The organism is Sorangium sp. So ce1335, from assembly GCF_051521615.1.
Classification (GTDB): Bacteria; Myxococcota_A; Polyangia; order Polyangiales; family Polyangiaceae; genus Sorangium.
In genome coordinates this window covers 10634122-10749464 of the sequence record NZ_CP150363.1, presented here as the reverse complement: position 1 = coordinate 10749464, position 115343 = coordinate 10634122, and the positions used below count along the sequence as shown (strand labels likewise).

The 115343-nt window shown below is 71.1% G+C and carries 84 protein-coding genes and 2 pseudogenes (2 of these 86 only partly in view); 57 read left to right on the top strand and 29 right to left on the bottom strand.

The window, feature by feature from the left end; all coding sequences use genetic code 11:
* From WMF24_RS40220 to WMF24_RS40200, 5 genes are all read right to left on the bottom strand, one after another.
* Positions 1-610, bottom strand: the 5' portion of a protein-coding gene (locus WMF24_RS40220; protein ID WP_437732762.1) for a hypothetical protein. 338 nt of this gene lie to the left of the window's left edge; 610 of the gene's 948 nt are visible here — the first part of the coding sequence; the start codon lies at positions 608-610; its stop codon lies off the left edge, out of view.
* Positions 611-785: 175 nt separating this feature from the next.
* Positions 786-1418, bottom strand: coding sequence for a hypothetical protein (locus WMF24_RS40215; protein WP_437732761.1), 633 nt, complete (start codon positions 1416-1418; stop codon positions 786-788).
* Entirely contained in the window at positions 1418-4636 is a 3219-nt protein-coding gene (locus WMF24_RS40210) for a hypothetical protein (protein ID WP_437732760.1), read from the bottom strand. Before WMF24_RS40210 ends, WMF24_RS40215 begins: the two co-directional genes overlap by 1 nt.
* Positions 4633-8172 (bottom strand): protein kinase domain-containing protein, encoded by a 3540-nt coding sequence (locus tag WMF24_RS40205; protein WP_437732759.1) that lies wholly within the window; start codon positions 8170-8172, stop codon positions 4633-4635. The genes WMF24_RS40210 and WMF24_RS40205 overlap by 4 nt, the downstream gene beginning before the upstream one ends.
* Before the next feature lie 218 nt (positions 8173-8390).
* On the bottom strand, positions 8391-11921 hold the full coding sequence (locus WMF24_RS40200; protein WP_437732758.1) for an AAA-like domain-containing protein: 3531 nt from the start codon (positions 11919-11921) through the stop codon (positions 8391-8393).
* Positions 11922-12476: 555 nt separating this feature from the next.
* Here WMF24_RS40200 and WMF24_RS40195 point away from each other — a divergent pair.
* The 11 genes from WMF24_RS40195 to WMF24_RS40145 all read left to right on the top strand — a co-directional run bounded on the left by WMF24_RS40195 (position 12477) and on the right by WMF24_RS40145 (position 32022).
* Positions 12477-13922, top strand: coding sequence for a carbohydrate porin (locus WMF24_RS40195; protein WP_437732757.1), 1446 nt, complete (start codon positions 12477-12479; stop codon positions 13920-13922).
* Between the two features lie 4 nt (positions 13923-13926).
* Positions 13927-15957: an alpha-amylase family glycosyl hydrolase gene (locus WMF24_RS40190; protein WP_437732756.1), complete on the top strand. Its 2031-nt coding sequence runs from the start codon at positions 13927-13929 to the stop codon at positions 15955-15957.
* Positions 15958-15994: 37 nt separating this feature from the next.
* A complete protein-coding gene (locus tag WMF24_RS40185) occupies positions 15995-17074 on the top strand; it encodes an ABC transporter ATP-binding protein (protein ID WP_437732755.1) in 1080 nt (359 codons plus the stop codon).
* A gap of 8 nt (positions 17075-17082) precedes the next feature.
* Positions 17083-19371, top strand: coding sequence for an extracellular solute-binding protein (locus tag WMF24_RS40180; RefSeq protein ID WP_437732754.1), 2289 nt, complete (start codon positions 17083-17085; stop codon positions 19369-19371).
* Positions 19368-20228: a sugar ABC transporter permease gene (locus WMF24_RS40175; protein WP_437732753.1), complete on the top strand. Its 861-nt coding sequence runs from the start codon at positions 19368-19370 to the stop codon at positions 20226-20228. Before WMF24_RS40180 ends, WMF24_RS40175 begins: the two co-directional genes overlap by 4 nt.
* Positions 20229-20618: 390 nt before the next feature.
* A complete protein-coding gene (locus tag WMF24_RS40170; protein ID WP_437732752.1) occupies positions 20619-21356 on the top strand; it encodes a hypothetical protein in 738 nt (245 codons plus the stop codon).
* Between the two features lie 56 nt (positions 21357-21412).
* Positions 21413-22306, top strand: coding sequence for a hypothetical protein (locus WMF24_RS40165; RefSeq protein ID WP_437732751.1), 894 nt, complete (start codon positions 21413-21415; stop codon positions 22304-22306).
* 265 nt (positions 22307-22571) lie between these two features.
* Complete coding sequence (locus WMF24_RS40160; protein WP_437732750.1) at positions 22572-25634, top strand: response regulator; 3063 nt, start codon at positions 22572-22574, stop codon at positions 25632-25634.
* Positions 25635-25638: 4 nt separating this feature from the next.
* Positions 25639-26562, top strand: a complete 924-nt coding sequence (locus WMF24_RS40155; protein ID WP_437732749.1) for a response regulator — start codon at positions 25639-25641, stop codon at positions 26560-26562.
* Between the two features lie 240 nt (positions 26563-26802).
* Positions 26803-28449, top strand: a complete 1647-nt coding sequence (locus WMF24_RS40150) for a hypothetical protein (RefSeq protein WP_437732748.1) — start codon at positions 26803-26805, stop codon at positions 28447-28449.
* Between the two features lie 294 nt (positions 28450-28743).
* A complete protein-coding gene (locus WMF24_RS40145; RefSeq protein ID WP_437732747.1) occupies positions 28744-32022 on the top strand; it encodes a hypothetical protein in 3279 nt (1092 codons plus the stop codon).
* Between the two features lie 63 nt (positions 32023-32085).
* On the opposite strand, the gene WMF24_RS40140 is transcribed toward WMF24_RS40145, so the two are convergent.
* Positions 32086-32826 carry a 3-oxoacyl-ACP reductase family protein gene (locus WMF24_RS40140; RefSeq protein WP_437732746.1) on the bottom strand — a complete coding sequence of 247 codons (741 nt, stop codon included), beginning with the start codon at positions 32824-32826 and terminating at the stop codon, positions 32086-32088.
* A 78-nt stretch (positions 32827-32904) separates the two neighbouring features.
* On the opposite strand from WMF24_RS40140, the gene WMF24_RS40135 reads away from it, so the two are divergent.
* The 3 genes from WMF24_RS40135 to WMF24_RS40125 all read left to right on the top strand — a co-directional run bounded on the left by WMF24_RS40135 (position 32905) and on the right by WMF24_RS40125 (position 35855).
* Complete coding sequence (locus WMF24_RS40135; RefSeq protein WP_437732745.1) at positions 32905-33552, top strand: TetR/AcrR family transcriptional regulator; 648 nt, start codon at positions 32905-32907, stop codon at positions 33550-33552.
* Positions 33553-33670: 118 nt separating this feature from the next.
* Complete coding sequence (locus WMF24_RS40130; protein ID WP_437732744.1) at positions 33671-34255, top strand: hypothetical protein; 585 nt, start codon at positions 33671-33673, stop codon at positions 34253-34255.
* A 316-nt stretch (positions 34256-34571) separates the two neighbouring features.
* A complete protein-coding gene (locus WMF24_RS40125) occupies positions 34572-35855 on the top strand; it encodes a hypothetical protein (protein ID WP_437732743.1) in 1284 nt (427 codons plus the stop codon).
* A gap of 30 nt (positions 35856-35885) precedes the next feature.
* Here the strand turns inward: WMF24_RS40125 and WMF24_RS40120 are convergent, their stop codons facing one another.
* A complete protein-coding gene (locus WMF24_RS40120) occupies positions 35886-36494 on the bottom strand; it encodes a class I SAM-dependent methyltransferase (protein WP_437732742.1) in 609 nt (202 codons plus the stop codon).
* Between the two features lie 54 nt (positions 36495-36548).
* Between WMF24_RS40120 and WMF24_RS40115 the strand changes: the two genes are divergently transcribed.
* Positions 36549-37313: an AraC family transcriptional regulator gene (locus WMF24_RS40115; protein WP_437732741.1), complete on the top strand. Its 765-nt coding sequence runs from the start codon at positions 36549-36551 to the stop codon at positions 37311-37313.
* 550 nt (positions 37314-37863) lie between these two features.
* On the opposite strand, the gene WMF24_RS40110 is transcribed toward WMF24_RS40115, so the two are convergent.
* A complete protein-coding gene (locus WMF24_RS40110; RefSeq protein ID WP_437732740.1) occupies positions 37864-38550 on the bottom strand; it encodes a hypothetical protein in 687 nt (228 codons plus the stop codon).
* Position 38551: 1 nt separating this feature from the next.
* On the opposite strand from WMF24_RS40110, the gene WMF24_RS40105 reads away from it, so the two are divergent.
* Positions 38552-41410, top strand: coding sequence for a hypothetical protein (locus WMF24_RS40105; protein WP_437732739.1), 2859 nt, complete (start codon positions 38552-38554; stop codon positions 41408-41410).
* Between the two features lie 645 nt (positions 41411-42055).
* Here WMF24_RS40105 and WMF24_RS40100 read toward each other — a convergent pair.
* From WMF24_RS40100 to WMF24_RS40080, 5 genes are all read right to left on the bottom strand, one after another.
* Positions 42056-42688 carry a hypothetical protein gene (locus WMF24_RS40100; protein ID WP_437732738.1) on the bottom strand — a complete coding sequence of 211 codons (633 nt, stop codon included), beginning with the start codon at positions 42686-42688 and terminating at the stop codon, positions 42056-42058.
* 1275 nt (positions 42689-43963) lie between these two features.
* Entirely contained in the window at positions 43964-44179 is a 216-nt protein-coding gene (locus WMF24_RS40095; RefSeq protein ID WP_437732737.1) for a hypothetical protein, read from the bottom strand.
* A gap of 264 nt (positions 44180-44443) precedes the next feature.
* Complete coding sequence (locus WMF24_RS40090) at positions 44444-44602, bottom strand: hypothetical protein (RefSeq protein ID WP_437732736.1); 159 nt, start codon at positions 44600-44602, stop codon at positions 44444-44446.
* A gap of 124 nt (positions 44603-44726) precedes the next feature.
* A complete protein-coding gene (locus WMF24_RS40085) occupies positions 44727-45014 on the bottom strand; it encodes a hypothetical protein (protein WP_437732735.1) in 288 nt (95 codons plus the stop codon).
* A gap of 213 nt (positions 45015-45227) precedes the next feature.
* Complete coding sequence (locus tag WMF24_RS40080) at positions 45228-46265, bottom strand: IS630 family transposase (RefSeq protein ID WP_437729744.1); 1038 nt, start codon at positions 46263-46265, stop codon at positions 45228-45230.
* A 189-nt stretch (positions 46266-46454) separates the two neighbouring features.
* Here WMF24_RS40080 and WMF24_RS40075 point away from each other — a divergent pair, with 189 nt between their 5' ends.
* A complete protein-coding gene (locus WMF24_RS40075) occupies positions 46455-46772 on the top strand; it encodes a hypothetical protein (RefSeq protein WP_437732734.1) in 318 nt (105 codons plus the stop codon).
* Positions 46773-47163: 391 nt separating this feature from the next.
* Complete coding sequence (locus tag WMF24_RS40070; RefSeq protein WP_437732733.1) at positions 47164-50484, top strand: hypothetical protein; 3321 nt, start codon at positions 47164-47166, stop codon at positions 50482-50484.
* Between the two features lie 188 nt (positions 50485-50672).
* On the opposite strand, the gene WMF24_RS40065 is transcribed toward WMF24_RS40070, so the two are convergent.
* Positions 50673-51851, bottom strand: a complete 1179-nt coding sequence (locus WMF24_RS40065; protein ID WP_437732732.1) for a serine hydrolase domain-containing protein — start codon at positions 51849-51851, stop codon at positions 50673-50675.
* Positions 51852-52023: 172 nt separating this feature from the next.
* Between WMF24_RS40065 and WMF24_RS40060 the strand changes: the two genes are divergently transcribed.
* Positions 52024-52512, top strand: a complete 489-nt coding sequence (locus tag WMF24_RS40060; RefSeq protein WP_437732731.1) for a MarR family winged helix-turn-helix transcriptional regulator — start codon at positions 52024-52026, stop codon at positions 52510-52512.
* Positions 52513-52533: 21 nt separating this feature from the next.
* Here WMF24_RS40060 and WMF24_RS40055 read toward each other — a convergent pair whose 3' ends face one another.
* Positions 52534-53469: a LysR family transcriptional regulator gene (locus WMF24_RS40055; protein ID WP_437732730.1), complete on the bottom strand. Its 936-nt coding sequence runs from the start codon at positions 53467-53469 to the stop codon at positions 52534-52536.
* 68 nt (positions 53470-53537) lie between these two features.
* Between WMF24_RS40055 and WMF24_RS40050 the strand changes: the two genes are divergently transcribed.
* Positions 53538-54134: an NAD(P)H-dependent oxidoreductase gene (locus WMF24_RS40050; RefSeq protein ID WP_437732729.1), complete on the top strand. Its 597-nt coding sequence runs from the start codon at positions 53538-53540 to the stop codon at positions 54132-54134.
* Between the two features lie 61 nt (positions 54135-54195).
* Complete coding sequence (locus WMF24_RS40045) at positions 54196-54699, top strand: DUF3291 domain-containing protein (protein ID WP_437732728.1); 504 nt, start codon at positions 54196-54198, stop codon at positions 54697-54699.
* Positions 54700-54849: 150 nt separating this feature from the next.
* Here WMF24_RS40045 and WMF24_RS40040 read toward each other — a convergent pair whose 3' ends face one another.
* Complete coding sequence (locus tag WMF24_RS40040) at positions 54850-55470, bottom strand: DUF1349 domain-containing protein (RefSeq protein WP_437732727.1); 621 nt, start codon at positions 55468-55470, stop codon at positions 54850-54852.
* 259 nt (positions 55471-55729) lie between these two features.
* On the opposite strand from WMF24_RS40040, the gene WMF24_RS40035 reads away from it, so the two are divergent.
* The 18 genes and pseudogenes from WMF24_RS40035 (at position 55730) to WMF24_RS39950 (ending at position 76812) form a co-directional block, all read left to right on the top strand.
* The gene (locus WMF24_RS40035) at positions 55730-56770 is read left to right on the top strand and encodes a BMP family lipoprotein (protein WP_437732726.1); all 1041 of its coding nucleotides are present in this window, start codon (positions 55730-55732) and stop codon (positions 56768-56770) included.
* Positions 56771-56789: 19 nt separating this feature from the next.
* Complete coding sequence (locus tag WMF24_RS40030) at positions 56790-57887, top strand: ABC transporter permease (RefSeq protein WP_437732725.1); 1098 nt, start codon at positions 56790-56792, stop codon at positions 57885-57887.
* A 14-nt stretch (positions 57888-57901) separates the two neighbouring features.
* Positions 57902-58984: an ABC transporter permease gene (locus WMF24_RS40025; RefSeq protein WP_437732724.1), complete on the top strand. Its 1083-nt coding sequence runs from the start codon at positions 57902-57904 to the stop codon at positions 58982-58984.
* The gene (locus WMF24_RS40020; RefSeq protein ID WP_437732723.1) at positions 58981-60540 is read left to right on the top strand and encodes an ABC transporter ATP-binding protein; all 1560 of its coding nucleotides are present in this window, start codon (positions 58981-58983) and stop codon (positions 60538-60540) included. Before WMF24_RS40025 ends, WMF24_RS40020 begins: the two co-directional genes overlap by 4 nt.
* Positions 60537-62465: a DUF1585 domain-containing protein gene (locus tag WMF24_RS40015; RefSeq protein WP_437732722.1), complete on the top strand. Its 1929-nt coding sequence runs from the start codon at positions 60537-60539 to the stop codon at positions 62463-62465. Before WMF24_RS40020 ends, WMF24_RS40015 begins: the two co-directional genes overlap by 4 nt.
* 55 nt (positions 62466-62520) lie before the next feature.
* On the top strand, positions 62521-63219 hold the full coding sequence (locus tag WMF24_RS40010) for a hypothetical protein (RefSeq protein WP_437732721.1): 699 nt from the start codon (positions 62521-62523) through the stop codon (positions 63217-63219).
* Positions 63220-63364: 145 nt separating this feature from the next.
* On the top strand, positions 63365-63637 hold the full coding sequence (locus WMF24_RS40005; protein ID WP_437732720.1) for a hypothetical protein: 273 nt from the start codon (positions 63365-63367) through the stop codon (positions 63635-63637).
* Positions 63638-63655: 18 nt separating this feature from the next.
* Positions 63656-64030, top strand: a pseudogene (locus WMF24_RS40000) (type II toxin-antitoxin system VapC family toxin); the annotation flags it as partial.
* A 56-nt stretch (positions 64031-64086) separates the two neighbouring features.
* A complete protein-coding gene (locus WMF24_RS39995; RefSeq protein ID WP_437732719.1) occupies positions 64087-64236 on the top strand; it encodes a hypothetical protein in 150 nt (49 codons plus the stop codon).
* A gap of 76 nt (positions 64237-64312) precedes the next feature.
* Positions 64313-65623: a DUF1501 domain-containing protein gene (locus tag WMF24_RS39990; RefSeq protein ID WP_437732718.1), complete on the top strand. Its 1311-nt coding sequence runs from the start codon at positions 64313-64315 to the stop codon at positions 65621-65623.
* Entirely contained in the window at positions 65620-66951 is a 1332-nt protein-coding gene (locus tag WMF24_RS39985) for a c-type cytochrome (protein ID WP_437732717.1), read from the top strand. The genes WMF24_RS39990 and WMF24_RS39985 overlap by 4 nt, the downstream gene beginning before the upstream one ends.
* A gap of 115 nt (positions 66952-67066) precedes the next feature.
* Positions 67067-68716 carry a metallophosphoesterase family protein gene (locus WMF24_RS39980; RefSeq protein WP_437732716.1) on the top strand — a complete coding sequence of 550 codons (1650 nt, stop codon included), beginning with the start codon at positions 67067-67069 and terminating at the stop codon, positions 68714-68716.
* Positions 68717-69103: 387 nt separating this feature from the next.
* On the top strand, positions 69104-69964 hold the full coding sequence (locus tag WMF24_RS39975) for a BPTI/Kunitz domain-containing protein (RefSeq protein WP_437732715.1): 861 nt from the start codon (positions 69104-69106) through the stop codon (positions 69962-69964).
* 285 nt (positions 69965-70249) lie between these two features.
* On the top strand, positions 70250-71947 hold the full coding sequence (locus WMF24_RS39970) for a DUF1592 domain-containing protein (protein WP_437732714.1): 1698 nt from the start codon (positions 70250-70252) through the stop codon (positions 71945-71947).
* The gene (locus WMF24_RS39965; RefSeq protein WP_437732713.1) at positions 71944-73353 is read left to right on the top strand and encodes a DUF1552 domain-containing protein; all 1410 of its coding nucleotides are present in this window, start codon (positions 71944-71946) and stop codon (positions 73351-73353) included. Before WMF24_RS39970 ends, WMF24_RS39965 begins: the two co-directional genes overlap by 4 nt.
* 193 nt (positions 73354-73546) lie before the next feature.
* Positions 73547-74557 (top strand): aldo/keto reductase, encoded by a 1011-nt coding sequence (locus WMF24_RS39960; protein WP_437732712.1) that lies wholly within the window; start codon positions 73547-73549, stop codon positions 74555-74557.
* Positions 74558-74969: 412 nt separating this feature from the next.
* Positions 74970-76286, top strand: coding sequence for a trypsin-like serine protease (locus WMF24_RS39955; protein WP_437732711.1), 1317 nt, complete (start codon positions 74970-74972; stop codon positions 76284-76286).
* A gap of 199 nt (positions 76287-76485) precedes the next feature.
* The gene (locus WMF24_RS39950; RefSeq protein ID WP_437732710.1) at positions 76486-76812 is read left to right on the top strand and encodes a hypothetical protein; all 327 of its coding nucleotides are present in this window, start codon (positions 76486-76488) and stop codon (positions 76810-76812) included.
* A 45-nt stretch (positions 76813-76857) separates the two neighbouring features.
* Here WMF24_RS39950 and WMF24_RS39945 read toward each other — a convergent pair whose 3' ends face one another.
* From WMF24_RS39945 to WMF24_RS39935, 3 genes are all read right to left on the bottom strand, one after another.
* On the bottom strand, positions 76858-79206 hold the full coding sequence (locus tag WMF24_RS39945) for a beta-L-arabinofuranosidase domain-containing protein (RefSeq protein WP_437732709.1): 2349 nt from the start codon (positions 79204-79206) through the stop codon (positions 76858-76860).
* Between the two features lie 119 nt (positions 79207-79325).
* Positions 79326-79571, bottom strand: a complete 246-nt coding sequence (locus WMF24_RS39940) for a hypothetical protein (protein WP_437732708.1) — start codon at positions 79569-79571, stop codon at positions 79326-79328.
* A gap of 67 nt (positions 79572-79638) precedes the next feature.
* Positions 79639-79815 carry a hypothetical protein gene (locus tag WMF24_RS39935; protein WP_437732707.1) on the bottom strand — a complete coding sequence of 59 codons (177 nt, stop codon included), beginning with the start codon at positions 79813-79815 and terminating at the stop codon, positions 79639-79641.
* A 1328-nt stretch (positions 79816-81143) separates the two neighbouring features.
* On the opposite strand from WMF24_RS39935, the gene WMF24_RS39930 reads away from it, so the two are divergent.
* On the top strand, positions 81144-82115 hold the full coding sequence (locus tag WMF24_RS39930; protein WP_437732706.1) for a hypothetical protein: 972 nt from the start codon (positions 81144-81146) through the stop codon (positions 82113-82115).
* 139 nt (positions 82116-82254) lie between these two features.
* Here the strand turns inward: WMF24_RS39930 and WMF24_RS39925 are convergent.
* Positions 82255-82434: pseudogene (locus tag WMF24_RS39925) on the bottom strand (LysR family transcriptional regulator); the annotation flags it as partial.
* A 167-nt stretch (positions 82435-82601) separates the two neighbouring features.
* On the opposite strand from WMF24_RS39925, the gene WMF24_RS39920 reads away from it, so the two are divergent.
* Positions 82602-83075, top strand: coding sequence for an AtaL-like protein (locus WMF24_RS39920; RefSeq protein ID WP_437732705.1), 474 nt, complete (start codon positions 82602-82604; stop codon positions 83073-83075).
* 18 nt (positions 83076-83093) lie between these two features.
* Here WMF24_RS39920 and WMF24_RS39915 read toward each other — a convergent pair whose 3' ends face one another.
* Complete coding sequence (locus WMF24_RS39915) at positions 83094-83603, bottom strand: DUF4260 domain-containing protein (protein ID WP_437732704.1); 510 nt, start codon at positions 83601-83603, stop codon at positions 83094-83096.
* A 113-nt stretch (positions 83604-83716) separates the two neighbouring features.
* Between WMF24_RS39915 and WMF24_RS39910 the strand changes: the two genes are divergently transcribed.
* Positions 83717-84709: a LysR family transcriptional regulator gene (locus WMF24_RS39910; RefSeq protein WP_437732703.1), complete on the top strand. Its 993-nt coding sequence runs from the start codon at positions 83717-83719 to the stop codon at positions 84707-84709.
* Between the two features lie 153 nt (positions 84710-84862).
* On the opposite strand, the gene WMF24_RS39905 is transcribed toward WMF24_RS39910, so the two are convergent.
* Positions 84863-85297, bottom strand: a complete 435-nt coding sequence (locus tag WMF24_RS39905; RefSeq protein WP_437732702.1) for a fosfomycin resistance glutathione transferase — start codon at positions 85295-85297, stop codon at positions 84863-84865.
* Between the two features lie 449 nt (positions 85298-85746).
* Here WMF24_RS39905 and WMF24_RS39900 point away from each other — a divergent pair, with 449 nt between their 5' ends.
* From WMF24_RS39900 to WMF24_RS39890, 3 genes are all read left to right on the top strand, one after another.
* Entirely contained in the window at positions 85747-87366 is a 1620-nt protein-coding gene (locus WMF24_RS39900) for a DUF1552 domain-containing protein (protein ID WP_437732701.1), read from the top strand.
* 322 nt (positions 87367-87688) lie between these two features.
* Positions 87689-88348 (top strand): hypothetical protein, encoded by a 660-nt coding sequence (locus WMF24_RS39895; protein WP_437732700.1) that lies wholly within the window; start codon positions 87689-87691, stop codon positions 88346-88348.
* A gap of 9 nt (positions 88349-88357) precedes the next feature.
* Complete coding sequence (locus tag WMF24_RS39890) at positions 88358-88792, top strand: transposase (protein ID WP_437732699.1); 435 nt, start codon at positions 88358-88360, stop codon at positions 88790-88792.
* A 43-nt stretch (positions 88793-88835) separates the two neighbouring features.
* Here WMF24_RS39890 and WMF24_RS39885 read toward each other — a convergent pair whose 3' ends face one another.
* On the bottom strand, positions 88836-89807 hold the full coding sequence (locus WMF24_RS39885) for a hypothetical protein (RefSeq protein WP_437732698.1): 972 nt from the start codon (positions 89805-89807) through the stop codon (positions 88836-88838).
* A gap of 46 nt (positions 89808-89853) precedes the next feature.
* Positions 89854-91221: a CotH kinase family protein gene (locus WMF24_RS39880; protein ID WP_437732697.1), complete on the bottom strand. Its 1368-nt coding sequence runs from the start codon at positions 91219-91221 to the stop codon at positions 89854-89856.
* Between the two features lie 749 nt (positions 91222-91970).
* Between WMF24_RS39880 and WMF24_RS39875 the strand changes: the two genes are divergently transcribed.
* The 3 genes from WMF24_RS39875 to WMF24_RS39865 all read left to right on the top strand — a co-directional run bounded on the left by WMF24_RS39875 (position 91971) and on the right by WMF24_RS39865 (position 96654).
* Complete coding sequence (locus WMF24_RS39875) at positions 91971-93776, top strand: cytochrome-c peroxidase (RefSeq protein WP_437732696.1); 1806 nt, start codon at positions 91971-91973, stop codon at positions 93774-93776.
* Positions 93777-94315: 539 nt separating this feature from the next.
* The gene (gene istA, locus WMF24_RS39870; RefSeq protein WP_437732695.1) at positions 94316-95803 is read left to right on the top strand and encodes an IS21 family transposase; all 1488 of its coding nucleotides are present in this window, start codon (positions 94316-94318) and stop codon (positions 95801-95803) included.
* Positions 95800-96654: an ATP-binding protein gene (locus WMF24_RS39865; RefSeq protein WP_437732694.1), complete on the top strand. Its 855-nt coding sequence runs from the start codon at positions 95800-95802 to the stop codon at positions 96652-96654. The genes istA and WMF24_RS39865 overlap by 4 nt, the downstream gene beginning before the upstream one ends.
* 682 nt (positions 96655-97336) lie before the next feature.
* Here the strand turns inward: WMF24_RS39865 and WMF24_RS39860 are convergent.
* Positions 97337-98395, bottom strand: coding sequence for an RNA polymerase sigma factor (locus WMF24_RS39860; RefSeq protein ID WP_437732693.1), 1059 nt, complete (start codon positions 98393-98395; stop codon positions 97337-97339).
* 222 nt (positions 98396-98617) lie between these two features.
* On the opposite strand from WMF24_RS39860, the gene WMF24_RS39855 reads away from it, so the two are divergent.
* From WMF24_RS39855 to WMF24_RS39840, 4 genes are all read left to right on the top strand, one after another.
* Entirely contained in the window at positions 98618-99721 is a 1104-nt protein-coding gene (locus tag WMF24_RS39855; protein ID WP_437732692.1) for a hypothetical protein, read from the top strand.
* A gap of 20 nt (positions 99722-99741) precedes the next feature.
* Positions 99742-101379: a hypothetical protein gene (locus WMF24_RS39850; RefSeq protein WP_437732691.1), complete on the top strand. Its 1638-nt coding sequence runs from the start codon at positions 99742-99744 to the stop codon at positions 101377-101379.
* A gap of 37 nt (positions 101380-101416) precedes the next feature.
* On the top strand, positions 101417-102970 hold the full coding sequence (locus WMF24_RS39845; RefSeq protein ID WP_437732690.1) for a hypothetical protein: 1554 nt from the start codon (positions 101417-101419) through the stop codon (positions 102968-102970).
* A 97-nt stretch (positions 102971-103067) separates the two neighbouring features.
* Positions 103068-103448, top strand: a complete 381-nt coding sequence (locus WMF24_RS39840) for a hypothetical protein (RefSeq protein WP_020738812.1) — start codon at positions 103068-103070, stop codon at positions 103446-103448.
* Positions 103449-103493: 45 nt separating this feature from the next.
* On the opposite strand, the gene WMF24_RS39835 is transcribed toward WMF24_RS39840, so the two are convergent.
* Entirely contained in the window at positions 103494-104462 is a 969-nt protein-coding gene (locus tag WMF24_RS39835; protein ID WP_437732689.1) for a poly(ethylene terephthalate) hydrolase family protein, read from the bottom strand.
* A gap of 3201 nt (positions 104463-107663) precedes the next feature.
* Between WMF24_RS39835 and WMF24_RS39830 the strand changes: the two genes are divergently transcribed.
* Positions 107664-108191 carry a hypothetical protein gene (locus WMF24_RS39830; protein WP_437732688.1) on the top strand — a complete coding sequence of 176 codons (528 nt, stop codon included), beginning with the start codon at positions 107664-107666 and terminating at the stop codon, positions 108189-108191.
* Positions 108192-108505: 314 nt separating this feature from the next.
* Here WMF24_RS39830 and WMF24_RS39825 read toward each other — a convergent pair whose 3' ends face one another.
* A complete protein-coding gene (locus tag WMF24_RS39825) occupies positions 108506-108748 on the bottom strand; it encodes a hypothetical protein (protein WP_437732687.1) in 243 nt (80 codons plus the stop codon).
* Positions 108741-109169 carry a Rieske 2Fe-2S domain-containing protein gene (locus tag WMF24_RS39820; RefSeq protein WP_437732686.1) on the bottom strand — a complete coding sequence of 143 codons (429 nt, stop codon included), beginning with the start codon at positions 109167-109169 and terminating at the stop codon, positions 108741-108743. Before WMF24_RS39820 ends, WMF24_RS39825 begins: the two co-directional genes overlap by 8 nt.
* A gap of 40 nt (positions 109170-109209) precedes the next feature.
* Between WMF24_RS39820 and WMF24_RS39815 the strand changes: the two genes are divergently transcribed.
* The 3 genes from WMF24_RS39815 to WMF24_RS39805 all read left to right on the top strand — a co-directional run bounded on the left by WMF24_RS39815 (position 109210) and on the right by WMF24_RS39805 (position 111496).
* The gene (locus WMF24_RS39815) at positions 109210-109524 is read left to right on the top strand and encodes a hypothetical protein (protein ID WP_437732685.1); all 315 of its coding nucleotides are present in this window, start codon (positions 109210-109212) and stop codon (positions 109522-109524) included.
* 187 nt (positions 109525-109711) lie between these two features.
* Positions 109712-110581 (top strand): formate/nitrite transporter family protein, encoded by an 870-nt coding sequence (locus WMF24_RS39810; protein ID WP_437732684.1) that lies wholly within the window; start codon positions 109712-109714, stop codon positions 110579-110581.
* A gap of 219 nt (positions 110582-110800) precedes the next feature.
* On the top strand, positions 110801-111496 hold the full coding sequence (locus tag WMF24_RS39805; RefSeq protein ID WP_437732683.1) for a hypothetical protein: 696 nt from the start codon (positions 110801-110803) through the stop codon (positions 111494-111496).
* A 137-nt stretch (positions 111497-111633) separates the two neighbouring features.
* Here the strand turns inward: WMF24_RS39805 and WMF24_RS39800 are convergent, their stop codons facing one another.
* The gene (locus WMF24_RS39800; protein WP_437732682.1) at positions 111634-113406 is read right to left on the bottom strand and encodes a protein kinase domain-containing protein; all 1773 of its coding nucleotides are present in this window, start codon (positions 113404-113406) and stop codon (positions 111634-111636) included.
* A 363-nt stretch (positions 113407-113769) separates the two neighbouring features.
* Here WMF24_RS39800 and WMF24_RS39795 point away from each other — a divergent pair, with 363 nt between their 5' ends.
* A protein-coding gene (locus tag WMF24_RS39795; RefSeq protein ID WP_437732681.1) for a helicase-related protein crosses the window boundary here: on the top strand, positions 113770-115343 show its 5' portion. 730 nt of this gene lie beyond the right edge of the window; 1574 of the gene's 2304 nt are visible here — the first part of the coding sequence; the start codon lies at positions 113770-113772; its stop codon lies beyond the right edge, outside the window.

The window sequence follows — 115343 nt, the reverse complement described above, 5'->3', positions numbered from 1 at the left end:
CCGACATCGCTGTGAACCTTATCATGCCGAGCACCCATGCGAGCGGCCTTCGCGGCGCGACCCATCGGGCAAACTCGTCGAGCGCCCGTCCCGAGCGCGCCACCAGGAACGGCACGAGCTCGTCTCGCAGCGGCAGATCGTTCGCCGCGATCCACAGGAAGGGAAAGGACGACGGCTCCACGCGGTAACAGGCCGTCCCGATCGCGACGAGCGCGCGCTGCGCTCTCAGCCAGTCGGGCACGTGCGGCGCGACGAGCCAGAGAGGCTCCTGGCCCAACCACGCACGCGCGCCGTTCTCCGTGTCTTCCGCCCGTTCCGCCCGCTGCACCTGCCTGGCCTGTCGCCGGAGCAGCGCGCGCTCCACCGCCGGGAAGTCGAGGTGATCGCCGGGCATCTTCAGCTCGACAAGGATCTCCTCGTGCATCCGGGCCTCCGGCCACGGGGCGGGCAGCGCGACAACGCGGTCGGGGTGGCGAACGAGCAAGAGCCCGTCGCCCTGCACCTTCACCAGGCCGATCTCCGGCGGATCCTGCCACGCGACGGCACCGCCGGTGATCCACGCCGTCTCGTCAGCGAAGGTGCGCTTGGCGAACTGATCCGGCTGCCCCACGCGCGGCGCAGTAGCAGAGCGCATTCACGGGAACCAGCTTGTCTACCGTGCATCGGGGCGGCTCCGGCGATTACGTGCTGGCAGGCCAGCGCGTCTCGGAATCGATGTCGAATCGAGGTGTCGTCGCGTCGATTCCTCGAAACACCCCATCCAGCGCTGGGCGCGAAGCGGCGGCCTACCCGCACGCCTCGCCGAGGATGTATCCGTGCTTGCAGATGCAGCGGCACTCGACCTCGAACTCGGGCTCGTTGCACGCCGGCCGGACCTGCCTCACCTGCTTCGCCGTCCGGCCCTCCCGGTCCTTCACCTGGACGACGATCTCGTAGTCCTCATCGAAGAGGTTCCGGCCGGACCAGTTGTTCGGACAGACTCCAACGTTCGCGAACGTCGAGATGTCGGCGTCGACGCTCGCGCCCCAGCCGTCGCCGGTCGGCTTCAGGTTGACCGTCCTCGACTCGGACATGACCCGACCGGACTCGGGGTCTCGGAGCGAACCGGAGAGCTGGACGGCGCACGCGCTCAGGTTCGTCGCGCGGACGCCAAGGAAGATCACCCGCCCGCCCTGCGGCGGCATGATGATGTCGACCCCGTCGCCGTCGCTCACCGGGCGCGCGGCGTCGCTCGAGTCGAGCGCGACGACCTCCATCTGGATGTCCGCGCCCTCCTCGCCGAGGTACCCGAGCGCGCACGCGTGCTCGACAGGCGGGGGAGGCTCCTCGTCGTCGCTGCACGCAGGCGCCGCGAGCAGCAGCGCGACGAGCGCGAGCCCGACGCGCCGCGGTGCCCCCGAGAGGCAAGACCAGGACATCAGCGATCCCGCCTCTCCGACGCCGGCCGGTGGATCGCGTCCTCCTCCGGCTCCTCCCGGGGGATGGGCGCGCGCGGCGGGCGCCGCGAGGCGCCGAAGGGGCTGGAGCTCATCGGCGGCGTCGCGCGCGAGTCGGGCGCCGCGTGCTGGGACGGCGAGCCGCGCCACCGGACGTCGGCCTCGGTCAGCCCCGGCGAGTCGTCGGACGCCGCGCTCGGTTCGTGCAGAGCGTCCTCGGGGAACGGCGTGCGCTCCGCCAGGTAGGCCGCGAGCAGGCGATCGCGCTCCAGCTCCTCCGTGCTCGGCGGCGGCGGCGGGTCGAGCGTCGGCAGCTCGTCGGTCCAGGTCAGGTCCGCTTCCTCCAGGCTCATCGCGGTCCCGGCGCTCGAGAACCCCCGCGACGCGTTCCGCTCGGTCGCGACAGCCTCCGGTACATGGTTGAGCGTGCGGTCCTGCGCGTGGCCGAAACCTCGCCCGGGCGCGAAGCTGGGGGTCGTGGGACGGTCCGGCGGGGGGCCGGGCGCGATGCCGGAGCTGGAGCCGCGATCGGGCGCGTGGCCGAAGCCTCGCCCGGGCGTGATGCCGGAGCTGGAGCCGCGGTCGGGCGCGTGACCGAAGCCTCGCCCGGGCGTGATGCCGGAGCTGGAGCCGCGGTCCGGCGCGTGGCCGAGGCCTCGCCCGGGGGTGACACCGGAGCTGGAGCCGCGGTCGAGCGCGTGGCCGAAGCCTCGCCCGGGCGTGATGCTGGCGCTGGAGCCGCGGTCCGGCGTGTGGCCCGGCGCGAGCCCGGAGCTCGAGGTGCGATCCAGCGTGTGGGGCGCGAAGCTGGGGCTGGAGGTGCGATCGGGCGCGTAGCTCGGGGCCCGGTCCGGCGCGTAGCTCGGGGCCCGGTCCGGCGCGTAGCTCGGGGCCCGGTCCGGCGCGTAGCTCGGGGCCCGGTCCGGCGCGTAGCTCGGGGCCCGGTCCGGCGCGTAGCTCGGGGCCCGGTCCGGCGCGTTGCTGGGGGGACGCTCGGGGGCAAAGGAGGGGCTCCGCGACGTCGGCGGCGGCGGAGGGGGCGGGGGATCGATCGTCGGCAGCTCGTCGTCCCAGTCCCAGCTCTCCGGATCGGCTCGGGAATCCGACCGGCGCGTCGGCGGGGCGAGCCGCGCGTCCCCCGACCTCCGCGACGCCGGGAACGCCGCCGGCGGGCCGATCGTCGGGAGCTGGCCCACGCCCGGATCCCGCGAGGGCACGTCGTCCCGGCGCTCGATCCGCCGCGACGAGGGGCGCGCCTGCTCGGCCGGGGGTACGGCGTACCTCGTCGACGGGACCTGCCCGAACGGCCGCGAGTCCCGCGGCAGCCGCGGCGGCGGCGGCACCGCGACCGCCGCGCGCGCCGCCGCCGCCGACGGGGGCGGCTGCGTCGAGATGAGGTTCTCGTTGCGACCCCGCTCCACCGGCGGGGGGCGATCCGCCGGCGCGGGCTGCCGCGGCTGCACGCTGACCGGCGGCGGCGCGGCGTGCGCGGAGCCGGCGAGCGGCCGGCCGAGCCACGCGGCCTCCTTGCGCGACGGGGCGCCGCGCGCGCTCTCCTCCGCGGCGCGGATCGCGCGCGGCGCGAGCGTGTCGCCGGGCTCGGTCGGGGGGACCTCGTCGCCGAAGAGGACCGGCGCGGCGGCCGTCGCGCGCGGCTCGACGCCCGCACCCCTGCCGGAGCGGAAGCCGAACGCGGCGCGGATCGCGCGCTCGTGGTGCGGCTCCACCTCGACCGGACGCACGATGAAGCACGGCTCCGCGCCAGGCGCCCGGTGCGCGAGATCCACGTCGAAGGGCGCCGCGAGCAGGTGGCCCTGCTCGTCGAAGAGGACGCGCACCGGCGGCTGCGCGAAGTGCGCGGGCGACGATGGCGTCGAGAGCACGACGCCGAGCTCGCCCGTGCTGAGCTGGACGAACGTCCCCGTCGGGATGATGCCGAGCGCGCCGACGAGCAGCTTGCCGATCGCCCTGTCGGTCGCGCTCTCGGCGCCCGCGAGCATCCGCTGGAGCACGGCGTCGAGCGACGAGGCGCCGCTCGAGACGGCGTCGATCGCCGGGAACGGCGCCGCCCGCAGCTCCGTGAACTGGCGGGCCGCCGCGAGGATCCGCGCGAGCACCGTGGGGCTGCGCCGGCCGCCGTAGAGCAGGCCCGGCCGGCCGCCCGGCCGCAGCCCGAGCGCCTCGTAGGCGATCACCGTGCGCGTGAGCGACGGCGCGTGGAGCTTGCCGAGCGCCGTCAGCACGACGGCCGCGCTCGCGGGCAGCCGCTCCTTCTCGTCGTCGCTCAGGCCGCGCTCGAGCAGCGGGCGCGCGGCCGGATCGCCGCCGCGGGCCGGGCCCGCGAGCGCGCCGGTGAGCCGCAGCCGGCTCACGTCGTAGAGGAGCGCCGCGGTGACGAGGCCCCCGAGCATCCGCCGGTCGGTCGTGAGCTGGCGGGCGATGCCCAGCGCGACGATCGCCGTCGAGACGCTGAGCCCCGCCTCGTCCGGGTCGGCGACCTTGCCCGCGGCCACCGCGAGCAGCAGGCGCGCGTCCTCCTCGGCCGCGGCGACGAGCTTCTGCGCGACGCGCTTCACCCGCTGCGGCAGCGCCGGCTCCGACGAGCGCAGGGCCGCGTAGAAGGAGCGCATCACGAGGATCGCCGCCGCGTAGGTGCGGCTGATGCGGCCGATGCGGGTGCCGTCGCCCTCGATGGCGCCGGCGGGGAACGGGTTCGTGAGCTTGCGGACGCGGACGCCGCGCAGGTTCGACTGGAGCAGCCGCGCGGCGATGCTGCGGTCGCGCTGCGCGTCGGCGAGGAGCCGGGCGAAGGCGGCGAGCTCGGCGCGGCGGACCGTCTTCTCGAGCACGAGCTCGGAGACGTCGCACGCCTCGAAGAAGCTGCCGAGCTCGAGGGCGACCTCGTACGTGTCCCGCGAGGCGCGGAGCATCTGGCCGTTGAGGAAGAGGGTGTTGCCCGCGAACACGAGCGTCGCGGCCTCGCTCCCCGAGAGCTCGCAGTACTCGACGATGCTGTCGATCGCCGACGGGACGAGCGACAGCACCGCCTGGTTCGAGTCGCTGTGCAGCAGGCACGCCTTCGCGAGCCGGTAGATCATCTGCACGAGGCCGAGCGCGGCGCGGCGCCGCACGTCGGCCTTCACGCCCGAGATCGCCGTGTCGCCGGTGATCTCGTGGAGGTTCGCCTTCTCCTCGCTCACGGCTTCCTCCCGCCCCTGGGCGACGGCGCGGGCTTCGTCGACGGCACGGCGCTCCCGGGCGCCGGATCGATCGGCTGTCGGCCCTGCGCGCCGAGCGGGAGCGACGCGGGGCCTTGCCGCACGCTGTACGGCGCGCCGGAGGGCGGGGCAGGGGACATCGGCGGCGAGGCCGGGCGCGGCATCGACGGCGGCGGCGCGGCGGTCGGGGTGGACGCCGAGGCCGCGGAGGGCGGCGGCAGACGCCGGCTGAACGGCACCGAGTTGGGCGGCGCGGAGGCGGCGCCGACCGAGCCGGGCACCGGCGACACCATCGGCGACCGATAGGCAGGCCGACCTGCGTCGCCGCCGTGGGGCCCGACCGGGCCGCCGTGCTGGCCGAGCGAACCGCCGTGCTGGCCGAGCGAACCGCCGTGCTGGCCGAGCGAACCGCCGTGGGGGCCGACCGGGCCGCCGTGGGGGCCGACCGAGTGAGGGCCCACCGAGCTCGGGCGCGGGGTGCTCCACGGCTCGAGCTGGTCGGGCAGGCTGAGCGGTCCGCTCGCAGGGCCCATGCGCCGGACCGAGACGGGCGAGTACGAGCGCGCCGCGCGGGAAGGCGGCGAGCTCGCGTCGGGGAACGACGGAGACAGCGACGCGACCGGCGGGCGATCGCTCGGGCGGGTCGGCGCGACGAGGCGCGCGGCGATCGCCACGGCGGCGCGGGCGGCCGCGTCGCGCACCGGCGGGGTGTTCCACCAGCGCGGCTTCGTCGCCTCCTTCACCGCGCGCAGCGCCTCGTAGCTCCGCGCCTGGCAGAGGAAGTGCGCGGCGAGCTCGCGCGTCTGCTCGATCGCCTCGGACGGGATGAGCTGGCGCTTCTCGAGCAGCTCGATGGCGAGCTTCTCGGCCCGCGCGGGGTTCAGCTGCGCGACGGTCTCGAGCCACTGGCGGCGCTCCGCCGCCGGCAGGTCGTGGAACGAGGGCGCGACGATCCGCCGCACGAGCGTCGGCCCGGCGGCCATGACGCCGAGCTTGCCGATGAGGCGCAGGGCCTCGCGGCGCACCGGCGGCGCGGGGTCGTCGAGCAGCTTCTGGAGCTCCTCGCGGACGCGCTCGGCCGCGGCGCCGGCGCCGGTCGCGCCCTCGCTGCCCGCGGCGTCCGGGAGCTCGGCGAGCGCGCTGATGCGCACCTCGACGTGCGGGCTCGCGAAGCCGGCCTCCAGCGCGGCGAGCGCCTCGGGGGTCCTGAGCTGCGCGAGGAGCTGGAGGAGCGTCAGGGCGAGCGGCGCCGGGGCGCGCGAGAGCAGGTCCCCGAGCTCGGCCTCCCGGCCGGGCGCCCACCGCCGCAGGTAGGCGAAGAGGACCTCGCGCAGGCGCTCGGACTGCACGGCGCCGTAGCACTGGCAGGCCGCGCCGAAGAGCGCGCCGTCCTCGAGCGCGTCGAGCGCGTGGGCCAGCCCGTCGACGATCGCCGGATCCAGCGGCGCCATGCTGCGCCCCGCGCCGGCCTGGGCCGCGGCGCCGGCCGGCGCCGCGGCGACCGCGCCGGCCGCCTCCTCCGGGTGGGCCGTCGCGAGGTCGTCGAGGATCGCGCGCAGCGCCTCGACAGGGAACATCGCCTGCGCGAGCGCCCGGTCGACCGACCGCAGCGAGATCGGCGGCGCCGCGGCGCCCGGCCTGCTCTGCGCGCCCTGCGCGCCGCGCTGCAGGCCGTCGAGCCGCGCGGCGAACGCGCGCCGGAGCATCGTCTGCACCTCGAACGCGAGCTCGTAGCTGTGAAGGACGATCTGGTCGGCGGTCCACGCGGTGAGCGCCGTGGTCAGCCGGTCGACGTCGCCGTGCCGCACGGCATCGACGTAGCCGTCGACGAACGCCTCCATGTAGCGCTCGCTCCACTGCTCCGCCGGCAGCGCGATCTGGGCGCCGAGGGTGCTCCGGGTCAGCGGGTCGATGGCGAGCGCCGAGGCCGCCGCCCCCGTCTCCGCGAGCGCGGCCTCGACGTTCCGCTGCAGGGCCCGGCCCGCGAGCGAGCTCTCGTCCCAGAGGCTCTCGATCTGCGCGAGGGCGCGCGCGCCGGCCGCGATCTCGCGGCACTCCTCCTCGAACTCCCCCGGATCGACGTCGCCCTCGGCGAACTGGTCGATCGCCATGTAGGCGATGTGCTCGAAGCGGCGATCCCAGAGCGCCGTCACAGCGTCGTCGTCCTCGCCGATGCCGAAGCTCTGGTCGCGGAGCAGGATGGCCGCGAAGTCGCGGAGCTCGGCCTCGGTGACGCCGGCCTTGATCTGGATCTTCCGGACGCCGTCGGCGAAGAGCTGGTAGGGGATGCGGTCGAACGGGGGCCTGTCGGGCTGCCAGATCGGCTGGCCGCCCGAGGTGAACGCGCTCGGGGTGATCTCCCAGCGGACGCCGAGCGGGTTCTGGGCGAGCGTGCGCGTGATCTCGTCGAACGCGAAGTGGATGCCCTTGTTCACGTGCGGGTGGTTCCACCCGTACTGGCGGATGTTGCTCAGCACGAGCGCGAGCTGCTTCCACACGCCGACGAGCCGCTGGCACGTCTGCTCGACCTGCGCGACCGACGGCGGCTCCTGGTCCTCGTCGATCGCGTCGTTGCCGCGGACGAGCACGCGCGGCGCCTTCCTCTCGCGCGACGGCGTGAGCTGGCCGGCGGCGTACGCGGCGCTCAGCCGGCGGAGCTCGGCGCGCATCGCGGCGGCGCTCTGGAAGCGGCTCCCGCGCTCGAAGGCGAGCGCCTTGTCGACGAACGCCACGATCTCGACGGGCAGGTCGGGGACCTCGGTCGCGATCGACGGCGCGGTCTGCGTCGCCGCGAGGAAGTACGACTCGGACTCGCTCCGGCCGCGGTTGAGCCGCTTGCCCGACAGCAGGGTGAACAGGCTGGCGCCGACCGACCAGAGATCGGAGCGGCCGTCGATGCCCGACACGCCCATCGCCTGCTCGGGCGACATGAACGCCGGGGTGCCGAACGTGAGCCCCGCGCGCGTCGCCTGCCGATCGGGGTCGCGCATCCGGGCGATGCCGAAATCGAGGACCTTCACGTGGCCGGCGCTCGTGACGAAGATGTTCGCCGGCTTGATGTCGCGGTGGACGATGCCGATCGAGTGGCACTTCTCGAGCAGGTCGAGCACGACGTCGAAGACGGGCAGCACCTGCGAGAGCGGGAGGGTGCCGCCGGCGCTGCTCGCGAGCCGCTGGAGCGTCGTGCCGGCGAGCAGCTCCATCACGAGGAACGGCTCCCCACGGTCGCTGAGGTCGTCCTCGAGCACGGCGACGCGCGCGGGGTGATCGACCCGGTTCGCGATCTTTCCCTCGCGCAGGAAGCGGTCGCGCAGATCTGCGTTCCGGGCGAACTCGATGTGGAGGACCTTCACCGCGGCGCGCGTGCCGCGGCGGTGGGTCGCCGCGAACACGGCGCCCATGCCGCCCACCCCGAGCAGATCGTCGAGCCGCCACTTGGCGTTCAGGGCTGTCCCGATCCGCGCGGCGGCTGTGTCCACGAGGTTCGGCTCCTCGGCGTGCGGATCGAGCGGGGCCATACAACGGGCGGCGAACGAGGGCCCCGCCGTGCGCGGCAGAGGGCGAACAGGCCAGGGCGAGCATACATGGTTCCCCGTGAAGCGCGAACCAAGACAAGGTCGTCCGCCCTCACGGAAGAAAGGTGGGAGAAGCGCTCCGTGTGGCGACGTGAAGGCGCGCGTGGCTCACGCGTGGTGCCGAGAAGGAACAGCCGCCGATGCGCGCCGCCGCTGCGGCGTCAGCGCACGTTCGGCCGCGGCGCCGCGCCGGCGTCCTGCTCGGGGGCGCCCGGCCACTCGGGGCAGGTGATGCGGTAGGCCATGTCGGGCATGAGCTGCGCCCACTCCTCGCGCGTGAAGTTGCGCCCCACGTAGGCGCACGCGCGGGCCATCAACGGGTCGGCCGCGATCGAGAAGACGCGCGCCGCGCCGTCGTTCCCTGCCGTCACGACGCGCGTCGCGTCCGGGGTGAACACGGCGTCGGTCAGCGTCACGCCCTCGGCGCGGAGGGTGAGCGCCTCGCCCTGCCCGTCGATCGGGAACACCCGCGCGATGCCGTCGCTCGACACGGCGACGACGCGCGCGCTGTCGCTGCTGAACGCCACCGTCCGCACCGTGGTGCCCAGGCCGTTCAGGACGAAGGGCTGTCCCTGGCCATCGGCGCGGAGGAGCCGCACGCCGTCGTCGAGCGCCGCGATCGCGATGTGCTGGCCGTCCGGGCTCACCGCCAGCGCGGCGATCGCGCGGTCCTCGTGCCCCGACGGGATGACGCGCGGGGCCCCGCGGCCGTCCGCAGGCCACACCTTCACGTTCGGCCCCGAGGTCGCCACGATCTCCTTGCCGTCCGGGCTGAATGCCGCGCGGATGAGCCCCGCCCGCTCGTCGCGGAGCACGACGGGCTCGCCCGGAACGCCGCTCTCGAACACGCGAAGGATGCCGTTCCAGGAGGTCGTGACGATGCGGGCGCCGTCCGGGCTGAAGGCGACGCCGACGACCCGGTCGTCGTGCTCGCCGAGCACGACGGGCTCGCCCTTGCCGTCGGTGCGCCAGACCCGCGCGGTCCTGTCGGTCGAGCCGGTGACAAGGCGATTTCCATTGGGGCTGAAGTCGATGCTCAGCAGGTGCTCCTTGTGCCCCCGCAGCACGACGGGCTCGCCCGAGCCGTCGGCGCGGAAGATGCGCGCCGTCCTGTCCGTCCCGGCGGTGGCGATCTTGCTCCCATCCGGGCTGACGGCGATGCCTGTCAGCGGCCCGGTGTGGCCGTGCAGGAGCAGCGGCTCGCCCCGCGCGTCGAGGCGCCAGACCCGCGCGGTCCCGTCGTCGGACGCGGTGACGACGCTCCGCCCGTCGCGGCTGAAGGCGGCGCTGTTCACGAACCCCTCGTGGCCGTGGAGGGCCATGGGCGTGCCCTTGCCGTCGGCGCGGAAGACGCGGGCGGTCCCGTCCGCGGAGGCCGTGACGACCGCGGTGCCGTCGGCGCTGAAGGCGGCGCTGCGCACCGGGCCCAGGTGCCCGTGCAGCACGACGGGCGCGGGCTGGCCGGCGGTGAGGACGCGCGCGGTGCCGTCGCCCACCGCGAGGACGATGCGGTCGTCGACCGGGCTGGCGTCGGCGCCCTCGACCCCGTGTACGTGCGTGGCCAGCACCGCGGGGGCGCCGTGCCCGTCGGCGCGGACCACGTGGACCGTCCCGCTCATCGCCGTGGCGAGGATCCGCGTGCCGTCGTGGTTGAAGACCGCGCGCCGGATGAGCCGCTCGCCCAGGTTGACGACGAGCGGCGGCTCGTCCCCCATGCCAGGGCGCCACACGTAGATCGCCCCGCTCGTCGTCCCCGCGACGACGCGGCCGCCGTCGGGGCTGAAGGCCACGCTGGCCGGCGCGGTGGCCGGCGTGCTGAGCGTGCCCTCCGCGTGGCCGTCGGCGCGCCACAGGCGCACCGTGCCGTCGGTCGAGGCGGTCGCGAGGCGGCTCCCGTCGCGGCTGTAGGCGACCGCGACGACGGCGAGGTCGTGGCCGCTCAGGACGAGCGGCTCGTCGCGCCCGCCGAGGCGAAAGATGCGCGCGATCCCGTCCGCCGAGGCGGTGGCGACGGAGCTGCCGTCCGGGCTGAAGGCCGCGTCGTGGACGGCGCCGCCGTGGCCGGCGAGCACCTCCTGGCCGACAGCGGGGCCCCAGACCGTGTCGCCGAGCGCCTGCACGACCGTCGGGGCCGCGGGGCGGCCGCTCGCCCTGGCGGCGAGGCCCGCCTCCACGGCGAGCAGGCGCGCGCGCTGCAGCCGGCCCTCGGCCAGCTCCTTCGCCGCCTGGGCCGCGAGCCGCCGCGCGTCCTTCTCGCCCGCGTCCTGCTGCGCGCGGACCAGCGCCTGCTCCTCCTTCCCCATCTGCCAGAGGAGCACGAGGATCAGGCTGCCGAGCAGCGTGACGGCGACGGCGAGCACGGTGAGGAGCCGCCGCATCGACCGCTTCTGGTCCTCGGCCCGGGCGCAGGCGGCGAGGAACGCCCGCTCCTCGGCCGAGAGGTCCGCCCGCCCGTCGCACCACGACGTGAGCTCGGCCAGCGCCGCGCCGACGACGAGGAAATCGTCCTTCCGCCCGTTCGCGAGCCAGCGCAGCAGCGGCCCCGTGACGGCCCGCTCCGCCTCGCGCGACGCGACCCACGCCCGGTCGAAGACCGCGCCGACGATGCGGTTGCGCACGGTCAGGTGCGGCGCGCCCCCGGGCCCGGGCCGCTCCGCGGCGAGCCCCGAGAGCCGCAGCAGGAGCTGGACCGGGTCCTTGCCGTCGGCGGGGACCGGGACGCCGTCGAGGAGCTGCTCGTACAGCCGGAGGAGCTTCGGCGCCTGCGCGCGGTGCGCCCCCTGCGCCTCCAGGCACCGCTCCGCGTGGCGAAGGACCGGGTCCTCGGTCCGGCCGTGGCCGAGGAACCGCCGCTGCACGGCCTCGTCGACGCCGAGCCCGCGCCGCTCCCCGACGAGATCCGCGCAGAGCCGCTGGGTCATGTAGGGGTGCCCCGACGTCCACGCGTGGATCGCGTCGAGCAGCGCGTCGGGGTCGGCGACGAGCCCCTCGAGCCCCGCGCGGAACCCGCGCGCCTCGGCGCGGGTGAAATCGTCGAGCCGGATGGCGCGGCCCATGGTGAACGGCGTCCGGGCCGGATCGGCGACGAGCTCCCACGGCGCCGCCACCCCGAGAAGGCAGAAGGTCAGCCGGGCGTTGGCCGGGCGCTCGGCCCGCCGGTTCACGAACGACCGGATCACCGCGAAGAAGTCGTCCCGCGAGAACGGCAGAGACAGCGTGGCGTCGATCTCGTCGATGAACAGGACGATCGAGGACGAGATCTCCACGAGCACGACGTCCTCGAGCCAGCGCAACCAGCAATGCACCGGCCCGAGGTGCCAGTGCATGTCCCAGAACTCGTCCGGCGGCTCCAGCCCGAGCTGCTCGGCGATCTCCGACGCGATCCCGAGATACCAGCCCACCGGCGTTGTCGACTCGGCGCCGAGCGCCTCGAGATCGACGCTGGCGCACTCCATCTGCTCGGCGCGCAGCCGCCTGGAGACCCGCAGTCGCAGGCTGGATTTCCCGATCTGCCGGGTCGAGAGCACGTGGCAGAGCTCCCCCTCCCGCAGCGCCTCGAAGAGCTCCGTGTCCGCGGAGCGCTCGATATAGATGGCGCCGTCTCCCACGGTCCCGCCCGCCTCGAAGCGGCGCTTGTGATCTCCGGCGCTGGCCTTCGCCTGATCGAGGTCGGGAGGCGCCGAGATCGTCACGAATCTGACGGTGCCATGCTGCGCCGGGACCGTCAACGGAATGGCATCCAGGGACGTAAGCGTCCCCGGTGAAACCAAAGTCCTCGCGACGGCGCGATGGAGTCGCAATCATGTCGAACGCCGACAGGGTGGGCCATGGCTCACGCGAGCGGCTCAACCAGGCGGCGCGCGGCGGTATTCTGGCGGCGCGCAGCGCGCTGCGCGGCGGGAGGCGAGGGCGACTGCGCCCGTCGCGGCGCGCGCCGAAACCCACTTGCCTCATGCAGAAATCGTGGACCGCGCGACGGAGGCTGGTGTAGCGTTCGCGCCGTGCGAGGGCCGTTGAGGGTGGGGAGACATCGCGTCGTGGCCGCGCTGGCGGCCGTGTCGCTGCTGGGCAGTGCATTGCGCTCTGCGGCTCAGCAGAATCCTGCCGATACTACGGCTTCTCCCGATACGCAGCAGGCTCCTGCCGAGCCTACGGCTTCTCCCGATACGCAGCAGGCTCCTGCCGCAGAGTCCCCGTTATCGCCGCCGTCTCCGGCAGAGGCGGCTCCTCCGCCAGCCGCGCCGCCCGTGGCGACGCCGCAGCAGCCGGCGGCGGTCCGCCCGGAGCTGCCCGGCGAGGCCGCGGCGACGTCGTCGCGCGGGCGGCCCGATCCGGATGCGCCCGCGGCGGCCACGCCGCCGCCCGTCGCGCAATCCAGGCAAGACGGGTTCTCCTTCGGCTCCTATGGCCGCGTGGTCGCCGCGAGCGATCTGCGCGGGCGCCCCGGGCGCGACGCCGATATCGTCGCTCACGGCTCGCGCCTCGACGAGTCGAGCTATGTCGAGCTCACGCTCCGCCGCGACGATCACTGGCAGAAGACCGGCGCCTCCACCGGCGTCGTGACGACCCTCGCCCTCACTCACCCGATCTTCCATCACGACGGCGTCTTCGACGCCTCGATCGCGCTGCGCAACCTCTATCTCCAGGTGAGCGATGTCGGCGTGAAAGGGCTGTCGCTCTGGGCCGGCTCCCGCATGTACCGGGGAGACGACATCTACCTGCTCGACTGGTGGCCGCTCGACAACCTCAACACGCTCGGCGGCGGGGTCCAGTACGCCTTCGACGAACGGACGAGCGCGGCGCTCCAGGCGGGCCTCTCGAGGCCGCAGGGGCTGTTCTTCACCCAGTCGGTCGATCGGCCGATGCCGTTCAACCAGGTGGGCGCCGCGTCGGTCGAGGTGCTGTCGCGCCAGAAGTTCATCGGCAGCGCGCGGGCGGCCCACGTGGTCCCGCTCGCGGGGCGCGCCGGGCTCAAGGGGGTCGCCTACGGCGAGCTCCACACGCTGGCGCGCGGACAGCGGCAGACCGAGCCGAACGTGTACGAGCGGCTCCCGGCGGACAGCGGCTATGTGCTCGGCGCCGAGATAGGCGCGTATGCCGGCGAGCGCGATACGCACGTGAACCTCTTCGTCCGGTACGCGCGCGGGCTCGCGGCGTACGGCGAGCTCGCGGCCCCGGCGCAGCTCGCGGCCGACGGGACGACCTCGGGCGCGCACGAGCTCGTCGTGGCGCTCGGGGGCAACTGGGAGCGCGGCCCCTTCGGGGTCATGGTCGCCGGCTACCTGCGGAGCTTCCGCGACGCGAGCCCCGAGCTCGATCTCCACGACGTGGACGAGGGGATCGTGATGGCCCGCCCGCACGTCTTCTTCGGTGAGCTCGGCGGGCTGGCGGTGGAGGCCTCGTATCAGGCGCAGCAGCGGGGCGTGTTCTCGACCCCGGGAGAGCCGCCCGGCTCGCTCGCCGCGCCCGAGGCGCCGCACGCCGCGAGCCTCGTGCGCTTCGGCGTCTCCCCGTTCATCACGCCCGCCGGCCGCGGGGACCTGAGCCGCCCGGTCGTCCGCCTCATCTGGGCGCTCACGCTGCGCGACGCGGGTGCGCGCGGGCTTTATCCGGAGGATGATGTGTTCGGCCTCCGCGAGACAGAGCACTTCTTCGGTCTCGGGGCGGAGTGGTGGTTCAACACCCCGAGCTGAGGTGATGATCACGATGTTCCGGCAGCGATCGAGGCACTCTCTCCGGCGGACGGCGCGCGCGGGCGCGCTCTCGCGGCGGACGGCGCTCTGGCGAACGGGGCGCGCGGTGGCCTCCGCGGCCGCCCCGCTGGTCCGGGCGGCCTGCGCGGCCGCGGTCGCGCTCTCTGTGGCGGGGTGCATGTCGTTCGACGAGGGCGTCGCGCAGCAGGCCGCGCTCAAGGCGCACGTGAGCGACTGGCGGGAAGAGATCATCTATCAGGTGCTGATAGACCGCTTCGCCGACGGCGACCCGGGCAACAACATGCGGGTGTCCTCGTCGCTCGGCCGGTGGCACGGCGGCGACTGGAAGGGGCTGGAGGACCGGCTGCCCTACCTCGAGGAGCTCGGCGTCACCGCGCTCTGGATCTCGCCGATCGTCAAGAACGTCGACACCGACGCCGGCTTCGACGGATACCACGGCTACTGGACGCAGGACTTCACCGCGCTGAACCCGCATTTCGGCGACCTCGCGTCGCTGCGGCGGCTCGTCGCGTCGGCCCACGGCCGCGGGATGAAGGTGATCCTCGACGTGGTGACGAACCACGTCGGCCAGCTCTTCTATTACGACATCAACCAGAACGGGCAGCCGGACGAGTCCGTGTACGGCAGCGGCAGGCCGGGGCAATCGCCGCTCGAGCGCATGAGCGAGTACGACCCCGACTTCGACCCCCGCGGCGTCCAGGCGCGGACGTCGCTCGGCGAGTCCGGCCCTGCGCCCATCGTCTTCCGCTACGAGCCCGCGACGAACCACCTCCCGCCGCTGCCCGAGCTCTTCCAGGACCCCGAGGTCTACAACCGCAAGGGGCGCGTCTTCAATTTCGACGACGTCGACCAGCTCGTGCACGGGGATTTCCCGGGCGGGCTCAAGGACATCGACACGAGCCGCTGCGACGTGAAGCGGGCGATGGTCGACATCTTCGTGCGCTGGGTCGAGCTCACCGACGTCGACGGGTTCCGCATCGACACGCTGAAGCACGTCGAGCACGAGTTCTGGCGCTACTTCACGCAGAACGTGCGCCTCCGGCTCAAGGAGCGGGGCAAGACGAACTTCTTCATGTTCGGCGAGGCGTTCGACGGCAGGGACGAGCTGATCGGCAGCTTCACGAAGCAGGTGGTCCCCGCCCACCCGCACGACGAGGCGCTCGGCGGCGACCTCGATCGCGAGAACAGCAGCGAGGAGGAGGGGGGCTGCCCGGGCGAGGCGCCGATCACCGGCGACATGGTCGACGGCGTCGTCTACTTCTCCCAGTACTACCAGGCCTTCCGCGACGTCTTCCGCGACGCGCTCGGCACGCGGCGGATCGAGGATCTCTGGGCCGCGCGGGAGAGCCACTACGGCACGGAGCCGAACGCGAACGGCACGGGCCTGCCGCCGACGAAGACGCTCGTCAACTTCCTCGACAACCACGATGTCCCCCGCTTCCTCTACGACGGCGCGGGCGTCTCGCCGTTCAAGGCCGACCCCGAGGCGGCGCTCAGGAACGCGCTCCTGTTCCTCTTCACGGAGGACGGCATCCCGTGCCTCTATTACGGCACGGAGCAGGGCTTCAGCGGCGGCAACGACCCGGCGAACCGCGAGCCGCTCTGGATCAGCGGCTATGACACCGAGCACCCGCTGTTCCAGTGGATCAAGCGGCTCACGGGGCTGCGCAGGGGGTACCGGGCGCTCACGGTGGGCGAGCAGACGGTGCGATGGTCGACGGACCGGACGGGCGGCTCGGACGAGGACGCCGGCATCTTCGCCTTCGAGCGGGGCGAGGCGGGCGGCGATTACGCGCTCGTCGTGCTCAACACCCACCCGAAGAAGCACAGCGCGACGAGCTTCGGCGGGGCGGCGATGACAACGGAGCTCGAGCCGGGGACGGTGCTCGTCGACGTGCTCTCGCCCGAGAAGAAGACATACACCGTGGGCGCGAGCGGCGCCCTCACGGTCAAGCTGCCTCCGGTGAGCGGCGCGCTGCTCATCCCGGAAGATCAGGTCGTCCAGGGTCTTTGATCCTCCCAGCACTCCTGCCCCCCCGAGAGTCTTGAACATGGCTTCTGTCAAGGTGCGCGGACTCAACAAGCGATTCGGCCAGACCCACGTGCTGCGCGGCGTCTCCGTCGACGTGCCCGACGGCTCGTTCGCCGTGCTCGTCGGCCCGAGCGGCTGCGGCAAGTCGACGTTGCTCCGGCTGCTGGCCGGCCTCGAGGAGGCCGACGAGGGAACGATCGCGCTCGGCGAACGCGACGTCACGCGGCTGGAGCCGCGCGATCGCGACATCGCGATGGTGTTCCAGTCGTACGCCCTCTACCCGCACCTCACCGTGCGCGACAACCTCGCCTTCGGCCTGAAGCTCCGGAAGACGCCGCCCGCCGAGATCGAGGCGCGCGTGAAGGAGGCCTCGGAGATGCTCGGCCTCGGTCCGCTGCTCGACCGGTACCCCCGCGCGCTGTCCGGCGGCCAGCGGCAGCGCGTCGCGATGGGCCGGGCCATCGTGCGGCGGGCGCAGCTCTTCCTCTTCGACGAGCCGCTCTCGAACCTCGACGCCGCCCTGCGCGCGCAGGTGCGGGTCGACATCCGCAAGCTCCACGACCGGCTCGGCGCGACGAGCGTCTACGTCACCCACGACCAGGTCGAGGCGATGACGCTCGCCGACGAGATCTTCGTGCTCAACAAGGGCGTCGTCGAGCAGTCCGGGCCGCCGCTCGAGGTGTTCGCCCGGCCGCGCACCCAGTTCGTCGCGAGCTTCCTCGGCAGCCCGGCCATGAACTTCTTCGAGGCGCGCATGGAGAGCCGCGGCGGCCGTTGGTTCGCGGCCCAGGGGGACCTCGCGATCGAGGTCGACGCCGCCGAGTTCCCGGGCGCCGTCTCGTCCGGCCGGCGGGTGACCGTCGGCGTGCGCCCGCACGAGGTGGACCTCACCTCGGCCGACGAGGGCGCGCGGTTCCAGGTGGCGATCGTCGAGGCGCTCGGGGCCGAGTCGTACGCTCACGGCACCGTCGCGGGGGCGCCGTTCGTCGCGCGCCTCGACCCGTCGGCGCGCGTCGTGAAGGGGGACACCGTGAAGATCGCGCTCCAGAAGGTGCACCTCTTCGACACGGACACGGGGCTGACCCTCCGGGAAGCGTGAGGCGATCCATGCCAGGCCGCCGCCGCTCCCCGCCCGCGCTCCCGGCCGCCGCGCTCGTCGCGCTGCTGCTCCTCCTCCCGCCGGCGCTCGCGGCCGCGGCGCCGCTCCGGCTCTGGCACGCCTACCGCGACGACGAGGCGAAGGCGCTCGGCGCCATCGTCGCGGCCTTCAAGGGCGAGGAGGTCGAGCTCCTCGCGCTGCCGTTCGACGCCTACGCCTCGAAGCTCCAGGCGGCGATCCCGATGGGCGAGGGGCCCGACCTGTTCATCGACGCGCACGAGCGGCTCGGCGACTACCGCGCGCGCAAGCTCGTCGCGCCGGTGGGCGACGCGCTCGAGCCGGGCGGCGAGGCGGTGTTCCAGGAGCCGGCGCTCGCGGCGGTGCGGCAGGAGGGCCAGATCTTCGGCCTGCCGATCAGCCAGAAGTGCATGGCGCTCTACATGAACACCGCGCTCGTCCGCGAGCCTCCGGTCTATCTGGAGGACATCGCGGCGCTCGCCGGGGCCTTGCCCGAGGGCGTGTATCCGCTCGCGTACGAGGCGTCGAACGCGTACGCGCACATGCCGATCCTCGCCGCGTTCGGCGGCGCGATGCTGGACGAGGACGACCAGTTCGGCTTCGTCGGCCCGGGGCCGGAGCGCTCGCTCGAGCTCGTCCGCTCGCTGATCGATCGGCGGATCGTCCCGGAGGACGCGAACGGCGCGCTGGTGACCGATCTCTACAACACCGGCCGCGCGGCGTTCGTGATGAGCGGGCCGTGGTTCGTCGGCGGCCTCAAGGACGAGGCGAAGCGGCGCTCGCGCGTCGTGCCGCTACCGAAGGTGCGCGAGACGGGCCAGCCGATGCGGCCGTTCATGACCGTCGAGGCGGTGATGCTCTCGCCCCAGGGCGCCGGGCGCGCCGAGGCGCGGGCGCTCGCGCGCCACATCGCCGGGGCCGCGGCGGCGGCCACGCGCCTCGAGGTCGCGCGCACGCCGCCGGTGCGGAGCGACGTGCCGGTGCCGGCCGACGACGCGTTCATCGCGGCGTTCACCGAGCAGGCCAAGGTGGCGATCCCGATGCCGACCTCGCCGGCCATGCGGTCGACGTGGGAGCCGGCGGCGCGCGCGATCCGCAAGGTGCTGCGGGGCGACGCGCCCCCCGAGGTCGCGCTCTCCGAGGCGAAGCGCCGCTTCGACGACGTGCGCCGGCCGCTCCCGCCGCCCGCCTCGCCGGCGCCGCTGCTCCTCGGGCTCGGCGCGCTCGCGCTCGCCCTCGTGCTCCGGTGGGTCCTCGCCGCGAAGCGCGCGGTTTCCGGCCCGACGCGCCCGACGCTCCGGCGCGCGCTCGCGCGCTCGGCCTACGCCTACAGGTACGTCGCGCACGCGGTCGTCGCGATCGGCGTGCTCGTGATGGTGCCGCTCGTCATCGGCGCGGCCACGTCGCTGTTCGCCGGCAGCGGCGAGAGCCTCCGGTACGTCGGCCTCGCCAACTTCGTCAGCATCCTCACGGCGCGCGGCGGGCCGCTCTTCGCGAGCGGCTCGTTCTACCTCGTGCTCGCGGTGACCGTGCTCTGGACGGCGGTGAACCTCTTCTTCCACGTCGTCCTCGGCGTCTCGCTGGCGCTGCTCCTGCACAGGCCGACGCTGCGCCTGCGCGCGGCCTACCGGGTGCTGCTCATCGTGCCGTGGGCGGTGCCGAGCTACGTGACCGCGCTGTCCTGGAAGGGCATGTTCCACCGGCAGTTCGGCGCCGTGACCGGCCTCATCGAGGCGGTGAACTCCGCCTTCGGCACGAGCATCGAGCCCATCGCCTGGTTCTCGAGCTTCACGACGGCGTTCACGGCCAACGTGGCGACGAACGTCTGGCTCGGCTTCCCGTTCATGATGGTCGTCACGCTCGGCGCGCTCACCGCCGTGCCCGAGGACGTGCTCGAGGCCGCCGAGGTCGACGGCGCCACGCGCTGGCAGCGCCTCTGGACCATCACGCTGCCGCTGATCCGCCCTGTGCTCGCGCCGGCGGTGACGCTGGGCGCCATCTGGACGTTCAACATGTTCAACGTGGTGTTCCTCGTGTCCGGCGGCGATCCGGACGGCACGACGGACATCCTCGTGTCCGAGGCGTACCGGTGGGCGTTCACCCGGGAGGCCCAGTACGGCTACGCCGCGGCGTACTCGGTGCTCATCTTCCTGCTGCTCACGCTCGCCACGCGCGACTGGCGGTGGCGGCGGCGGACGCCGGGGTCGTACATCCCGCAGGGCGGCGGGGCCGCCGACGGGTCGGCGCCCGCCCCGGTGGCGGCGACGGAGGCCGTATGACGCGCAAGCCCTCTCCGGTCGAGTCGGTCGCTGTGCACATCGCGCTGCTCGCGGCGGTCGCGTTCGCGCTGTACCCGGTGCTCTGGGTCATCTCGATCGCCTTCTCCGGCGCGCGCCCGCCGGTGCCGGAGGTGCTGCCGATCCCGAACCAGCCGACGCTCGAGCACCTCGAGGCGGTCGTCACGACGCGGCAGAAGGTCGGCGGCGAGGAGATATGGCTCTTCCCCCGCCAGCTCGCGAACTCGATCGTCGTGGCGCTCGCGACGGCGGCCGTCGGCGTGAGCATCGCGGTGCCGGCGGCGTACGCGCTGGCGCGCTTCCAGTTCATCGGCAAGCAGCGCGGCGTGCGCGCGTTGCTCGCGACGCAGATGTTCCCCACGGTGGCGAGCGCGATCCCGCTCTATCTCCTGCTCGACGCGCTGGGCCTGCTCAACTCGCGGACGGGGCTCGTGCTCTGCTACGCGTCGACGGCGGTGCCGTTCTCGATCTTCCAGCTCCGGGCGGCGTTCGAGGCGATCCCGGTCGACCTGGAGGAGGCGGCGATGGTCGACGGGGCGACGCGGTTCGAGGCCTTCCTGCGGGTGGTGCTCCCGGCGGCGCGGCCGGCGATCGCGGTGACGGCGCTGTTCGCGATCATGACGGCGTACAACGAGTTCATCCTCGCGGCGACGCTGCTCGGCAAGGAGGAGATGTTCACGCTGCCGGTCGTGCTGCAGCGGTACATCGGCGAGTACGACGCGCAGTGGGAGCGGTTCGCGGCGGGGGCGCTGCTCGTGTCGCTGCCGGTGATGGGGGCGTTCTACCTTGTGCAGCGGCACCTCGTGGCGGGGCTGACCACGGGCGGGGTGAAGGGGTGACGCGGAGGCGGCGCGGTCCGCCTCCGGCCCTGTGCTTCGAGCAGGCAGGCTGCGCTCCCTGACGCGCGCGCGCTGGCGAGGCTCACGTCGTGCGCGAGTCCTCGCGTGAAGGCTCGCGTGAATCGCGCCTGCTCTGCGCGGCCGCAGCGCGACGGCGGCGCGTACCGTCGCTCCGCGATGGCCGCCGTTCGCCAGCTGCATGCGCGCCGCCGGCCGCCGCGCGGGTACGTGGATACCACCTTGGTGGTATTCCGCGCAGCTCGGCGCTCGCTGGATAGTCGTCGCATGGGAAGCGTGCGCGTGAGGGCTCTCGTCCTGGCAGGGCTGCTCCTCGGAGCTGCTCGGGTCGCGCGAGCGCAAACACCCACAGCGCCGCGCGGACAGGACGCCGTGTTCCTCAAGAACGGCGATGTCGTGCGCGGTCGCCTCATCGCCGTCGAGCCCGACGAGCGCGTCGTGCTGCTCGACCCGGAGCAGGGGACGGCGCGAACGATCGCCTGGGCCGAGGTCGATCATGTCGAGCGAGGCGAAGCTCCCCCGCCCGGACGACCGGCGCCGCCGCGCGCGCCCGGCGCTCCCGCCGAGCCGCACCCCGGCATCCCCGGGATCGCCCGGATCCACATCGACACCGACGATCCGCAGGTCAAGTTGGTGAGGCTCCTGGGCACCGAGGTCCGGAGCTACCATGTCACGAGGCGCGTCGAGGTCGTCTGCAGGGCTCCGTGCGATGAGGTCGTGGATGGCCGCCGGGGTGAGGCCTTCTACTTCTCCGGCAAGGACATGCCCGACTCCTCCGAGTTCACGCTGCTGGACGCGAGAGGCGACGTGACGATCCACGTCGAGTCGGGGAGCATCTGGCAATATCGACTCGCCGGACCGATGATGATCCTGGGGGGGATCGCTGCGCTCGGAGGAGCCTCGGCCGCGTTCGCTGCGTTCAAGTACGATGCCAGCGACGAGGCCAAGGCAGGATCGCTGGCGCTCAACGTCATCGGTGTATCGGTCCTGGCGACAGGCATCTTCTTGCGCGTGTTCGGCCGCACCACGTACGAGCTCGCGCCGCCACGCCCGGCTCAGCGGGCCCCTGGCCCGCAGGCTGGTCCGAGCGGCCTGCTGTGGCGGTTTTGACCGGACGCCTTGTGGCGGAGGTCCCGAGCCTGCCAAGGGCAAGGAGGGTGGACGAGATGAACGCTGGGTTGCTCCGTCGTGGTACCTCCGTGATCCGTCGACGGCGCGTCGCGCAGGTCGCAGCCGGGATCCTGGCCGTGGCGCCGCTGGCGGCGCGCGCTCAGAGCCCGGAGCTCGCTCCCGCGGCGCGGGTGAGCGGACGTGAGGACGAGATCCTCCTGAAGAACGGTGGCATGCTGCGGGGGACCCTCGTCGATGTGCACCCCGAGCGGCCGGTCGTGATGGTCCTCGCCGGCACCGGCGAGGAGCGCGCGGTGGCGTGGCCCGAGATCGATCGCGTGAAGCGCGGCGCGAGCGCGCCGGCAGCGAACCCGGGAGATCCCGTCCGCCCGCGGGGTACGCCCGGCGTCGTCCGCTTGCACATCGAGACGGACGAGCCGCAGGTGCAGCTGATGGTCGTGTCGGGGAAGAGGACCGTGACTCAGGGCGGCTCGACAACGAGGTCGACCCTGGCCGACGTCGTGTGCAGGACACCTTGCGATGCGATCATCGATGCACGGGACGGCGAGGAGTTCTTCTTCGGGGGCAAAGGGATAGTGCCCTCCTCCGGATTCCAGATGTTCGACCGCAGCGGGGACGTGTCCATCAAGGTGTACCCGGGGAGCGCCTTCCGGCACAGCGTCGGCCGGATGATGATCTACGCGGCATGGATCGCGGCGGTGGGGGGCGGCCTGGTCATGGTCCACGCGTATATCAACGAGGATCGGGACGAGAGCTACCATGGCGCAAAGCTCGTGGGCCTCGGCATCGTGGGGGCGGGCGCCGCGCTCGGGGTCTCCGGCTATCTCCTCGGCGCCGCCAGCGAGACGACGTATGAGTTCTCGACGCCCGGCGCCCGCGCGCAGATCGCCCCGGAGCTCCAGCCGCGCGGGCTCGTCTGGCGCTTCTGATCGCCTCCGCCGTGATCTGAGTCGATCACGGTGACTCGACAGCAGCCGTGGCGTCGCGCGCCGCTCCGCTGGCGCGCGGATGCCGGCGAGCCGGTTCGCCGGGCTGGTCCGTCGGTATCGCAGGCGGGACCGTCTGCGCCGAACCCGTACGGCGCGGAGGGCGCCGCGCAGCCAGCTCCGCCGGGCCCCGCGCGGCGCCCATCGGCGGCTCCGCGCCGTCACGGCCATGGACGCCCGATCGCGACCCCGCTATCTCCATGGAGCGATGCCGAAGGCCGAGGCTCTCCAGCCAGCCGCCGCGCCGGGGACCAGCAGCGCGGAGCCCCGCCCCCCGTCGGGGGGTGACGCCCGCCTCTCGCCCGGAGGCGACGGCCGCCCCTCGCCGAACGGCGAGCCCCGCGCCCCGCCCGGCGGCGACGGCCGCCTCTCGCTGAACGGCGAGCCCCGCCTCTCGCTGAACGGCGAGCCCCGCCTCTCGCTGAACGGCGAGCCCCGCCTCTCGCTGAACGGCGAGCCCCGCCTCTCGCTGAACGGCGAGCCCCGCCTCTCGCTGAACGGCGAGCCCCGCCTCTCGCTGAACGGCGAGCCCCGCCCCTCGCTCGACGGCGACGCGCGCGGCACCTTCCTGCCGGCCCCGTCCGCGCCGCAGCCGCGCCTCAGCCGGCCGTCCTGGGAGAAGCGCTGGCTGCCGCTGCTCGGGCCCCTGCTCGCGCTGCTCGTCATCGGCGCTGTCGCCACGCTCGAGGCCGCGTTCGACTGGAACATCCCGAACCCGCCCGCGATCCTGTCGATGATCATCGTCTTCGCGGCCTTCAGCGGCGGCCTGTGGAGCGGCATCGTCACGTCGCTCATCTCGTGCGGCTACTTCGCCATCTACTTCTCCGAAGACGGGATGCCGTTCCACTACACGGCGGAGAACCTGCTCCGGGTCATCGTCTTCGCCGTCACGACGCCCGCCATGGCGGTGATGGCGAGCATCGCCAAGCGGCGCGCCGACGCCATGGGCGAGGCCTCGCTCGAGAACGAGCGCGAGCACTCGGCGAGCCTGCGCGCCCTGCTCATGCAGCGCCAGGCGGTCGAGGCCGAGCTCCAGCAGGCCAAGGAGGCCGCCGAGGCGGCGAGCCGCGCCAAGAGCGAGTTCCTCGCCAGCGTGAGCCACGAGATCCGCACCCCGATGAACGGCATCATCGGCATGACGTCGCTCGCGCTCCAGACCGAGCTGACCCAGGAGCAGCGCGAGTACCTCGAGATGGTCAAGATCTCGGCCGACGCGCTCCTCGCCATCATCAACGACGTCCTCGATTTCTCGAAGATCGAGGCGGGAAAGCTCGAGATCGAGCCCGTCGTCTTCGACCCGAGCGAGATCATCGGCGACGCCGTGAAGACGCTCGCGCTGCGCGCCCACGAGAAGCGCCTCGAGCTCGCCTACGACGTCGCCCCCGACGTGCCCGAGGCGCTCGTCGGCGATCCGCTGCGCCTGCGCCAGGTCCTCGTGAACCTCGTGAGCAACGCGGTGAAGTTCACCGACGCCGGCGAGATCCTCGTCCGCGCCGAGGTCGGCTCGCGCGCGCCCGTCGCGCCCGACGGCGCCGACCGCCCGAGCTCGGCCGACCTCTGCTCCGGCGAGGCGCTCGGCGACGTCGTCGTGCTCCACGTGCGCGTCATCGACACGGGCATCGGCATCGCCCCCGACAAGCAGCGGCTCGTCTTCGACGCGTTCGCGCAGGCGGACGGGTCGACCACCCGCAAGTACGGCGGCACGGGGCTCGGGCTGACGATCTGCGCCCGGCTCGTCGAGATGATGGGCGGCAAGATCTGGATCGAGAGCGAGGTCGGCAAGGGCAGCACCTTCCACTTCACGCTCCAGCTCCGGGCGCTCGACGGCGCCGCCCGGTCGCGCCGGCCGCAGCTCCCCCGGGATCTCCTGGGCACGCGGGTGCTCATCGCCGACGACAACGCGACGACGCGGCGCATCCTGACGGAGACGATCGAGGGCTGGGGGATGAAGGCGGTCCCCGTCGACTCGGGCGCCGCGGCGATCGCGGCGCTCTCGGAGGACTCGGGCATGTGGGCGCTGCCCTGGGGCAAGCCGGGGGGCAACGCGGTCGGGCAGAGCTCCTCGTTCGGCCTCGCGATCGTCGACGCCCGCATGCCGAAGGTCGACGGCTTCGCCGTCGTCGAGCACTGCCGCCGCCGCGAGATCCTGAAGGGCCGCACCATCATGATGCTGAGCTCGACGAGCGCGCAGGCGGACGCCGCGCGCTGCCGCGACCTCGGCGTCCTCGCGATGGTCACGAAGCCCGTGAAGCCGTCGCACCTCCAGGAGGCCGTGTTCCACGCCTTCGGCATCCCGACGCGGAGCGCGCTCCGGTCGATCGACGTGCGCCGCGCCCTGCCCGGGCCGCGCGTCCGGGGCCTGCGCGTGCTCGTCGCCGAGGACAACGCGATCAACCAGAAGCTGATGCGCCGCTGGCTGGAGCGGCAGGGCCACCACGTGCACATCGTCGAGAACGGCCGGCTCGCTGTCGAGAAGATCGCCACAGGCCAGTACGACGTGGCGCTGCTCGACGTGGAGATGCCCGAGATGGATGGCCTCCAGGCCGCGCGGGCCGTCCGGGCGCGCGAGCGGCGCGAGGGCGGGCACATGCCGCTCATCGTCGTGACCGCCTACGCGATGAAGGGCGACCGCGAACGCTGCCTGCGGGCGGGCTTCGACGGCTACGTGTCGAAGCCGGTCCAGGTCGAGGAGCTCTATGACATGATCGACCGGCTCGCCGCCGGGCCCTCGTCGCTCGAGATCGAGGACCCGGCGAGCCTGTCGCTCGGCGCGCCGAGCTCGTACCCGTCGGTGCCCTCGGCGTCGCTCGACAACGGGCCGCCGAGCACCCGCTCGGAGCGGCTGACCAGCTCGCCGTCGTCGATCACGAGCCGGCCGATGTTCGACAGGACCCGGGCGCTGGAGCGGACCGGCGGCGACGCCGACCTCCTTCGCGAACTCGCCGAGGTCTTCCTGGAGGAGTGTCCCCGCTGGATGGCCGAGATCGACGAGGCGGTGACCGCCGGCGACGCCCGCAAGCTCCAGCGGGCCGCGCACAGCCTGAAGGGCGGGGTCGACAGCTTCGGCGCGCGGGCCGCGTTCGAGGCGGCGTTCGCGCTGGAGAAGATGGCGCGCGCGAACGAGCTCGGGAGCCTGGCCGAGGCGCAGTTCGCGCTGCGCGCGCAGATCGAGCGATTGATCCCCGAGCTCGCCGCGTTCATGCGCGAGGGCTCGCCGGCGGACGCTGCGTCGCCGGTGCAGGGCGAACCGTGCTCTGATAAAACGAGGTGACGCGATGGTGAGGGTGCTCGTGGTGGACGACTCCCCGATGGATCGGCGCCTCTCCGGCAGCCTGCTGAAGAAGCGCGCCGGCATGGAGCCGATGTACGCCGAGAACGGCCGCGAGGCGCTGCAGACGATCGCGCGGACGATGCCGGAGATCGTGCTGACCGATCTCCAGATGCCGGAGATGGACGGCCTGGAGCTCGTCGAGGCGATCCGCCGCGATCACCCGTACCTGCCGGTGATCCTGATGACGGCGCACGGCAGCGAGGACATCGCGGTGCAGGCGCTCCGGCGCGGCGCGGCCAGCTACGTCGCGAAGCGGAACCTCGCGGCGGAGCTGGTGAGCACGGTCGAGAACGTCCTCGCCGTGGCGCGGCTCGATCGTCGGGAGCAGCAGCTCCTGTCGTGCCTGACGGCGACCGAGTCGCATTTCGAGCTCGACAACGACGTGGCGAAGGTGCCCGCGCTGGTGGGCCACATCGAGCAGAGCCTGGGCCGGATGCGGCTGTGCGACGAGACGGGCCGCATCCAGGTGGCGGTGGCGCTGCGCGAGGCGCTGGTGAACGCGATCGTGCACGGCAACCTCGAGGTCAGCTCGACGCTGCTCGACGAGGACCCTGGCGCGTTCCAGGCGCTCGTCGATCGGCGCCGGCTGGAGAGCCCATACCGGGACCGGCGCGTGTACGTGACCGCGCGCGAGACGCGGACCGAGGCGACGTACGTGGTGCGCGACGAGGGCCCCGGCTTCGACCCGCGCGACCTGCCGGATCCGACCGACCTCGCCAACCTGGAGAAGCCGAGCGGCCGCGGCCTGATGTTGATCCGCACCTTCATGGACGAGGTGCGGCACAACGACAAGGGCAACGAGATCTGCATGGTGATGCGGTGTCGCTCGCCGGAGTCGGACGGCGAGCCGGGCGACGACGGCGGCTGAGGCGGCGGCGATCGGGGGGGCCTCGGCGCCGGGTTGATCCGCTGCGCGGCGGGTGAAGGCGGCGCGAGCGGGGCGGACGCGGCGCGCCCAGCCGCTGGCCCCATCGCCTCGGCGCGGATCGGCGGCTCGTGGCGGAGCGTGAATGTCCCGGCCATGCCGGGCAACCAAGCGGCCATGACCAGAGATCATGAGTCGATTGCTCACGCGCGATGCAGGATGAGGCGGGGTGGATCCGCCGCGTTGGCCATCGCAGCTGTCCTCGTCGGCGCAGGGTGCGATCTCGTCGTGCGCGGCGGCGGCGGCGGCGAGGGGCGCAGCGGTCTGGCCAGCAGCGGCCTCGGCCTCGAGGACGGCGGCAGCGGCGGAGAGGGGGGCAGCGGCGTGGCCAGCAGCGGCGGCAGCGGCGGCGAGGGGGGCAGCGGTGTGGCCAGCAGCGGCGCCGGCGCTGGCGGCGGCGGCGGCGAGGGGGGCACGCCAGGCACGTGCGTGCCGGGCGCGGTGCTCACCTGCTACACGGGCCCCGCCGGGACCGCGGGCATCGGGGCGTGCGTCACCGGGACGCAGACGTGTCGCACCGATGGGCTCGGCTATGGCCCGTGTACAGGTGCGGTGGCGCCGGCCGCAGAGATCTGCGCCAGCCCGGTGGACGAGGACTGCGACGGCGATCCCCAGTGCCCACGCCTCTCGCCGTGGGCGCGGGCATACGGCGGCCCCGGCGACGACAGTGGCCTGTCCATCGTGAGCGACGCGTGGGGCAACTACTACGTCTCCGGCGCCTTCGAAGGGACGGTGGACTTCGGCGCCGGCCCTCTCACCAGCGCGGGGGAATCCGACGTCTTCCTCCTCAAGCTCGACCCCTCCGGCTCGGTGATCTGGAGCAGGCGCTTCGGGACCGTGTACAACGATTGGTCCGCCACCCTGACCATCGATGATAGCGGAAACATCTACTTTGCCGGGCTCTATGAAGGTGAGTATCCATACTATGATGGCGGTCCGGATTTCGGTGGAGGGTCCGTCCCGCCCATCGAGCAGGATACCGCGCTCTTCCTGGTCAAGCTCGATCCCGAGGGCAACCACATCTGGAGCAATGGTCTGGTGCTCGATCAGGGTTCCTACCTCGAGAGAGTGCAGGCGATCGCCGTCGATGGCGTCGGCGATGTGTTCGTCCTCTACCTGTTCTATGAGTCCTATGTCGTGGCGAAGGTGAGCGCCGGCGGCCAGGGCGTCCTCTGGAGACACTATCTGCCAGGATTCGTCAGCAGCAGCGGGGTGGCCGGAGCCAAGGAGGGGGGGCTCGCGGTCGACGGCGATGACAACGTGCTCGTGGCGCACCCGGACGATTTCAACATCTTCTGGCCCGAGTCGTATTTCAACGTCACCAAGCTGTCGCCCACAGGCGCTCTGCTCTGGGAACGGCAGTTCCCGTCCGCGTATTACGGGGACCGCGTCACGTTGGCCTCCTCGGTGGCGGTCAACGCCGCGGGCGAGATCCTGGTGACTGGCGCCGCGGATAGCTCCATCGGCTTCGGCGGTGGCTCGGGCGATGGTGCCGCGCCGGTGCTGGTCAAGCTGGACGCCGCGGGAGAGGTCATCTCCAGCCGCACGATCCCCCATCACAAAAGATTGGTCCTGGATCCTGCTGGTGGGATGTTCGTCGCCGGGAGCTCGGGGATTGCCAAGCTCGACGACAGCGGGACCACGCTCTGGTCCGTCGGCTTCACCATCCCCTCGCAGTCCTGGTACATGCCTGCCGTGGAGGGCATCGCCATCTCTCCGAACGGCACGGTTGCGATCGCCGGTACCATGTTCACGCCGATGGACTTCGGCACCGGCCCGCTCCCCTACACAGCGGGTGGCGACATGTTCGTCGCCACGTTCAATCCCTGAAGGGAACGGCGGGCGTCCGGATTGCTGTCCGGCGATCCGGGCGCGTGTGCCTGCAATCTCCTCGTGTCGTTCTGCCCGTTCTGAACGACTGGGAGCGCGCTCGTGCGCCGGAGGAGCGCGAGCGGGGCCGACGCGGTGCGTCCAGCCATCGGCCCCATCGCCTCGGCGCTGGTCGGCGGCTCGTGGCGGAGCGTGAACAATCCGGTCAGGCCGGGCAACGAAGCGGCCATGACCAGAGACCATGAGTCGATTGCTCACGCGCGATGCAGGGGGAGGCGGGATGGATCGGCCGCCTTGGCCATCGCAGCTGTCCTCGTCTGCACAGGGTGCGATCTCGTCGTCAGCGGCAGCAGCGGCAGCGGCGGCGAGGGCGGCAGCGGGGCGGCCAGCAGCGGCGGCGGCGAGGGGGGCAGCGGCGTGGCCAGCAGCGGCGAGGGCGGCAGCGGTGGCGTGGGCGGCAGCGGCGTGGCCAGCACCGGCGCCGGCGGCACCGGCGGCGAGGGGGGCAGCGGCGTGGCCAGCAGCGGCGTCGGCGGTAGCGGCGGCGGCGAGGGGGGCAGCGGCGAGGGGGGCAGCGGCGTGGCCGGCGGCAGCGGCGGCGGCGAGGGGGGCAGCGGCGTGGCCAGCAGCGGCGCCAGCGGCGGCGAGGGGGGCAGCGGCGCTGGCGGCAGCGGCGGCGAGGGCGGCGTCGGCGGCAGCGGCAGCGGCGCTGGCGGCAGCGGCGGCGAGGGCGGCGTCGGCGGCAGCGGCAGCGGCGCTGGCGGCAGCGGCGGCGAGGGCGGCGCGTCAGGCACGCCAGGCACGTGCGTGCCGGGCACGGTGCTCACCTGCTACACGGGTCCCACCGGGACCGTCGGCATCGGGGCGTGCGTCACCGGGACGCAGACGTGTCGCGCCGATGGGCTCGGCTATGGCCCGTGTGCCGGTGCGGTGGCGCCGGCCGCAGAGCTCTGCGCCACGCCGGTGGACGAGAGCTGCGACGGCGAGCCCCGGTGCCCCCGCCGCGCGCCGTGGGCGCGGGGATACGGCGGCGCCGGCGACGACAGCGGCCTGTCCATCGTGAGCGACGCGTCGGGCAACTACTACGTCTCCGGCGCCTTCGAGGGGACGGTGGACTTCGGCGCCGGCCCTCTCACCAGCGCAGGGGGATCCGACGTCTTCCTCCTCAAGCTCGACCCCTCCGGCTCGGTGATCTGGAGCAGGCGCTTCGGTGCCGAGTACGACGATGAGAGCGTCACCGTGGCCATCGGCGATGGCGGAAGCATCTTCGTCGCCGGAGTCTATAACGCAGGTCCTGCCCACGCTCCCGTCCCAGGCCCAGATTTTGGCGGGGGTTCCATCGAGCCCTCCGAACGGTCCACGCTCTTCGTGGCCAGGCTCGACCTCGAGGGCAACCACATCCGGAGCAAGGGCTTTCCGGGTCATCCGTTGTACGACAAGGATGTCAAGCGAGTCGTCCTCGATGGATCCGGCGATGGGTACGTGCTTTTGGGAGATGGTGTCCTGTGGCTCGCGAGGTTGCGCGCCGGAGCCACCCTCACCTGGCTAGATTTCGTCAATCCGTATACCGACGGTGTCACGGGAGCGGATCTTGCTATCGACGGCGCGGGAAATGCGATCGTGGTGAGCGCAGGACGGTACCACATGCACCTGTCCAAGGTTGGACCTGATGGCTGGTTGTGGGGCCGAGAGTTCATCACCGAATCCTTCGATGTATCGGCCTTCTCGGTGGCGGTGAACGCGGCGGACGAGATCTTCATGACGGGCTTCACGGACGGAACCATCGATTTCGGCGGCGGCGTGCTCCCTCGTGGGCCGATGCTCATGAAGGTGGATGCTGAAGGCCAGCATCTCTTCAGCCGCTCGGTTCGCTTCGGCGACGACATCGCCTTGGGCCCGGCCGGCGGCATCGTCATCGCCGGGGATGGCCTGGTCGGGCTTGACGCGAGCGGGACAGAGACGTGGTCGACCGACGCCGATGCGACCTTCGAGGACATCGCCGTCGCTCCGAATGGCACGATTGCAGCCACCGGGCGCGTGCTCGCGCCGGTGGACTTCGGGACGGGTCCGATCGCTTACGCGGCGGGCAGCGACGTCTTCGTCGCCACGTTCAATCCCTTGGATGACGGCGGCGAGGGCGACGGGGGCAGCGGCGGCGAGGGCGGCAGCGGCGGCGAGGGCGGCAGCGGCGGCGAGGGCGGCGGCACGCCAGGCACGTGCGTGCCGGGCACGGTGCTCACCTGCTACACGGGCCCCACCGGGACCGTGGGCATCGGGGCGTGCGTCACCGGGACGCAGACGTGTCGCGCCGATGGGCTCGGCTATGGCCCGTGTGCCGGTGCGGTGGCGCCGGCCGCAGAGCTCTGCGCCACGCCGGTGGACGAGAGCTGCGACGGCGAGCCCCGGTGCCCCCGCGTGCCGCCGTGGACGCGGGTATACGGCGGTCCCGGCGAGGACTGGGCCACATCCATCGTGAGCGACGCGTCGGGCAACTACTACGTCTACGGCCTCTTCCATGGGACGGTGGACCTCGGCGCCGGCTTTGTTATCTCCAGCGCAGGGGGATCCGACGTCTTCCTCCTCAAGCTCGACGCCTCCGGCTCGCCGATCTGGAGCAAGCGCTTCGGGGGCGAGTACAACGAGCGGTCCTCCACCCTGACCGTCGACGGAGACGGAAATATCTACCTTGCCGGAGCCTATGAAGGGCGTACGCCGCACTCTTATGAAAGCCCGGATTTTGGTGGGGGTCCCCTCCCTCCCGCCGATTTTGGTTCTTCCGCGCTCTTCCTGGCCAAGCTCGATCCCGAGGGCAACCACGTCTGGAGCCATGGCTTGTCGATTGATCTCGACGATGGGAGCGTGAGGAATATCGCCGCCGATGGCGTCGGCAATGTGTTCGTCCTCTGCACATCCTCTGAGGCCTATGCCGTGGCAAAAGTGGACGCCGGAGGCCAGCGGGTCCGCTGGACATACCTCATGGGCGGAGGGGGGTTCGCGGTCGACAGCGACGGTAACGTGGTCGTGGCGCACCCGGACCAGGACTCTCTCGACCCCGGTGCGAATTTCAACGTCGCCAAGTTGTCGCCGACAGGTGATCTGCTCTGGTTGCGGCAGTTCCCATCCACGTACCACGATCGGCCCATTGCGTCGCCCTCCTCGGTGGCGGTCAACGCCGCGGGGGAGATCCTGGTGACGGGCGTCGTGGATGGCACCGTCGATTTCGGCGGCGGCGCGCTGGGATCCGGCGACGAGCGGTTCCACGTGCTGGTCAAGCTGGACGCGGCAGGGGAGGTCATCTCCACCCGCACGATTTACGGCTCCGGGGAGAGGACCTTCGATCCTGCTGGTGGGATGTTCGTCCGCGAGGGCTTAAAGGTTACCAGGTTCGACGACAGCGGGACCACGCTCTGGTCCGCCGACTTCCACCTCCCCACGGGTTATGGAGGCGGCGCGTCGGGCCTTGCTGTCTCTCCGAATGGTACGCTTGCAATCGCCGGTACCATCTACCCGTCGACGGACCCCTCCCCCCGCGCGTCGGATCGCGAGATCTTCATCGCCACGTTGAATCCCTGAAGAGATCGGCGGCCCCGCGGCTGCGGCCCGACGCTCCCGGTGCGCGCGGCTCCCCGCCTCCGCTCAGGCGGAGGCGCCGCCGTCGATCGTCAGGTTGGCGCCCGTGACGAAGGCGCCCTCGGGGCCGGCCAGGTACGCCACCATGCCGGCGATCTCGTCGCCTCGCCCGTAGCGCTGCACGGCGATCCGGCCTTTCATCTCGGCGGCGAGCGGGCCGTCGGCCGGGTTCATGTCGGTGTCCACGGGGCCGGGCTGGACGTTGTTGACCGTGATGCCGCGCGGACCGAGATCCCGGGCCCAGCCGCGCGTCAGGCCGGCGACCGCTGCCTTTGTCGCCGCGTAGGCGGCCAACCCCGGGATGAGCACGCCGTCGCTGACGATGCTCCCGATGTTGATGATGCGCCCGCCCTCACCCATGTGGCGGACAGCCTCCTGCGCCGCGACGAAGAGGCCCCTGACGTTCACCGCCATGAGCCGGTCGAACTCCTCCAGCGAGCTCTGATCGAGCGGCGCGATGGAGGCGACGCCCGCGTTGTTCACCAGCACGTCGAGCCGACCGAAGGTCTTCACCGTGGAGGCGACGGCGCCCCTCACCGCGTCGGCGTCCGCGCTGTCCGCCCGGACGGCGACCGCCCTGCCGCCCGCCGCCTCGATGGCGTGAACCACCTCGGCCGCCTTCGCCGGCGACGCGGAATAGGTGATGGCCACGGCGGCGCCCTCGTGCGCCAGGCGCCTGGCGATCGCCGCCCCGATACCCCGCGAACCCCCCGTGACCAGCGCAACCTTGCCCTTCAGCGTGCTCATCGACAGGTCTCCTTTTTTCTGGAACGATCGTTCCTTAAAAGGAAACTACGTAGGCTGTTGCAGTTCGTCAAGCGATTTATGGAACGATCGTTCTCAAAAAAGGCGGCGGGGCAAGTCCAGCGGGGACGAGGGCGGCCGCGCTGCTTCGATCAGGAGGCGGCGCTGGAGCGGGCCATGGTCCTGTTCTGGGAGCGGGGGTACGAGGCGACGTCGCTCGACGAGCTGAGCGCGGCGATGGGCATCAGCCCGTCGAGCCTGTACGCGACGTTCGGGGGCAAGGAGCAGCTCTTCCGGGCGGCGGTCGACCGGTACCTCGCCCGGGGGGGCGGGAGCATGGACCGCCTCCTCGCCGAGGAGCCGACGGCCCGGGGCGCGGTGCAGCGGCTCCTCGAGACGGCGGCCGACGAGTTCACGCGCACCGATCAGCCGTCCGGCTGCATGATCGCGCTGGCCGGGACCCAGTGCTCCCCCGGCGCCCGGCCCGTGCAGGACCTGCTGCGGGGGCACCGCGAGGCCTGGCACGGCGCGCTCCAGGCGCGGATCCAGCGGGCCATCGAGGACGGCGAGCTCGCGTCCGGCACCGACGCCGCCGCGCTGGCCACGTTCTACGCGACCGTCTTGCTGGGGATGTCGGTCCAGGCGCGGGACGGCGCGTCACGGGAGAGCCTCCGCGCGGCCGTGGAGACCGCGATGCGGGCATGGCCCGGCGCCCCGGGCGGGCCGTAGGGGCTCGCGTCGTCCCGTGGCGAGCTCGGAGCCGGCGTTCGTCGCGCTCGAGGCTCGCCGCCGGACGTCGACCTGCCCCGGGCGCCCTGCGGCTCTCGCGCGCTGCTACCGTGCGCAGGTGCTCGTGACACCCGCCGAACGAGAGCCGCCCGGGTCCTTCCAGCGGGATCGCGATCCTGCGTACTTCGGGCGCTTCCGGCTCTGGTTCGATCAACTCACCCCCTTCATCGACGACCACCGCGCCTTCGTGCCTGTCCGTCCGGACCTGGAGGCCCTCGCCCGCGAGGCCTTTGGCGGGCTCGAGCCCGATCAGAGCTGGCCAATCCATCTGGTGCGTCCGGCGGAAAAGGGGGCTGATTGGGCGGTCGAGGGGGGCGATCCTCGTCGGCTTTACGTGGTCCTCGAGATGCTGACGGATGTCTGCTACATCGACGCGCGGAACCTGCACCGTGCGCTCGACGCGTTTGCGCCGGCGCTCGAGGATGCGCGCTTCTTCGCCTACTCGAGCGGCGACCAACCCGACGATTGGCTCGATGAGTACGAGTTCCGAGACGGACGGCTCGCCGTGCGGCGGTGGCGTCATGAGCCGGACCTCCTGCGGAGCCGGATGGCGTTCTACCGCAGGCTGATGAAGGCGAACTCAGGCGACGACGCGCTCCGCTCGTTCGTGGCCGAGGTGCGGCGCCGCGCGACCCGCACGTAGCTCCCGCGCCGACGGCAGGAGATCCCTTATCGCGTCGTTCCGGCGCCTCCTCGGCGTGGCGCCGGGGCGTGCTCCGCGTGGCAGCTCACGGCGGTCACGTCGCTCGTGGCGAAGCCGGCCAACCTCTCCGGCGGCTGCCGGCAGGTCCCCCCTGCACCCCGCCCCGCTGGAAAGCTGCGCGCCCCCGCGCGGTCGCCGGCCTGTCCTTGACAGGCCATCGCGCGCGGCTTAAACGTTTGTTTGAAACGGTTGATTGAGAGGAGTTCGCCGGAGAGACGCGGCTCCTGTGTCGGCCGTTGAAGAGAGGACGTGTGGGATGACGTGGTGCAGAGCCGTGCGTGGAGCGCGGAGCGCGGCGGTGCTCGCGCTCGGGGTGGTGGGGGGGATGGGGTGTGGGGACGATGGGGAAGCGCCCTCGCCGTCGGGAGCGAAGGTGACGTGGTACCGGGACATCCAGCCCCTCGTGGAGCGCTCGTGCGCTTCCTGTCACGACGGCGCAGGCGTCGGCGGCGTGGCGCTGACGGACGCGGCGACGGCGCAGCGGCTGGCCGCGCTCATGGCCCTTCGGGTGAGCGACGGGGACATGCCGCCGCCGGTGCCCGACCCGACCTGCCGCAGCTACGAGGGCGCGGAGCGGATGAGCCTCACGGCCGACGAGCGATCTCGCTTCGAGGCATGGGCGCGGGGCGGCGCGCCGCTCGGCGATCCGGCCGACGCGCCCCCGCCGCAGCGCGCGACGGACACCATCGAGGTCCCCGACGCCACGCTCGAGATGCCCGAGGCGCACGACGTGACGCTCGACGACGACGGCAACGAGTATTTCTGCACGATCATCGACAATCCCTTCACGGAGCCTGCCTGGATCACGGCGTTCGAGGCGGTGGTCGGCGATCCCGCGGTGGTGCACCACATGGCCGTGTACCGGGATCTTGCGGGCGACGCGGGCATCGGATACGGCGTCCCGCCGGGGACGCGCGCCTTTCCGTGCCGCGATCCGGTCATCGAGCTCGACTGGCAGCTCCTCCACAGCTGGGCGCCCGGCGTCGGGGTGACGCGGCTCCCGGAGGGCGCCGGGGTCCGCGTCGGGCCGGGCGAGCAGCTCGTCCTGCAGATGCATTATTTCGGGCGCGGGCGCGCGAGCAGCCGCGATCGATCGGGGTATCGCGTGCAGCTCTCGCGCGAGCCGCCCCGCGCCGAGGTCACCATGGATGTGTTCGGCCCGGTGCCCTTCACGATCCCCGCCGGCGTCGAGGGCCACACCGAGCGGAGCAGCACGACGAACGACGGCCCGCCGATGCTCGTCTACGGCCTGCTCCCGCACATGCACCTGCTCGGGCGCTCCTACCGGGCGTGGGTCGAGCGCGACGGCCGCGAGCAGGAGTGCGCGGCGCGCGGCGAGTTCGAGTTCCACCACCAGGCGCTCACCATGTTCGACGAGCCGCTGCGCTGGGGGACGGGAGATCGCTTCGTCACCGAGTGCACCTGGGACAACGCGGCCGAGAGCGAGGGGCAGTTCCAGCTCCCGCCACAGGACGTGCCCTGGGGGGAGGGGACGAATCAGGAGATGTGCTTCATGGTCGCGTACCTAGCGAAGGAGTGAGCTCCGGGGGCCGACGAAGGCATCGCAGTCCTAGGACGCGCGCTTCTTCACATGCTCGGGTGGCGACGGCGCCGGCTTGCGGGCGCGGAACTTGAACGCGCGGCGCGGCGCCGCCTCGACCGCGACGTCGACGAACCCCGCGGCCGTGAGGCGCTGCGGGAGCGTGGTCGGATCGACGAGCACCATCGTGTCGAAGACGTGCACGAGGCGGAAGCCGAGGCTCGGCATGCTGTCGGCGCCGGCGAAGATCCCGCCCGGCTGGAGCACCCGCAGCGCCTCGGCGAACAGCCGATCCTGCAGCGCCGGCGAGGGCACGTGGTGCAGCATCGTGAAGCAGCCGACGCCGGTGAAGCTCCCGTCGGCGAACGGCATGGCGGTGCCGTCGCCGTGGACCACGCGGGCCCGCCCGTCGAGCTGCCGCGCGAGGCGGCCGGCCAGCGCCGCGTCGGTCTCGATGGCGGTCAGCGCCGCCGTCCGCTTCAGCAGCACCCGGGTCGTCGCGCCGTAGCCGGGCCCTATCTCGAGCACCTCGTCCCCGAGCTCGACCCCGGCCAGGGCCCAGGGGAGGAACTGGCGCTCCACGGCGTCGGCCCAGCGCGCCGAGGCGCAGAGCCACTGATGAACTCGATTCATTGGCATGCGCGAACGGTAGTCGGCTCGATGGGTGTCCGCCATGCGCTACTCTGCCAATCGATGTCGACGAAGAGACAACCGTCCTTCGATCTGCCCGCGGACGCCGGCGCCCTCGTCGTGGGCAGCTTCGACATGGCCCGCGGCCGGCGCTTCGACTGGCACCAGCACCCCGTGCACCAGCTCGTGTGGTGCGCCCGTGGCGTGCTCGCGGTCAGCGTCGGCGCCGCGGTCTGGGTGCTGCCGCCGCCGCGCGCCCTCTGGATCCCGGCAGGGGTGGTCCACGCCGTCGAGGCGTCGCTGCCGGCGACGATGCGAAGCGTGTACGTCCGTCGCCGGGGCTGCCCGATCCGCTGGGCGGCGCCCACGGTGGTCGCCGCGTCGCCGCTCGTCTGCGAGCTGATCGGCTTCCTCGCCGACCCGAGCGCGACCGCGCGCTCGCGCGCACACGCCGAACGCCTGCTGCTCGACGTGTTGCGGCCCCTGGACTCGAGCCCCATCGAGCTGATCTTGCCGCTCGATCCGCGGGCCCGTCGCGTGGCCGACGCGCTGCTGTCCGACCCGGCCGACCCGCGGACGCTCGCGGCGTTCGCTCGATCCGCAGGCGCCTGCGCCCGCACGCTCGCCCGTCTGTTCCTGGCCGAGACCGGGGCCACGTTCGGGCAGTGGCGGACCCACCTCCGGCTGCGCGCCGCGCTCACGCACATGGCCGCGCGGGTGCCGGTGGCGGCGGTGGCCGAGCGCGTGGGCTACCGCAGCGCGAGCGCCTTCATCGCGTCGTTCCGGCGCCTGCTCGGCGTGGCGCCTGGGGCGTACTTCGCGCGGTAGCTGGTCCTGGCACCCACGGGCGAACGTGGGCGACGCGGCAGGGCTCGGAGGCAGGCGTACGCCGCGTCGATCTGCGGCGTCGCTCGCCGGAGTCCGGCGGCGAGCCGGGCGAGGACGGCGGCTGAGGCGGTGTCGATCGTGGGGACTTCGGTCCCGGATCGAGCCGCTGCGCAGCGAATGGCGGTGACATCGCGGTCGCGGCGATCGACGCGTGCGCGCCTCGCCAGGCAGGATCCTGAGGGGCCCGGATCTCTCTCCATGGGTGTATTCGAGGAATCGCGCGCTGCGCTGGAGCGCCGTGCTTGCCGCTCCTGGTGAACGGTACGAGAGGCGCAGACAGGGAGGCATTTTCCTGGTGTCGTTCTGCCCGTTCTGAACGACTGGAAGCGCGCTCGTGCGCCGGAGGAGCGCGGGCGGGGCCGACGCGGTGCGTCCGGCCATTGGCCCCATCGTCTCGGCGCTGGTCGGCGGGCGGCTGATGGCGGAGCGTGAATATCCCGGCCAGGCCGGGCAACGAAGCGGCCATGACCAGAGACCATGAGTCGATTGCTCACGCGCGATGTAGGGGGAGGCGGGATGGATCGGCCGCCTTGGCCATCGCAGCTGTCCTCGCCTGCACAGGGTGCGATCTCGTCGTGCGCGGCGGCAGCGGCGGCGAGGCAGGCAGCGGCGGCGCCAGCGGCGAGGGGGGCAGCGGCGTGGCCAGCAGCGGCGTCGGCGGTACCGGCGGCGAGGGCGGCAGCGGGACGGCCAGCAGCGGCGGGGGCGAGGGCGGCAGCGGGACGGCCAGCAGCGGCGGGGGCGAGGGGGGCACCGGGGCGGCCAGCAGCGGCGGGGGCGAGGGGGGCACCGGGACGGCCAGCAGCGGCGGCGGCGAGGCGGCCAGCGGCGGCGGGGGGGGCAGCGGCGGCAGCGGCGGCGAGGGGGGCAGCGGCGTGGCCAGCAGCGGCGTCGGCGGCAGCGGCGGCGGCGAGGGGGGCAGCGGCGTCGGCGGCAGCGGCGGCGGCGAGGGGGGCAGCGGCGTGGCCAGCAGCGGCGTCGGCGGCAGCGGCGGCGTGGCCAGCAGCGGCGTCGGCGGCAGCGGCGGCGTGGCCAGCAGCGGCGTCGGCGAGGGGGGCAGCGGCGTGGCCAGCAGCGGCGGCAGCGGCGGCGAGGGCGGCAGCGGCGGTAGCGGCGTCGGCGGCAGCGGCGGCGAGGGCGGTACGTCGGGCACGCCAGGCACGTGCGTGCCGGGCACGGTGCTCACCTGCTACACGGGCCCCACCGGGGCCATCGGCATCGGGGCGTGCGTCACCGGGACGCAGACGTGTCGCGCCGATGGGCTCGGCTACGGCCCGTGTGCCGGTGCGGTGGCGCCGGCCGCAGAGATCTGCGCCACGCCGTTGGACGAGAGCTGCGACGGCGAGCCCCGGTGCCCCCGCCTCGCGCCGTGGGCGCGGGGATACGGCGGCGCCGGCGACGACAGCGGCCTGTCCATCGTGAGCGACGTGTCGGGCAATTACTACGTCTCCGGCGCCTTCGAAGGAACGGTGGACTTCGGCGCCGGCCCTCTCACCAGCGCAGGGGGATCCGACGTCTTCGTCCTCAAGCTCGACCCCTCCGGCTCGGTGATCTGGAGCAGGCGCTTCGGTGCCGAGTACGACGATGAGAGCCTCACCGTGGCCATCGGCGATGGCGGAAGCCTCTTCGTCGCCGGAGTCTATAACGCAGGTCCAGCCCACGCTCCCGTGCCGGGCCCCGATTTTGGCGGGGGCCCCCTCGAGCCCGCCGAATGGTCCACGCTCTTCGTGGCCAGGCTCGACCTCGAGGGAAACCACATCCAGAGCAAGGGCTTTCCGGGTGATCCGTTGTCCGAGAGGGAGGTCCTGCGAGTCGCCCTCGATGGAGCCGGCAATGGGTACGTGCTATCTGGACTTGGTCAACTGTATCTCACGAGGTTGCGCGCCGGAACCACGCTCACCTGGCTAGATTTCGTCACTCCGGGTACCGACAGTGGCACGGGAGCGGATCTTGCTATCGATGGATCAGGAAACGCGATCGTGGTGAATGCAAACCCGTTCCACATCCACCTGTCCAAGTATGGACCTAATGGTTGGTTGTGGGGACGACAGTTTGTCACCGAATCCTTCGATGGATCGGCCTCCTCGGTGGCGGTGAACGCGGCGGTGGCGGTGAACGCGGCGGACGAGATCTTCGTGACGGGCTTCACGGACGGAACCATCGATTTCGGCGGCGGCGTGCTCCCTCGTGGGCCGATGCTCATGAAGGTGGATGCTGGAGGCCAGCATCTCTTCAGCCGCCCGGTTCGCTTCGGCGACGAGATCGCCTTGGACCAAGCCGGCGGCATCGTCATCGCGGGCGGTGGGCTGGCCGGGCTCGACGCGAGCGGGACAGAGACGTGGTCGACCGACGCCGATGCGATCTTCGAGGACATCGCCCTTGCTCCGAATGGCACGATCGCAGCCACCGGGCGCGTGCTTGCGCCGGTGGACTTCGGGACGGGTCCGATCGCCTACGCGGCGGGCAGCGACATCTTCGTCGCCACGTTCAACCCTTTCGACGACGGCGGCGAGGGCGGCGGAGGGAGCGGCGGCGAGGGCGGCAGTGGCAGCGGCGGCGAGGGGGGCAGCGGCGCAGCCAGCAGCGGTGTCGGCGGCAGCGGCGGCGAGGGCGGCGGCACGCCAGGCACGTGCGTGCCGGGCACGGTGCTCACCTGTTACACAGGCCCCACCGGGACCGTGGGCATCGGGCCGTGCACCACCGGGACGCAGACATGTCGCTCCGATGGGCTCGGCTATGGCCCGTGTACAGGTGCGGTGGCGCCGGCCGCCGAGATCTGCGCCAGCCCGGTGGACGAGGACTGCGACGGCGACCCCCAGTGCCCCCGCCTTTCGCCGTGGGCGCGGGCATACGGCGGCCCCGGCGACGAAGGCGCCAACTCCATCGTGAGCGACGCGTGGGGCAACTACTACGTCTCCGGCTCCTTCGAAGGGACGGTGGACTTCGGCGCCGGCCCTCTCACCAGCGCAGGGGAATCCGACGTCTTCCTCCTCAAGCTCGACCCCTCCGGCTCGCTGATCTGGAGCAGGCGCTTCGGGACCGAGTACGACGATGGGTCCGCCACCCTGGCCGTCGACGGGAGCAGAAATATCTACTTTGCCGGAAGCTATGCAGGGCGTGAGCCGTTCTTTCATGGCGAAGGTCCAGATTTTGGTGGGGGGCCCCTCCCGCACGCCGATGAGGTTGCTCCGTGGCTCTTCGTGGTCAAGTTCGATCCCGAGGGCAACCACATCTGGAGCAATGGCTTTCTGATGGGGTACCAGTTCGGGCGTGTGGAGGAGATCGCCGTCGATGGCGTCGGTAATGCGTTCGTCCTCTACACGACGACCGGTGGCTTGGATGGTGTTGGCTATCTTGTGGCGAAGGTGAGCGCCGGAGGTGAGGGCGTCCTCTGGCGTAAATATGTGCCAGACTCCGCGCTATGGAACGCGGCGGGAGGTTTCGCGGTCGACAGCGACGGCAACGTGCTCGTGGTGCACCCGGACGAGTCTAATTCTTTTTCTGCTCCCCGCGGTCCGAATTTCAACGTCGCCAAGCTGTCGCCGGCAGGTGCTCTGCTCTGGCAACGGAAGTTCCCATCCACGTACCTCGACAACCCCATCGCCTCGGCCTACTCGGTGGCGGTCAACGCCGCGGGCGAGATCCTGGTGACGGGCGTCGTGGATGGCACCGTCGATTTCGGCGGTGGCGCGCTGGGAGCTGGCGACGAGTGGTTCCACGTGCTGGTCAAGCTGGACGCCGCAGGGGAGGTCATCACCAGCCGCACGATTCCCTACGCCGGGGATATAACCCTGGATCCTGCTGGTGGAATGTTCCTCACCGCGGGCTCGGCGGTCACCAAGCTCGACGACAGCGGGACCCCGCTCTGGTCCGCCAACTTCCACGTCCAGACGGGTTATCGAGGCGGCGGGGCGGACATGACCATCTCTCCGAATGGCACGCTTGCAATCGCCGGTTCCATCTACCCGTGGATGGACACCGACCCGTTCCCCTCCACAGCGCCTCGCGATGTGTTCGTCGCCACGCTGAATCCCTGAAGAGATCGGCGGGTGCCAGGATTGCTGTCCGGCGATCTGGTCGCATCCTCATGAGCGCTTGAGCGTGCGACGAAGCGCTCGGTCCGGTGGCGCGCCCGCTCCACGGCGGCAAACGCGCGGCGTGGGGGCTCGGGCCGGTGCGTGAGCGTCCGGAGAGGCTCCCCGGGCGTGGTGACCTGATCCTCCGTGAGCGGCTCAGATCGAGAGACAAATTCTCTGGCACCGGGGGGACAATCGGGCGGACTTCGGCCCCGGATTGAGCCGCCACGCGGCGGATGGCGGTGACATCTCGGTCGCCGCGAACGACGCCTGAGCGCCTCGCCAGACGGGATCCCGAGGGGCTCGAGCCGCTCTCCCGAGGGAATACCCGTGGAATCGCGCTCCGCGCTGGAGCGCCGTGCTTGGCGCTCGAGGAGAGCGGTACGAGAGGTGGAGGCAGGGAGGCATTCTCCTGGTGTCGTTCTGCCCGTTCGGAACGATTGGAGGCGCGATCGTGCGCCGGAGGAGCGCGAGCGGGCGCCGACGCGGTGCGTCCAGCCACCTGCTCCATCGCCTGGGCGCGGTCGACGGCTCGCGGCGGAGCGTGAATACTCCGGCCAGGCCGGGCAACGAAGCGGCCATGACCAGAGACCATGAGTCGATTGCTCACGCGCGATGCAGGGGGAGGCGGGGTGGATCGGCCGCCTTGGCCATCGCAGCTGTCGTCGCCTGCACAGGGTGCGATCTCGTCGTGCGCGGCGGCAGCGGCAGCGGCGGCGAGGCAGGCAGCGGCGGCGGCGGCGGCGAGGGCGGCAGCGGCGTGGCCAGCAGCGGCGCCGGCGGCAGCGGCGGGGGCGAGGCGGCCAGCGGCGTGGCCAGCAGCGGCGCGAGCGGGGGCGAGGGCGGCAGTGACGGCAGTGGCGCCAGCGGCGGCGAGGGCGGCAGCGGTGTGGCCAGCAGCGGCGCGAGCGGGGGCGAGGGCGGCAGCGGTGTGGCCAGCAGCGGCGCCGGCGGCAGCGGCGGGGGCGAGGCGGCCAGCGGCGTGGCCAGCAGCGGCGCGAGCGGGGGCGAGGGCGGCAGCGGTGTGGCCAGCAGCGGCGCGAGCGGGGGCGAGGGCGGCAGCAGTGTGGCCAGCAGCGGCGCGAGCGGGGGCGAGGGCGGCAGTGACGGCAGTGGCGCCAGCGGCGGCGAGGGCGGCAGCGGCGGCGAGGGCGGCGTCGGCGGCAGCGGCGTCGGCGTCGGCGGCAGCGGCGGCGAGGGCGGTACGTCAGGCACGCCAGGCACGTGCGTGCCGGGCACGGTGCTCACCTGCTACACGGGTCCCACCGGGACCATCGGCATCGGGCCATGCGTCACCGGGACGCAGACGTGCCGCGCCGATGGGCTCGGCTACGGCCCGTGTGCCGGTGCGGTGGCGCCGGCCGCAGAGATCTGCGCCACGCCGTTGGACGAGAGCTGCGACGGCGAGCCCCGGTGCCCCCGCCTCGCGCCGTGGGCGCGGGGATACGGCGGCGCCGGCGACGACAGCGGCCTGTCCATCGTGAGCGACGTGTCGGGCAATTACTACGTCTCCGGCGCCTTCGAAGGAACGGTGGACTTCGGCGCCGGCCCTCTCACCAGCGCAGGGGGATCCGACGTCTTCGTCCTCAAGCTCGACCCCTCCGGCTCGGTGATCTGGAGCAGGCGCTTCGGTGCCGAGTACGACGATGAGAGCCTCACCGTGGCCATCGGCGATGGCGGAAGCCTCTTCGTCGCCGGAGTCTATAACGCAGGTCCAGCCCACGCTCCCGTGCCGGGCCCCGATTTTGGCGGGGGCCCCCTCGAGCCCGCCGAATGGTCCACGCTCTTCGTGGCCAGGCTCGACCTCGAGGGAAACCACATCCAGAGCAAGGGCTTTCCGGGTGATCCGTTGTCCGAGAGGGAGGTCCTGCGAGTCGCCCTCGATGGAGCCGGCAATGGGTACGTGCTATCTGGACTTGGTCAACTGTATCTCACGAGGTTGCGCGCCGGAACCACGCTCACCTGGCTAGATTTCGTCACTCCGGGTACCGACAGTGGCACGGGAGCGGATCTTGCTATCGATGGATCAGGAAACGCGATCGTGGTGAATGCAAACCCGTTCCACATCCACCTGTCCAAGTATGGACCTAATGGTTGGTTGTGGGGACGACAGTTTGTCACCGAATCCTTCGATGGATCGGCCTCCTCGGTGGCGGTGAACGCGGCGGTGGCGGTGAACGCGGCGGACGAGATCTTCGTGACGGGCTTCACGGACGGAACCATCGATTTCGGCGGCGGCGTGCTCCCTCGTGGGCCGATGCTCATGAAGGTGGATGCTGGAGGCCAGCATCTCTTCAGCCGCCCGGTTCGCTTCGGCGACGAGATCGCCTTGGACCAAGCCGGCGGCATCGTCATCGCGGGCGGTGGGCTGGCCGGGCTCGACGCGAGCGGGACAGAGACGTGGTCGACCGACGCCGATGCGATCTTCGAGGACATCGCCCTTGCTCCGAATGGCACGATCGCAGCCACCGGGCGCGTGCTTGCGCCGGTGGACTTCGGGACGGGTCCGATCGCCTACGCGGCGGGCAGCGACATCTTCGTCGCCACGTTCAACCCTTTCGACGACGGCGGCGAGGGCGGCGGAGGGAGCGGCGGCGAGGGCGGCAGTGGCAGCGGCGGCGAGGGCGGCAGTGGCAGCGGCGGCGAGGGGGGCAGCGGCGCGGCCAGCAGCGGTGTCGGCGGCAGCGGCGGCGAGGGCGGCGGCACGCCAGGCACGTGCGTGCCGGGCACGGTGCTCACCTGTTACACAGGCCCCACCGGGACCGTGGGCATCGGGCCGTGCACCACCGGGACGCAGACATGTCGCTCCGATGGGCTCGGCTATGGCCCGTGTACAGGTGCGGTGGCGCCGGCCGCCGAGATCTGCGCCAGCCCGGTGGACGAGGACTGCGACGGCGACCCCCAGTGCCCCCGCCTTTCGCCGTGGGCGCGGGCATACGGCGGCCCCGGCGACGAAGGCGCCAACTCCATCGTGAGCGACGCGTGGGGCAACTACTACGTCTCCGGCTCCTTCGAAGGGACGGTGGACTTCGGCGCCGGCCCTCTCACCAGCGCAGGGGAATCCGACGTCTTCCTCCTCAAGCTCGACCCCTCCGGCTCGCTGATCTGGAGCAGGCGCTTCGGGACCGAGTACGACGACCGGATCGACACCATGGCCGTCGACGGGAGCAGAAATATCTACTTTGCCGGAAGCTATGCAGGGCGTGGGCCGTACTATCATGGTGAAGGTCCAGATTTTGGTGGGGGGCCCCTCCCGCACGCCGATGAGGTTGCTCCCTCACTCTTCCTGGTCAAGCTCGATCCCGAGGGCAACCACATCTGGAGCAATGGCTTGCGGGTGGGTCTCAATTTTGCGGGTGTAGTGGAGATCGCCGTCGATGGCGTCGGCAATGTGTTCGTCCTCGAGGCGACTGCTGGCTGGGATGGTGTTGGCTATCACGTGGCGAAGGTGAGCGCCGGAGGTGAGGGCGTCCTCTGGAGTAAGTATGTGCCAGACTCCACGCCGCCATCGAGCGCGAGGGGAGGTCTCGCGGTCGACGGCGACGGCAACGTGCTCGTGGTGCACCCGGACGAGTCTGATTCTTTTTCTGCTCCCCGCGGTGCGGATTTCAACGTCGCCAAGCTGTCGCCGACAGGTGCTCTGCTCTGGCAACGGCAGTTCCCATCCAGGTACCTCGACAACCCCATCGCGTCGGCCTACTCGGTGGCGGCCAACGCCGCGGGCGAGATCCTGGTGACGGGCGTCGTGGATGGCACCGTCGATTTCGGCGGTGGCGCGCTAAATAGCCGATCCCGAATCGGCAACGGGCGAGCTGACCACAGGCCGCAGGCTCGCGGACGACCCCGGGTACGGGGAGAGGGCCTCCAGGCAATCATCCACCTCCTCGACGAGTTGGTCGATGCTCGCGCACCGATGGTTGCGGGTGACGTTGTCGTGGACCTGCTTCCAGACACGTTCGATGCGGTTGTACTGGGGCGCATACGGCGGCAGGAAGTGCAGCACGAGCTTGCCTCCCGCGGCCTCGACGAATGCTCGGGTCTTCTTGCTCGTGTGGATGCCGAAGTTGTCGACGATGACGTGCAGCCGCCGGTAGCGCCGGTAGCGGCGCAGCAGCGTGGCCAGCGCCGCGATGAACAAGTCGCTGCTCTTGCGAGCGCCGAACGCCCACGTCAGCTTGCCCGAGCCGATCGTCAGCGCGCCAGCGACGTAGCGCTTCTGGTTGTTGCCGGGCGTGAGCACACGCTTCTGCCGACCGCGCCGCATCCAGTCGAGCCCGAGCCGCGGGTTGAGATCGACATCCATCTCGTCGACGTAGAACGCGATCTCGTCGCGGGGCAGGCTGCAGATCAGCTTGCGGATCGCTCCGATCCTGCGGCGCTCGCGCGCCTTCGGCCACGGGCAGCGGACGACGGGACGGGGGCGCTTGCGGCGCGCCCCCATCGCTCGCAGCAGCCGACCGATGTGGCCGACGCTCAGGCGTAGCCCGGTGTCGCGTTCGAGCTGGAGCGCCAGCAGCTCGCGCGTCCACGTCGGCCGTGCCCAGCCGAAGTCCTGCGGGCTCGCGTCGAGCAATTGCTCAAGTCGCCGCCGGTGCGCTGCAGAAACCTTGCGCTGACCGTTGTGTGCGCGATGGTCGCGTAGGCCCGCAAGTCCTTCGGCGAGAAAGCGCGAGCGGATCCGGCTGATCGTCGAGCGAGCGACCTGGAGCTCCTCTGCAATACGTGCCGGCGTCGCTCCGGCGTCCAACCTCAGCAGAATCAGGCAGCGGATTCGGTAGGCCCCGTCCCGCGCTTTTCGGGCTCGCTGCTGGAGCACCCGCTTGTGCCGGGAACGAAGCCGAAGAACATTCTCCCCATCGGCCTCTCCTCCTCGTGGTGGGTTCGTTCACAGCGGCCACGAGCGCACGGAGAGGCCGACCTGCAAGCTTTCCGTTCAAGCGCTTGGAATTGCTGGCGTTCCCGAATCAGGATCGGGAATTTAGGAGCTGGCGACGAGTGGTTCTACGTGCTGGTCAAGCTGGACGCCGCAGGGGAGGTCATCACCAGCCGCACCATTCCCTACGCCGGGGATATAATCCTGGATCCTGCCGGTGGAATGTTCCTCGCCGGGGCCGCGAGGGTTACCAAGCTTGACGACAGCGGGACCCCGCTCTGGTCCGCCAACTTCCACGTCCCGACGGGTTATCGAGGCGGCGGGGCGGACATGACCATCTCTCCGAATGGCACGCTTGCAATCGCCGGTTCCATCTACCCGTGGATGGACACCGACCCGCTCCCCTCCACAGCGCCTCGCGATGTGTTCGTCGCCACGCTGAATCCCTGAAGAGATCGGCGGATGCCAGGATTGCTGTCCGGCGATCGGGTCGCATCCTCATGAGTGCTTGAGCGTGCGACGAAGCGCTCGGTCCGGTGGCGCGCCCGCTCCACGGCGGCAAACGCGCGGCGTGGGGGCTCGGGCCGGTGCGTGAGCGTCCGGAGAGGCTCCCCGGGCGTGGTGACCTGATCCTCCGTGAGCGGCTCAGATCGAGAGACAAATTCTCTGGCACCCGGGACGCGGTGCGTCCAGCCACCTGCCCCATCGCCTCGGCGCGGTCGACGGCTCGTGGCGGAGCGTGAATATTCCGGCCAGGCCGGGCAACGAAGCGGCCATGACCAGAGACCATGAGTCGATTGCTCACGCGCGATGCAGCGGGAGGCGGGGTGGATCGGCCGCCTTGGCCATCGCAGCTGTCGTCGCCTGCACAGGGTGCGATCTCGTCGTGCGCGGCGGCAGTGGCAGCGGCGGCGAGGCAGGCAGCGGCGGCGAGGCAGGCAGCGGCGGCGCCAGCAGCGGCGCCGGCGGCAGCGGCAGCGGCGGGGGCGAGCCGGCCAGCGGCGTGGCCAGCAGCGGCGCCGGCGGCAGCGGCGGGGGCGAGGCGGCCAGCGGCGCGGCCAGCGGCGGCGCCAGCGGCGGTGAGGGGGGCAGCGGTGTGGTCAGCAGCGGCGTCGGCGGTAGCGGCGGGGGCGAGGGCGGCAGCGGTGTGGCTAGCAGCGGCGCCAGCGGGGGCGTGGCCGGCAGCGGCGTGGCCAGCAGCGGCGCCAGCGGGGGCGAGGGCGGCAGCGACGGCAGCGGCGGTGATGGCGGCGTCGGCGGCAGCGGCGGCGAGGGCGGTACGTCAGGCACGCCAGGCACGTGCGTGCCGGGCACGGTGCTCACCTGCTACACGGGTCCCACCGGGACCATCGGCATCGGGCCATGCGTCACCGGGACGCAGACGTGCCGCGCCGATGGGCTCGGCTACGGCCCGTGTGCAGATGCGGTGGCGCCGACCGCAGAGATCTGCGCCACGCCGTTGGACGAGAGCTGCGACGGCGAGCCCCGGTGCCCCCGCCTCGCGCCGTGGGCGCGAGGATACGGCGGCGCCGGCGACGACAGCGGCCTGTCCATCGTGAGCGACGCGTCGGGCAATTACTACGTCTCCGGCGCATTCGAAGGGACGGTGGACTTCGGCGCCGGCCCTCTCGCCAGCGCAGGGGGATCCGACGTCTTCGTCCTCAAACTCGACCCCTCCGGCTCGGTGATCTGGAGCAGGCGCTTCGGTGCCGAGTACGACGATGAGAGCGTCACCGTGGCCATCGGCGATGACGGAAGCATCTTCGTCGCCGGAGTCTATAACGCAGGTCCTGCCCACGCTCCCGTGCCGGGCCCCGACTTTGGCGGGGGCCCCCTCGAGCCCACCGAACGGTCCACGCTCTTCGTGGCCAAGCTCGACCTCGAGGGCAACCACATCCGGAGCAAGGGCTTTCCGGATCATCCGTTGTACCAACGGGAGGTCAAGCGAGTCGCCCTCGATGGATCCGGCACTGGGTACGTGCTTTCTGGAGATGGTCTACTGTATCTCACGAGGTTGCACACCGGAACCAACCTCACCTGGATGACTCAAGTCGCTCCGATCATCTCCAGTGACGAGGAAGCAGATCTTGCGATCGATAGCGCAGGAAACGCGATCGTGGTGGGTGGAGATATATACTACATCGGTGTCTCCAAGTATCATCCTGTTGGTATCTATCTGTGGACGCGAATGTTCTGGCAAAGCGCGTTCGACGAACTCGTCGGGGTATCGGCCTCCTCGGTGGCGGTGAACGCGGCGGACGAGATCTTCGTGACGGGCATCACGGACGGAACCATCGATTTCGGCGGCGGCGTGCTCCCTCGTGGGCCGGTGCTCGTGAAGGTGGATGCTGGAGGCCAGCATCTCTTCAGCCGCTCGGTTCGCGTCGGCGACGAGATCGCCTTGGACCCGGCCGGCGGCATCGTCATCGCCGGCGGTGGGCTGGCCGGGCTTGACGCGAGCGGGACAGAGACGTGGGCGACCGACGCCGATGCGATTTTCGAGGACATCGCCCTTGCTCCGAATGGCACGATTGCAGCCACCGGGCGCGTGCTTGCGCCGGTGGACTTCGGGACGGGTCCGATCGCCTACGCGGCGGGCAGCGACATCTTCGTCGCCACGTTCAACCCCGTCGACGACGGCGGCGAGGGCGGCGGAGGGAGCGGCGGCGAGGGCGGCGGAGGGAGCGGCGGCGAGGGGGGCAGCGGCGCGGCCAGCAGCGGCGTCGGCGGCAGCGGCGGCGAGGGCGGCGGCACGCCAGGCACGTGCGTGCCGGGCACGGTGCTCACCTGCTACCCGGGCCCCACCGAGACCGTCGGCATCGGGCCGTGCACCACCGGGACGCAGACGTGTCGCACCGATGGGCTCGGCTATGGCCCGTGTACAGGTGCGGTGGCGCCGGCCGCAGAGCTCTGCGCCAGCCCGGTGGACGAGGACTGCGACGGCGACCCTCACTGCCCCCGCCTCCCGCCGTGGGCGCGGGCATACGGCGGCCCCGGCGACGAACACGCCCACTCCATCGTGAGCGACGCGTGGGGCAACTACTACGTCTCCGGCTCCTTCAAAGGGACGGTGGACTTCGGCGCCGGCCCTCTCACCAGCGCAGGGGAATCCGACGTCTTCCTCCTCAAGCTCGACCCCTCCGGCTCGGTGATCTGGAGCAAGCGCTTCGGGACCGAGTACGACGATGGGTCCGCCATCCTGGCCGTCGACGGAAGCGGAAACATCTACTTTGCCGGAACCTATGGAGGGCGGCCGTTCTCGGATGATGAAGGTCCAGATTTTGGTGGGGGTCCCATCCCGCCTGTCGCTCTTGATTCTCCCACGCTATTCCTGGTCAAGTTCGACCCCGAGGGTAACCACATCTGGAGCAATGGCTGGTGGATGAGGGGTTTCTATTTGTGGAGTGTGGAGGAGATCGCCATCGATGGCGTCGGCGATGTGTTCGTCCTCTACACGACTATTGGCAATGAATCTGTGTCTGCGTCCTATTCCGTGGCGAAGGTGAGCGCCGGAGTGCCGGACGTCCTCTGGACGCACCGTGTGCCAGGAGATGCCAGCGGGTCGCCGGGTGGTCTCGCGGTCGACGGCGACGGCAACGTGCTCGTGGCGCACCCGGACGACGATTATTTCTTCTCCCCCGGTGCGGACTTCAACGTCACCAAGCTGTCGCCGACAGGCGCTCTGCTCTGGCGACGGCAGTTCACATCCACGTATCACGATTTCCCCATTGCATCGGCCTACTCGGTGGCGGTCAACGCCGCAGGCGAGATCCTGGTGACGGGCGTCGTGGATGGCACCGTCGATTTCGGCGGTGGCGCGCTAGGATCTGGCGACGAGCTGTTCGGCGTGCTGGTCAAGCTGGACGCCGCAGGGGAGGTCATCACCACCACCACGATTCCCTACGTGGGGCTAACCCTGGATCCTGCTGGTGGAGTGTTCGTCAACGGGGGCTCGAAGGTTACCAAGCTCGACGACAGCGGGGCCACGCTCTGGTCCGCCAACTTCCACGTCCCCACTGGTTATCAAGCCGGCGCGTGGGACATGGTTGTCTCTCCGAATGGCACGCTTGCAATCGCCGGTTCCATCTACCTGTCGATGGACGCCGGCCCTCGCCCCTCCACAGCGCCTCGCGATGTGTTCGTCGCCACGCTGAATCCCTGAAGAGATCGGTGGGTGCCAGGATTGCTGTCCGGCGATCTGGTCGCATCCTCATGAGCGTTTGAGCGTGCGACGAAGCGCTCGACCCGGTGGCGCGCCCGCTCCACGGAGGCAAACGCGCGGCGTGGGTGCTCGGGCCGGTGCGTGAGCGTCCGGAGAGGCTCCCCGGGCGTGGTGACCTGATGCCTCCCTCAGAGGCAGGCGTACGCCGCGTCGATCAGCGCCGGCCACCGCGGGTCGCCGCCCTCGCCGCTCGCGAGGGGCTGGTTCGGCGTGTAGCAGAACCCGATCCCCGCGTCGGGGTCGGCGAAGCCGAGCGCGCCGCCTGCGCCGGGGTGGCCGAAGGTCCGCGGGCCTCGGCCGAAGGGGCGTAGCGCGCTCGGGAGCATGAAGCCGAGCGAGAACCGGCTATCCGCGAGCAGGACGGCGTCGGGGCCGCGCGACCGCTCCGCCAGCGCCGCCTCGATGGCCTCTGGCGAGAGCACGCGCGCGCCGCCGTCCGAAAGGGCCCCGCCGCTGGCGAGCGCGCCGTACATGCGCGCGAGGGCGCGCGCGTTCGCGTGGCCGTTCAGCGCGGGGATCTCCGCGCGCCGGGCGCGGGCGGTGTTGACGAGGCCCGGCGCCACGAGGTCGCGCGGCCGGGTGAAGGCCATCGACGTGAGCGACGCCGGGTCGCGGAGGCTCGCGGCGAACGCGCCGCCGAGGCCGCCGGCGCCGGGGCCGCCTGCGATCGTCGGCTGGACCTCGGCGATCCGCCCGTCGTGCTCCGCCCCCGTGCCGATGTGGAGATCGAGCCCGAGCGGCCCCGCGACGGCCTCCCGGAGGAACGCGCCCACGCGCCGGCCGCTGGCGCGCCGGATCACCTCGCCCACGAGGAAGCCGAACGTGACCGCGTGGTAGCCGTGCCGGGCGCCCGGCTCCCAGAAGGGCTCTTCCGCGGCGAGCGCCGAGGTCATCGCCTGCCAGTCGTAGAGCGCGCCCTCCGGCGGCTCCGCGCGGAGCGCCGGCAGCCCGGCGCTGTGGTCGAGGAGCTGGGCCACGCGGACGCGCCCCTTGCCGGCCGCGGCGAACTCCGGCCAGCACGCGGCGACGGGCGCGTCGAGGTCGAGCGCGCCCCGCTCCGCGAGCGCGTGGGCGCACAGCGCGACCGCGCCCTTGGTCGCCGAGAAGACGTTCACGATCGTGTCGCCGCCCCAGGGCGCCGTCCTCGCCGCGTCCCGGAAGCCGGCCCAGAGGTCGACGACGACGCGGCCGCGCACCGCGACGCACACGGCGGCCCCGAGCTCGGGGAACCGCTCGAAATTCGACGCGAACGCCGCGCGCACGGGCGCGAACGCGGGGTCGCAGGAGCCATGGATCGCGAGGCGCATCGCTCGTCCCTTCGTCCCTTCCCCGGAGCCGCACGGATCGGGGCGCGCGGGGCGATCCGCCCGGTCCTCGGTCCTGCCTCCGATAAGCGCAACCCAAGTTGCGCAACCTTGGTTGATGGATAGGGCGACCGGCCCGATCTGTCAACCAAGGTTGCGCAACCGAGGTTGCGCGATGCAGGCTCCGGCCGTGAAGCCAGCGCGCCCGGACGAGGACCTCGTGCTGCTCTTCGCCGCCGTCGCCTCCGCGACGAGCGACGAGGTGATGCGCCGCGTGGAGAAGGCCGGCCACGGCGACCTCCGGCCGAGCCACGGCTACGTGTTCCAGCACCTGATCCCCGGCCCGGTGAAGGTGCGGGAGCTCGCGGAGCGGCTCGGCATCACGGCGCAGGGGGCATCCAAGGCGGTGGCCGAGCTGGAGGAGCTCGGCTACGTGCGCCGGCGCGTCGCGGACGACGACCAGCGGAGCCGCCTCGTCGAGCTCACCGAGCGCGGGTGGGCCGCGGTCGAGGCCGGGCGCGCCGCGCGCGCCGCGGTCAACCGGCGGCTCCGGGCGCTGCTCGGGGAGGAGCAGGCCGCCGCGCTGCGCGCGTCGCTCCAGCGCGTCGCGGAGCGCACCGGAGGCCTCGATCTCCTGTCGTCGCGGCGGCTCCGCCAGCCGTAGGCGCGGCGACGGCCCTGCGGCTCACCGCGATCGCGGGCGCGCCCGCGCGCGCCGCGGCTCGTTCAGGAACTGGAGCTGCTCTTCGAGGGCGCTCCACACCGCCGCGATGCGCGGCACCTGGCGCAGGCTGCGCGGCGTGACGAGCCAGAGCTCGAGCACGGGGCCTGCGGGTAGACCCAGATCGAGCTCCACCAGGTCGTCGTCCAGCGCGAGCGCGCTGCGCGGCAACACGGCGGCGCCGAGGCCCGCGCGCACGGCCTCCAGCTGCGCGATGTAGCTGCCCACGACGAGCCTCGGGGCCTTCTTCACGTGCCGCCTCTGGTAGTCCTCCTCGACCGCGGGGATGCGGCCCAGATCGACGCCGATCCAGTCGAGCTCGTCGCGGCCCTTCTTCGAGAGCTTGCGGTGGGCGACTGGCACCGTGGGCAGGGTGACGATGCGCGCGGCCACGAGATCGCCGCTCCTCGGCCGGAAGAAGCGCAGGGCTATCTCGGCGTCACGGTGGCCCAGGTCCGCCGCTTCGTAGCTTGTCAGCAGGTGGAGCGACACGCGCGGGTGCCTCTCGGCGAGCACCGGGAGCACGCGCGGGATGACGCCGTGCACGGCGATCGACTCGGTGAGCGCCAGGCGAACCAGGCCCTCGACCTCTCTCTCGTGGCCGCTCGCGTCGCGCACGAGCTGGTCGGCGCCCGCCTCCATCGCCTCGACGTGGCGGCGGAGCTGCTCGCCGAGCGGGGTGAGCACCGAGCCCCCCGGTCGCCGATCGAACACGGCCGCCCGGAGCGTCCGCTCGAAGGCCGCCATGCGCCGGCTCACCGTCGATTGCTCGATCCCGAGCTCGCGCGCGGCGGCCGAGAAGCTGCCGGTGCGCGCTACCTCCAGGAAGAGGCGCAGATCACCCCAATCCACGTCCGCGAGCGGCCTGCCAGCGGGCGCGGAAGCGCGAGAGCGTGCCATGCATCCACGCATGGCACGCCTGCTCGGAACCGTCTACCCGGACGCTGTTGCATGGCCAAGATTGGCGCATGCACCTCGTCATCCAAGGTCACCCTGCTCCCGACAGCCTGAGCGACGCGCTCGCCAGGGCCTACGCCAGCGGCCTCGAGCGAGGCGGAGCCCGCGTCGAGCACCTGGCCCTGCGCTCGCTCGCCTTCGATCCGCACCTGCGCGCCGGCTTCAGCGGCCGACAGGAGCTCGAGCCCGATCTCCTCCAGGCCCGGACCGCCATCGAGCGCTCGAGCCACGTGGCCTGGTTCTTCCCCACGTGGTGGGCGGGGCCGCCGGCGCTCATCAAGGGCTTCGTCGACCGCACCTTCTTGCCCGGCTGGTCGTTCGCCTACCGAAAGCGGAGCCCGCTGCCCGAGGGGTTGCTCGCCGGCCGCAGCGCGCGCGTCGTGACGACGATGGATAGCCCGAGCTGGTGGTACCGCTTCTGGCACCGGCGCTCCGTCCATGCTTCGTTCGTCAACGCGACGCTGCGCTTCGTCGGTTTCGGGCCGGTCCGCGAGACAACCTTCTTCGGCCAGAACACCCGGACCCTCGAGCAACGAGCGGCCTGGCTCCGCGAGATCGAGCGCATCGGCGAGCGGGATGCGCGGCGGTTTCCCGCCAGGTCCGGCTGACGCGCCGGGGCCTCCGCGATGGATCCGGCCGCACGGCCGGAGCGATGGTATCCTCGGCCGGATGCCGACTCACCATCTCGCCCAGGTCAACATCGCCTTGCCGCTCGAGCCGCTCGACTCGGCGCGGCTGGCCGGCTTCGTTTCCGCGCTGGACCCGGTGAACGCCCTGGCCGACGCCGCGCCGGGCTTCGTCTGGCGGCTGAAGACCGAGGACGGCGACGCCACCGCGGTGCGCGCGTTCGGCGACGACCGGATCATCGTGAACATGTCGGTGTGGGAATCGGTCGAGGCCCTGTCCGACTTCGCCTTCCGTAACCCCGACCACGCCGCCGTGATGCGCCGCCGCCGGGAGTGGTTCGTCCCGATGAAAGAGGCCTTCACCGTGCTGTGGTGGATCCCGGCCGGGCACATCCCGACCGTGGCCGAGGCCGAGGAGCGGCTCGATCACCTCCGCCGTCACGGGCCGACGCCCCGCGCGTTCACCTTCCGCCACCCGTCCCCCGCGCCCGACGCGCAGGCCGTCCCCGCCCCCGCGGGCGAGGCGCCGCGCTGCCCGGCCGGCTGAGCGGTCAGCGCCGGGCGCCGTGGGCGGCGGTGCCCGGCGCGCGGCGCCTCACGCGACGTGGCGCTTCACGCGACGCGGCGCCTCACGCCACGCGGCGCCTCACGCCACGCGGCGCCTCACGCGACGCGGCACCTCACGCCACGCGGCGCCTCACGCCGCGCGCCCCGGCGCGATCCGGAGCCGCTCGAACTCCGCAACGAAGCCTTCACCCACCGGGCTGCAGGCGTAGAGTCCGCACTCGACCTCGCGCGCCCCGTCGTCCTCGTGCAGGTGCGCGATGCGGAGCTGCGTCCACGCCGCGCCGTCGTCCGAGGCGTCGACGATGTAGTCCGGGCCCTCGCGCCGGATGCGCAGCCAGATCTCGCGCCTGTCCGAGGGGAACGGCTGGGTCGACCAGTCGCTGTAGCCCGCGTTCGTCACCACCGCGCCCAGCCGGCTCGGGCCGTCGGGCTCGAACTCCACGGACGTCTTCAGCCAGCACGACGCCGAGAGCCGCACCATGAGCCCTGCCTGGTCGTACTGGTGCGCGGGGCGAAACCGCACCTGGGTGGTCATCACGAAGTCGCCGCCGGCGCGCAGGAAGAGGAACGGCCCGTTGTCGTTCTGGAACCCGTAGTGTGTCCGCTGCCAGTAATCCGTCTTCGCGGCGGGCTCGACAACGAGCACGCTCCGCTCCGGCGCCACGACCCACCGCGCCGGCGGGTGGCGCCACTCGAGCCGCGGATCGACGCCTGGCCTGGTGAAATCCTCGTCAAGGAGCATCCCTGTCATGACACCGGCCTTTCAAGAGTGCGCGAGGTGCGATCCGCCCGTGTGCGGACGCGGCCGGAGCCTACCACGAAGCGTCGGAGTCGCGCGGCCGCTCGGCTCCACCCGGCGCGCCACGCCGGAAACGTTGCTCCTGATCAGGCCGCCTGCGATCGATCGCCCGTCGTGTCCCGTTTGTGTGGGCAGATGTAGGCAAATGCAAACGCCGGGTTGCCTTGGTGCGCTGGCCGGTGTCCAATGCGACTTCCAAAGGAGATCCGGCATGTTGAAGAAGCGGCGCCTCGCGCTCGCGGTCCTTCTGGCGCTGGCCAGCGCGCTCCCGGCGTGCAGCAGGGACAAGAAGGCCGACTGCGCGACCCCCGAGGTGTTCTGCGTGGGCCTCGTCACCGACATGGGCAAGATCGACGACAAGTCGTTCAACCAGTCGGCGTGGGAGGCGCTCCAGCGGGCGCAGAAGGAGCTCGGCGCCACGACGCAGTACATCGAGACCACGGATCCGAAGGACTACCCGAAGAATATCGCGACGTTCGCCGACGAGAAGTACGACGTCGTCGTGACGTCCGGCTTCGGGCTCACGGAGGCGACGCACGCCGCGGCCGCGCAGTTCACGGGCACGAAGTTCATCGGGATCGACCAGTTCCAGGGGCCGGGCGCCGAGAAGCCGAACGTCGTCGGCCTGATCTTCCCGGAGGACCACGGCGGCTTCCTCGTCGGCGCGCTCGCCGCGATGATGACGAAGACGGGGAAGATCGGCGCCGTGCTGGCGACCGACGCCGTGCCGCCCGTCTGGCGCTTCGGCGAGGGGTTCCGCGCGGGCGCGCGCCACGCGAAGCCCGACGTCGAGCTCAGCGTCGTCTATCACAACGACGTCGGGTTCGATAAGACGTTCACCGACCCCGAGTGGGGCAAGACGACCGCCGTCTCGATGATCGACAAGGGCGTCGATATCGTCTTCGGCGGCGGCGGCAAGACGGGCAACGGCGCGCTGCTCGGCGCGGCGACGAAGGGCGCCTACGCCATCGGCGTCGACACGGACCAGTACTACACGGTGCCCGAGGCCCAGAAGGTGCTGCTCTCCAGCGCCGTGAAGCTCATCGCCGACGGCACGTTCGACCTCATCAAGATGGCCAAGGAGGGCAAGCTCCCGAGCGGGAACTTCACCGGCAAGTCGGGGTACGCGCCGTATCACGATCTCGACGGCAAGGTCCCGGCCGAGGTGAAGGCGAAGATGGAGGAGCTCAGGAAGGCCCTCCTCGACGGCACCCTCAAGACCGGGGTGCCGCCCACGAAGCCGGGCCAGTGAGCGCCCCGGGAGCTCGGCCGTGCGCGAGAGGCTGATCCGGCTCCTCGAGCCGCTGCGCCTGCCCGCCCTCTCGGTGTTCACCGCGATGGTCCTCGGCGGCGTCCTCATCGCCCTGGCCGGCGGCAACCCGATCGACGCCTACGCGGGCATGCTCGAGGGCGCGTTCGGGTCGGCGCGGGCGGTCAGCGAGACGCTCGTGTGGGCGACGCCGTACATCCTCGCCGGCCTGTCGGTGTCGCTGGCGTTCAAGGGCGGGCTGTTCAACATCGGGGCCGAGGGGCAGCTCGCGCTCGGCGCGCTCTCGGCGGCCTGGGCGGGCCACTGGCTGCCGCGGCTCGCGGGCGCGGGCCTGCCCGCCGCGCTGCACATCCCCGTGGCGCTGCTGCTCGGCGCGCTGGCCGGCGGGCTGTGGGCCGCCATCCCCGGGTGGATCAAGGCGCGCGCGGGCGGACACGAGGTGATCAGCACGATCATGCTCAACTACGTCGCCCTCAACGCGGTGAGCTTCCTGCTGAACGGCCCGATGAAGGACCCCGCCCCGGGCAACGTGCTCTCCCGCTCGCCGCTCATCGACGAGAGCGCGCGCATCCCGGCGCTCGTCGACGGCTTCCGGCTGCACTGGGGCTTCCCGCTGGCGCTGCTCGCGGCGGCGCTCGTCGGGTGGGTCCTCCAGCGGACCGTGTTCGGCTTCGAGATCCGCACCGCGGGGCAGAGCCCGGACGCGGCGCGCTACGCCGGCGTCCGCGTGGGCCGCACCGTCGTCGTGACCATGGCGCTCTCCGGCGCCCTCGCCGGGGTGGCCGGCGCCGTCGAGGTGAGCGCGCTGCACCACCGGCACGAGCTCGGGTTCTCGCAGGGGTACGGCTTCGACGCGATCGCGATCGCGCTCCTCGGCAAGGCGCACCCCGGCGGGACGGTGCTCGCCGCCCTGCTGTTCGCCGCCATGCGCAGCGGCGCGACCCGGATGCAGTTCCTCACGCAGGTGCCGATCGACGTGATCTCCGTCATCCAGGCGCTGATCCTGCTCTTCGTCGCGGCGGACACCCTGGTCCGGCGCATCTACCGCGTGCGGGGCGAGCGCGAGCGGCTCGTGCTCACGCGCGGCTGGGGTGGCTGAGCGCGAGGGTGAAGATGGGGTATCGACGGTACGGGTTCGTCGCCGCGGTCGTGTGCTTGCTGGTCCTCGTCGTCGCGCTCGTCGGCGCGTCGCGGGTGCCGCCCCTCACGATCGTGGCCAGCATGGCGGCCACGACGCTGGCCGTGGCCACGCCGCTCACGCTGGGCGCGCTCTCGGGCGTGTTCTGCGAGCGCTCCGGGGTCGTCAACCTCGGCATCGAGGGCATGATGCTCGCGGCGGCGTTCTCGGGCTGGTTCGGGTCGATCTACGCGAGCGCGGTCCTGCACCTCCCGCCGCTGCCGAGCCTGCTGCTCGGCGTCGCCATCGCGATCGTCACGGGCGCGGCGCTGGGCCTCTTGCTCGCCGTGCTTGCGGTGACCTTCGCGGTGGACCAGATCCTCGCCGGGACGGTGATCAACTTGCTGGCCGTCGGGCTCACGGGCTTCTTCAACCGGCAGCTCTTCTTCGGGCCGGGCAGCGCGTTCGGCGGCGAGGTCCCGCACGCGCCCGGCGTCCTTCCGCGCCTGCACGTCCCGCTCCTCGCGGACCTCCCCGTCGTCGGCCCCGTCTTCGAGCAGCAGCCGATCGCCCTGGCCGCCATCGCGCTCGTCGTCGTGACGCACCTCGTGCTGTTCCGCACGCGCTGGGGCCTGCGCGCGCGCGCCGTCGGCGAGCACCCGCGCGCCGCGGCCACGGTGGGGATCGACGTGGCGCGCGTGCGCTACGTGAACGTCGTGATCGGCGGCGCGATCGCGGGGCTCGGCGGGGCGTACTTCACGCTGGAGTCGGTGCCGTCGTTCGAGCCGATGATGACGAACGGCCGCGGCTTCATCGCGCTCGCCGCGATGATCTTCGGCGACTGGACCCCGTTCGGCGCGTGGGCCGCGGCGCTCGTCTTCGGCGCCGCGCAGGCGTTCCAGATCAACCTCCAGCTCTTCCGCGACCTCATCCCCCCGTCGTGGTCGTTCCTGCAGCAATCGTCGGTCGTCGGGCTCGTCCCGTACCTCCTGACGCTGCTCATCCTCACCGGCGTCATCGGCAAGACCACGCCGCCGGCCGCCGACGGCCAGCCCTACGACCGGGAGGGGCACCGGTGACGACCGTCCTCGAGGCGCGGGGGATCACGAAGCGGTTCGGCGGCGTCCTCGCGAACGACCGGGTCGACATCGACCTCCGCGAGGGCGAGGTCCACGCCTTGCTCGGCGAGAACGGCGCCGGCAAGTCGACCCTGATGAACATCCTCTACGGGCTCCTGCGCCCGGACGAGGGGGAGCTCCGCCGCGGCGGGCGCCCTGTCGCCCTGCGCTCGCCGAGCGACGCGATCGCGCTCGGGATCGGCATGGTGCACCAGCACTTCATGCTGATCCCGGTCTTCACGGTCGCCGAGAACATCGTGCTCGGCGCGGAGCCCGTCGGGCGCGGCGGCGCGCTCGACCGGCGCCGCGCGAGCGACGACGTTCGCGCGCTGTCGACCCGCTACGGGCTCGACGTCGACCCCGACGCCCGCGTGGAGGACCTCCCGGTCGGCGTGCAGCAGCGCGTCGAGATCATCAAGGCCCTTTACCGGAAGGCGGAGATCCTGATCCTCGACGAGCCGACGGCCGTGCTCACCCCGCAGGAGGCGGACGATCTGTTCCGCGTGCTGCGCGGGCTGACGGCGCAGGGGGTCTCGGTCCTGTTCATCACGCACAAGCTGCGGGAGGTGCTCGCGGTCGCCGACCGCGTGACGGTGATGCGCGCGGGCCGGGTGGTCGGCGCCGCCGTCCCGGCGGAGACCGACGAGCGCGGCCTGGCGGCGACGATGGTGGGCCGCGAGGTCGCGCTCCAGGTGGACAAGGCCCCGGCGAGCCCCGGGGCGGTCGTCCTCGAGGTGGAGCGCCTCGTCGTCGCGGGCCGGCGCGGGGCGGGCGGCGACGCGGTCCGCGACGTGAGCTTCTCGGTGCGCGCGGGCGAGATCCTCGGGGTCGCGGGCGTGCAGGGCAACGGCCAGACCGAGCTCGTCGAGGCGATCACCGGCCTCGCGCCGCCGCGCGCCGGGCGCGTGCTGCTCCGGGGCCGCGACGTCACCGGCGCGTTGCCCCGCGCGCTGATCGAGCGGGGCGTCTCGCACGTGCCCGAGGACCGGCAGCGCCACGGGCTCGTGCTGTCCTACTCGATCGCGGACAACCTCGCCCTCTGCACGCACCACAGGGCGCCGTTCTCCGCGCGCGGGGTGCTCCGCGACGGGGCGCGCGAGGAGAACGCGGCGCGCTTGATAAAGAGCTTTGACATTCGCGCGCCGGGCCCCGGCACGCCCGTGTCGGCCCTGTCGGGCGGCAACCAGCAGAAGGTGATCCTCGCGCGCGAGCTGAGCCGCCCGGTGGAGCTGCTCGTGGCGAGCCAGCCGACGCGGGGCGTGGACGTCGGGTCGATCGAGCACATCCACCGCGAGATCGTGGCCGCGCGGGACGCGGGGGCGGCGGTGCTGCTCGTGTCGGCGGAGCTCGACGAGGTGCTGTCGCTGTCGGACCGGATCGCGGTGATGTACCGGGGCGGCATCGTGGCGACGCGGGACGCCGGCGCCGTCTCGCGGACCGAGCTCGGGATGCTGATGGCCGGCGTGGTCCCCGGCGAGGCCGCCCCGGCGCGGCCGGCGGGCGAGGCGGGGGCGTGAGGGGGCTCGGCGCGCTGGCCGCGGCGTCGCTCCTCGCCGCGGCGGCCGCGGCCCTGTTCGCGCCGCCGTCCGCGGCCGCCCCGACGCTGGAGCAGTACCGGTATTTCCGCGCGCTCTCGCTCGACCTCGTGGGGCGGCTCCCGACGCGCGAGGAGCTCGCGGAGATGGAGTCGCCGGGCTTCGACCTCGACGCCTGGATCGAGCGCCACCTCGACGGCCCGGGCTACGTCGAGCGGCTCACGCGCATCTACATGGATGTCCTGCGGCTGGAGCTCGGCCCGGCGGGGCTGTTCGCGCCGCCGGAGACGACGCTCCGGAGGGCCGAGGTGCTCGGCCCGGACGGCAAGCCGCTCCACGTCTATTACCGCTACAACCAGCGCCGCCTGCACCCGGTGATCGACGGCGAGCTCTGCTTCTCCGAGGCCGAGAGCGGGCTCCGCGGCAGCTTCCAGGCCCTCACGGGGACGCCGAGGCCCATCTCGCAGAAGCTGCTCGACGAGCGGACGACGCTCGTGCGCCCCTTCTGGCTTTACCGCGATTACCTCTCGGTCGCGCCGACGCAGCGCTACGGCGCCGGGTGGAAGGACCCCGACAGCGCCTATGTCCCGCTGCCGCAGCTCCTGTTCGAGCCCGACGGCAAGACGCCGACGGTCGAGGTCCGGGTCTGCAAGGAAGAGGCGCAGACCGCGGAGGTCGGCCGCATCTACGCGAGCGGTATTCCCCCGTTGCCCAGGGGGGCTCCGCTCCCCGCGGGCCGCACGCGCCCGCCGATGCCCGAGGACGCGTATGCGAAGGCGCACCGGGGCGAGCCGATCTCGTGCCGGAGCGCGCTCGCCTCGGTGATGAGCGTCGACTGCGGCTGCGGCATCGGCCTCGAGCATTGCCTCCCGGGCGACAGCTCCGGGAGGGATCCTCGCGCCTTCGCGCTGCCCGCGCACGTGCCGCTCGGCATCGAGAGCCCGATCGGCGCCGCGCCGAGCACGATCTCCGGCTGGCACAAGTTCTGGTGGTCGCAGGAGGCGATTCACCTCATGCAGCACGTCTTCCGGGCCGACCGCGATTTCCGGGAGATCCTCACCGGGCGTTACACGTTCATCAACGGGCCGCTCGCGCAGTTCTATCGATCGAGCGCGCCCGCGGCGTGCTGCTCTCTTCACAGGTCCTTCGGGATGCGCGAGGACGAGGCGCCCCTGTTCTTGCCGGGCGCGGTGCCGCCGGTCGTCTTTCCGCACGACGTCTCGGCGTGGACGTTCATCGCCGATCGCGGTCCGCGGGCGGCGGGGATCATCACGACGCCGGTGTTCCTGGCGAAGTACGCCTCGCGCCGCGCGCGCGCGGCCGCGCTCTACAGCGCGTTCCTGTGCAAGAGCTTCGCGGCCGAGCACGCGGAGCTCCCGCCGTCGGACGAGCCCGATCTGATGGTCCGGCCGGGCTGCTCCAGCTGCCACGCGACGCTGGAGCCGCTCGCGGCGTATTTCACGCGGGTCGAGGAGACGACGTGGACCTATCTCCCCGCCTCCCGGTTTCCGATCGAGAACCCTGTGTGCAAGCTGGACGCGGCGGGCAAGATGGGCCACTCGTGCCGGCGCTTCTACGATCCTGACTTCTCGAGCAAGGAGCGCGGCGTGCTCCGGGGCGCCTATGCCTCGCCGGATCACGCCGAGCGCGGCCCGGCCGGCGCCGCGGCCGATCTCACGCGCGCGCCGGAGTTCGCGTCGTGCGCTGTCGAGCGTATCACCGAGTCGTTCCTCGGGCGGCCGCTCGTCGAGGAGGACGAGGCCCTGCTCCGCGCGCTGCGCGAGCGGTTCGTGTCGCGCGGCTACCGGATGCGGCCGCTCGTCGAGGCGATCGTGCGCTCGCCGGCCTATGCGCGCGCGAGCAACGTGCGGCCCGCGCTAGAGCGCGGCGGCGGGGGCGCGCGGTGACGCGCGGCGGGGGCGCGCGGGTGACGCGCGGCGGGGGCGCGGGATGCGCGGCCGGGTGAGGACGCTGGCCCTTGCCGGCATGGCGGCGCTGGCCGGCGCGTGCGGCGCCCCGCCGGAGGCGATCGCGCCGCGGCCCGCGGCGCCGCTCCGGGAGACGGGGCGGGTCGCGCAGAGCCGGACGCCGAAGCAGGACCTGCGGCTCATCCCGGCCGAGGCGTACCTGAGGACGTATCTCCGGCTCTTCGGCGGCCTGTCGCCGGCCGAGGTCGAGCGCCGCGCGCGGGGGGACGACAGGGCGGCGCTCTTCGACACCTGGCAAGACTACCTCAAGGCGCTCGGGCTCCCCGATCACGGCCTGGATCTCGCGCGCGGCGCGCAGACCAACGCGCTCATGATGGCGGCGTTCGAGCGGCTCGGGATCGCGCTGTGCGACCGCGCCCTGGAGCACGACCTCAAGGCGAGCGCGCCTGTCCCGATCGAGCGCCGGCTGATCTTCGCCTTCGACCTCCCCGCGGGGGACGTCGACGCGGCGGCGTTCGCCCCGCGCTTCGACGTGCTGCACCGGACGTTCCTGAGCTACCCGGCGCGCCTCGCGCCGCCGGACCGAGAGGCGAAGTTCTTCGCGCTCTATCAAGGCACGGTGGCGCGGCACAGGGCGAAGGGCGCGCCGAGGTCGCGGTTCACGCCGGCCGAGGCGGCGTGGGCCACCGTGTGTTACGGGCTCGTGCGGCACCCGGAGTTCCTGCTGTACTAGGCTCTTGCTCTTCCGTCCCGAGTCTCCGAGATCCGAGGCGGGATGGGCTTGCTCACCTGTCCATGCCTCCGCCGCAGGCCGCGTGGCGTCGAGCCGGGCGGATGGCGCCGGAGGAAGCCCGGGCGTATGCTCCAGGCGCAAGTCCATGCACGCGCACAAGCTCACTGTCCACATTCCCAGATCGCGACGCGTCGAGATCAACCTTCCGGAGGATGTGCCGGAAGGAGAAGCCGAGGTCATCGTACTGGTCCAGGAGCAGCGGGCGCCGCGCCCGGAGGAAGCCGAGAGCAACGAGACGCTCCTGTCCGCTTGCCGGGCCGTCGACGCGTGGCGCGAGAACAACCCGGAGCGACTCCTCTCGAAGGCCCAGATCGACGCCGCGCTCGCAGCGGAGCGCGATGGCTGGGGAGAGCCGTGAGTCCGAGTCTATCTTGACTCTTGTGTGCTCATCTATCGGGTCGAGGGCGCGGAGCCCTCCAGGGGCTCGTCGGATCGCGCGCTGATGTCGCTTGGCTCGAGCATGGGCTACATATCACCTCTTGTTCGCATGGAGTGTCTTGTAAAGCCCATCCGGTCGAATGACAGCGGCCTGCGGTCGACGTATGAAGGCTTGCTTTCGGCCTTCGCCCTGCTGCCGCTTTCTGCAGAGGTCTTCGACCTCGCGACCGAGCTTCGTGCGCAGCATGGCCTGAAGACCCCTGACGCTCTCCATGCCGCGTGCGCCATTCACCATGGTTGTGATCAGATCTGGACGAACGACGACCGGCTGCGGCATGTGAGCGGCAGGATCGCCGTGCGGATCATCGGCTGAGGAACATCGAGCCGCTGCTCGATTGGAAGACATCGAGGAGGAACACCTCCTTCGGCGTGCAGCGCGCGACGCACCAGCAGAACCTTGATGAGCCCGGTCGTCCAGCGCCGGTGCGCGCGCTGGCCGTCGCGTTCGACGGCAAGATCGTGCGGGCGCGGGCGGCGCCGGAAGGTACCTTGAGGGCCAGCCGCGATGCCTCGTCCTGACCCCTGTCCCCGCCGCCACCCGCTCCCGCGCCGCGCGCTGCTCCAGGCCGCCGCGGGCGCGGCCCTCGGTCTTCCGGTGAGCGCATTCGGCCTGCCGGCGCGCGCGCTCGCCGCGCAGGGCAACGCGGCGACGGACGAGTTCTTCGTCTTCATCCACGCGTCCGGCGGCTGGGACGTCACGCTGTGGGCCGACCCGCGGAACGAGGCCAGGGGGCTCGTCGAGCCGGCGACGACCGACAACACCGACACCGCGCCGCTCCGCCTCTGGGTCGACGCGCCCGGGCCCGGCGGCGCGAAGACCTTCGCGCCGGTCAGGCCGCAGGGCTCGAACCTCGCGTTCGGCCCCGCCATCGGCGCGCTCGCGGAGCTGCACGACCGGCTGTGCATCGTCAACGGGCTCGCGATGAACACCGTGAGCCACCCCGACGGCGTCGCCTTCGCGACCACCGGGCGGCACCTCAGCGGCGGCCGCACCGTGTCCTCCAGCCTCGACGCGATCTGCGCGAGCGAGCTCGGCGCGGACAAGACCTTCCCCGTCGTCTCGGTGCAGTTCCCCTCCGCGTTCGTCGGCGGCCGCCTCGACCGCCGCGCCGCCCCGCTCATGGTCGCGGACGTCGGCACGATCAGCCGCCTGCTCTTCCGCGCGAAGCTCCACAGCACCGACGACGACCGCGCCGCCGTGACCGCGCTCCTCTCCGAGGAGGCCAGGTCGCTCGCCGCGCGATCCAGCGTCACCGGCACCCTGGACGGCTTCGCGCTCCAGGCGGAGGGGCTCGGCAGGATGCTCGAGGCTGGGCTCCAGGACGTGTTCGTCAGGGGCAAGCTCATCCAGGCGCACCCGGAGTTCAACCACAGGGCGCGCTTCGCCAGGCAGGCGGCCGTCAACGCCGCGTTCGCGATCGAGGCGATGCGGCGGAACGTGGTCCGCTGCGTGAGCTTCGCGAGCGTCGGGTTCGACACCCACACGAGCAACTACCGCCAGCACGCGGCCACGCAGCAGGAGCTCTTCGACCTGATCGCCGCGTTCGTCCGCTCGCTCGACGGCACCCCGCACCCGACCCGGGCCGGCAAGAAGCTCTCGGATCACACCCACATCCTCGTGACGAGCGACTTCTGCCGCACGCCGCAGATCAACACGGCGATGGGCCGCGACCACTACCCCAACAACTCCGCGATGGTCATCTCGCCTCGCTTCCGCGGGAACTTCTCGTTCGGCAAGACCGACCCGGAGCAGCTCCTGCCGGCCGCGGTCAAGGCGTTCCAGGACGGGCCGCGGCCCATCGCCCCGCCGGACCTGCTCGCCACCTTCCTGTTCGCCTTCGGCATCTCCCCGCGCGACCACCTGCGCGACGGCGAGGTGGTGCCGGAGCTGCTCCGGAGCCCGTGACGCGCCTCCGCAGCGCGGCCTCCTGCGCCCGCAGCGCGGCCTCCTGCGCCCGCAGCGCGGCCTCCTGCGCCCGCAGCGCGGCCTCCTGCGCCCGCAGCGCGGCCTCCTGCGCCCGCAGCGCGGCCTCCTGCGCCCTCCTCGCCCTCGCGCTCGCCGTCGCCGCCTGCGCCGGGCAGGCCGCCGCGCCGCCCCCGCCGCTCGCCGTGAGCCCTGTCGCGTGGTCCGCGCCGGCCGGGCTCGGCCCCGTCCGCGCCGTCGCCGACGACGGCCGCCGCGTCGTGCTGTTCCACGACGGCGCCGCGGCCGTCTTCGTGAACGGCGCTCTCGACCGGGTCGAGCGCGCGCCCCACCGCTGGGTCGGCGCCGCGGCGCTCCCCGCGCCCGACGGCCAGGGCACCTGGATCGTCGGCGTCGACGCCGAGGGGCGGCTGCTCCGGCTGCCGGGCCAGGGCGCCTTCGAGCCCGTCGCCGACCGCTACGGCCTCGAGCGCGCCCCCGTGCGCGCCGCGCTCGGCCTCGGCGGCGGCGCCGCCGCCTTCGCGCTGGACGGCGAGCTCGCGGTGGCGGACGGCGACACCGTCACGCGCTACGCGACCGGGCCGCTCGCGACGCTCGCGGCCGGCGGCGGGCGCGTGGCCTTCGCGCCCGGCGGCGACGGGCTCGCGCCCGGCGGCGACGGGCTCGCGCCCGGCGGCGACGGGCTCCTCGCGCTCGACGTGGCCACGAGGGCGCTTCGGTCGTATCCGCTGCCCGACGGCCCGGCGCCGCTCCTCGCCGTCACGGGCGCCGGCAGGCTGCTCGCGGCCACGCCCGCGGCGCTCTACGAGGAGGACGCCGCCGGCGTGCTGCGCCTGCGGCTGCGGGCGCGCGCAGCGCTCCACGGGCTCGCCGTCTCCGGCGACCGCGTGTGGTTCGCCGACGGCGACGAGCTCGGCGTGCTCGACCGCTCCGGCGCGCGCCGCGCCCGCGGCGCGCGCCTGCCGCCCGGCGGGGAGCTCATCGGCTCGCCGAGCGGCGACGTCTGGCTGCTCGCGTCGGGCGCCGTACAACGCTTCGCCGCGGAGGACGGCGCCGAGGGCAGCGCCGCGCCCGCCTGGGACGACCTCGCGCCCGTCGTCGCCCGCGCGTGCGCCCCCTGCCACCTCCCGCGCGGCGAGGGCGGCGTCGACCTCTCCACGCGCGCGGCGTGGACGTCGCTGCGGGAATCCATCGCGCGCCGGGTCATCGAGGAGCGGACCATGCCACCCCCGGGCCACGCGCTGTCCGAGGCTGATCGCGCGCGGATCGGCGCGTTCGTCGAGCGCGCGAGGCCGGCCGGGCCGCGGTGAGGCGCGCGGCCCTCGACGCGGCGCGCCCGTCTTGCGCTACCCTGGGGCTCCACCGCGAGAGGAGAGCTGCCTGATGATGTCGTTCAGCCCTGATCCACACGTCGCTGAGCAGCAGATGCAAGCCATCATCTACTATCTCACGGGGTTCGGGTACATCGACGGCGAGCTCGACGCGACAGAGAAATCGTTCATCCGCGGCTACATCCAGGAGCTCGTCTCGCAGCGCGCGCGCGACGCCCTCGGCGCCGAGGCCCAGGCGAACCAGGACGTCATCGCGCGGTGGACCAGGCACTTCCACGAGGTGTTCGCCGAGGTCGACCACCAGATCCAGAGCCTCTTCACGGAGAGCGTCGCCGAGGGCGAGGACCCGAGGGACTTCGTCCTCGCGAAGATCAAGCTCCGCTGCTTCGAGCTGCTCGACGGCTTCGACGACGACAGCCGCGAGGCGCTGCTCGCGATCGTCGACGGGCTCATGCTGGCCGACGGCGTCGTCCACCCGAACGAGCAGCGGTTCCGCGACGAGCTCTTCGCCCTGCTCGCGGCCCCGACCGAGATCGACGACGTCGAGATCGAGCCGGTCGAGCAGGGCGCGGTCGTCATCGACCCGGCCACACGCAAGAAGGCGCGCGAGATCGACCACCCCTTCTTCAAGGCGTTCGAGTGGGATTACGCGAGCGACCCGGCCACGTTCGCGGAGCAGGCCAAGGTCGACCTCGACCTGATGCACAGGTTCGAGGCGAAGCTCGAGGAGCAGCGCGCGCGGGGCGCGGGCCGGCTCGACGGCGCGGCGGACTTCTCGGCCTTCGCCGGGCAGGCGCCCTTCCTCGACGGCCACGTCTACGTCGCCTCGCCCGACCCGGCGGAGGAGGTCGAGCTCCTCGTCGTCGGCGACCTGCACGGCTGCTACTCGTGCCTCAAGGCGGCGCTGATGCAGGCCGACTTCTTCGCGAAGCTCCAGGCGCACCGCGAGGACCCGGCGCACAACCCCCGGATCATGCTCGTGTTCCTGGGCGACTACATCGATCGCGGCAGGTTCAGCTACAACGGCGTCCTGCGCACGGTGATGCAGCTCTTCCTCGCCGCGCCGGACAACGTCTTCGTGCTGCGCGGCAACCACGAGTACTACGTCGAGCTGAACGGCCGCGTGCTCGCGCCGGTGCGGCCCTCCGAGGCGATGAGCTCGCTCGCGGCGATCGCGCCGAACGAGGTGTTCGCCGCGTACATGCGCCTCTTCGAGGCGCTGCCCAACATGCTCGTCTTCGATCGCATCCTCTTCGTCCACGCGGGCGTCGCGCGCGACGACACCCTCGCCGCCAAGTGGCGGTCGCCGTCCTCGCTCAACGACCCCGAGATCCGCTTCCAGATGCTGTGGAGCGACCCCAGCGAGGCCGACGCGATCCCCGCGGAGCTCCAGAAGGCGACGGCGCGCTTTCCGTTCGGCAAGCGGCAGTTCAAGAGCTTCATGCAGAAGATCGGCTGTACGACCCTGATCCGCGGCCACGAGCGCATCCCGGAGGGGTTCCGCGTCGTCTACGACGACCCCGACGGCGTGCTCCTCACGCTGTTCTCCGCCGGCGGGAAGACGAACGACGACCTGCCGCCGACGAGCAATTACCGCGAGGTCACGCCGATGGCGCTCACCATCCGTTACAAGGGCGGCGTCAGTCAGCTCACGCCCTTCGTGATCGAGTACGAGCGGTACAACGACCCCAAGTACAACGCGTTCTTCCGCGACCAGCTCCCGTCGCTCGCGAACACCGCGTGACGGGCGCGTTCGCCGCCTGATGAATGCGCTCGCCGCGAGGCGGGCGCGTTCGCCGCCTGATGAATGCGCTCGCCGCGAGGCGGGCGCGGGCTCCGCGAGGCGGGCGCGCTCGCCGCGAGGCGGGCGTGCGCCCTGGCGCACATCGACCCTGATCGGCCGATGCGTGGGATACCGTGGCCTCCGCGCAGGCGACCCCGCGCCGGCGAGCGGCGCGCCGCACCTCGACGACGTTGTCACGGTGTGCCGCGCTGGCTGGCACACCGCCCCCTGGCATGCCATCGAATGCACATGAAATCCCTACGATCGATTGCCTTATCCTCGGGCGACCGAGGGCACGCGCATTGCAATGCCTCCGGGATGCATCGGCGCTTAACCCTCGGTCTTGGCTTGCTTACCTCTCTCCTCGTCGCGGCGGGCTGCAGCGGCGCGGAGAACGGCGGCGGATCGGCCGGCGGGGGCCCGGGCGGCGGCGGCCCTGTCGCGGGCAGCGGCGGCGGCGGCCCTGTCGCGGGCAGCGGCGGCGGCGGCCCTGTCGCGGGCAGCGGCGGCGGCGCGGCCACGAGCAGCGGCGCCGGCGGAGAATTGCCGGCCCGGTGCACGCTGCCGCAGGAGATCGGGCCGTGCGACGCGGCGATCCCGAGCTACTGGCACGACCCGAGCACCGGCGTTTGCGTTCCGTTCACCTATGGTGGCTGCGAGGGCAACGAGAACCGCTTCGATTCGCTCGCGGCGTGCCAGGAGGCCTGTCAGGGCGGCGCCGTGGACATGGATACCTGCGCGGCGCCCGGCGATTGCGTCCTTGCCTCGCCGCGCTGCTGCGCCTCCTGCGACCCTGTCGACGCCCGCGCATATGTCGCCATCCACCGCGACGCGACGGATGATTACTGGGCTTCCACCGGGTGCGGGGATGTGTCGTGCGCGCCGTGCCCGCCGGTCAGCGAGGCGGAGAGCACCTCCCAGTACTTCACCGCCGCGTGCGAGAGCGGGCGCTGCGTCGTCCTCGACGTGCGCGAATCCCCGCTGACGGAATGCACGCAGGACGCCGACTGCGCCCTGCGCGACGGCGTCGGGTGCTGCGAGGGGTGCGACGGGAAAGGCATCGTCGCCCTCAACCAGAGCGCCGATCTCCGCGCGCTCGTCTGCCCCGAAGGCTTCGGCGCGTGCCCTCCCTGCGCGCCCGTGTACCCGGAAGGAATGACGGCCGTGTGCTCGGAGGGCAGGTGTCGGCCGCAGACGGCCGCGCCGTGAACGCCGGCGCGACCGGTATGCGCCATCAGGCGCCGTCACCCGAGCCGTAAATAAGGCTCTCCCCGTCACGCACATCGACGGCGTCTCCCCACCCGCAGCCCAGCGCCGGTCGCGGCGCGTCATCACCGCGTTGCGGCGTCGCCGCTGCATAGCGCCAGCGTACGGACGAAATGTGCCCGCGGCGCGCGCGCCTCGCGTTGACGATCGGCGCTTGACACCGATAGCCTGTCTCGGGACGCGCTTGTACATTCTCGCTTTTCGACCTCTTCACGAAGGGAGCTGCCCGTGAAACGAAGCACCCCGAGGATGCTGCTCGCGGCCCTCGCGCTCTCGAGCGCGGCCGCGTGCTCGGGAGACCGAGCCTCGGACGGATCGAGCGGGGTCGACGACCCCGGCCCCGGCCCCGGCCCCGACCCCGGCGTCCAGTGCGTGCCCGGCGCCACGGCGCCCGGCCCGATGCCGCGGCTGACGCGGCTCACGCACGCGCAATACGACAACACGATCCGGGACCTCTTCGGCAAGGACATGAAGGCCTCGGCGTCGTTCCTCGCGGACCCGGCGTTCGAGGGCTTCACGAACAACGCCAGGGCGCTCACCGTCTCCGACCGCCTCGCCCGCGATTACCGGCGCGCCGCGGAGGCCATCGCGGAGGGCGCCGTGGCCGACCAGGCCGTGCTCGACACGATCCTGCCCTGCGCGCCCGAGGGCGACGGCGCCGCGTGCGCCCGGCGGTTCATCCAGCAGCTCGGCAAGCGCGTCTACCGGCGGCCGCTGTCGGCGGCGCAGGAGGAGGCCTACGTCGCCGCCTTCGCCCGGGGCAACGGCCTGTTCGAGGCGGGCACGCCGTTCGAGCAGGGCGTCCGGCACGTGATCGAGGCGATGCTCCAGTCGCCGCATTTCCTCTACCGCGTCGAGCTCAGCGAGGAGCTCGACGGAGAGCAGATCATCCCGCTGGACGGCTACGAGATCGCGACCCGGCTCTCGTACCTGCTCTGGAACAGCCTGCCCGACGACGCGCTCTTCGAGGCCGCCGAGGGCGGCGCGCTGGCCACGCCCGAGGGCATCGAGGTCGAGGCGCGTCGCATGCTGGCCGATCCCCGGGCGGCGAGCGCCCTGGACGACTTCCACGATCAGTGGCTGCACGTGAGCCGCTACGACGACCTCACGAAGGATCCGGCGCTCTACCCCGATTTCGACGCGGGCGTGTCCTCGGCCATGAAGGCCGAGACACGGCAGTTCATCCGGCACGTCATCCTCGAGATGGAGGCCGACTACGAGGCGCTGATGACCGCGCCCATCGGCTTCGTGAACGACAGGCTCGCCCCGATCTACGGCGTCGAGGGCTCGTTCACGAGCGAGCTCGTGGAGACGCCGCTCGACCCGGGCGAGCGCGCGGGGCTGCTCACGCAGGCCGGCTTCCTGAGCTCGCACGCCTTCTTCAACAAGACGTCCCCCATCCACCGCGGCGTGTTCATCCAGCGCCAGATCCTCTGCGCCGACCTGCCGGATCCGCCGGCGAACATCGACACGGAGCTGCCGCCCATCCAGGGCGAGATCAGGACGACGCGCGATCAGGTCGAGGTGCACACGTCTCCGGCGGCGTGCAGCACGTGCCATGGCCAGATCAACCCGCCCGGCTTCGCGTTCGAGCACTTCGACGCGGTCGGCCGGTACCGCGCGGACGAGGGCGGCGAGCCGATCGACGCGTCCGGCACGATCACGGTCGGGACGACGGAGATACACTTCGACGGCGCGGTCGACCTCGCGACGCAGCTCGCGAAGAGCCCTGTCGCAGAGCGGTGTTATCTGACGAACTGGTACCGCTACGGCAATGCGCGGCAGCTCTCGCCCGAGGACGCGTGCACGATCGAGGAGCTCGACGCGAAGCTCGTGCAGTCCGGGTACAACATCAAGGAGCTGCTCGTCGCGCTCACGCAGACGAAGACGTTCAGGAACCGTGCCGTGGAAGAGGTGGAGCCATGAATCGCAGAACGTTCTTGCGGGGCGCGTGCGGCGTGATGCTCGGCCTGCCGTTCCTCGAATCGCTGCGCCCGCGCGACGCCAAGGCGGATCCGCCGACCGCGCCGCGCCGGTTCATCGCCTTCTTCATGTGCAACGGCGTGAACATGGACCGGTTCTTCCCGAGCACGCAGTACGGCGCGCTGACGGCCGCGTCGTTCGGGTCGGACCGGGCGATCGCGGCGCTCGCCCCGTACCGGGACAGGCTCCTCATCCCGCGGGGCATTCACATGGTGCCGCGCGGCTTCGGGTGGGACATGAGCGCCGGCGACGACCACGCGAAGGGGATAGGGTGCAAGCTCACGGCGCAGCCGCTCGTCCAGGGCAGCCAGTACCCGGCGGGGATCTCGCTCGATCAGTTCATCGCGAACAAGATCAACCCGCCGGGCACGCCCGCGCTGACGCTGATGGTCGGGGCGAAGACGCCCAACGTGCGCGGGCACATCTCGTACACCGGCAGCGAGCAGCCCGTCTCGGGCGAGAACAACCCCTGGCTCGCGTACAAGGACCTGATCGGCGACACGGACCTCGAGGAGGAGGCGCTCGTGCGGCTCGCGAAGCGGCGAGAGAGCGTGCTCGACCTCGTCGGGGCCGAGTACGAGGGCCTGCTCAGGAAGAAGCTGAGCAAGGCCGATCGCGACAAGCTCGACATGCACTTCCAGACGGTGCGCGACCTGGAGGTGGGCATGGGCAACGCGGGGGTCATCCCGCGCGAGCTCCCGCCGGAGCGGGCGACGGAGATCGAGGGGATCGACCCGGCCCGCGTCGCGTTCGACGCCGAGTTCAAGACGATCGGCCGGATGCAGATGGATATCCTCGCGCTGGCGATCGCGACCGGCGCGACGCGCTCGGCGACGCTGCAGTGGGGCTCTGGCGCGCACGGGCCCATCTTCACGTGGGATGGGATGAGCCACGAGTACAACCACCACAAGCTCTCTCACGGCAACACGAAGGACGACGACTCCGGGAGCGCCGTGGACGGCTACGAGGAGATGCTTTACAACATCGATCGCTGGTTCATCGGCGAGTATGTCTATCTGCTCGACCGGCTCGCGGGCTACGACGAGGGCGGGACGTCCGTGCTCGACAACAGCGCCGTCGTGTTCATGAACGAGCTCTCCAACGGGAAGTGGCACGATTTCCGGGACCTGCCGTACATCATCGCGGGGAGCTGCGGCGGCTACTTCAAGACGGGGCAGTACATCAAGGTGACGCGGCAGCGAGACACGGTGCAGGACGAGGACGCGCCGCACAACAAGCTGCTCACGACGCTCGCGAACGCGGTCGGCTGCACCGAGGAGGGCGGGGGGCCGATCAAGAACTTCGGCTCCTTCGGCGAGGAGGGCGAGTTCGACGAGCTCAAGGCCTGAGCGGGCCACGTCCTGGACAGGCGGCGCGGCCCGGCCGTCGCGCCGGAGCGCCGCGCCGCCTGGCACATCCCCTGCAATCCAGCTTCGTCCTTCAAGGAGCGCTGCTCTCATGACGAAGCGACCTTCCCGACGGACATTCCTTCATGCAGTGGGTGCCGGCGTCGCGCTCAGCGCGTGTGCAGGAGGCGCGCAGATGGGGCAAAACGCCACATCGGCGGGCGTCGGTTCCAAGGACCCGCCCGAGGGGGCGGGCGCGCCTGGAGCGCAGGACGTCGAGCTGCCTGCCGGCGGCGTGATGCCCACGAGGCCTCTCGGGCGGACCGGCGTGAACGTGAGCCTCGTGGGCCTCGGCGGCTACCACATGGCGAAGCCGAAGGACGAGCAGGAGAGCATCCGTCTCGTCCGCTTCGCGATCGATCACGGCGTCAACTTCCTCGACAACTGCTGGGATTACCACAAGGGCAGGAGCGAGGAGCTGATGGGCAAGGCGCTCCAGGACGGCTATCGCCAGAAGGCCTTCCTGATGACGAAGCTCGACGGCCGCACGCGCGAGGCTGCCGAGGCGCAGCTCGAGCAGTCGCTGCGGCGGCTGCGCACCGACGTCATCGATCTCGTGCAGATGCACGAGATCATCCGGATGAGCGACCCCGGGCAGATCTACGGGCCGGGCGGCGCGATGGAGGCGCTCGTGGCCGCGAAGAAGGCCGGCAAGATCCGGTTCATCGGCTTCACCGGCCACAAGGACCCGGACATCCACCTGGCCATGCTGCAGGTGGCGGAGCGCCAGGGCGTCCCGCTCGACGCCGTGCAGCTGCCGCTCAACGTCCTGGATCCGCACTACCGCAGCTTCGAGAAGAAGGTGCTCCCGGTGCTGACCGAGCGGGGCATCGCGGTGCTCGGGATGAAGCCGTTCGCGGGCGGGGAGGTCATGAAGACGGGGGCGGTCTCGGCGATCGATTGCCTGCATTACCCGATGAGCCTGCCGACGTCGGTGGTCATCACCGGCTGCGACAGCCTGGGTGTCCTGAAGCAGGCGCTCCGGGCGGCCTACACCTTCCAGCCGCTCAGCGGCGAGCGCGTCTCGGCGATCCTCGCGCGCACGGCGCAGCTCGGGGCGCAGGGGAAGTACGAGCTCTTCAAGACCACGGAGAAGCACGACGGCACGACGCAGAACCCGCACTGGCTGACGACGGCCAAGGTCTGATCCCCGAGCACCTTTGGCCAGGCCGTGGACGGCGCGGACCGAGTCGGCGCGCCCATCATAAAAATACAATTCATTGCGAGCAGCGGGATGCGGCCCCGTTCCACGCCTCGAACGCGGCCGTTCCAGATCGCCGCCTGGCGCTGCTCCGGGTAGCGCAGCATACTCTGGACGTGATTCTTGGGCCGTAGCGGGCGCATTCGTACGCCCGCCTCCGGGCCTGCCGCTCCGGCTGTCCCTTCACCGGCCTCGGCCGGGTGCTCCCATGGGTCTGCTCGGAGACGCCGTCGCCGAGCCGGCCGCGCCGTGATCACAGGCCCTGTCACTCTGATGGTTGACGGTCGCTGGCTCCTGGCGGAGGCGGACTCCGTGGGCGCGGACGATCGTCTGAACAGAATCATGATGTGGAGGCAGAATGAAGAAGAGAGAACTTGGTCATCAGCTCGGTCTCGCGGTGTGCGCGGGCGCCGCGCTCGGCCTCTCCACGGGCTGCTCGATGGAAGGCGCGTCGGACGAGCCGCTCGCGGCGCTAGAGTCGCGCTCGTCTGCCATCATCGGCGGCGAGCTCGCCGAGCCGAGCCCCTGGGCCGTGCAGGTCTTCGACGTGCGCGGGAGCACCGGCGACTTCTACCAGTGCACGGGCACCCTCGTCGCGCCGCGCTGGGTGCTCACGGCGCAGCACTGCCTCGCGGACGAGGGCGAGACGTCGGCGGTGCGCGTCGGCAGCAACACGTACCGCGAGGGCCGGCGCATCGCGGTCGACGCCGTCGAGGTGCCCTCGGCCAGCGTCGACATCGCGCTGCTCCACCTGACCGAGGACGCCGAGGGACCGTTCGTCCAGCTGGCCGAGTCGACGTCGGCCCCGATCGGGAGCACCGCGACGGTCTACGGCTGGGGGAGCGAGGGCACGCCGCGGGTCATGGCGCCGTCGCTCAAGAAGGCGAGCCTCCACATCGATGGCCGGTACTCCGACGAGGAGTTCCAGGCGACCGGCGTGACGGGCTCGCCCTGGAGCGGCGACTCCGGCGGCCCGTGGTTCGTCGACGGGCGTCAGGTCGCCGTGTACGCGGGCTCCATCGGCCAGGACGGCTCGAACCTGGACGCGACGCTCATCGCCTTCGACGTCGCGCGCCACCGCGCGTGGATCGACGCGACGATCGCTGGCGGCCCTACGGTCCACCCCAGCGGCCAGGTCGTGCTCTACGATCTCTCGAACTTCTCCGGCGTCTCGCAGGGCTTCGGGATCGGCCGTTACGACGTCGCGGACCTGACGATCATCGGCAACGACCGCGCGAGCTCGATCAGGGTCCCTGCCGGGCTCCGGGTCACGGTCTTCTTCAACGCCAACTTCGAGGAGGGGGCGTACGTCTTCACCTCGGACACGAACCTCGCGGCCGCGGGCACGAACGGAGTGTCCGTGAGCGCGGACGCGATCATCTCGAGCCTCGTCGTCTCGCACGCCTCGGACCCGCAGCTCGACGTTGTCACCTTCTACGAGCACGCCAACTTCTCGGGCGAATCGTTCGTGTACAGCGTCGGCGGCAACTTCCTCTTCAACGGCCCATGGGACTTTCGGATCAGCTCCGTCCGCGTCCCCCCCGGCTTCAAGCTGACGCTCTACGATGGGTACTTCTGGACTTCGCCGGGGTCACGCGTCTTCACGGCAGACGCGAACCTCGCCCCCCACGACTTCGACGACAAGACCCGGAGCTTCCTCATCGAGCGCTTGTAGGAGCGAGCGCGCGCGGCTCGCGTCGCGCGCCACACGCGCCTGGACGCAGCCGCGCGATCGGTTCGACATACGCCCGGCGCAGGCGCTCTCCCTCGGCGCGCCGCAGCGCCCATCCAAGCCCGGCCCCGCCGAGGCCGAGCGCCAGCGCGACACCCAGCGCGGAGAGGAGCAGGGCTTCCATGAGAGCATGATCGCTCACATGGACTCGCCCGGCCAGGGCGACGCCCGTTCACGCGAGGCGGCCGACGGGCGCCGCGCCGGGGTATCGTCGCCGCCCACGCTCGATCGTCAACAGGTGTTGCGCCAGACGCGGGCCCGGCTGCACCCGGAGCGCATCGCCCGGCGGGAGGACGCGCTCGCGCGAGCGCGCGTGCTGATCGAGGGCTCCCTCGGGCGGCTCGACGAGACCGGCCTCCGGCGGCTGCTTCAGCTCTTCAACGCCGACCACGTCGACGGCCGCGAGGTGAACAATCGCTTCGCCACCGGCCTGGTGATGAGCTCGGGCGAGGACGGCGTTGCTGTGTAGATGCGCCGGTTTGCTGATCACCCGGGCGCAGGCAGATGTGGAGTCTTATAGCGCACCAAAGGTCCGCGACCCCTGCGGCGCCTCACGACGTCTCCCCCGGCGCCACGCGACCAGGGCAAGGCCGAGCAGCGCGGCGAATTGCCAGCGTTCCGACGAAACACGACGGAGACTGCAGGAACAACCCGAACTGCCCTGGTCCGCGGTGCCACCCTCCGCGCCCCCCGATCCACCGGAGCTGCCCTCGGACGCGCCGCCAGTCGCTGCGCTGCCAGTCGCTGCGCCGTCAGTCGATCCGCTGCCAGTCGATCCGCTGCCAGTCGATCCGCTGCCAGTCGACGCGCCGCTTTCCGAAGACGAGACGCTATCGCACAGCTTGCCAGTTCCAGGAGTGGGCGAGCATTCGCCGCCGTCTGGGATGTTTTCACCCGCCGTCCCGGTGAGGCGGAAGTAGATGCCGTACCTGTCTTCGTATCGCTGATAGTGCGGAGTGAACGTCAGCGTGCTATTGGAATCTGTGTTCCGTAGCGTGAATTCCACCGTGCCCGGGGTTTGAACCAAGTTGTTCTCGATGTCGGCGATCCACTCGTTGATCGTGATGCCGTTGTTGATGCCGATGGTGTCTTTGATGGTAACACCAGGGGGAATAGTAGCCTTCTCGGATGCCCACTGAGGCTCCGACAGCATCATCTCCGTGCCGAGACCGGCGCTCAAGACGACCGGTCCGTAGACGAACGCCACCGCATTGGGGTTGTCGGGAAGTCTCGACACCTTCACCTCCATTGGCAGCGTGAGCTCCACCTTGTCTCCGGGCTTCCAGGTGCGACCTACCGTAAGATAGCCGTTCGCCTCCGTTGCGTCGCATGCCTGACCGTTGACGGTGATCGTCACGGGCTGACACCGAGCAACCCAGGAGGGCTTTCTGAAGTTGATCGTGACCGCATCGGCCGGGGCAGCGGTAATCTCGAAAACTGCCTTGTTGGAAAGCGGGAGATCAGAGGTCTGTTTCAACGACAGACCCCGCGCGGTCCAGGTCAACGTCGAGCTGAGGAACATGTTGACGTACAGATCTGTGTCGTCATGGAAGTACAAGCTGTCATTGAGCTTGGTGTAGTTCTCCATGCCGGTTCCGTTGCAGCACCAGAAAGTGTCCTCCGGTTTGCCGAACACCTTGAAATACCCTGTTCCCATGGGCTTGAAGTAGGCCGTCATTCCGTTTGTCGGATTGACGGCAGACATGATTTCGTTGATATGTGCCTGCTCGTAGTAGTCAGCATATTTGACGTCCCCCGTAGCTTTGAAGAGCCCTCTCGTGAGCTTCAGCATGTTGTGCGCGTTGCACGTCTCGTTGTTCACGTTGTCCCTTTGCGCGTCCAGCTGCCTGGGTTCGTGAAAATGCTCGAGTTGGCTATTCCCACCGGTGACATAGGTGTGATCCCTCAGCACGATGGTCCAAAACTGTTCTGCCGCGGTGTAGTAGAAGTTCTCCGTTTCGCCCAGCGTCCGATAGCGGTTCAGGGCGCCGATGAACTTGGGGATTTGCGTATTGGCATGCTTGCCTGGCAGGACGTTGTTGCCTTGAGAAATCGGAGTGAAGAGCGAGTCCTCGTCGAAGATGTGGGCTGCCGCCAGGTGATTGGCGTTGTTCGTCAGCCTGTACAGATCGTACAGGCAGTCGTTCATGCCGCCGTACTCAACGCCCAGGACCTTCCTTCGAAGGTCCGCATTCCAGGTTGAGCTGCGATTGTAGGTCCAGTCCCCCAGCTTGCTCGCGATTTCGAGGGCTGTTGCATTTCCTTCGAGCTCGTAGACGTCGATGAGGCCTGCGATGATCTTGTGCATCGTGTACCATGGCGCCCAGCTGGAGCCGCTGACCTTCCCCTCGATGACGTCGAAATGCGTCTCCGGCGACGCGAACAGGTATCCTTTGGGGCTCGCGTCTTGAAACGATTTCAGTTGACTGATCGTGTAGTCGAGCTTCTGCGCGATGGCGGTGCTTTGCTCCGCGTCGGAGCTCTTGATCTGTTTGTACGCTCGCGCCATGGCGGACATGTAGTGTCCTATCGTGTGCCCGCGCAAAAGGCTCCAGCCACCCTCCCACCCGCCGTAGAGATTGAGGCCCGGCGAATTTCCAGGGTCCTTTCCTTGCGACACTGCCTTGAAGCCCGCCAGAAGTCGGTTGGGGTCGAGGCTCATGATGTACGCGAGCTCTTTCGAAGAGACGTTCTGGTAGTACGCGTCGGTCACGCTCACCTCGTCCAGCTCGAACTCCTGCAGCTTCTCGACGGAGTCCGTGGCGGACGCCACCCCTGGAGTGAGGGCTCCAAGCAGAAGCGAAACAGTCAATGCGGTGGCGCCCGCTAGCGAACGCCGGAACTGCAAGATTCTATTGCTCATGATAGCTCCTTTTAGATCTCGAATGCGTCGTGTCCAGAGAGCTCAAAACGAGACTACGCCGCGCCAGGCAGCGACGAGGCCTCCGCTTTATTCACTCGGCGACCGTCGCACCGTCGCGATCAAGCACTGCCCAGACCGCTCTTCGGGGTTGGTTGAATAGCCATGTGATCTTTGCCGATGGGCTGCATGCTGACGAGGAACGCCGCGCCGCGGGCGAAGAGCATGCCCGCGAGCGTCACCAGGAACGGGGACAGAGAAGACCGACGGATCAGGTGCCCCGTCATCGCGCCGAACGAGACAGACACCGCGAGGCCGATACAGAACGCCGGCGGCGGGGGGTAACCACCGGCTACCAGCGTGCCCACGAGGACCGTCGTGCGCGCGACGACGGAGCCGACCGAGATGTCGATACCCCCGGCAGCATGACGAAGGTCATGCCCACGCACAGAGGCCGTGGGCTGAGAGCAGCGTCTCCGTCACGGCGCTTCCCCTGGTGCGCGTGAAGCCACCGCTCTGGCTCGCGATGATCTTCATGTCCGAAGGTCTCGCGATGGCCTCGGCGACGCCGGTGTTGCGCATCACCGCCACGCCCGCCGACGGCGTGCCCACGAGTGCCCACGAGCTCGATGATGCGCGCGTTGCCGTTCGTCTGCTTTGCGAGCCACTCCTCGCGGGATCAGCCGGCGGCGACGGACGCCGAGCCCAGGATGGCCAGGGACATCCCCCGCGACACGTGGTTTTGAAGGTTCATGCTCCTCGACATGGGTTATGCCGCCCCCGACGGCTGTGATCCGGCCACGTCGCCAGCACCTCCGCATCTCCGAAGGAATCACCTCCGGTGAACAGCACTCGAGATTGCACGACAGCCGCCGAACAAGCGCGGTATGCCGTGTTCTCTGGTGGAGCACCCTCGGCCCGATGCCAATCCCCATCGTTCAGCGATCGCTTCCGCGACGACCGAGCGAACAGAGTTGGTGCAAAAATCGATCAGACGACGAAGGCCTCGGTACGCGTGGCGACCCGAGCAATGCGCAGCAACAAGGACACCCCTGGGCCAAATGTGAACGGTCACATGGCCGCCGTCAATTCGAATCGACAGGTCCCTAAGTATTTCGATCCCGAGGGATTTCGAGGCTGGTGGGGCTCCTCTGCAGCGCCGCGGCAAGAGGGGGCGCCTTACCGCGATCATCGCCGGCCCGATCGATGAGCTCGAAGCCGATCAGCGCATTGGCGACTGGCGCGCGACGCGGCGCGTAGGACCGCATCGCCAGCTCGAGGTCGCGCCGCCGCGCGCCAATCGTGGCGGCGCCGCAGCGCCTGTGTGACCGCGGCCCGATGCCCGCCCCTCTTGACGCGGCGCGCCGGGAGGAGACCTGTCTGTCATCGGGGCGCGAGGGTGGTCGCCGGCGGCCGTTTCGATTTGACATTCGTCATGTGAACGTTCACACTTTGTCTCCGAGTCCCTGCTTCGGCGCTGCCCGGGGCAGGGTCGTCATGTCGAGGCAGGAGCAGCGGCGGAGGCCCGGCCGAGCCCGTTTTTGCGTCTTCCTCCTCGGGCAATCGCACATCATCGCGCTGTGCTTCGGCGCGGCGCTCGTGGTGCGCTGAGCGCGCGGGCCGTGGATGGTCCATCGCAGTCGCCACGAGCGGCCCGTCGGACGAGCCGTTGCTGCATCGCTCGTTCAGGTTCCGGCGGACCGCGCCGCCACCGCGGGGCGGCGGCCCGCGGGGGGCGTGAGCGCACCGCCGCCTCGACCGCCCACGCCGCAGCCCCGCTTCCGTGGACACCCCCGGAAGCACCAGGGGCAGGGATGGGACGGAGGAAGGGGAGGGCGCTCGAGCCCGGGCGGCGGCCGGCGGGTGACCCGATCGGGGATCGGTGTAGACTGCGAGGCCGGAGCTGGGCGATGGGCGGCAAGCTGTTCAACCTACCGAGGATGCCCCGACGCGAGTACCTGGCGCGCGAGGCCGAGGTGCGGCGCACCCTCGACGTCAAGCTGCCGGGGCAGTACCGCGTCCCGCGCTACTACGGCGACAAGCCGGACTTCGGGGACATGGATGTGATCGTCGCGTCGCGTCCGGACTGGGGCGAGGTGCGCGCCGAGATCGCGCGCGACCTCGGGGTGACGCAGACAAAGGCCGTGGGGCACGTGTTCTCGACGGTGTACCGCGGCCTGCAGACCGACTTCTTCCCGGTGCCGGAGCGCTACCTGGAGAGCGCGTACAGCTTCATGTGCTTCAACGACGTGGGGAACTTCATCGGGCGGATGTGCCGGCGCTTCGACCTGAAGTACGGCGAGCGCGGGCTCGCCTACGTGTACCGGCGCGAGGGGGGCAATTACCGGGCAGACCTGGAGGTGACGCGCGATTTCGAGCGGATCTGCGGCTTCCTCGGGCTCGATCACGGAGCGTGGCAGGCGGGGTTCGCGTCGCTGCCGGCGGTGTTCGACTGGGTGATCGCGAGCCCTTATTTCTCGGTGGCGCCCTACCTCGATGAGGGCGAGAGCCCGCTGCGGGAGCGCGCCGGCGTGCGGTCGACCGTGGCGCGGTTCATCGAGCACCTGAGCGCCCGGGGGATCGACAAGCGGCCCGCCCTCGGGGACCGCCGGTCGTACCTGCCCATGATCCTCGCCGCGTTCCCGGAGGCCGATCTCGGCGGGCAGATCGAGCGCGAGCGCGCGGCCGAGGCGCGGCGGGCGCAGATCGACGCGAAGTTCAGCGGGAAGCGGGTGATGCGGCTCGTGCCGGGGCTGGAGGGGAAGGCCCTCGGCGAGCTCATCACGCGGTTCAAGGGATCGTTCGACGACTTCGAGGGATGGCTGCTGGCGACGCCGGAGGAGGAGATCGACCGGCGCATCACCGAGCTCGCCGCGCTCCTCGATGCGGAGCTGCGTCCTCCCGGCTCCTGAAAAAGCAGGAGTCGAAAGGCCCGCCGTCGCGCAACGCGCTGCCGTGGATCGTGGTGGAAGTCAGCGCCGTAGCGTGGAGATCGGCGGGGTCAGCCGCCTCATGCCCCGATAAAGGCCGCCAGCTCGTCAGGCGTGCCCATGGGAAAGGCTTCCTTCGCTTGCCTCGCGGCCGGCCCCCGCCCGAGGCGATCGCTGCCGCGGTCTCGTCGAGCTCGGTGAGCAATGCCCCCGTTCGCTCATGGAGCGCCCGTCCTTCCTCGGTGAGCTTCAGCGTGCGCCCCCCGCGCTCGAAGCGACGCAGGTCGAGGGCGGCCTCCAACCATCCACGTCACCGGCGCGACCGGCACAGCGGGCCGCCACGTCGTCGAACAGCGCGCGAAGCGCGGCGCCGACGTGCGCGCTATCCTACCGCGGCTTCGCCGCCGAGATCGCGACCTCGGTCCCGCGGCCGAGCGAACCTCAACACGCACGACAAGGAACATCCTCATGATCTATTCGAGCGCCACCGTCCCGGTGAACCCGGAAGGCGAGACCGAGCTGACCCGCGCGCAGGCGTGGGAGGGCCTGGTCCTCAAGGCCCGCGACGCCCGCCTGTTCCTCCCGCCCGGCCTCTGCACCCGTTGCGAGGTCGTCGAGGAAAGCGCTTTTTGCATCGTGCGCGAAGCCACGATCGCAGGCGACGACCTGCGCGAGATCATCACGTTCGAGCCGCAGAGCAAGGTCACCTTCTTCCAGGCCACCGGTCCCCGCGAGGGCGCGATCATCAACGAGCTGTTCGAGGACGCCGACGGCAAGCTCCAGCTCCGCTTCTACTGCTACCTCGGCCTGCGCGGCAAAGCGCCGAACGGCCCCGAGGAGCAGGCCGAGCAGGAGACGATGGACGGCGACAAGGGCTACAAGGGCGCCTTGCTGTCGACGCTGAAGCGCACCCGCGAGCTGCTCGCGGAGGGCCGGCTCTGACGAGCCCGCTCCGTTACTTCAGCCGCCGTCTTCAGGTCGGCGACCGTCGACCCCATCCTTGCTTGAAGGAGCGCGAGAGCCCACGCGGCCAAGGTGCGTGTCGCCGAACGCCGTCCCGTACTTGAGCCCGTAGCCCAGCATCCGATCGAAGCCGATGTGCCCGACCCAGATCGCCGCGCCGAGCAGCAGCGCCGGCGAGCCGAGCGCGACCGACGCGACCGCGAGCAGCGCCGGCGCCAGATGGCTGTGCCCCGCGTTGTAGGCCACCGCGCCCACCCGCGGGCCCGCGACGTAGCCGAGCATCGACAGGTCGGGCAGGAGGAACAGCGCCGCGAACCATCCCCAGCTCCCGCCCAGGTGCGCGTAGGCGAGCAGCGCTGCTCCGAGCACGAGCGCGCCCTCGAGGCGCAGGAGCGCGCGCGGCATGCCCCTGGCCCCGCCCGCCGAGACCTCGCCGGTGGGCTGCGGCGCGGGGCGGCGGGCAGAGGGAGCAAGGTCGAGCGCAGGGAGCGTCGCGGCGGTGGTCATGGTCGTTCTCCTCGTCGTGCGTACCGGCGCGGGGGCCGGCGACGTGGAGAGCATGGTCGCTGCGCGGGCTCATGAACATTGTACAAATGCGTCCATCCGCTCATCATCTTTTGATGAGCCCAGCCGAGCCCTCGTGGGACCTCTACGGTGCCTTCCTCGCCGTCATGCGCACCGGCAGCCTCTCCGCCGCCGCGCGTGCCCTCGACGTCGCGCAGCCCACCGTGCGCCGCCAGATCGAGCAGCTCGAGTCGCAGCTCGGCGTCGTGCTCTTCACCCGCGCGCCGAACGGCCTGGTGCCGACCGAGCTCGCGCTTGCCACGCTGCCCTACGCCGAGTCCATCGCCGCGAGCGCGCGCGCCCTCGTGCGCGCCGTGTCGAGCCCCACCGAGGCCGACCGCGGCACCGTGCGCGTCACGTGCAGCGAGGTCGTTGGCGCCGAGGTGCTCCCCCCGATGCTCGCCGCGCTCCGCGTCGCTCACCCGCGCCTCCAGATCGAGCTCGTCGCCACGAATCGCACCGAGGATCTCCTGCGCCGCGACGCCGACGTCGCCGTGCGCATGGCGGAGCCGACGCAGGCCGGCCTGGTGAGGCGCTGCGCCGGGCGCGTCGAGCTCGGCCTCTTCGCCACCCGGGCGTACCTCGCGGCGCACGCTGCCCCGACGTCGCTCGCGGGGCTCGTGCCGGACCACGCCCTCGTCGGCGCCGACGGCTCCCGCGCCATCATCGACGCGCTCGCCGCCGCCGGGCTCGTCACCACGCCGCGCGATTATGCGTTCCGCAGCGACAGCGACGTCGCGAAGCTCGCCGCGGTGCGCGCCGGCCTCGGCATCGGGGTGTGCCAGCTCCCGCTCAGCCGGCGGCCGGTGCCGCTCGTGCGCGTGCTGCCCGCGCTCGCCTTCCACCTGGACGTCTGGGTCGTCATGCACGAGGATCTGCGCGCCGTGCGCCGCGTCCGCCTCGTCTTCGAGCTCCTCGTCGCGCAGCTCGGTGCCTATGCGACCCAGGCACGCGCAACACGGCCGGCGGCGAAGGCCCGGCCGCCGGGCACGCGGGGAAGCCGGAGCCCGAAGGGCTCACCCACAAGCGCTCCCAAGCAGGCAGGATAACGGGTCTTTGATGCCGACGCACGAGCCGTCGACGCACGCGGCGCGCCCCGTCATGTGCTGCTCGCTGCTGCAGTGGGGCTCCGCCGGGAGTTGCCCTCGAGCCTGCCCTCACCGATGCCGTCGAGCTTGCAGCCGCCGCGCGGGCGCGCCCCTTCACTGCGCCGGCGTCTCGCCCTCTCCGTCGTCGAAGAACTCCATCCCCTCGTAGGGCTTCTCGTGGCACGACGCGAGGCGCGTCCGGAGGTCGCCGACGTGGATCTCGAGCTTGTGTCGGTCCGGGTCCTCGAAGTAGAGCGACGCCCCTTCGGAGAGGTTCTCTTTCCAGATCCGGGCTCCGCTCAGGCGAATGGCCTCTTTCAGGGAGGCGAAGCCCTGGGCGTTGACCGAGAGCGCGAGGTGCGAGTCGTCGACCTGCGGCGCGGCGCGCGCGTCCAGCTCCAGACAGAGCCAGAGCGTCCCCAGCTCGAGATACGCGCCCCTGGCCCACTGCGCTCGCCGCCTTCCGCCGAGCACCTGGACGTAGAAATTCACGGCCCGGTCGAGGTCTCGCACCGCGAGGGTCACGTGGTTGATGCCGCCGATCGCCATGGCTCCGGCAGCTTACGGGATGACGGGCTCGTACGGGTGTGCCGGCTTGAGGGAACGGGAGCGGGTTCGGGGCGGAGCGCTCGCGGGCGTCGAAGATCGCGGCACGCGGCACGGGGTCGAGGGCGCTGCGCGGCCCAGACCGATGCCGACGTCTGCGGTAAGCGCAATTGTTCGTCCTCGCAGCATTGCGAGGGCACCCCGGCGACCTGTTCCGAGATCGCCCTCGAGGACTGCCGCGGCGTGCCGAGTTGCCGCGTCGAGCCGTGCTCGGCGGGGCATCTTTCCGCTCCACGAACGCCCGGCCGAGCGAAATAGAAATACGTTCACGGACCCGCGGGCATTCCAGGGATGAGGGAGCGGCGGCAAGCCCGGGCATCCGAGGGCGTTCCGAGCGGCAGCCGGGCGTAACCGTCCATCGAGGTAGGGGAATTGCGACCATGTCGAAACGCATGAACCGAAGAATTTTCCTCCGGGGGCTGGGCGGAGCGTGCGTCGCGGCGCCGTTCCTCGGCTCGATCTTCGACCGCACCGTGATGGCTCAGCCGGCCACGCCGCCGAAGCGGTTGATCGTGATGTACACGCACTATGGCTGCATCACGACGCGGTGGTTCCCGAAGAAGTCGCACGGCCCGCTCACCGCCGCGGACCTCCAGTCGACGACGCTCAAGCACCTGGCGCCGTACGTCGACAAGCTCCTCATGCCCCGAGGCATCCGGGCGATGAACGAGTGGACGGCGACGCTGGCGCGGGGGCAGGGGAACGATCGCCACACGCAGGTGAACGGGTCGTACTTCACGTGCCACCCGGTCACGCCCAACAGCGACGACCCGTTCAGCTTCGCCCAGGAGACGAAGTTCAAGGCCATGCCGACCGGTCCCTCGCTGGACCACGTCATCGCACGACAGCTCAGCCCGCAAGGCACTCCGTTGCTCTTGAACACGGGTGGCCAGTACGATAACTCTCAGTCGGCGATCTCCTACTCCGCCGCCGAGACCCTCTTCAGGGGCCTCGACGCGTCGCAGGCCTTCAGCAGCCTCACGGGCCTCTTCGAGGCGGGGAAGCCGCCGTCTCCGGACACCTACGCGGCGATGCGCGGCAAGAGCATCCTCGACATCGTGAAGGATGATCTGCAGACGCTCGAGCGGTTCGACATGAGCCGTGCCGACAAGCAGAAGCTCGCTGCCTGGAAGGAGCTCCTCAGCTCGACAGGAAACGTGGTGGCTTCCGCGCAGTGCGACACGTCCCTCGCCACGGCGCTCGGCGTGACGCAAGAAAACATCGACCTGGTGAGCGCCACGAGCCTCCCGGACAAGCTGACGCAGCCAATCTCGGACAGCATGGACGCAGCGGACCTCTATTCGAGCCTCGCCGTGCTTGCGGCGGCGTGCAACGCGAACCCCGTCATCTTCCTGAAGTACCCCGGGAACTACACCTTCAAGGGGCTCGGCCTGACGCAGGAGAGCGCGGGCCTCTCGAGTCGCCTGGAGAGCGCGGGCATGATCGGCGCCTGCGTCCCCGGTGTGATCGACATGCTCCTCACGATCGACGACTACTATGCGAGGAAGTTCGCCTACCTCGTCGGGCAGCTGAACGGTATCGACGAGGGCGACGGGACGCTCCTCGACAACTGCGCGGCCGTCTGGTTCCAGGACGTGTCGGACGGCTGCGCCCGCAACCTCAACAACCTGCCGATCGTCCAGGTCGGCAGCGCCGGCGGCTATTTCAAGACCGGCTGGGCCGTGAACGTCGATGACGGCTCGCCCGATCTCACGACCGGCAACAGCGAGATCTCGTGTGCCGACGGCACGCCGGACCAGGTCGACGGGATGTCCCAGGAGACGGGGACCGATCCGTCGCTCGCCAACGCGCCGATCAACAAGTACTTCTGCAACTTGATGAACGCTCTCGGGGTCAAGGCAGGCGCGGATGGTTTCCCGGCGCGGGGCGGTTCGGAGCCGGTGACCCACTTCGGCATGTACGACCGGACGGAAGACTTCATCGGTGGCGGGACCAATCCCCCCACCATCCACGATCCAGGCGAGTTCGCCGCGCTCAGGGCGAGCTCCTGAGCGGTCTCGTTCCCGAGCCTGTCGGACGCTCCGGTTTCCTGAATCGCTGGCGTGGAGCTCGCCCGCGCCCGCGCAACGTCCCGCCGAATCTGCGGGGGCGAAGCGTCGCGATCTGGTGCTTTGCCCGGGATTCAGGGAGACGTGACGACCGATCGCCCCCCTTCAGAAGCCATGGACCCAACGGGGGCCCAACCGCAGAGCCCCGGACCTGTTGACCTCGCGCCGGCTGGCCCGTCGCCACGGGGCGCCGTGATCGCCTCGCTTGCCGAGACGCTCACCCGCGCCCTCGCGCGTGGGGACGAGGAGGCGGTCCGGGTCGTTCATGAGGCGATCGGTCGGCTGCTCGGCCTGGCGCCAGCACCGAAGGCGCGAGCGCGGATCGACCAGGCGCCCAGGTAAGATAGATGCAGGGATCCGCGGAGGACGGGCCACCTCGTGGTCGAGGATCGGGGCGACCCGCCTCGTCCGCCGCGCGCGCGAGACCCCCGCCGCCTGCTTCGAGCGGCGCGCCGCCGAGGGCGACGCCTCGCTCGAGAACGGCAGCCCGCAAATTTTTGAGCGTCATTGGGATCTTTCGTGGGCATCGAGATACTCGATGGGCGTCGCTACCCATTCCAGTCTGCCCGTGCTAGCGACTGTTCTGCCGATGCCTGGATTGAACCGGGTCGGTGTCAACCAACTCAAGAAGAAGGTTGCGATGATCATCAAAGATACGATCCAAAAAATGCTGGACAGCTTGCCGGACCCCGTTCCGAACTTGCTTACCCCTGACCAGGCGGCGCTCGTGCAGAGCTGCGTGATCTCGCTCAAGGAAGTGGCCCAGCAACGGCGCTGGAGAATGGTGATGAGACTTACGACCGCGAACACGACCCTTGGCCACAAGACCATGCTGGAGTACCTCGAATCCGCCGATGACCTTCACTGCATGGCCTCCGCGGCACAGGATCTGCAGCTGTACAAGGACCAGCTCGTCGTCGGCTGATCGCTCGCCGTGAGCCGCTCCTCCGTCGCCACACGAGGATGCTCAATCCGGGCAGCGCCATGGCTTCGCACGGAAATTCGAGCTCGTCCCGCCCCGCAGGCGCACCGCATTCACCTCGTCCTCGACAACCTGAATACGCACACCCTGGCCACGCTCATCAAAACCTTCGGGACCGAGCGAGGCCGTGCGCGCGCCTCGTGCTTCGCGTTTCACCACACGCCCGAGCACGCGAGCTGGCTCAACGCCGCGGAGATCGAAGCCAGCCTCGTGTCCAGGGAGTGCCTCGGTCGCAACCGCATCCCAGCCCTCGCCGAGCTACGCCGCCGCGTCCGGCAGTGGAACGCAGCCGCGGACCGGGCTCGTCGCAAGATCAACCGGACCTTCGCCGTCCGCGACGCCGAGCGGGTTTTCGGATCCGACGGGTTCAACAGAATCTGGCCGTGATCTCGACCTCGGTCGAGGGCGCGTCTCCCCGGTGGGCATCGCTTCAGTTCGGGACCGGCACGAACTCCTTGCATGCATCCCGGATCGCGGTGAGGGCGTTCGTGAGGCCGTCCTCGAGGCGTCCTTCGCACAGATCCCAGAAGAAGCCGCGCTCGTCGGCGGTGAACGTGTCCGCGATCGCCTGCAGGGTGCTGGCCTGCTCCGCGCTCCCGTAGGCCCCCTCGCAGGCGCTCCGCCCGCCGATGCCGAGGAACACGACGTTCCTGGCGTCACCCTTCGCGGCGACGATGCGATCGTGCAGCGCTTGCGGCGGCTGGGACGGCACGGGCTGCTCGTCCTCGTCGGTGATCGCCACCACCACCAGCAATGCGTCCTGGCGGAGGAAGCCCGCGTTGTCGCCGGTCGAGAACGGCGCCTCCAGCGAGGCGGCGATCGCGGACACCGGCTGCTCGTCGTCGTCCTCGCCGCTGCACTGGGCGTCGCCCGAGTAGATATCTGCGGCGCACCCGAACTCGCCCGTGATGTTTGTGCTCGAGCTATCCATCCACGGCTTTCCGCTCTGGAACGAGCAGTCTTCCGCGGAGGCGCCGCGTGGATGGAAATTCGCGGGAAGGGGGCAGGCGTCCAGCACGGCCGCGCGGAAGTCCGTGAGGCCCTCGATGTCGAGCAGCGCCTGCGCGAAGGCCGGGAACACGATTTCCCTCAGCGATTCCTTCTCTTCGTGCATGCTCCTGGAGTTGTCGACCGCGAACACGACGTCGATGTGCTCGCAACCCGTGCTGCCCTCGCCGTGGCTTCCTGTCCCGCCGTTCGCTCCGTCGACGCCGGCGCCGAGGATGCCGCCTCCCTGCCCGCCGAAGGTGTCGCCGCCCTGCCCCGGGGCTCCCCCGCCGGTGAACCCGCCGCCCGAGGCGTCAGGCGAGCCGATGTCCTGGCCGCTCCCCGAGTCCCCGCCGCACCCGGCGAGACCCATCATCCCTGCGCAGAGCGCCGCGCACCATGCCCTGAGATCCATGCTGTACTCCTTCTCCTTCGGGGTGGAGAGCTGCGTGACCCCGCGCTCACTTGAGTTGTTGCTGCAGCTCCGGGAGGCGCTCTTGCCACCAGGCGCTCAGGGTGGAAACCGCCTCGGCGGCGCCGTCGGCGAGGGCGGGGTCGGCGTCGATGGCCGCAGCGGCGACGCTGAGGACGCGGTCGAGCTCGGCCTCCACGAAGGACGCCGTGATCTTCTCGTCGAGGATTTGCTGGACGATGGCGAGGTAGTCCGCCTCCCAGTGGCTGAAGAACGCGTCGGTAAAGGCGGTGGTGCCGCCGGGCACGCTGTCGTTGATGATGTCCACCGAAGCCGACATGGTGGTGTCGAGATCCCAGGGGAAGTAGGTGCGCTTCCCGTCGATGGAATCGTAATGGTAGTAGTTGTTGTCCTTGTAGAGCAGGCCGTCCGTGTTGCCGATGATGGCGTTGACGGCGCCCAGGCGATGCATCTGCGGGATGTCGACGCGCGTGGGCAGCTGCTCGGCCAGCGTGGCGTCGTCAGGGCTGGCACAGCCGCCCTTCCGCAGGAAGCAGTACCAGGCCTCGTGCGGATTCTCGACGCCGTCGTTTTCGTGCGTCTTCAAGCCGTCGCCGTCGCCGCCGGACTTCTTGTAGAGCCAGCCGCCGTTTTCGCCCAGCCGATCCTGAAGGAAGCGTTTGTCGATCTGTTCGACATGCACGTACACCATCGCCGGGCCGCCGTTGATGCTGATCTTGGCCAGCGCGCTGCGGCTGGCCATGACGCCCGCTGCGCGCATGAAGCGCCAGCCGAGATGCTCCGCGATCACGTCGCGCGGCGTGGCATCGTCCTGATGGGAGCCGGAGCTCGTGCCGTTGTCGAACCCCAGCTTCTTCAAGCCGTGGAACGATTGCCCGGCGACCGTCGCATCCAGCTCGACCTTGAGGCCCACCTTCGTGGCGCCTCCCGAGCGCTTGCGCTCGATGGCGACCTGCATGGGCGCACCGCGGTTGCAGCTGAATTCCCCGGGGAAGGAGAGCGAGAACGTGGTGTCGGCGAGGATGGCGGCGTAATCGTCGGCCGCCATCGTGATGGCGTACTCCAGCACCTGATCGGGGTTGAACACGCCGGGGCAGCCGGTGTCCGTGTCCAGCGAGGATGTGCCGCCGCCACCGATGCCCGTGCCGCCACCGACGCCTGTGCCGGCAGCGTCGCCCGTGCCGGAAGCGTTGCCCGTACCGGAAGCGTTGCCCGCGCCGGCGCCATCGCCCGCGCCGGCGCCGTTGCCGCCGCTGCCGGCACCGCTGTCGCCAACGCCACCGATGCCCGTGCCGGCACCGCTGCCGCCGCTGTCGGCATCACTGCCGCTGCTGCCGCAACCGACCATGGCGATGCTCGACGCCGCCATCATGATGAAGCCAAGGAATCGATCCATTCCATATCTCCTTCGAATACACTTCCCGATGTTGCGGTAGCGGGTGTCGGTCATGGTCACACCGCGGATGCTGCTGGTGCAGGGCAGGGGAGGGGACGGCGCGTCCCGGTCCACCCCAAGGGACCGCCTCCGCCCCGGGACGGCTCACCGGAGCGAACCGAGACGATCCGTGAGCCGTCTCGGACCCCTGCCGGTCGACGGCGCCCCCGGACGACGCCGCCGAGCCCGCGACGGCGGACGCTGGCGTCTTCACAGGCGGTTCGTTGGGCCGCGCCGGAAGACGACCCGGCCAAGCGTCAGTCGGAACCCACTGAAATGATGTACATTTCTGCCGATGACGCCTCGGCGCCGGAGAGGTCCTCGCAGAACGTCTCGACGAGGTGTTGTGCTCGAGCGTCGGCGTGCGCCCCGTCGTGCCCCGAGGGCGCCGCCGCGCAGGAGCGCCGCGAGCCGCCGGGACGGCACGCCCTCGCGCCGGAGCTCCCTCCCGCTCCGCGCTGCCTCCGCGTGGCTGTCCGTAACACTGATGCCAGAACAGTGATGCCAGGCGACCACACCCACCCTGCCGCCGCCCATCGCTCCCCGCATCCCCGAACACCGCGCCTCCCGGGCGCGCCGCGCGTCCCCGCGCCCCCGCCCCCGCGCATGCGCCTTGCTCTTGCTCGGCCGCGCGCCGTCGACTCCCCGACAGCGCTCTGGGTTTGCTGTTGCTCGCGCTCGCCGAGCAGCCCGCCACCTCCGGAGGCCTCATGCATCGGAACCTCTCCCGCACGACAACCCACCTGGCCCTCGCGGCCTCGAGCGCGATCGCCGCCGGCGTCGCGGCCTGCTCCTTTCCCCCCGACGACTCCGCGAATCGGTTGCCGTCGGGCCCCGCGACCGACGAGCCCCCGCCGCCCATCAGCGGCGGCACGCTGCTGATCGCCCGCGACGGGCACACCGCCGTGGCGGCCGACCCCGATCGCGACGGCGTCTGGATTGTCGACACCGACGGCGGCGAGCCCCGCGCGATCCCCCTCGCGCGCGGCGACGAGCCCGGGCGCGTCGTCGAGGACGGGGCCGGCCGCGTCCACGTCGCCCTGCGCCGCGCAGGCGAGCTCGCGACGATCGATATCGGTACGGCGGAGGTGCTCGACCGGCGCGCCGTCTGCCCCGCGCCGCGCGGCCTCGCTTACGACGCGTCGCTCGACGCGATCCATGTGGCCTGCGCCGGCGGCGAGCTCGTGACGCTCCCGGCCCAGGGCGGCGCCGCGCTCCGGAAGCTACGGCTCGACGCCGACCTGCGCGACGTGATCGTCGAGGGCGATCGCCTGCTCGTCAGCCGGTTCCGATCCGCGGAGATCCTCGTCGTCGGCCCGGACGGAGAGGTGCTCTCGCGGCGGTCGCTCCCGTGGTTCAGCGCGCACGCCGCCGTCGCCTCCGACTACCGCCCCTCGGTCGCATGGCGCATGGTCGCCCTCCCCGGCGGCGGCGCGGCGATGGTCCACCAGCGCGCGTTGACCTCGCCCGTCGTGCTCACCCCCACGGGCTACTACCAGGCTGCCGCCTGCGACGGCGGCATCCTGCACGGCGCCGTCAGCGTCCTGCCCCCGGCCTCGGCCGCTCCGGGGGACGGCGCCGAGCTCCCGACGCCGGCCCTCTGGCAGATCGCGCTCCCGGTCGACATCGCGGTCGCGCCCGACGGAAAGCGCGCCGCGGTCGTGGGCGCCGGCAGCTACACGATCGAGTTCATCGACCTCGACACCATCACGAGCGAGGACGCCTCGGGCACGTGCGGTAGCTACAGGTGGCAGGAGCACTCGAACCAGCCGATCGCCGTCGCCTTCACGGCGCGGGGCCGTGCGGTCGTCCAGTTCCGCGAGTCGGCGAGGATCGAGGTGCTCGATGTCGACTCGTACGATCGCGTGGGCATCGACCTCCCCGGCGACAGCGTGAGGGACCCGGGACACGCGCTGTTCCACAAGCCGCCGCTCAGCTCCCGCGGCATCGCGTGCGCCTCGTGCCATCCGGAAGGGCACGAGGACGGTCACACGTGGCGCTTCGACAAGCTCGGCCTCCGGCGCACCCAGACGGTCGCGGGCGGCGTGCTCAAGACAGCTCCCTTCCACTGGAGCGGCGACCAGAGCGACCTCACCCACCTCATGAAGGAGGTCTTCGTCTCGCGCATGGGCGGCGATTGGCCCGGCAATTGGAATGTCCAGCAACTCGAGCGCTTCCTCGACAGCGTGCCGGCGCTCCCCGCCTCGCCCCCCGACGACCTGGCCGCCGTCCGGCGAGGAGAGGCCCTGTTCCATGACCCGCAGGTAGGCTGCGCGACATGCCACGAAGGACCGATGCTCACGAACAACCTCAACGAGGATGTCGGGTTCGGCGAGGCGCTCCAGGTGCCCTCGCTGCTCGGCCTCTCCGCGCGAGCGCCGTTCATGCACGACGGCTGCGCGAAGACGCTCCACGACCGGTTCGACCCGGCCTGCGGCGGCGACCGCCATGGCGACGTGTCGGCGCTCGCACCGGCCGAGCTCGACGACCTCGTGGCGTACCTCGAGTCGCTCTGACGCGACGGAGGACGCGCAGCCGCTCACGGCGGCGAGGACGGTCGTGGCGGCCCGGAGCGCGGCGGTGACTTCATCGGTATCGCCTGCCGCGACGAGGACCGACTCACCGTCGAGGGCGTCACGTTCACGCTGGGGCCGCCAGGCAAGGGCGGCATCAGCGGGGACCACGAGGGCAAGATGATCTCGGGGGGAGGACAGCGTCGCCGTGGAGATGCGCCGGTCTCCTGAATCGCTGGATCGAAGCTCGCCCGCGCCCGCGCGACGCCCCGCCGATCATCAGGCGATAAGGACCGTCCGATTCATCGCCTTGTCGGGCCGCATCCGTCCATCGTCAGGAGAGCACGTCGGCGGCGGTCTTGGCCCCGAGGACGTTCTCGATCCAGCGGTCGAGGGTCGCGACGTCCGTGCATTGATCAGCGACAATTACTTCTGCCGCCTGGCGACAACTAGATTTGCCGGTGGTGGCGGCCGTGCGGACGGCCTGTGCGACGGTGCGGAGCTGGGGGCTCCGGCCGGGAGCCGGGGCTCGAGGAGCCCGGATGGTCAGCGACAGGCAGGTCCGCGTGCTGAGGAAGAAGCGGATGGAAGGCAAGACGTTGGAGACGGCCGCGGCGGCCGCCGGGATGAGCGAGAGGACGGCGCGCACCTGGCAGCGCGGGCCGCTGCCGTCGGAGACGAAGCAGCCGCGGACATGGCGCACGCGACCGGACCCGTTCGCCGAGGTCTGGGCGACGGAGGTCGAGCCGCTGCTGGTCGCGGACAAGAAGGGCGAGCTGGAGGCGAAGACGATTTTCGAGGACCTGGTGCGCAGAAAGCCGGGCGAGTTCGAGCCCGGCCAGCTACGCACCCTTCAGCGGCGCGTACGCGAGTGGCGTGCGCAGCACGGGCCGGCGAAGGAAGTGTTCTTCCCGCAAGAGCACGTGCCGGGGCGCATGGCGTCGATGGACTTCACCCACGCGACGGAGCTGGGTGTCACCATCGCCGGCGAGCTGTTCGTGCACCTGTTTTTCCAGTTCGTGCTCGCCTACAGCGGCTGGCGCTTCGTCGAGCTCGCGTTCGGCGAGACCTTCGAGGCGCTCGTCAGGGGCCTGCAGGGCGGGCTGTGGGCGCTCGGCGGGGTGCCCGACATGATCCGTCAGGACAACCTCTCGGCGGCTACCCACGAGCTGGTGAAGACGGGCGGACGCACGTTGACACGGCGGTATAACGAGGTGGCCGAGCACTACGGCTTTCAGGCCTCGCGCATCCAGCCCGGCGAGTCGCATGAGAATGGCGTGGTGGAGAAGGCGCATCACCTGCTCAAGAGCGCGCTCGCGCAGGCGCTCTTGTTGCGCGGCAGCCGCGACTTCCCGACCGTCGAGGCCTACATGGCATTTGTCCGGCGCGTCGTCGAGGAGAAGTTTCATCAGGGGCGCGAGGCCCTCCTTGGCGAGGAGCGCGCCGCGCTCAAGCCACTGCCCTCGTGTCGCTTGCCCGAGTACACACGCGCGCTCGTCACGGTGCGCAAGTGGAGCACCATTCCAGTCGCAGGCCGGATCTACTCGGTGCCTTCGCGGCTCATCGGGCACGAGGTCGAGGCGCGGCTGTTCGCCGATGTCGTCGAGGTCCGCTACGCGGGCAAGGTGGTCGAGACGATGCCGCGGCTGCGCGGCGAGTGCGCCCATCGCATCGACTACCGCCACGTGATCTGGTCGCTGGTGCGCAAGCCGGGCGCCTTCGCGGCGTATCGCTACCGCGAGGACCTGTTCCCCTCGCTGATGTTCCGGCAGGCCTACGACGCGCTCCGCGAGCGGCGCGGCGACCGCGCCGACGTGGAGTACGTGCGCGTGCTGCATCTTGCGGCGAGTACGGGCGAGCGCGTGGTGGAGCAGGCGCTCTCGGCGCTGTTCGAGCGGGGCGAGGCGTTCGACTACGCTGCGGTCAAGGCGCTGGCGCAGCCAGAGACGCCGGCGGTGCCGGAGCTGCGCATCGGGGCGCCCGACCTCGGTCAGTACGACGCGCTGCTCGCCGCCGGAGAGGCGTCATGAGCGCCGCAATGTACACGCCCGAGATGGGCACTCGGATCACGGCGCTCTTGTCGGAGTGGAAGCTGCCGACGGCGGCCGGCGAGCTGGTGCGGCGGCTGGTCGCCGGCGGGCACGCCGAGGCGCTCGCGGTGGTCGCCGAGGTGCTCGAGCTCGAGGCCGCGGGGCGCAAGGAGCGGCGCACCGAGCGGCTGCGGCGCGCCTCGAAGCTGCCGCCGGGCAAGACGTTCGACACGCTCGATAAGGCGCGCGTGCCGCAGTCGGCTCTCTTGCGGGTGCAGGAGCTGTCGCGGGGCGACTTCGTGGACCACGCCGGCAACGTGCTGCTCTTCGGCATGCCCGGCGTGGGCAAGAGCCATCTGGCCTGCGCGCTCGGCCACGCGCTCATCGACGCGGGCCGGAGCGTGCTGTTCACGCCAACCTACCAGCTGGTGCAGCAGCTTCTGGCGGCCCGGCGCGACCTGAGCTTGCCGCGTGCGCTGCGGGCGCTGGACGTCTTCGACGCCATCCTGCTCGACGACCTGGGGTACGTGCAGCAGACGGCGGAGGAGGCAGAGGTACTCTTCACGCTCATGGCCGAGAGGTATGAGCGCCGGAGCTTGATCATCACGAGCAACTTGGTCTTCAGCGAGTGGGACCGGATCTTCAAGACGCCGATGGCGACGGCGGCAGCGATCGACAGGCAGGAGCGAGCGCGCGGGGAAGCGGCGGAAGCAGGACGGGGAGCACGACGACAACTACGGCGGAGGTGCCGACAACTACGCGAGCGGGATCCAGGGGGGCGGAGCGGAAGTGCGAGAGGAAGGACCTGGCTGCAACCGGCAAAAATAGTTGTCGCTGACCGGCAAGAGTAGTTGACGTCGATCATCTCGCGCTTGGTGACGGGCTCGCCGAGCTGGATCACCATGGTCTCCTCTGTGTCCGCCCGGTAGTCGTCGTGCAAACGCCACAGGCGCTCCCAGTACCGCGCCGGCGCGCCCGTGAGGGCTTCCAGCTGCCGCGCGAGGCCGGGCGTAATCGACAGGTCGCTCCGCAGCAGCCGCTCCACCTCCCTCGGCTCCAGCCCCGTGCTCTCGGCCAGTTTTCGCTTCCATGAAGGAATCGTCGCGCAGAACGTTTCGAGGACCCTGCCTGGCCAGGGGACCGGACGCGCGCGGGCGTCTGTCAGCTCTGCGAGCGCGGCGTCGACATGACAATCCAGAAGGCGCCGGTATCGGTCCCGCTCCTCCGCTGCCTGCTCCTTCGCATCGGTGAGGGCTGACGTCTCGTCATCATGCGCGTGCTCGCGTGCCTCGCGAAGACCGCGTTCGCGTCCCAGCGCTTCGCGCGCCGTGATCGCGAAACCGATCGCGACGCAGGATATCATCGCGAGCCCGAGCGGCGAGACGAGCCACATCGCAGCCAGCATGTCCTCCATGAGCTTCTCCTCCTCGACGTGAGCATTCCTGTCCGGCGCAAGGCGGATCTCGGCCTTCTGCCGCCCGGCGACAGCGCCGTCCACACCGCTTGCTTAGCTGTCGCTGGACAGCCGACGGGTCAGCGAATTTGCATCAGGAGCGCTTCACGCTCCGCAGCGAGCTGCCCTTGCGGGAACTCCCGTGCATGCGTCTCGAGCAATCGTCGCGCCTCGGCATCTGCGACTGCGCTATGGGCCTCGATGGCCCTTCGGGCCTCATCGATGAGGCCCTGCTCGCGCTCGGTGACGGCTGGGACCACGGCGCGGACGGGGAGCGAGGTACGACGAACCGGCACGCCTGACGCAGCAGGCACTCGTGCGTCTCGGTCCTGCGCCGGCTGCGCGGTCTCCTGCCCGGCCGTCGCGCCCGCCGCGCGCATCGGGAGCTCGGCCGTTGGCTGCGCGATCTCCTCCTCGGCCGGTGCGGGCGCAGGAGCGCGCTCCACCGCCGCCCGCAACCACGACTCCGGGCTGAACGAGTCCGGCAACGTCGCGATGACGGCGCCGGTCAGCACGACGACCGCCCCCTGCACCAGGATCCTGATGCCCAGGCGGCCTAGCTTGATCAGCCACCCCTCGCGGTCGCGCAGATCGAAGGCGAACGGGACGCATGGAGCGTCGTCCCATCCGCGCGAGCGTTGCCGCGCCTTCCAGCGCTCTACGGCCGCGGCGAGGTCCTCGAGCGCTCGGCGGTAGTGTGTCCTCACCGTCTTCGGGTTGAGCCCCAGCTCGGAGGCGATCTCGACGAGCGGCACCTCCTCGATCCCGTGCTTGATCAAGACGTCGCGGTACTTGGGGTCGACCTGGTTGATCAGGTAGCGGATGAGCTCTTCCCGCTGCTGCCTGCGGAGCATCTCTTCCGGAGTCGGGCACTCCGCCCGAAAGTCGTGGTCGTCGAACGAGGTCAGGACCTCCCCCCGACGGCGTTCGTTCCGGACGTGGTTCCGCGCCTGATTCAGGACGATGGTGGCACCGTAGGACGCTCGTGCCTCCCCGAGCTCGACCCGCAGATCCGCTTCGAGTCCACGCAGCAATGCGTCCTGCGCGAGGTCCTCCGCGTGCCGCGCAGGGACCCCGAAACGCCGCGCGAGGCGCCGGAAGAACTCGAAGCCGGTAGGGGTGCTGCCTGGCTCGCCCATCACCGGTAGAACACCTGAGCCGTCTGCAGGGCTTCAAGAAAATGCAGGGCGGCTCCAGGGTTGGTAGGAAAAAGTGCGACATGTGAGTTTTCGGAATGCGCGACTGCACGTGCAGCATGGCCGCATTACCTGCTCGGGCGGAGTTTTTCTCATCCGAGCGGCCAGGTCATGCCACTTTCAGCGCCGTTGACGCGCCACGGCTGGCGTAAGTACTGTCTCTACATGCGTTTCGTTGCGCAATCGCTCTGGATATGCCTGATGCTTGGCGTCGCGATCGGCACTACGCATCCGGTTCGTGCGGAGGACCGCAATCCCGTCCCCGCACGAAGTGACGGCTCGATCGTAAAGGACCATCTTCGCCGCGCCCGACGAGCTCGGGCATCGGGGAAGTGGACCGAGGCACACGCCGCCTACAAGGCGGCTTTCGAGGCGATCGACTCGACATCTGTTACAGAGATAGAATCCGCCGAGGTCGCTGGAGAGCTGGGCCTCTGCGAGCTCAAGTTACGCAAGTTTCGCGACGCAGCGGAGCACCTGGCCTGGAGCCTTGAGCGACGCAAGGCCCTTTCTCCTGAACAGCAAAAAAGATTCGCGGACGGACTGGCCACGGCCGTCCAGTTCGTCGCGACGCTCTATCTGTCGGTAGATCCGCCGGATGCCGAGGTGCTCATCGACGGCAAGCCCCTCGGCCGACCCAGGCGGACCTACACACTGTTCTTCGAGCCTGGCAAGCACATGGTGCGGGCCCGAGCACCGGGCCGTGAGGAAGGATCCCAGACGCTGGACGCGCAGGCGGCGACGGAGCCGACCATGACGATACAGTTGCCGCGCACGGTCGTGAGCAGCGCCAAGGAGGGCGCGCCCGCGGTACCGACAACCGCGAGCGCATCGCCCGCTCTGCGCCCGCAGGCTCCCGGGCAGCCGGCATCGTGGCCGACGACACTGCGAATCGCCGGGATCGCCGTCACGACGGCCACCCTGTCCGCGGGCAGCCTGCTCATGATCCGGGCCACCAGTCTTGACGGCGATCTGAGCGAACGGCGCGACGGGCTCAACGGCGGTGCGGCGGCGAGCGGGTCCAGGTGCTGGCAAGCGGCGGACCGCCCGGCGTGCGCTGACCTGCTCCGCCTCCGAGACGAGCGCAACCTCTCCGCGGGCGTGGGCACGGCCATGCTCATCGCCGGCGGTGTGATCGGGGCAGCGACCGCCGCGTCGTTCTTCACGGACTTCTCCTTCCTGGGGCTCACGCCGGCTGAGGATCGGATCCACGCCTCGCCCGTGGCGACCGAGCGAGAGATCGGCGTGAAGGTCGAGGGGCTGTGGTGAGGACATCGGGGGCCGAGCCGATGCATTCGAAGGAAGGCCGGCGCGTGGCGACGTCCGTCGTCGCCGTCGCGATCTTCATGTGCGGCGCGAGCACGCTGACAGGGTGCCCGTACTCCGACCCTTGCTGGGAGGTGGAGGCGTGCGAACCCGATCCGGTGCCTCCGCCCGATCTCTGCGAGGGAGAGCCCGGCACGGCGCCGGCGCTGGATGAATGTGGGGTGTTCGTCAGCGAGCAGGGCGACGACAACCACCCCGGAACCAAGGACGCTCCGGTGAAGACCCTGCAACACGCGATCGGGCTCGCCGCGCATGGGCGAGCCCACGGCGAGGCAGCGACCTGGCGCGTGTACGCGTGCGGCGGGGAGTTCGCGGAGACGATCACGCTGCCCTCGGGCGTCGACCTCTGGGGCGGCCGTCTGTGTGACGGCGGGAATTGGTCGTATGAGGGGACATTCGGCGGGCCGGATCACCCGACGATCATCGCTCCGCCGGGGGGGATCCCGCTGCGGGTCCTCGGGGCGGAGGATATGGCGTTCGCGGGCGACGACACGGCGTCGTTGATCTCCGGCGTGCGCGTTGTCGCGGCGGCCGCCTCGGCGCCCGATGGCAAGTCGTCGATCGCGGTGATTCTGAGCACGGGGGCCAGGGCGGTCGTGCAGGACAGCGTGATCATCGCGCGCAACGGCAGGGACGGGGAGCCGGGCCAGGACGCGCCGAACGTGCGGGCGACGGATGGCGTGGAGGGGAACCATGGCGCATCCGCCTGCACCGCAGACGCCGCCGTGGGCGCCCTGCCGGTGGTCACCGTGTGCGACGACGGCATCGAGTCGACGGGCGGCTACGGCGGTGACGGCGGCCTCGACGTCGGCGGCGATGGCGCCCCGGGAGAGCCGGCGCCCGCGGAGACTTCGGAGCGCGATGGCCGCGGAGGGGTCGGCGCGGGCGCCATGAGATGCGAGGACGGGAACTATGGCGCAGACGGCGCCGACGCCGGTCGCGCGGGTGGCGCCTTTGGCCCAGGCATCCTCAGCGAGGATGGATGGATCGGTGTTCGTGGTGAGGACGGCAAGAAGGGCGGCGTCGGCCACGGCGGCGGCGGCGGTGGCGGCAGCAAGTCGCGCGGGCCCGTGTTTGCGTGCCCCGTAGGCCTCCCCCAGAGTGGCGCGGCCGGCGGCTCGGGGGGAAGCGGAGGTTGCGGCGGCAAGGGCGGCGGGGGCGGCGGCTATGGCGGCGCGAGCATCGGCATCGTCGCGCTGGAGGGCACGGACCTCACCCTCGCGAACACCGACGTGCGCACGGGCAAGGGCGGCCAGGGCGGGGTCGGCGGAACGGGCCAACCGGGCGGTGCTGGGCATTACGGCGCCCACGGCGGGTTCGGTTATGCTGGAGGCGGCATGTGGCACGCGTGCAAGGGCGGCAACGGAGGCAACGGCGGTCGCGGCGGTGATGCCGGCGGCGGGCTCGGCGGCGCGTCGGTCGGCATCGCCTACGTGGTGCCCAACTTCGCCATTCGACCCGGAACCAACATTGTTGCCGCAGGCGCCGGCCAAGGCGGCCTCGCGGGGAACGCCGGCCCGAACGACGAGGTGGGCAAAGGCGCGAACGGCCCGTGGGGGGAGTTCTATCGTTTCGGTGCGGCAAGCGAGCCGCCCCATTGACTCGCGCTTCGCGAGACGCTGCCAGCGAGGGATGCCGATGCGCCTGAGTTCCGCGATCCTCTTGGTCTCTCTTCTGCCGCTCGCCACGGCCGGTTGCGGCACGACGCCGGGGGTGAACGACCCTGATGGCGCGCCGCCGTGCGGCAGTCCGTCGACGTGTGCAGGTGATCCGATCCCCGAGTCGGTCTGCCTGGAGCATCTCGCCGTGGGGCGGGCGTTGGACGGCTGCGGCGTGTTCGTCCACTATGCGGATCTCGGCGGTGACGACGCGAACCCCGGCACGATGGACAGGCCGGTGGCTACCCTGTCGCACGCCATCGAGCTGGCGCGCACCGGGCGCGGTCGGGTGTTCCTCACCCGCAACGCCTACGTGGAGCCCATCACGCTGCCCTCCGGGGTGGATCTTCATGGAGGTTTCAACTTCTTGGAATGGGAACGGCCGCCCGAGTTTTCAGATCCGGTGTACGGCACGGCCAAGATCGTTGGCCCCGTCGGGCACATCCCCCTGACCATCGAGCCGGCGCGGGCCGGCGACACGGGGGCTGCGGACGGGGTCTCGACCATCGATCACATGTACATCCGCAGCCCGAGGCATATCGGGATGGTCGTTCGGTCCGGCGCCGCGGTGGAGATCATCGGGAGCACGATCGAAGCCGACCCGGGACCGGGCGGTCGCGACGGGGAGAAATGGCCGGGCCGGGCAGCGTCGGGGCCGGACGGCCAGTATGGGGGAGACGCGTGCTCCGCGGCGACGGTCCCGGGTGGGGCTCGGGCGGTGAGCTCCTGCGAGGGAGGGCTCCCGAGCGCCGGCGGCAAGGGAGGCGACGGGCTCGCCGACGGCGCTGGAGATGGGGAGGACGGCGAGCCCGTACCCGAGCCCAACCCCAACTACAGTGGGGAAGGAGGGCGTGGCAACCGGGCAGACGGTGGTTGCAGCAGCGGCGCCCCCGGGCGAAGCGGTATGTGGGGCGCCGCCGGCGCAGCGGGCAAGGGCCGCGGGCGGATCGACGAGACCGGATGGCACGCCGACTGGGCCGGCGACGGCGCCCGGGGGATGCCGGGCCAGGGCGGTGGCGGGGGCGGCGGGCGTCGCGGTGGGCTGGCGGTGTGCGGCGTGGCCTCCCAGGGGGGCGCCGCCGGCGGCTCCGGTGGCGCGGGCGGCTGCGGGGGGCGGGGCGGCCGAGGGGGCGAGAACGGCTACCCAAGCATCGGGATCCTGGCGCTCCACGCCAAGGTGACGGTGCGCGACAGCATCATCAGCATCGGCGACGGGGGCCCAGGCGGCGACGGCGGGGTGCCGGAGGAAGGCGGCCAAGGCGGCCGAGGCGCTCCAGGAGGCGCTTTGGGGGACGGCATGTGGTCCTGCCAGGGTGGCAACGGCGGCCTCGGAGGCGACGGCGGCTACGGCGGCCCCGGGCGCGGCGGCGACTCGATCGGCATCGCCTACCTCGACGAGGACCAGCTCACGCTGGAGAACGTCACCTTCGAGATCGGGCTGCCGGGCCCCGGTGGCACGACCTGGGAATGGACTGGCGAGGTGATCACGGGGGAGGACGGCATCGCCGTCGAGACGCTTCGGTTCTCTGAATAGGGTCGACGCAGAGGCTCTGTGAACAGGTACCGATAGCGCGTTAGCGGCGACGCGCCCGGGCCCACGCGACAGCGCACGTGAGCCTGATGTCAGCAAGGTGGACGGTCGCGCCGAGCTCCAGGAATCTCACGCCAGGCCGCGGCGCCGAGCCCATGGCTTTCAAGCGGCGCACGTCGACGAGAGCCTGCTGAGCGCGTTCCCGCGCAGCGTCATTCCAGAGGAGCGGCGGCGGCGAGTCTACTGGAACGGCGTGCTCGCGCGCGCGGAGGTGAGCTCCAGCTACAAGCCGGCGCGCAAGCTATGGCGTCGCGAGCGACAAGGCCACTACATGCCCAGCACGGTCGGCGTGCGAGTCGCCGGCGAAGCGGGCAAGCCGGACACCTACGTGCCGCTCGATCGCCTGCTAGGTTGCGACATCCTCGAAGAACAGGGCGCGCCAGACGCAGCCAGCCGGGCTCATGTGACGAGCCCGTCCTGAAACGTGATGCTGCCGAGCACGAACGTCTGCTCGGTGTACCGCCTGTCACTCGTTCCAGTTCTTCCACTCGTTCCAATTCTTGGACTGAGTCTGCCACACGCCCGTGTTGTTGTAGTCGCCACCGTCTTTGAGGAACGCGTCCTTGCGGGAGTTCTCCCCGCCGAGGTGCCAACGCATCCAAGCAACGTTCGCTCCGGCGCCGTCCCAAGGCCCCGAGCCGTGACCACCGCCCTTCATCTTGCCGAGCCAGACTGGCCCCTTGTTGCCGGCGTTGTTGAAGTCACCCTCGGCGTTGGGCGCCTCTTGACCCGTTTCACCGTAGATGATGCCGACAGGGATCTTGACATTGACGAGGGCGTTGTGCTCGAAGGAGCCGCTGTTGTTGAGCAACGCGGTGGAGACGCGCTTATCGGTTTGAGCAGCCGCTTCCGACGACAGCCCGCCCATCGAGTGCCCGAACACACCAACGCGGTCGAGGATCAAGCGGCCGTACATGGGGCTGTTCTGATCGGCGTCCTGAGCCTCCAGCCAATCGATCGCCGCCGACATGAGCACGGCGTCGCCCGTCGACTCTCGAATACCGACGAGGACGAAGCCGTGCGAGGCCATGCGCGTCAGCAGCTGTAGGTAGTCGCGAGGAGGGGTACCTCCGCCCGGACCCCAAATGGCCACCGGGTGCTTCTTGTTGGGCTCGGTGGTGAGCGTCGTCGGCCTGACGAGAATGTGGCCACCGCCGCTGAACGAGAGGTCCTGAACCGTCGTCTCGAGCGGTCCGTTAGCGTTCACATTGTCACCCGCCAGCACCACTTCGGGCCGATTGACCTGGCCGCCGCTACCGCCCGCGCCCGCGCCCGAGTCGCTGCCTCCGGAGCCCGAGTCGCTGCCTCCGGAGCTCGTGCCGGTGCCTGCGGACCCCGCAGTGGTACCACCCGAGCTGTTGCCAGCGGCCTCGCCCGTGCCGCCCGCTCCGGCGGGGTCAGCGCCGCCGCCAGAGCTGGTATCGGTTCCGCCCAAGCCCGCGGCACCCGAGCTCGAACCGCTCGCCCCTGGGCTGTAGCCGTCGCCGGGAGCGGACTCGCTCGAGCAAGCAAGAACTAGAATGAGAACAGAAGGAGCTAGTTGCCTCATGGGATACCTCGGAGCTCCGAGCGCGCTTTCTTGGCGACGGCCCTCAGGCCAACCTGCTACCGGAGCGGAAAAATCCGAACGACTCGCTGCTGTGCGGCGGCTGCGATGTGAACGCACACATGACCCGATTCCGCTACGAAGTCCACCTATTCCGCTGCCGCGCGATTGTTCAAGCCGCGCTAAACTCGAGGACTTCGGCCGGACGGCTCTAGCGCCCGACGGCGGGAGTATCGTCACCTCGTGAGCCTGACCGAGCCGACCGACTTTCCCATGCCGGAGGTTGACGCCAATGGGGTCGACCAGTAGTGTACAGCTATACGGTAGGATGCCTTCCGCTTGGTGCCAGTAGTGTACAGCTATACGGTAGGATGCCTTCCGCTTGGTGCGACGTCGCGGTAATCGCAGGCGGTTCACGAGTGGAAGGCCTGTCTGATCGCATAAGGCCCGTTCTGTCGACAAACTCGTACAGTCGGACTGCACGAGCCAGCAACGGCTCCGAGAATCTTGCTTTGCGGAACGCGTTTGCTTGTCCTTCTATGGAACGTAGTGTCAAGCCAGATCCCTCCCGATCGCCGACCGTCCTCTTCAACGGAGGCGTCCGCTCCCAGTCGGCACGTGCGGCGTGGCTTGTCCGGGTTCGGCTGGCTTTTGAGACGGGGCTTGCCCGCGTTCAGCTGGCAAGCGCGGCGAGCCTTGAGCGCTTCCCGGTCGGTCACGCGTCCGCGATTGGCGTTAGAACCGCTGGCCAATACGGAGGATGACGGTAGCTCCCTTTCTGGGGTGTTTTCGCTGGCATCCTCGACGAGATCGAAGCCCTGTTGTTCTCGCGCACGGAGCGGGAACCATCCTTCTATCTGGGCCTCTTCTGACCATGGCTTCTTTCGGTACTCCGAGGGGGCATAGCCTATCCGAGGGACCTCAGGTCGACTGCGCCTGGGCCAGGACAAGCATGGATACTCACCCTCGAACCTTGCTCGTCTCCAGCTGATGCGCCGGCCTGAAACCCGGAGGGGAGCCCCCTCGGACGAACTTCACCAAGTTCAGTGAGGGGGCTTCCTTGTGCGCCCCTCAAACAAGTTGATCAGGATGGGCCCCAGCCCCCTCCATCTCCCTGACGGTTCTCATTCGCGCGCGGGCGGCTCGTCGGAGCGCGCCGTCGGAAGGTCGCGGTCACGGCGCGCTGACTGCCGAACGCTTGGGGCTGCACACGATGCCGCCCGTGCAGCAGCGTCGCCCGCCAGCGCGGCCCGCCGACCGCGCGCCTGGAGCCGCCGACCGCGCGAGGGTAGCTACTCCTGCCACATCCGAACCTCCGTTGTTGTGGCGTTTCGGGTTCGGGACAGAGCCTGAACGAGCGCGCGTGAGGCGGCCCGAAATGGTAATTCTGACGATCCGGTAACTCGTCGCGAGTTACCGGGATCTAGTCAGGCGGGGAACCCGCTCTGATGACGCGCAGTTAGGCCGTTTCGAGAGAGCGCCCGAGGGGCCGATTTTGGAGGGGCGCGAAGGGGTCGATTTGGTAATTTCGCGCGGGGTCGGCTGCGCGTCTCCGGCGAGCCGCCGACCTCCGTTTTGTCGCATGCGACAGGGCGGCGCGCGCCGGGCACAACCGCGGGCCGGCCCGAGCGGCGCTGCGCGAGCTCGTCCTGGCGGACGCCGGGGCGGCCTGGGGCTGGCGCCTGGACGCGAGCACGCGGCGGGGCGCGAACTCGGCGCACGGGGCCGCGGAGCTCGTCCACACGGGAGGCTGACGGCAGGCGGAGCTCGTCCAGGTGGAGGTACGCGCGGCCGGCGGACGCGGCGCCGGGAGGGCTGGCCCCGCTCGACGGCCGGGCGGTGGGATCGCCGGAGGGGTCACCCCGCACACCGAGGTCACCTGATCGGGCCCCAGCGAATGCCAGTCAGGTCACGGTGCCACGTGAGAACCGGCGTCCTCTTGGTCGCACGTTACATCAGACTTTAATGCCGTCACCCTCGCCAGGCGCCGACTCTTGTACTGTGCTTTAACGCTCTTTGAAGTTGAACGGAAAAATGAAGGCTTCGCCCTGGCAGGTTTGTGGTTCGGTGCTTTTGTAGACGCATGAGCTCGCGGCGCTGGTACGAGCTCGCGTGCGGAGTTGTCTGCGCGCCGAGCCACGTCCTGGAAGAGTGTTTCCAGATGAACAAGCAGACCCGGTGCCACCTGCGCGCGATCGCACGGCTGCACCCCGAGATCGGCAACCTGTGTGATCAGCTTGAAGCGCCCTGGAACGCCGTGCGAAGGATCGCGCACGCGCCGGGGGCGGCGGAGCAGTGGGAGCGCGCGGCGCAGGTGCTCGGCGAGCTCGTGGAGAAGCGCCGGGCGACGGCGCCACGCCGGTCGAGGCTGGAGGCTGCGCGCCTGGAGGCGCTGAAGCGAATGGGACCGCCGATGGAGGGGGGAGGAAGACTTGCAAGCAGCCTGCGAGCAGCGTGGGAGGCGGCAGAGCGCGGGACGCCCGCGGTCTCAAGCCCACGTCCGAGCGATCGGCATGCTAGTCTGCGGTGCAGAGCTACCCGCCGGGAAGCGCGCCAGTCGAGCACATGAAGCGGCGTCGCGTTGGACTTTCGCCGCGTACCTCTCCCGTGCGTGCCGATCGCGCCCGCTCGCCGATCCTAATTCAGGGAGCAGGCGACGCTGGCGCACGCGCGACGTCGTGCAGCTCCAGGTGCGTCAAGGAGTGCTGCCACGGCGCCGGTACGGCGCCGCGCTCGGCCCGATGGACGAGGCCGACGGCGCAACGTTCGCCGACGTCCGCCTCGATCTCTGCGACGGCGTCGCGCCCGCCCGGGGTGGACAAGGCCCGATGGGTGGCTCTACGTCGCTCCACGCGCGGCGTCGCCGGAGCGCGCGAATTACCAAATCGAGTCCTTCGCAAGCCCCCATTTTCTGCCCCTCGGCAGGGCTTTCCAGAACACCCAACCCCGCGATGCAACAGGGTGTTTTCCCCAGGCAGGTCTCCGGGAAATTCATGTCGAATCACCGGCGACACGGAATTACCGTTTCGTGCTCCTTTCAGAAGCGGCGGTCACGGTCGCGCACGAACCCAACACGAATGGAGGTATAGTATGACACGAGCGGCTCTCGCGCGTGGTTCGGCACCGCTTGCTCTTCGTCAGGCTGGTAACGGCACGCTCGCCATCGACAGAGAGAGCCTGGAGACGCCCGCCGGCGGATGGTCCAGCCCGAAGGTGATCGGCCAGCCAGTGACGGCGACGGCAACCGCAACGCTCGCGATCCCGCTGGATCGGCTGACGATCACGGCGCCGCAGCCGGAGATGCTCTCGCAGAAGAACGTCGAGTCGGTCACCGGTATCCCGGCGCGCGTCTTCCTCGACACGATCCGCGCGCCGGGCTTTCCCCTGCTGATCACCAAACTCGGCAAGTTGCGCGTGGTCCAGCGCGAGTCGTTCGTTGCGTACCTGCGGGCGCTGGCCAGTGAGCCGGCCTCGCGTCGCACCGCCGAGGCGGATGAGAACACTCGGGTTGCCGCCGTGCTTGCCTCTGCCGGGCTCGAACCTGTTCCGCAGCCGCCCACCGGCCGAGCGAGCGCCCGTCACGCCGATGCGAGGCGTGCTAGGCTGGCGCTGAAGTAGAGCGGGCCCGCTCGGCGCTACCAACGCCGGACGGGCCCTTGATCGACCCCCGCGTTCCCGGAGACCGACCCATGACCGACGTACCGCAGCTGCGGGCGCGCGCCAAGCGCTCGCCGGCAGTCGCTACCTCGTCCGTTCCTTCAGCCGGATCAACCGAGCGCCGCGCACGTGCGAGCCGCCCTGGTGGGCGCGCCTCGCCGCCGGAGGCGGGAGCCGCGCCCGGTGCGAGCTTACCGGGAGCGTCGAGCTCTGCAGAGCGCCCGCAGGGCACCGCGCCATCAGCGGCAGGCGACAAGCGCGCCAACGGCTCCGGGTCAGTCCGGTTGCGCAGGAGCACGTGGACCGCGCGTCTGAGCCTCGGCGAGGCGGGGCGACGCACGTTCAGCCTGCCGACGTGTCGGACCGAGCACGACGCCAACGCGCGGCTGGAAGTGTTGGCCGATCTCAGCAGGCACCTGCTCGCTGCCGGGCAGATCGTGCTCGGCCTGCCGCTGCTGGAGCAGGCTGCCGCGCGCGAGGGCAGCGCGCTCCGTGACGTCCAGATCGCGATCAACCACCTGTGCAGGGGCGAAGCGCGCGCCCGTGCCTCCGGGGAAACCACGTTCGCCGAGTTCGCTGAGCGGGTTGGTCGGCGCGGTGTAGACCCAGATCTGGGCCGGCGAGCTCGCGCGCCGGGAAGGCGACGCCGCGGAGGGCCGAGAGCTTCGCGTCGGGGTTCCACGGGACGTGGCAGACCTGGCCGGACGCCTCGATCTGCCAGCCGTGGAAGGCGCACTCGAGGCACCCGTCCTTCACGCGGCCGAGCGAGAGGGCGACGCCGCGGTGAGGGCAGCGGTCGAGCAGCGCGGACGGTTTGCCGTCCCTGTCGCGCAGAAGGACGAGCGGGGTGCCGGCCACCTGCACGGCGAGGGAACGGTCCGCACGGAGGTCGGCCGCCAGCGCGACCGGGGTCCAGACGTTCGCGAAGCCTTCGAACATTGGGTACCTCGTATGTTGTCAGGAATATGACATCGCGACGGTGGCGGAGCCCGGCGATCTCGGCCTGCGGGAGTCGCTGATCGGGCTCGGGTCGCGCCTCGCGGCGGCGTGGGTGCCGACGGGGGTCGGGCAGCTCTTCTCGGCCGGGATGGCGGCGGGGCTCTTCGACGCGGTCGCCGGCCCCGGCTCCCTGGACGGGGTGCTCGAGCCGACGGTGCGCGCGATGGAGGAGCGCCTGCGCGTGCACGCGCGCCGCGGTGAGGCGCGCCTCGATCCAGAGGACGAGCTATCGGTGCGCACGGCCGCGCTCGCGTTCCTCGACAAATCGCAGTTCGATCGTCGACGGAAACAATGACGAAACGGAGCCTCGTTTACATTCCGTGGCACGTCGTGGGAGCTCGATCGCTCCGGCACACGCCGGGGCGATCCGTTCGCGCTGCCGCCCAGGCCGCGCCGGCCAGCGCGGCGCGGCCTGCCAGGGGCGGGCGCGCCAAGCTCGAGCCCTCTCGCCGATCACGTCTTCACGGAGGAAAGCCAAGCTTATGTCCTATCTGGCGCCGGCAGAATTCGTCAAAAAGATGGTCGACGCGGGCGAGTCCAAGGTCCTCATGTCGACCCGGGACACGTTGATCCGGGCCTACATGGCCGGCGCGCTGCTCGCGCTCGCCGCCGTCTTCGCGGTGATGGTCACCCAGCAGACGGGCTACCCGATCATCGGCGCGATGCTGTTCCCGGTCGGCTTCTGCATGCTGTACCTGCTGGGCTTCGATCTGCTCACGGGGGTGTTCGTGCTGTCGCCGCTGGCGCTGATCGATCGCCGCAAGGGCGTCACCCTGGGCGGCGTCCTGCGCAACTGGGGCCTTGTCTTCCTGGGCAACTTCGCCGGCGCCTTCACCGTCGCCGTGATGATGGCCATCGTCTTCACCTTCGGCTTCTCCACGGAGCCGAGCGCCGTCGGCAAGGCCCTCTCCGGCATCGGCGAGGCGCGCACGCTCGGCTACAAGGAGTATGGCGCCGCCGGCATGCTGACGCTCTTCGTGCGCGGCGTGCTCTGCAACTGGATGGTCTCGACCGGCGTGGTCGGCGCGATGATCTCCAACACCGTCGGCGGCAAGGTGACGGCGATGTGGATGCCCATCATGCTGTTCTTCGCGATGACGTTCGAGCACTCCGTGGTGAACATGTTCCTGTTCCCGTCGGCCATGCTCATGGGCGGCAACTTCTCGGTCATGGACTACATCGTGTGGAACGAGATCCCGACCGTCATCGGCAACATGCTCGGCGGCATCACCTTCACGGGCCTCACCCTGTACGCCACCCACCTCAAGACCGCCCCCAAGCTCGTCCCCGCCGCCAGGGAGCGCGAGCTCCCCGCCGAGCCGCTCCGCGCCTCCACCAGCTCCGCCGCCTGACGCGCCCGCACGTCGGCTCCCGGCACCTCGTCAATCGCGCAGGTTTCCGGCGCATCGAGACGGCGTCGCGCTCCGGGCATCACGTCGACGCCCATGTGGGGCAGGAGGGTACTGGACCGCCGGAAGGCGTTTGGACGCGCCACCCTCCTACCCTCTCCCCTCTCTCCGCGACAGCGTTCGGCGCGCGCTCGAGGGGCGACCGGCGTTAAGGTCGCGCTCATGACGTCCACCGTGACCCGCAACACCGGCTCCACCATCAAGTACGTCGTCATCGCGGCGGTGCTCGCCGGCCTCTCGTTCCTCTGTTTCCGCGCGATGAGCGACCGCTCCGGTCTGCTGTGGCTGCTCTGCCTCGTCGGCGGCCTCGGGCTCGCGGTGTTCGCGTTCGGGGCGATCCTCGTCGCCAGGGATCTGGCCGGCAACGCGACGTGCCCGCGCTGCCAGGCGACGCTCACGGAGATCGAGCTCAACCACACCGACGACCCGGCGTTCTGCGACACGTGCCAGGCCGCGTACCTCGTCGACAAGCGCGTCCTCACCGTGCTCGCCGACGACTACGTCCACCCGAAGCCGGGCTTTCCGGTGCCGGTGACGAGCGAGACGATCTGCTGGCCGGAAGGCTGCTGCGTGTGCGCGAAGCCGGCGACTCGCGGCGTCGAGGCGAAGGCGGAGGACGGCCAGACCGGGACCAACGTGGCCGTCGCCGCGGCCGGGCTCGCGCTCGGGAGCATCGCGGTGCGCACCGGCGGCGGCACGACCTACACGCTGCGCATCCCGCACTGCGCCGAGCACGACGACGGCGCGACGCTCGAGACCAAGAGCGGCAACGAGCCGCCGCTGCAGATCCGCTTTCGCTCGTACGCCTACCAGCGCCGCTTCCTCCAGCTGAACCCGAAGCCGGCGAAGGCGGCGTAGATCCGCGTCAGCCCTTCACTCCCGCGCACGTGCGCCTTTGCGTCGAAATCGCTCTCCGGAGCCCTGGCCGGACTGCCGGTGCGTGGCGTCAGGCGGCGCGTGCGGCGGAAGGCGCGCCGCTGGAGCGCCCCTCCGGTTCAGAAGCCGAAGGTCGGATCGCGCTCGGGAGCTGCCTTGTTGGTGGGCGCGGCCGGAGCAGAGCGCCTGGGCGGGGGAGGGGACGGCTGGCGCGCCGGCCTGGCCGCCCTCGCGGCGCCCGGCGTGGGGGCCGGCGGGGGCGCGGCCGGCTCGGCCGAGGCCGACGAGGACGCGGTCGGGAGGTCGCTCGAGGGAGGCGGAGCGGGCTCCTGCGCGACCGGCGTCGGCGGCGGGGCGGGCTCCTGCGCGACCGGCGTCGGCGGCGGGGCGGGCTCCTGCGCGGCGGGCGAAGGCATGGCCGCCGGCGCGGGCGCGTCCTGAACAGGCGAGCGAAGCACGACGACGGCGACGAGCCCGGCCGCGACCGTCAGCGCGCCGGCGATCACAGCGAGCAGCGCGCCGGACGAGGAGCGGCGCTCCGGCGGCGCGGGAAGGGCGCCTCCCACGGCCTCCAGCGTGCCGCCCGGGCCCGGGATCCCGCCCGGGACCTGCATGCGGCCGGCGACAACCGTCTCGCCCGCAGCCAGCGTGCCGCCGGCGCCCACGCCGCCATCCAGCGCCACCGTCCCGCCCCGGAACGCCGGCGCGCTGCCCGAGCCCGGAGCGCCCGCCGGAGCCGGGACGCCTCCCGGTACCGGCGTGGTGACGAGGCCCGGAGCGCCCGGCGCCGGGATGCTGCCAAGCGCCGGCGTGTTGCCGAGGCCCGGAGCGCCCGGAGCCGGGATGCTGCCAAGCGCCGGCGTGTTGCCCGAGCCCGGCGCACTGCCCAGCGCCGGCGCACTGCCGAGGGCCGGCGCGCCGCCCAGCGCCGGCGTGCTGCCCAGCGCCGGTGTGTTGCCCAGGCCCGACGCCCCAAGGGCCGCCGCGATCCCCGGGCCCAGCGCGCCGGTCGAGTCGAGCGCGTCGCGGCCCTCCGGCAGGGGCGTGCGGTGCACGGCCGCGGCGAACGCCCGGGCCAGCTCGCTCGCGTTCTGGAAGCGCTCCGCGGGATCGCGCTTGAGCGCGCGCGCCAGGAACTGATCCAGCTCGGGCCAGAGGTCCGGCGCGAGCTGCGACGGGACCGGGATGTCGCCCGTGCAGATCTCCACGAGCACGTCGCCGAGCTCCTCGCCCGGGAAGGGGAGCTGGCCCGTGAGGCACTGGAAGATGATCACGCCGAGCGACCAGAGATCGCTTCGGAAGTCGATCGTCTTGCTCCGGCGCACCTGCTCGGGGCTCATGTAGTGCGGCGAGCCGATGAGCGTGCCCGTCTTCGTCGCGTCGGCGGCCAGCCCGGTGCCGATCGCCTTGGCGACCCCGAAGTCGAGGATCTTGACGATCTCCTCGCCCTGGCGCGCGATGAAGACGTTCGCCGGCTTGAGGTCGCGGTGGATGAGCCCCACCTCGTGCGCGCGGCGCAGCGCCTTGCAGACCTGGAGCACGATGCCCAGCAGCTCGGCCGGCGCGAGGCGCCCGCAGCGCCGGAGGTACGCCGCGAGATCCTCGCCCTCGAGGAGCTCCATCGCGAGGTAGGGCGTGTCGCCTTCGATCCCGTAGTCGTGGACGTGGACGACGTTGGGCGACCGGAGCTGCGCCGAGGCCTTCGCCTCGCGCTCGAACCGCGCGCGCGCGACCGGGGAGTCGGCGTGCTGCGGCAGCATGAACTTGATCGCGACCTCGACGTCGAGCTGGAGGTGCCGGGCCACCCAGAGGAACCCCATGGCGCCGCCTGCGAGCGGCCGCTCCAGCCGATACTTGCCTCCGACGACGCTCCCCGCTTCAAGCGACAGCATGCGTTCGAGCCTTCCGCGTCCCAGCGTCCTTGCGTTCGGGCCCACGGGGTCTAGCAGACGAGGGGCCCAGTGTCGCGGTTCTACCAGCTGCTGGCATCTCACCCCATCATGCCACGGTCGCGGCGGCGCGACGAAGGCCGAGCGCGAGCGCGCCGCTGTCGCATTTCCACCGCTGTCGCATTCCCGCCGCTGTCGCATTCCCTCTGCCACTGGCCGCCGCGCGCCCACCGCGCCCACCCGCCACGCGCTCGCTGCCGTCGCGAATCCAAGGACGAGCCCGTCCACCCGCGCGTCGCGAGGATCGCGCGCCCTCCCCGCCGCGGCGGGGGTCTTCGCGCCGTCCGGTACTAAGCTGGGCGCGGCATGGCCGACGCCTCCGCGATCACCGCTGTCCTGGGTCCGACCAACACCGGCAAGACCCACCGCGCCATCGAGCGCATGCTCGCGCACGACTCGGGCATGATCGGCCTGCCCCTGCGGCTGCTCGCGCGCGAGGTCTACGACCGCGTGACCACCCGCGTCGGCGAGGCCCGCGTCGCGCTCGTCACCGGCGAGGAGAAGCGCGTCCCCAGGCGGCCGGACTACTGGGTGTGCACCGTCGAGGCCATGCCGATCGACCTCGAGGTCGACTTCCTGGCCATCGACGAGATCCAGCTCGCCGCCCACGACCAGCGCGGCCACGTGTTCACCGAGCGGCTGCTGCTCTCGCGCGGGCGGCGCGAGACCTGGTTCCTCGGCGCCGACACGATGCGGCCCCTCCTGTCCGAGCTCGTCCCCACGGCGAAGTTCGTCTCGCACCCGCGCCTCTCGCGCCTCACGAGCGCCGGCGCCGGCAAGCTCTCGCGCCTGCCGCCGCGCAGCGCCGTCGTCGCCTTCTCGACCCCGCAGGTCTACGAGATCGCCGAGCGGCTGCGCGCGCAGCGGGGCGGCGCGGCGGTCGTGCTCGGCGCCCTCTCGCCGCGCACGCGCAACGCGCAGGTCGCGATGTTCCAGTCGGGCGAGGTCGACTACCTCGTCGCCACCGACGCCATCGGCATGGGGCTCAACCTCGACGTGCGCCACGTCGCGTTCGCCGCCCTGCGCAAGTTCGACGGCCGCGACGTGCGCGACCTCGACCCCGCCGAGCTCGCGCAGATCGCCGGCCGCGCGGGCAGGCACCTCGCGGACGGCACCTTCGGCACCGTGGCGCCGCTCTCGCTCCCCGACGGCGTCGCGGCCGCGATCGAGGCGCACCGCTTCCCCGCGGTGCGGCGGCTGCGCTGGCGCAACAGCGAGCTCGACCGGAGCTCGATCGACGCGCTCCTCGCGTCGCTCCGGGAGCCCCCGCCCGCCCGCAGCCTCCGGCTCGTCCACGACGCCGAGGACGCCGCCGCCCTGGCGCGGCTCGCCGAGGACCCGGACATCCGCGCCCGCGCCCGGGGCCCCGAGGCCGTGGGGCTGCTCTGGGAGGTCTGCCGCATCCCCGACTTTCGCAAGCTCCTGTTCGAGTCGCACGTCGCGCTCCTCGCCGAGATCTACGGGCAGCTCTCGGGGCCGAGCGCGGCGCTCGACGCCGACTGGATGGCCGCCCGCGTGGCCGAGATCGACGACGTGGGCGGCGACATCGACACGCTGATCACGCGGATCGCGTCGATCCGGACGTGGACCTACATCTCGAACCACGCGCGCTGGGTGCGCGACGCGGCGGCGTGGCAGGACCGCACGCGCGCGATCGAGGACCGCCTGAGCGACGCGCTCCACGAGCGGCTCGTGCAGCGCTTCGTCGAGCGGGGCGGCGGGGCGGCGCGCGGCGCGCGCTCGTCGTCGAGCGCGCGCCCGGCGCAGCGCCGGCCGGAGGCCGAGGAGCCGGTCACGGTCGCGCCGGACCACCCGTTCGCGCGCATCGCGGCGATGCGCGCCCTGCTCGCGCCCGGGCCGGCGGCGCCCGCGCCCGAGGA

Coding starts and splice junctions, on each gene's coding strand:
- WMF24_RS39955 (WP_437732711.1), top strand. CDS start 74,970: ATGAAGAAGAGAGAACTTGGTCATCAGCTCGGTCTCGCGGTGTGCGCG.
- WMF24_RS40155 (WP_437732749.1), top strand. CDS start 25,639: ATGGTGAGGGTGCTCGTGGTGGACGACTCCCCGATGGATCGGCGCCTC.
- WMF24_RS39860 (WP_437732693.1), bottom strand. CDS start 98,395: ATGGGCGAGCCAGGCAGCACCCCTACCGGCTTCGAGTTCTTCCGGCGC.
- WMF24_RS39850 (WP_437732691.1), top strand. CDS start 99,742: ATGCATTCGAAGGAAGGCCGGCGCGTGGCGACGTCCGTCGTCGCCGTC.
- WMF24_RS39930 (WP_437732706.1), top strand. CDS start 81,144: ATGCCCCGACGCGAGTACCTGGCGCGCGAGGCCGAGGTGCGGCGCACC.
- WMF24_RS39875 (WP_437732696.1), top strand. CDS start 91,971: ATGCATCGGAACCTCTCCCGCACGACAACCCACCTGGCCCTCGCGGCC.
- WMF24_RS40180 (WP_437732754.1), top strand. CDS start 17,083: ATGCCAGGCCGCCGCCGCTCCCCGCCCGCGCTCCCGGCCGCCGCGCTC.
- WMF24_RS39830 (WP_437732688.1), top strand. CDS start 107,664: ATGACACGAGCGGCTCTCGCGCGTGGTTCGGCACCGCTTGCTCTTCGT.
- WMF24_RS39950 (WP_437732710.1), top strand. CDS start 76,486: ATGGACTCGCCCGGCCAGGGCGACGCCCGTTCACGCGAGGCGGCCGAC.
- WMF24_RS39885 (WP_437732698.1), bottom strand. CDS start 89,807: ATGGATCTCAGGGCATGGTGCGCGGCGCTCTGCGCAGGGATGATGGGT.
- istA (WP_437732695.1), top strand. CDS start 94,316: ATGGTCAGCGACAGGCAGGTCCGCGTGCTGAGGAAGAAGCGGATGGAA.
- WMF24_RS39900 (WP_437732701.1), top strand. CDS start 85,747: ATGAACCGAAGAATTTTCCTCCGGGGGCTGGGCGGAGCGTGCGTCGCG.
- WMF24_RS39905 (WP_437732702.1), bottom strand. CDS start 85,297: ATGGCGATCGGCGGCATCAACCACGTGACCCTCGCGGTGCGAGACCTC.
- WMF24_RS40205 (WP_437732759.1), bottom strand. CDS start 8,172: ATGGCCCCGCTCGATCCGCACGCCGAGGAGCCGAACCTCGTGGACACA.
- WMF24_RS39810 (WP_437732684.1), top strand. CDS start 109,712: ATGTCCTATCTGGCGCCGGCAGAATTCGTCAAAAAGATGGTCGACGCG.
- WMF24_RS40140 (WP_437732746.1), bottom strand. CDS start 32,826: ATGAGCACGCTGAAGGGCAAGGTTGCGCTGGTCACGGGGGGTTCGCGG.
- WMF24_RS39855 (WP_437732692.1), top strand. CDS start 98,618: ATGCGTTTCGTTGCGCAATCGCTCTGGATATGCCTGATGCTTGGCGTC.
- WMF24_RS40055 (WP_437732730.1), bottom strand. CDS start 53,469: ATGGCACGCTCTCGCGCTTCCGCGCCCGCTGGCAGGCCGCTCGCGGAC.
- WMF24_RS39845 (WP_437732690.1), top strand. CDS start 101,417: ATGCGCCTGAGTTCCGCGATCCTCTTGGTCTCTCTTCTGCCGCTCGCC.
- WMF24_RS39910 (WP_437732703.1), top strand. CDS start 83,717: ATGAGCCCAGCCGAGCCCTCGTGGGACCTCTACGGTGCCTTCCTCGCC.
- WMF24_RS39820 (WP_437732686.1), bottom strand. CDS start 109,169: ATGTTCGAAGGCTTCGCGAACGTCTGGACCCCGGTCGCGCTGGCGGCC.
- WMF24_RS39915 (WP_437732704.1), bottom strand. CDS start 83,603: ATGACCACCGCCGCGACGCTCCCTGCGCTCGACCTTGCTCCCTCTGCC.
- WMF24_RS40035 (WP_437732726.1), top strand. CDS start 55,730: ATGTTGAAGAAGCGGCGCCTCGCGCTCGCGGTCCTTCTGGCGCTGGCC.
- WMF24_RS40125 (WP_437732743.1), top strand. CDS start 34,572: ATGACGTGGTGCAGAGCCGTGCGTGGAGCGCGGAGCGCGGCGGTGCTC.
- WMF24_RS40025 (WP_437732724.1), top strand. CDS start 57,902: ATGGGGTATCGACGGTACGGGTTCGTCGCCGCGGTCGTGTGCTTGCTG.
- WMF24_RS40160 (WP_437732750.1), top strand. CDS start 22,572: ATGCCGAAGGCCGAGGCTCTCCAGCCAGCCGCCGCGCCGGGGACCAGC.
- WMF24_RS39880 (WP_437732697.1), bottom strand. CDS start 91,221: ATGGATCGATTCCTTGGCTTCATCATGATGGCGGCGTCGAGCATCGCC.
- WMF24_RS40175 (WP_437732753.1), top strand. CDS start 19,368: ATGACGCGCAAGCCCTCTCCGGTCGAGTCGGTCGCTGTGCACATCGCG.
- WMF24_RS39945 (WP_437732709.1), bottom strand. CDS start 79,206: ATGAGCAATAGAATCTTGCAGTTCCGGCGTTCGCTAGCGGGCGCCACC.
- WMF24_RS39980 (WP_437732716.1), top strand. CDS start 67,067: ATGCAAGCCATCATCTACTATCTCACGGGGTTCGGGTACATCGACGGC.
- WMF24_RS40115 (WP_437732741.1), top strand. CDS start 36,549: ATGTCGACGAAGAGACAACCGTCCTTCGATCTGCCCGCGGACGCCGGC.
- WMF24_RS40185 (WP_437732755.1), top strand. CDS start 15,995: ATGGCTTCTGTCAAGGTGCGCGGACTCAACAAGCGATTCGGCCAGACC.
- WMF24_RS39805 (WP_437732683.1), top strand. CDS start 110,801: ATGACGTCCACCGTGACCCGCAACACCGGCTCCACCATCAAGTACGTC.
- WMF24_RS40045 (WP_437732728.1), top strand. CDS start 54,196: ATGCCGACTCACCATCTCGCCCAGGTCAACATCGCCTTGCCGCTCGAG.
- WMF24_RS39865 (WP_437732694.1), top strand. CDS start 95,800: ATGAGCGCCGCAATGTACACGCCCGAGATGGGCACTCGGATCACGGCG.
- WMF24_RS40190 (WP_437732756.1), top strand. CDS start 13,927: ATGATCACGATGTTCCGGCAGCGATCGAGGCACTCTCTCCGGCGGACG.
- WMF24_RS39800 (WP_437732682.1), bottom strand. CDS start 113,406: ATGCTGTCGCTTGAAGCGGGGAGCGTCGTCGGAGGCAAGTATCGGCTG.
- WMF24_RS40090 (WP_437732736.1), bottom strand. CDS start 44,602: ATGGTGTCGATCCGGTCGTCGTACTCGGTCCCGAAGCGCCTGCTCCAG.
- WMF24_RS39960 (WP_437732712.1), top strand. CDS start 73,547: ATGGGGCAAAACGCCACATCGGCGGGCGTCGGTTCCAAGGACCCGCCC.
- WMF24_RS39965 (WP_437732713.1), top strand. CDS start 71,944: ATGAATCGCAGAACGTTCTTGCGGGGCGCGTGCGGCGTGATGCTCGGC.
- WMF24_RS40120 (WP_437732742.1), bottom strand. CDS start 36,494: ATGCCAATGAATCGAGTTCATCAGTGGCTCTGCGCCTCGGCGCGCTGG.
- WMF24_RS40065 (WP_437732732.1), bottom strand. CDS start 51,851: ATGCGCCTCGCGATCCATGGCTCCTGCGACCCCGCGTTCGCGCCCGTG.
- WMF24_RS40050 (WP_437732729.1), top strand. CDS start 53,538: ATGCACCTCGTCATCCAAGGTCACCCTGCTCCCGACAGCCTGAGCGAC.
- WMF24_RS40165 (WP_437732751.1), top strand. CDS start 21,413: ATGAACGCTGGGTTGCTCCGTCGTGGTACCTCCGTGATCCGTCGACGG.
- WMF24_RS39895 (WP_437732700.1), top strand. CDS start 87,689: ATGAGGCGATCGGTCGGCTGCTCGGCCTGGCGCCAGCACCGAAGGCGC.
- WMF24_RS40060 (WP_437732731.1), top strand. CDS start 52,024: ATGCAGGCTCCGGCCGTGAAGCCAGCGCGCCCGGACGAGGACCTCGTG.
- WMF24_RS39920 (WP_437732705.1), top strand. CDS start 82,602: ATGATCTATTCGAGCGCCACCGTCCCGGTGAACCCGGAAGGCGAGACC.
- WMF24_RS40135 (WP_437732745.1), top strand. CDS start 32,905: ATGGAACGATCGTTCTCAAAAAAGGCGGCGGGGCAAGTCCAGCGGGGA.
- WMF24_RS40005 (WP_437732720.1), top strand. CDS start 63,365: ATGCACGCGCACAAGCTCACTGTCCACATTCCCAGATCGCGACGCGTC.
- WMF24_RS40040 (WP_437732727.1), bottom strand. CDS start 55,470: ATGACAGGGATGCTCCTTGACGAGGATTTCACCAGGCCAGGCGTCGAT.
- WMF24_RS40215 (WP_437732761.1), bottom strand. CDS start 1,418: ATGTCCTGGTCTTGCCTCTCGGGGGCACCGCGGCGCGTCGGGCTCGCG.